98 protein-coding genes and 2 tRNA genes (1 of these 100 running past the window's edge) are annotated in these 115343 nt (G+C 42.1%); 39 read left to right on the top strand and 61 right to left on the bottom strand.

The window, feature by feature from the left end:
* From Q0230_RS02895 to Q0230_RS02845, 11 genes are all read right to left on the bottom strand, one after another.
* On the bottom strand, positions 1–399 hold the beginning of the coding sequence (locus tag Q0230_RS02895) for a class I SAM-dependent methyltransferase (protein WP_298607977.1). The gene continues 606 nt to the left of window position 1, outside the view; the window shows 399 of its 1005 coding nt (coding positions 1–399); the start codon lies at positions 397–399; the stop codon falls past the left edge of the window.
* Positions 400–1299, bottom strand: a complete 900-nt coding sequence (locus tag Q0230_RS02890) for a lipid A biosynthesis acyltransferase (RefSeq protein ID WP_298607975.1) — start codon at positions 1297–1299, stop codon at positions 400–402.
* A complete protein-coding gene (locus tag Q0230_RS02885; protein WP_298607973.1) occupies positions 1299–2513 on the bottom strand; it encodes an ABC transporter ATP-binding protein in 1215 nt (404 codons plus the stop codon). The genes Q0230_RS02890 and Q0230_RS02885 overlap by 1 nt, the downstream gene beginning before the upstream one ends.
* Positions 2510–3295, bottom strand: a complete 786-nt coding sequence (locus tag Q0230_RS02880) for an ABC transporter permease (protein WP_298607971.1) — start codon at positions 3293–3295, stop codon at positions 2510–2512. Before Q0230_RS02880 ends, Q0230_RS02885 begins: the two co-directional genes overlap by 4 nt.
* Positions 3296–3322: 27 nt before the next feature.
* Positions 3323–4183: a peptidylprolyl isomerase gene (locus Q0230_RS02875; protein WP_298607969.1), complete on the bottom strand. Its 861-nt coding sequence runs from the start codon at positions 4181–4183 to the stop codon at positions 3323–3325.
* 104 nt (positions 4184–4287) lie between these two features.
* A complete protein-coding gene (locus Q0230_RS02870; RefSeq protein ID WP_298607967.1) occupies positions 4288–5787 on the bottom strand; it encodes a hypothetical protein in 1500 nt (499 codons plus the stop codon).
* Between the two features lie 118 nt (positions 5788–5905).
* On the bottom strand, positions 5906–6307 hold the full coding sequence (locus Q0230_RS02865) for a hypothetical protein (RefSeq protein ID WP_298607965.1): 402 nt from the start codon (positions 6305–6307) through the stop codon (positions 5906–5908).
* Positions 6297–8555, bottom strand: coding sequence for a type II secretion system secretin GspD (gspD, locus tag Q0230_RS02860; protein ID WP_298607963.1), 2259 nt, complete (start codon positions 8553–8555; stop codon positions 6297–6299). The genes Q0230_RS02865 and gspD overlap by 11 nt, the downstream gene beginning before the upstream one ends.
* 86 nt (positions 8556–8641) lie before the next feature.
* Positions 8642–9472 carry a hypothetical protein gene (locus Q0230_RS02855; protein WP_298607960.1) on the bottom strand — a complete coding sequence of 277 codons (831 nt, stop codon included), beginning with the start codon at positions 9470–9472 and terminating at the stop codon, positions 8642–8644.
* A complete protein-coding gene (gene gspM / locus Q0230_RS02850) occupies positions 9469–10068 on the bottom strand; it encodes a type II secretion system protein GspM (protein WP_298607958.1) in 600 nt (199 codons plus the stop codon). Before gspM ends, Q0230_RS02855 begins: the two co-directional genes overlap by 4 nt.
* Complete coding sequence (locus Q0230_RS02845) at positions 10061–11104, bottom strand: PilN domain-containing protein (protein WP_298607957.1); 1044 nt, start codon at positions 11102–11104, stop codon at positions 10061–10063. Before Q0230_RS02845 ends, gspM begins: the two co-directional genes overlap by 8 nt.
* A gap of 144 nt (positions 11105–11248) precedes the next feature.
* On the opposite strand from Q0230_RS02845, the gene Q0230_RS02840 reads away from it, so the two are divergent.
* A tRNA-Ser gene (locus tag Q0230_RS02840) sits at positions 11249–11339 on the top strand.
* A 160-nt stretch (positions 11340–11499) separates the two neighbouring features.
* Positions 11500–12096 carry a ProQ/FINO family protein gene (locus Q0230_RS02835; protein ID WP_298607953.1) on the top strand — a complete coding sequence of 199 codons (597 nt, stop codon included), beginning with the start codon at positions 11500–11502 and terminating at the stop codon, positions 12094–12096.
* A 99-nt stretch (positions 12097–12195) separates the two neighbouring features.
* Here Q0230_RS02835 and Q0230_RS02830 read toward each other — a convergent pair.
* A tRNA-Asn gene (locus Q0230_RS02830) sits at positions 12196–12271 on the bottom strand.
* Positions 12272–12290: 19 nt separating this feature from the next.
* Complete coding sequence (gene dusA, locus Q0230_RS02825) at positions 12291–13280, bottom strand: tRNA dihydrouridine(20/20a) synthase DusA (protein ID WP_298607951.1); 990 nt, start codon at positions 13278–13280, stop codon at positions 12291–12293.
* Positions 13281–13321: 41 nt separating this feature from the next.
* Here dusA and Q0230_RS02820 point away from each other — a divergent pair, with 41 nt between their 5' ends.
* Positions 13322–13519 carry a hypothetical protein gene (locus Q0230_RS02820; RefSeq protein WP_298607949.1) on the top strand — a complete coding sequence of 66 codons (198 nt, stop codon included), beginning with the start codon at positions 13322–13324 and terminating at the stop codon, positions 13517–13519.
* Between the two features lies 1 nt (position 13520).
* On the opposite strand, the gene mutM is transcribed toward Q0230_RS02820, so the two are convergent.
* The 12 genes from mutM to Q0230_RS02760 all read right to left on the bottom strand — a co-directional run bounded on the left by mutM (position 13521) and on the right by Q0230_RS02760 (position 24433).
* Complete coding sequence (mutM, locus tag Q0230_RS02815; protein ID WP_298607946.1) at positions 13521–14333, bottom strand: bifunctional DNA-formamidopyrimidine glycosylase/DNA-(apurinic or apyrimidinic site) lyase; 813 nt, start codon at positions 14331–14333, stop codon at positions 13521–13523.
* 13 nt (positions 14334–14346) lie between these two features.
* Complete coding sequence (nqrM, locus tag Q0230_RS02810; protein ID WP_298607944.1) at positions 14347–14577, bottom strand: (Na+)-NQR maturation NqrM; 231 nt, start codon at positions 14575–14577, stop codon at positions 14347–14349.
* Between the two features lie 2 nt (positions 14578–14579).
* Positions 14580–15797 (bottom strand): NADH:ubiquinone reductase (Na(+)-transporting) subunit F, encoded by a 1218-nt coding sequence (nqrF, locus tag Q0230_RS02805; protein WP_298607942.1) that lies wholly within the window; start codon positions 15795–15797, stop codon positions 14580–14582.
* Between the two features lie 9 nt (positions 15798–15806).
* Positions 15807–16403 (bottom strand): NADH:ubiquinone reductase (Na(+)-transporting) subunit E, encoded by a 597-nt coding sequence (nqrE, locus tag Q0230_RS02800; protein ID WP_298607940.1) that lies wholly within the window; start codon positions 16401–16403, stop codon positions 15807–15809.
* Positions 16404–16405: 2 nt separating this feature from the next.
* Complete coding sequence (locus Q0230_RS02795; RefSeq protein ID WP_298607937.1) at positions 16406–17068, bottom strand: NADH:ubiquinone reductase (Na(+)-transporting) subunit D; 663 nt, start codon at positions 17066–17068, stop codon at positions 16406–16408.
* Positions 17065–17868: a Na(+)-translocating NADH-quinone reductase subunit C gene (locus tag Q0230_RS02790; protein WP_298607935.1), complete on the bottom strand. Its 804-nt coding sequence runs from the start codon at positions 17866–17868 to the stop codon at positions 17065–17067. The genes Q0230_RS02795 and Q0230_RS02790 overlap by 4 nt, the downstream gene beginning before the upstream one ends.
* Positions 17865–19094 carry an NADH:ubiquinone reductase (Na(+)-transporting) subunit B gene (locus tag Q0230_RS02785; RefSeq protein ID WP_298608213.1) on the bottom strand — a complete coding sequence of 410 codons (1230 nt, stop codon included), beginning with the start codon at positions 19092–19094 and terminating at the stop codon, positions 17865–17867. The genes Q0230_RS02790 and Q0230_RS02785 overlap by 4 nt, the downstream gene beginning before the upstream one ends.
* Positions 19095–19100: 6 nt before the next feature.
* Positions 19101–20441, bottom strand: a complete 1341-nt coding sequence (locus Q0230_RS02780) for a Na(+)-translocating NADH-quinone reductase subunit A (protein ID WP_298607933.1) — start codon at positions 20439–20441, stop codon at positions 19101–19103.
* A gap of 221 nt (positions 20442–20662) precedes the next feature.
* Positions 20663–21493, bottom strand: a complete 831-nt coding sequence (locus tag Q0230_RS02775; RefSeq protein ID WP_298607931.1) for a DUF4340 domain-containing protein — start codon at positions 21491–21493, stop codon at positions 20663–20665.
* A gap of 2 nt (positions 21494–21495) precedes the next feature.
* Complete coding sequence (locus Q0230_RS02770; protein WP_298607930.1) at positions 21496–22917, bottom strand: GldG family protein; 1422 nt, start codon at positions 22915–22917, stop codon at positions 21496–21498.
* Between the two features lie 5 nt (positions 22918–22922).
* Positions 22923–23684, bottom strand: coding sequence for an ABC transporter permease subunit (locus Q0230_RS02765; protein ID WP_298607928.1), 762 nt, complete (start codon positions 23682–23684; stop codon positions 22923–22925).
* A complete protein-coding gene (locus Q0230_RS02760) occupies positions 23681–24433 on the bottom strand; it encodes an ABC transporter ATP-binding protein (RefSeq protein WP_298607925.1) in 753 nt (250 codons plus the stop codon). The genes Q0230_RS02765 and Q0230_RS02760 overlap by 4 nt, the downstream gene beginning before the upstream one ends.
* A 178-nt stretch (positions 24434–24611) precedes the next feature.
* Here Q0230_RS02760 and rfaH point away from each other — a divergent pair, with 178 nt between their 5' ends.
* The 4 genes from rfaH (at position 24612) to Q0230_RS02740 (ending at position 28884) form a co-directional block, all read left to right on the top strand.
* Positions 24612–25130, top strand: coding sequence for a transcription/translation regulatory transformer protein RfaH (gene rfaH / locus Q0230_RS02755; RefSeq protein WP_298607923.1), 519 nt, complete (start codon positions 24612–24614; stop codon positions 25128–25130).
* Between the two features lie 101 nt (positions 25131–25231).
* Positions 25232–26551: a capsular biosynthesis protein gene (locus tag Q0230_RS02750; RefSeq protein WP_298607921.1), complete on the top strand. Its 1320-nt coding sequence runs from the start codon at positions 25232–25234 to the stop codon at positions 26549–26551.
* A gap of 6 nt (positions 26552–26557) precedes the next feature.
* Entirely contained in the window at positions 26558–27343 is a 786-nt protein-coding gene (locus tag Q0230_RS02745) for an SDR family oxidoreductase (protein WP_298607919.1), read from the top strand.
* Positions 27344–27384: 41 nt separating this feature from the next.
* Positions 27385–28884, top strand: a complete 1500-nt coding sequence (locus Q0230_RS02740; RefSeq protein ID WP_298607917.1) for an LTA synthase family protein — start codon at positions 27385–27387, stop codon at positions 28882–28884.
* On the opposite strand, the gene Q0230_RS02735 is transcribed toward Q0230_RS02740, so the two are convergent.
* The 9 genes from Q0230_RS02735 to gspJ all read right to left on the bottom strand — a co-directional run bounded on the left by Q0230_RS02735 (position 28846) and on the right by gspJ (position 46537).
* Positions 28846–29664 (bottom strand): formyltransferase family protein, encoded by an 819-nt coding sequence (locus Q0230_RS02735; protein WP_298607916.1) that lies wholly within the window; start codon positions 29662–29664, stop codon positions 28846–28848. The genes Q0230_RS02740 and Q0230_RS02735 overlap by 39 nt on opposite strands.
* Complete coding sequence (locus tag Q0230_RS02730) at positions 29664–31016, bottom strand: aminotransferase class I/II-fold pyridoxal phosphate-dependent enzyme (RefSeq protein ID WP_298607914.1); 1353 nt, start codon at positions 31014–31016, stop codon at positions 29664–29666. Before Q0230_RS02730 ends, Q0230_RS02735 begins: the two co-directional genes overlap by 1 nt.
* Positions 31017–31019: 3 nt before the next feature.
* The gene (locus Q0230_RS02725; RefSeq protein ID WP_298607912.1) at positions 31020–38609 is read right to left on the bottom strand and encodes a type I polyketide synthase; all 7590 of its coding nucleotides are present in this window, start codon (positions 38607–38609) and stop codon (positions 31020–31022) included.
* A gap of 54 nt (positions 38610–38663) precedes the next feature.
* On the bottom strand, positions 38664–40760 hold the full coding sequence (locus Q0230_RS02720; protein WP_298607910.1) for a hypothetical protein: 2097 nt from the start codon (positions 40758–40760) through the stop codon (positions 38664–38666).
* 16 nt (positions 40761–40776) lie between these two features.
* The gene (locus tag Q0230_RS02715; RefSeq protein WP_298607908.1) at positions 40777–41778 is read right to left on the bottom strand and encodes a glycosyltransferase family 29 protein; all 1002 of its coding nucleotides are present in this window, start codon (positions 41776–41778) and stop codon (positions 40777–40779) included.
* 77 nt (positions 41779–41855) lie between these two features.
* Positions 41856–42887, bottom strand: a complete 1032-nt coding sequence (locus Q0230_RS02710; protein WP_298607906.1) for a glycosyltransferase — start codon at positions 42885–42887, stop codon at positions 41856–41858.
* A gap of 35 nt (positions 42888–42922) precedes the next feature.
* Entirely contained in the window at positions 42923–43882 is a 960-nt protein-coding gene (locus tag Q0230_RS02705) for a sulfotransferase family 2 domain-containing protein (protein WP_298607904.1), read from the bottom strand.
* A gap of 36 nt (positions 43883–43918) precedes the next feature.
* Positions 43919–45850 (bottom strand): glycosyltransferase family 2 protein, encoded by a 1932-nt coding sequence (locus Q0230_RS02700; protein WP_298607902.1) that lies wholly within the window; start codon positions 45848–45850, stop codon positions 43919–43921.
* Positions 45851–45922: 72 nt separating this feature from the next.
* Positions 45923–46537: a type II secretion system minor pseudopilin GspJ gene (gspJ, locus tag Q0230_RS02695; RefSeq protein WP_298607900.1), complete on the bottom strand. Its 615-nt coding sequence runs from the start codon at positions 46535–46537 to the stop codon at positions 45923–45925.
* 115 nt (positions 46538–46652) lie between these two features.
* On the opposite strand from gspJ, the gene Q0230_RS02690 reads away from it, so the two are divergent.
* Genes Q0230_RS02690 through Q0230_RS02665 form a run of 6 tightly spaced genes read left to right on the top strand, consistent with a single transcriptional unit; the run spans position 46653 to position 51662 of the window.
* Entirely contained in the window at positions 46653–47363 is a 711-nt protein-coding gene (locus Q0230_RS02690) for a sulfotransferase (RefSeq protein WP_298607898.1), read from the top strand.
* 5 nt (positions 47364–47368) lie between these two features.
* Positions 47369–48112 (top strand): hypothetical protein, encoded by a 744-nt coding sequence (locus Q0230_RS02685; protein WP_298607895.1) that lies wholly within the window; start codon positions 47369–47371, stop codon positions 48110–48112.
* The gene (locus tag Q0230_RS02680; protein ID WP_298607894.1) at positions 48109–49014 is read left to right on the top strand and encodes a glycosyltransferase family A protein; all 906 of its coding nucleotides are present in this window, start codon (positions 48109–48111) and stop codon (positions 49012–49014) included. The genes Q0230_RS02685 and Q0230_RS02680 overlap by 4 nt, the downstream gene beginning before the upstream one ends.
* Positions 49015–49046: 32 nt before the next feature.
* Positions 49047–49952: a trypsin-like serine protease gene (locus Q0230_RS02675; RefSeq protein ID WP_298607892.1), complete on the top strand. Its 906-nt coding sequence runs from the start codon at positions 49047–49049 to the stop codon at positions 49950–49952.
* A 7-nt stretch (positions 49953–49959) separates the two neighbouring features.
* A complete protein-coding gene (locus Q0230_RS02670) occupies positions 49960–51108 on the top strand; it encodes a DUF1566 domain-containing protein (RefSeq protein ID WP_298607889.1) in 1149 nt (382 codons plus the stop codon).
* An 11-nt stretch (positions 51109–51119) separates the two neighbouring features.
* Complete coding sequence (locus Q0230_RS02665; RefSeq protein ID WP_298607887.1) at positions 51120–51662, top strand: DUF1566 domain-containing protein; 543 nt, start codon at positions 51120–51122, stop codon at positions 51660–51662.
* A gap of 1 nt (position 51663) precedes the next feature.
* Here the strand turns inward: Q0230_RS02665 and Q0230_RS02660 are convergent, their stop codons facing one another.
* The 4 genes from Q0230_RS02660 to Q0230_RS02645 all read right to left on the bottom strand — a co-directional run bounded on the left by Q0230_RS02660 (position 51664) and on the right by Q0230_RS02645 (position 56822).
* Positions 51664–52509, bottom strand: coding sequence for a hypothetical protein (locus tag Q0230_RS02660; RefSeq protein ID WP_298607886.1), 846 nt, complete (start codon positions 52507–52509; stop codon positions 51664–51666).
* 4 nt (positions 52510–52513) lie between these two features.
* Entirely contained in the window at positions 52514–53524 is a 1011-nt protein-coding gene (locus Q0230_RS02655; protein ID WP_298607883.1) for a glycosyltransferase, read from the bottom strand.
* Positions 53525–53575: 51 nt separating this feature from the next.
* Positions 53576–55390: a sialidase family protein gene (locus tag Q0230_RS02650; RefSeq protein WP_298607881.1), complete on the bottom strand. Its 1815-nt coding sequence runs from the start codon at positions 55388–55390 to the stop codon at positions 53576–53578.
* Between the two features lie 91 nt (positions 55391–55481).
* Complete coding sequence (locus Q0230_RS02645) at positions 55482–56822, bottom strand: hypothetical protein (RefSeq protein ID WP_298607878.1); 1341 nt, start codon at positions 56820–56822, stop codon at positions 55482–55484.
* 438 nt (positions 56823–57260) lie between these two features.
* Between Q0230_RS02645 and Q0230_RS02640 the strand changes: the two genes are divergently transcribed.
* The 5 genes from Q0230_RS02640 to Q0230_RS02620 are packed head-to-tail and all read left to right on the top strand — an operon-like array spanning position 57261 to position 62632.
* On the top strand, positions 57261–58445 hold the full coding sequence (locus Q0230_RS02640) for a hypothetical protein (RefSeq protein WP_298607876.1): 1185 nt from the start codon (positions 57261–57263) through the stop codon (positions 58443–58445).
* 21 nt (positions 58446–58466) lie between these two features.
* Entirely contained in the window at positions 58467–59648 is a 1182-nt protein-coding gene (locus Q0230_RS02635) for a hypothetical protein (RefSeq protein ID WP_298607874.1), read from the top strand.
* Positions 59645–60301 carry a hypothetical protein gene (locus Q0230_RS02630; protein ID WP_298607872.1) on the top strand — a complete coding sequence of 219 codons (657 nt, stop codon included), beginning with the start codon at positions 59645–59647 and terminating at the stop codon, positions 60299–60301. Before Q0230_RS02635 ends, Q0230_RS02630 begins: the two co-directional genes overlap by 4 nt.
* Positions 60302–60350: 49 nt before the next feature.
* Complete coding sequence (locus Q0230_RS02625) at positions 60351–61436, top strand: hypothetical protein (RefSeq protein WP_298607870.1); 1086 nt, start codon at positions 60351–60353, stop codon at positions 61434–61436.
* 14 nt (positions 61437–61450) lie between these two features.
* A complete protein-coding gene (locus tag Q0230_RS02620; RefSeq protein WP_298607869.1) occupies positions 61451–62632 on the top strand; it encodes a hypothetical protein in 1182 nt (393 codons plus the stop codon).
* A 1-nt stretch (position 62633) separates the two neighbouring features.
* Here Q0230_RS02620 and Q0230_RS02615 read toward each other — a convergent pair whose 3' ends face one another.
* The 7 genes from Q0230_RS02615 to Q0230_RS02585 all read right to left on the bottom strand — a co-directional run bounded on the left by Q0230_RS02615 (position 62634) and on the right by Q0230_RS02585 (position 72508).
* Positions 62634–66827 (bottom strand): glycosyltransferase, encoded by a 4194-nt coding sequence (locus Q0230_RS02615; protein ID WP_298607867.1) that lies wholly within the window; start codon positions 66825–66827, stop codon positions 62634–62636.
* Between the two features lie 118 nt (positions 66828–66945).
* Positions 66946–68634: a polysaccharide biosynthesis/export family protein gene (locus tag Q0230_RS02610; RefSeq protein WP_298607865.1), complete on the bottom strand. Its 1689-nt coding sequence runs from the start codon at positions 68632–68634 to the stop codon at positions 66946–66948.
* 4 nt (positions 68635–68638) lie between these two features.
* Positions 68639–69778 carry a hypothetical protein gene (locus Q0230_RS02605; protein WP_298607863.1) on the bottom strand — a complete coding sequence of 380 codons (1140 nt, stop codon included), beginning with the start codon at positions 69776–69778 and terminating at the stop codon, positions 68639–68641.
* A complete protein-coding gene (locus Q0230_RS02600) occupies positions 69775–70437 on the bottom strand; it encodes an ABC transporter ATP-binding protein (protein ID WP_298607862.1) in 663 nt (220 codons plus the stop codon). The genes Q0230_RS02605 and Q0230_RS02600 overlap by 4 nt, the downstream gene beginning before the upstream one ends.
* The gene (locus tag Q0230_RS02595; RefSeq protein WP_298607860.1) at positions 70434–71222 is read right to left on the bottom strand and encodes an ABC transporter permease; all 789 of its coding nucleotides are present in this window, start codon (positions 71220–71222) and stop codon (positions 70434–70436) included. The genes Q0230_RS02600 and Q0230_RS02595 overlap by 4 nt, the downstream gene beginning before the upstream one ends.
* Positions 71223–71546 (bottom strand): hypothetical protein, encoded by a 324-nt coding sequence (locus tag Q0230_RS02590; protein ID WP_298607858.1) that lies wholly within the window; start codon positions 71544–71546, stop codon positions 71223–71225.
* Between the two features lie 209 nt (positions 71547–71755).
* Positions 71756–72508 (bottom strand): pteridine reductase, encoded by a 753-nt coding sequence (locus tag Q0230_RS02585; RefSeq protein ID WP_298607856.1) that lies wholly within the window; start codon positions 72506–72508, stop codon positions 71756–71758.
* 52 nt (positions 72509–72560) lie between these two features.
* Here Q0230_RS02585 and Q0230_RS02580 point away from each other — a divergent pair, with 52 nt between their 5' ends.
* Together Q0230_RS02580 and Q0230_RS02575 are read left to right on the top strand one after the other, a co-directional pair.
* Complete coding sequence (locus Q0230_RS02580) at positions 72561–73727, top strand: SAM-dependent methyltransferase (RefSeq protein WP_298607855.1); 1167 nt, start codon at positions 72561–72563, stop codon at positions 73725–73727.
* Positions 73728–73770: 43 nt separating this feature from the next.
* Positions 73771–74598 carry an undecaprenyl-diphosphate phosphatase gene (locus tag Q0230_RS02575; protein WP_298607854.1) on the top strand — a complete coding sequence of 276 codons (828 nt, stop codon included), beginning with the start codon at positions 73771–73773 and terminating at the stop codon, positions 74596–74598.
* Here Q0230_RS02575 and Q0230_RS02570 read toward each other — a convergent pair.
* The 3 genes from Q0230_RS02570 to Q0230_RS02560 are packed head-to-tail and all read right to left on the bottom strand — an operon-like array spanning position 74554 to position 78157.
* Positions 74554–76164 (bottom strand): GNAT family N-acetyltransferase, encoded by a 1611-nt coding sequence (locus Q0230_RS02570; protein ID WP_298607853.1) that lies wholly within the window; start codon positions 76162–76164, stop codon positions 74554–74556. The two genes, Q0230_RS02575 and Q0230_RS02570, sit on opposite strands and share 45 nt — an antisense overlap.
* Entirely contained in the window at positions 76161–76499 is a 339-nt protein-coding gene (locus tag Q0230_RS02565) for a P-II family nitrogen regulator (RefSeq protein WP_298607852.1), read from the bottom strand. Before Q0230_RS02565 ends, Q0230_RS02570 begins: the two co-directional genes overlap by 4 nt.
* A gap of 17 nt (positions 76500–76516) precedes the next feature.
* Positions 76517–78157: an NAD+ synthase gene (locus tag Q0230_RS02560; protein WP_298607850.1), complete on the bottom strand. Its 1641-nt coding sequence runs from the start codon at positions 78155–78157 to the stop codon at positions 76517–76519.
* Between the two features lie 61 nt (positions 78158–78218).
* Here Q0230_RS02560 and Q0230_RS19665 point away from each other — a divergent pair, with 61 nt between their 5' ends.
* The 14 genes from Q0230_RS19665 (at position 78219) to Q0230_RS02495 (ending at position 93951) form a co-directional block, all read left to right on the top strand.
* Entirely contained in the window at positions 78219–78491 is a 273-nt protein-coding gene (locus Q0230_RS19665; protein ID WP_367274123.1) for a PP0621 family protein, read from the top strand.
* On the top strand, positions 78425–80083 hold the full coding sequence (locus Q0230_RS02555) for a nitrogen regulation protein NR(II) (protein WP_298607849.1): 1659 nt from the start codon (positions 78425–78427) through the stop codon (positions 80081–80083). Before Q0230_RS19665 ends, Q0230_RS02555 begins: the two co-directional genes overlap by 67 nt.
* Positions 80084–80111: 28 nt before the next feature.
* A complete protein-coding gene (locus tag Q0230_RS02550; protein ID WP_298607848.1) occupies positions 80112–81569 on the top strand; it encodes a sigma-54 dependent transcriptional regulator in 1458 nt (485 codons plus the stop codon).
* A gap of 339 nt (positions 81570–81908) precedes the next feature.
* Complete coding sequence (locus Q0230_RS02545; protein WP_298608211.1) at positions 81909–82460, top strand: pilin; 552 nt, start codon at positions 81909–81911, stop codon at positions 82458–82460.
* A gap of 68 nt (positions 82461–82528) precedes the next feature.
* Positions 82529–82990, top strand: coding sequence for a prepilin-type N-terminal cleavage/methylation domain-containing protein (locus Q0230_RS02540; protein WP_298607847.1), 462 nt, complete (start codon positions 82529–82531; stop codon positions 82988–82990).
* Between the two features lie 36 nt (positions 82991–83026).
* Positions 83027–83776 carry a TfpX/TfpZ family type IV pilin accessory protein gene (gene tfpZ / locus Q0230_RS02535; protein ID WP_298607846.1) on the top strand — a complete coding sequence of 250 codons (750 nt, stop codon included), beginning with the start codon at positions 83027–83029 and terminating at the stop codon, positions 83774–83776.
* A gap of 15 nt (positions 83777–83791) precedes the next feature.
* The gene (locus Q0230_RS02530) at positions 83792–85663 is read left to right on the top strand and encodes a hypothetical protein (RefSeq protein ID WP_298607844.1); all 1872 of its coding nucleotides are present in this window, start codon (positions 83792–83794) and stop codon (positions 85661–85663) included.
* Between the two features lies 1 nt (position 85664).
* On the top strand, positions 85665–86090 hold the full coding sequence (locus tag Q0230_RS02525; protein WP_298607843.1) for a GtrA family protein: 426 nt from the start codon (positions 85665–85667) through the stop codon (positions 86088–86090).
* 24 nt (positions 86091–86114) lie between these two features.
* A complete protein-coding gene (locus Q0230_RS02520) occupies positions 86115–87752 on the top strand; it encodes an NAD(P)/FAD-dependent oxidoreductase (RefSeq protein ID WP_298607841.1) in 1638 nt (545 codons plus the stop codon).
* 255 nt (positions 87753–88007) lie between these two features.
* Positions 88008–89720, top strand: a complete 1713-nt coding sequence (gene pilB / locus Q0230_RS02515; RefSeq protein WP_298607839.1) for a type IV-A pilus assembly ATPase PilB — start codon at positions 88008–88010, stop codon at positions 89718–89720.
* 148 nt (positions 89721–89868) lie between these two features.
* Complete coding sequence (locus Q0230_RS02510; protein WP_367274124.1) at positions 89869–91059, top strand: type II secretion system F family protein; 1191 nt, start codon at positions 89869–89871, stop codon at positions 91057–91059.
* 8 nt (positions 91060–91067) lie between these two features.
* Complete coding sequence (locus tag Q0230_RS02505) at positions 91068–91949, top strand: A24 family peptidase (RefSeq protein ID WP_298607834.1); 882 nt, start codon at positions 91068–91070, stop codon at positions 91947–91949.
* Between the two features lie 342 nt (positions 91950–92291).
* A complete protein-coding gene (locus tag Q0230_RS02500) occupies positions 92292–93452 on the top strand; it encodes an App1 family protein (RefSeq protein WP_298607832.1) in 1161 nt (386 codons plus the stop codon).
* Positions 93453–93738: 286 nt separating this feature from the next.
* Entirely contained in the window at positions 93739–93951 is a 213-nt protein-coding gene (locus Q0230_RS02495; RefSeq protein WP_298608209.1) for a cold-shock protein, read from the top strand.
* 58 nt (positions 93952–94009) lie between these two features.
* Here Q0230_RS02495 and Q0230_RS02490 read toward each other — a convergent pair whose 3' ends face one another.
* The 6 genes from Q0230_RS02490 to Q0230_RS02465 all read right to left on the bottom strand — a co-directional run bounded on the left by Q0230_RS02490 (position 94010) and on the right by Q0230_RS02465 (position 98636).
* The gene (locus Q0230_RS02490) at positions 94010–94645 is read right to left on the bottom strand and encodes a hypothetical protein (protein ID WP_298607829.1); all 636 of its coding nucleotides are present in this window, start codon (positions 94643–94645) and stop codon (positions 94010–94012) included.
* 56 nt (positions 94646–94701) lie between these two features.
* Positions 94702–95424: a histidine phosphatase family protein gene (locus tag Q0230_RS02485; protein WP_298607826.1), complete on the bottom strand. Its 723-nt coding sequence runs from the start codon at positions 95422–95424 to the stop codon at positions 94702–94704.
* Positions 95425–95574: 150 nt separating this feature from the next.
* Entirely contained in the window at positions 95575–96459 is an 885-nt protein-coding gene (locus tag Q0230_RS02480) for a DMT family transporter (RefSeq protein WP_298607824.1), read from the bottom strand.
* Positions 96460–96515: 56 nt separating this feature from the next.
* Entirely contained in the window at positions 96516–97100 is a 585-nt protein-coding gene (locus tag Q0230_RS02475; protein WP_298607822.1) for a DNA-3-methyladenine glycosylase I, read from the bottom strand.
* 97 nt (positions 97101–97197) lie between these two features.
* The gene (gene lipA / locus Q0230_RS02470; RefSeq protein WP_298607820.1) at positions 97198–98145 is read right to left on the bottom strand and encodes a lipoyl synthase; all 948 of its coding nucleotides are present in this window, start codon (positions 98143–98145) and stop codon (positions 97198–97200) included.
* 128 nt (positions 98146–98273) lie between these two features.
* Positions 98274–98636, bottom strand: a complete 363-nt coding sequence (locus Q0230_RS02465; protein ID WP_298607818.1) for a helix-turn-helix domain-containing protein — start codon at positions 98634–98636, stop codon at positions 98274–98276.
* A 139-nt stretch (positions 98637–98775) separates the two neighbouring features.
* Here Q0230_RS02465 and Q0230_RS02460 point away from each other — a divergent pair, with 139 nt between their 5' ends.
* Complete coding sequence (locus Q0230_RS02460) at positions 98776–99609, top strand: NAD(P)H-binding protein (protein WP_298607816.1); 834 nt, start codon at positions 98776–98778, stop codon at positions 99607–99609.
* A gap of 167 nt (positions 99610–99776) precedes the next feature.
* Positions 99777–101303 (top strand): DNA cytosine methyltransferase, encoded by a 1527-nt coding sequence (locus Q0230_RS02455; protein WP_298607814.1) that lies wholly within the window; start codon positions 99777–99779, stop codon positions 101301–101303.
* Between the two features lie 29 nt (positions 101304–101332).
* Here Q0230_RS02455 and Q0230_RS02450 read toward each other — a convergent pair whose 3' ends face one another.
* From Q0230_RS02450 to Q0230_RS02425, 6 genes are all read right to left on the bottom strand, one after another.
* Positions 101333–103135 (bottom strand): AIPR family protein, encoded by a 1803-nt coding sequence (locus Q0230_RS02450; RefSeq protein WP_298607811.1) that lies wholly within the window; start codon positions 103133–103135, stop codon positions 101333–101335.
* The gene (gene mzaD / locus Q0230_RS02445) at positions 103122–104141 is read right to left on the bottom strand and encodes an MZA anti-phage system associated PD-(D/E)XK motif protein MzaD (protein WP_298607809.1); all 1020 of its coding nucleotides are present in this window, start codon (positions 104139–104141) and stop codon (positions 103122–103124) included. Before mzaD ends, Q0230_RS02450 begins: the two co-directional genes overlap by 14 nt.
* A complete protein-coding gene (locus tag Q0230_RS02440; RefSeq protein ID WP_298607807.1) occupies positions 104125–106986 on the bottom strand; it encodes a Z1 domain-containing protein in 2862 nt (953 codons plus the stop codon). Before Q0230_RS02440 ends, mzaD begins: the two co-directional genes overlap by 17 nt.
* A 15-nt stretch (positions 106987–107001) precedes the next feature.
* Positions 107002–108507, bottom strand: coding sequence for an MZA anti-phage system associated ATPase MzaB (gene mzaB / locus Q0230_RS02435; protein ID WP_298607805.1), 1506 nt, complete (start codon positions 108505–108507; stop codon positions 107002–107004).
* Positions 108497–110554: a sigma-70 family RNA polymerase sigma factor gene (locus tag Q0230_RS02430; protein WP_298607804.1), complete on the bottom strand. Its 2058-nt coding sequence runs from the start codon at positions 110552–110554 to the stop codon at positions 108497–108499. The genes mzaB and Q0230_RS02430 overlap by 11 nt, the downstream gene beginning before the upstream one ends.
* A 267-nt stretch (positions 110555–110821) precedes the next feature.
* Positions 110822–111217, bottom strand: coding sequence for an Lrp/AsnC family transcriptional regulator (locus Q0230_RS02425; RefSeq protein WP_298607802.1), 396 nt, complete (start codon positions 111215–111217; stop codon positions 110822–110824).
* A 111-nt stretch (positions 111218–111328) separates the two neighbouring features.
* Here Q0230_RS02425 and Q0230_RS02420 point away from each other — a divergent pair, with 111 nt between their 5' ends.
* From Q0230_RS02420 to Q0230_RS02410, 3 genes are all read left to right on the top strand, one after another.
* Positions 111329–111847, top strand: a complete 519-nt coding sequence (locus Q0230_RS02420) for an isochorismatase family protein (RefSeq protein WP_298607801.1) — start codon at positions 111329–111331, stop codon at positions 111845–111847.
* A 151-nt stretch (positions 111848–111998) separates the two neighbouring features.
* The gene (locus Q0230_RS02415; protein WP_298607798.1) at positions 111999–112517 is read left to right on the top strand and encodes a hypothetical protein; all 519 of its coding nucleotides are present in this window, start codon (positions 111999–112001) and stop codon (positions 112515–112517) included.
* A gap of 48 nt (positions 112518–112565) precedes the next feature.
* Positions 112566–113006: a nitrogen fixation protein gene (locus tag Q0230_RS02410; protein WP_298607796.1), complete on the top strand. Its 441-nt coding sequence runs from the start codon at positions 112566–112568 to the stop codon at positions 113004–113006.
* A gap of 103 nt (positions 113007–113109) precedes the next feature.
* Here the strand turns inward: Q0230_RS02410 and Q0230_RS02405 are convergent.
* Positions 113110–115343, bottom strand: a 2234-nt coding sequence (locus tag Q0230_RS02405; RefSeq protein ID WP_298607795.1) for a COR domain-containing protein, incomplete at its 5' end; no start/stop codon positions are given.

Here is a 115343-nt window from a genome sequence, read left to right as displayed (position 1 = left end):
CGGCACTGAAAGCAGGATCACGCTTTCATCCATCATAAAAGGCTTTAAGCGCTCTAATAGCTGCTGCGGATAACGTAAATGCTCTAAGACATCGACTAGGGTAATCACGTCGAATTTCTCAAATTGCAGCGCATCTAAACTATGTGGATCATCTAAATCTTCAGTAAAAACATAGTCACAATAGCGTTGTGCTTGCCACGCAGCTTGTGCATCTTTTTCTACCCCAAAAACATGAGCCTCACATTGCTCCTTCATTAAGCGCGACATTGCTCCGCTTGAGCAGCCTAGCTCTAGCACTTGAGCATAACGCGGAATGAGCTGAACAATTTTATTATGTGAATGATTGTTATCCAGATTAGCTGAGTTTGCTGGAGGATAAGCGGCAACTGTTTGATTCATTTATTGTCTCCGCAATAGAGGAAGTGCTTCCCACAGCCACCATTGCCCAGGTCGCGCCCTGATTCGCGACTCTAATTGCGTGGCCAGCAGGCTCATAAATTCCTCATCATTATAATTATGTGGATCTAGCAGTTGTGAAAATTCAGCAACTACTGCCCCGCTCCCACTATCATGCATATAAAATGGCGCGACTACTGCTTTCGTCTTTTTGGCAATTTTATAAATACCAGCAGGTACACTTATAGTACCGTTGAGAAAAGGAACTGTCACGCTCCCGCGTGGGGTTTCGTTATAAGAAACATCAAATAGTAAAGTAATCAAATGCTTACTGAGTTCTTTATATAAAGGCCTTAAATCTTCACCTTCGACTAAAAAAGGTCCAGCCAAAACCTTTTGCAAACGTTGTAATTTCCACAAACGATAGCGATATTCAGCGGGATGTAGGCCATATTGATTAGTCGTACCGCCATCCCGAGTAATCGTGCCAATTGTTGCTCCAGCCTGACGCATTGCCGGTCCTGCCATCCAAAAGCGGCCAAAATGCCCAGTACTTAATAAGACCTTTTGCCCTGAAGCTCGTGCAGCTTGTACCGCTTCAAAACCAGAAAGCTGAACAATTTCAGGTATCGGGGGCTGATCTAAAAACCAAGTATCCAAGGCTTCTTGCTCAACCATGCGGAAATAGTCGCGCACCCAAGTATCAATTTGCCCAGCACTCGCCTCGGTAAAGATTTGCTGCATCTGTGAGCGAATCAATTCCCGTGTCTGGGCATGCTTTTGGTAAAAGTAATTTGATTGCCAAGCCGCTAAGCGATAAGCAGTACGCCAAGGCAACCGTGCATACAGAGGAAAGGCTTGAGCATAGCGCCAAGAATGCTCGACTGAGCGGGTCAATAACATTAGCTAGCCTCTACTTCCCAGTGATGGGGCATCCAGCTCACGCCAATCCCTTGAGCTTGGGTGGCTTGTTGCACCCGAAAAGAACAACAGCGCTCACGAGCATCATAGATATGCAAGCCGCTGCTATCAATCAGCCAAACTTCTAAACAATATTCACCGGATAACAAGGGCAATTTTTCCAGTACTAAACGCGCTTTAATACTGCCATCGGCTTGGGCTTGTAGCGGCATACGATCATGCAGGGTACTAATACCATAGCATTGAATTGCATCATTGCGTCGAATCACAATCCCAATATGAATATCGGCAAGGGCACAACCAGCACTGTCTGCACTCACCTCCACGACAAAACGCTGCCAAGTATTAAAAATGGGCAATAAACCGGCTGGCTCTTGAGCACCACGCAGACACACTTCCAGTAAACTTGGAAAACCTGTGGTCAAAGCAGGTTTTGAATCATTATTAGGAACTACAGCCTGTGGCTGCTGCCGTGCTCTTACTGAATCTTGATAGGCATCGACTACTTTTTGTGATTCGCCTAACATTTTGATTTTGCCTTGCTCCAACCATAGAGCTTGCTGGCACAACTCACGTACTTGGTACAAATTATGTGAACAGAAGACCAAAGTCGCGCCTTGTTCCAAAGTGGTGCGCATATGATCTAAGGACTTTTTCTGAAAATACTGATCACCCACCGATAAAGCCTCATCCACAATCAGGATTTGAGGCTCGACCACCGCAGCAATGGCAAATACCAGACGCACTGTCATACCACTTGAATAGGTTTTTACTGGTTGGTGAATAAATTCGCCCAATTCAGCAAAAGCTAATACTTTAGGTAACTGTTGTTCGATAGCAGTACTATCCAAGCCACGCAAAGCCAAGCCTAAGCGCGCATTTTCTAAACCGCTATATTCACCATGTAAACCTGTACCCAACTCTAATAAAGCGGAGCGTCGCCCTTGTACCACACAAGCACCTGAACTAGGACTAAGATTACCGGCTAATAAGCGCAGTAGAGTACTTTTGCCAGCACCATTATCCCCAATAATGCCTAAAGATCCGCCTTGCTCTAGTTCGAAACTAATGTTTTGCAAAGCATGAAAGACTTCGTGGCGTGGCCGCCGTGAAAACCATTCGAATAAAGCATCACGCGGTTTTGTATAACGTCGATAATTGACTCCAGCCTGCTGCAAACGAATAGCCGTACTCATAACACATATCTCGCCCGGGGCATCAGGCTTTGAAAGAGTAAGTATGCGACTAGTAAAAAGGTGCTACTGACCAATAACAAAGCTGCTAAACGCTCAAGATCGAACTGCCCTTGTAACAAGGCTAAACGATAAGCTTCAACTAAATGCGCTAAGGGATTCCAGTGATACAGTGGACGCAAATCTTCTGGAATCAGCGCTAAGGGATACAAAATGGGGGAAATAAATAAAAAAACGGTTAAGAGCGCGGGGATTAACTGGCGCAAATCACGCAAAAAGACCCCAAGCACAGCAAAACCATACGCAGCTGCTAAAGAAAACAGCACTCGAACGAGTAAAAAGGGCAGATAGAATAATAAACCTAGTAACTGCAATTGCTGAGTAACACTCAAAGCTAACAGCAATACGCCTAGACTGACTAACTCCAAAGCCACCGAGATAGTAACAGGAATGATCGGTAGTACCCAGCTAGGTAGCGCTGTATTGAGTAGTAAATCGCGGCGCTCGGTAATCACTGTAGTAGAGCGCGTCAGTACCTCAGATAAGGCATTAAATGCTAATAAACCAGTAAACACATAGAAAGCAAAAGAGCTATTTGAAGCTTGTGCATTAAAGCGGACTTGTAAGACTTCGCTAAATACCAAAGTGTAAAGTCCCAACATGAAAAGTGGCTGCAGTAATAGCCATGCAAAACCTAAAACGGTGCCTTGATAACGCTCACTCAAATCACGCCGAAATAGTTGATAAATAAGAGTCCCATGACGCTTAAGCTCGGCCTGCCCCACTTTTTCGCCCTCAAGTTTAATAATTAGTTATTGATAAGCTGGCGCGATCTCCGCTTGGCTAAACGCAGTACGGAATTGATCTAATAACAGTTTGCGTTGCTCTTCTTTATAAGCATCAGTTAATTCGGTCAGAATCTTATCTTTTACTTCTGCATAAGTTTGCTGCATTGCTTCTTGCCGGCCGATGAACTGCAATAAATAAGCCTTACCTTCAAAAATTAAGACTTCACTTAAAGGCCGTTCCGTAGATAAAGCAGCTGCTGCCTCATAAAAAGCCTGCAATTTCTGTCCTTGATGAAACCAGAAACTATCACCTTCAGTGAGCTTTTTATCAGCAGCATCACTCTTGGCTAGCACAGCTGCTTTGAAATCTAGCTTACCTTCAGCTACCTGCTGCTTAATTCCTTCTAATTCTTGACGAACAGCTGTTTCATCACTACCGCTACCCAAATTTTTCTCTAAAACTCGCACTCGTAAGCGTAAAGGTAGTTGGTAATCTGTGGTTTTGCGAGCCTCATAAAGCTCCTTAGCCCGTGGCTCAAAATCAGGTGCTTTATCTAAAGATAATGCCTCTAATAATAAGTGCGATAGTTGACCTTTGCGAAACTCATCAACCTGCTTATCTAAGAGTGCAAGTTGCTCAGGTTTTAATACAGTACTAGCTTGTTTGGCTAATAAGCTTTCGCGAATAAATAATTCTTCCAATAAGGCTTGACGATGTTTGCTATCTAAATTTGTAGCACTCACGCCGCGAGCGGTCAGCGAATCTTCAACTGTCGTTTTAGCAAGGGTTAGCTCTTTAGACTTAAGTACCCAATCATCAGCGGCTTGCGTATTGAGAACTAAAAAGCTTAGCCCAAGGATAAGAAATCTTGATTGGAAGTGCATGATCTTATTTTTCAACTCTAGCCCAATGAAAATGCGAAAAACTGGCCAGATTCAAACCGACCAGTTTTGCATAGTAACCGCCATTTAAAACTAAAACTTAGCTTTTAACGGTTAATTTTATGCGGTAAAGCATCACCGAAGCGTGCACCCGCGTTCGTACTTACGTTACCTTCGATAGCTGCAAAGCCTGCTAAAGGTACACCTTGGTAAATGCTGCTAGCTGCTGTGTAAGGAGTCGCAGTTTTACCATAAGTAGTAGAGCTTACGTAGCCTTTGGAAATATCGTATTTCGGGAAGGAGATGCTCGCCCAACCATGTACAAACGAACCCACTGACAAGGTTTGGCCGGTTTGACTAGAGAACACGGTACGGGAGTCATCATAGGAAGGATCGCTGGTCAGGAAGGTCACAACGTTCACTTCGCGCTTCAGCTCAGCTTCTTCTTTAGTTTTGCCAGGCAATACTGGAGAGAAACCGAAATCAATATCTGCCGTTGCAGTAGCGCTGGTTTCTTCACGGTCATACATACCATCAACTAGGATTGATACATCGGTATCCGCATTATGAATACCGTGTTTCTTCATTGGGAAGGTCAGCACCCAATCGGTATGCCCTTCATAGCCGTTGGTTGGATCAACGAAGTACTCGTTCATCACATTAGAAGCTAACAATACGTGAGAAATTGGATAAGGATTGGTACCACACTGTGGTGTCAGATCATCTTTGTCGTTTAAACAAGTATCCGGTACTGAACCCCAAGTCGTGGTTACCAACTCATTTTCACCGTTCACATCTTTTACAGTAATGGTACTGGTACTAACATCGCCAGAGGCCAAAGAAGGTAATAAGAAGTTATTAGGATCATCAGACAAATAATGTTGGGCGACGGTGCTGTAGTTATCAATCGCTACTGGATCGACTGCATAAGCCACACCTTGAGGAACGTTCAAGACAGCCGAGGAGCCAAATAGCCCACCCGTTGGTGCGCTTAGACCAGTTGCTTTCGCGCCCGCACCTTGTTGGAATACCCCATTTTTCCAAGCGTCTTTGACTGCATTACAGTTTACTGGGGTGCCATCTTTGTGCAAGACACCTGCCTGAACTGTTTTATCTTCAACGACACCCATTTCAATGACTTCAACATAACCTTCACGGGTGTCTGCTGCATCTACACCGGTATAAATTTGATGACCCGTGAAAGGAATAGTGACTTCACATTTATTATCTTTACAAGAAGCTAATTGTGGCAAAGTACAAGTACGATCAGTCGTACTAATCGAGCCAATCAGATTCTTGTCTTTATCCTCAACACCACGCACGCTGCCTGTCCATACGTCTTGTGGAGACATATAAATATTGAAGTCGAGGACGTCATTACTACGATCACCTTCACGGAAACGAATCTTGACCGCTTTTGTTTTATCCGTAGAGTTCACTAAGTTAATGTTGGTGACATATCCTTCGTGAGCATTAAAATAAGGGAAAATTAAAACTTGACCAGTGCCATCTGGATTTAAATGAACCGCCTGAGCGCTAGTTACAATGCCTAATGCACCTGCTAAACCAGCGAAGATTCCAAGGGCGAGCTTCTTCTTCTTAAACACTTTCGTGCCTCCCGAGATTTTTTTATATTTGTTACGGAGTACCTTACTACGCGCAGGTTTAAAGCTAATTAGGCTGAGAAACCTGAGAATAACCTATAAATAATTCTAATTTATTCAATCATTTTTTTACATACCGCCAGTCTGAAAAACTCCCCTCTTTTGTCCAAGTTTCGTGAATTACATCGCTGGTTTCCACTGGTTTAGGTAAACCGCGCATCTTCATGGCGACTGTGACTTCTACTTCAGCATTGCATTTATCACCTGAAGTCTCACAGCTCACTTTTTGCACCTGCGCCTTGCTCCACAATCCTACGCCTTGGACACTATTACGAAAGTGTTCATAAGGCACGGTCTGCTTAAAGGCATCCGTGTAATATTGATATGCTTGCTGCAAATCACCCGCTAGTAATGCATTCCAACGTTGTTGAGCAGCCTGTTTTACGGTAGTTTCGCCGGAAACACACGCTGTCAACATCCAGCATAGGGGTAGTACAATTACCCAGTCAAATCTACTCGACATACTCACCTCTTAATTGTTGGATAAAGGTATTGTTATCCATTAAACGCTTCATTCTTTCGCGCATTTCGTCGCCAGTTTGCACTAAAGCCTCCTGATCTTTAATCGCAGTGGGCGTAATCAGAACTAGTAATTCAGTACGCTTACCACTCTTCGAACTACCACTAAAGGCACTGCCAATCACTGGCAAATTCTTTAGAACAGGTACACCGCTATTTCCTTCAGTATGGTTGTCACGAATCAGACCACCTAACACTATCGTTTCCCCACTTTGTACCGCGATATTGCTTTTAATATTGCGTTTGAGGAAAGTACGTTGGCCAGTTGCAGAATCAATTTCACCCACATCGGTAATATCCTGCTGTACATCCATTTTGACTAAACCGTTCGAATTCACATGTGGCGTTACATTAAGCGCTACACCGGTATCTTTATATTGAATGGATTGAATACTACTTACTGTTCCATCTGTGGAAACTGAACCTGTCTTAATGGGCTGCTGATCACCCACCCGAATTTCAGCGGTTTGATTATCCAAAACTAAAACGGACGGTGAAGAAATAACTTTCACCTTAGATTCTTTGGCTAAAGCATGAACAAAACCTTTAATGCCATTCGAGCCACCCGCTAAAGTAAAGGAGAAACCACTCGGTGTTGCATTTGCCCCAAACTTACCGACACCTAACTCACCAAAAGTATTGCCATTTTGCGTCAAATACCATTGTAAGCCATTCGACATTTCATCACTTAAAGTCACTTCCATAATCGATGCTTCGACCTGAACCTGCATCGGCATAATATCGATCCGCTTTAAGGCTTCTTGAATCTGCTTATACATCGCTTCGCTCGATAAGATCATCAGCGAGTTATTCGTCTTATCAGCAACGATTTTCACATCCGCATCGGGATCAATACTGACACCACTATTACCACTACCCAGCATAGTTTTTAAAGCCGCGTTCGTTGGAGAACCTGCCGAATCGCCGCTAGCGCCCACCGTCGCTGACTCTAAGCCGGGCGCTAAACTTGAAGGTGCAGAAGATGAGCCTAGCTTTTTGCTGCCACCACTTTTCCCTGAAAAAATCTGTGTGAGCATTTCTGCCAAATGCTCGGCATTACCATTTTGGACGTGATAAACAAAAAGTTGCTGACCATCGACTGGGCCAGTTTGATCAAAGCGGTCAACCCAGCTTTTCATTTCTTTTAAATAATCAGGGCTAGCAGAAATAATCATCAGGCTATTCATGTGCTCAATCGGCATGATTTTCACCATACCTGCCATTGGGCTATTGCCACTTTCACCAAAGAGAGCATCCAAGTTTTTGGCAACGACTTGGGCTTCGACGTTTTTAATCCGATAAATCCCAACGGACATGCCTTGCAGTACATCGACGTCAAATGTTCTAACGGTTGCCATCAAGTTCTGTAACTCAGAACTCGTACCAGCTAGAACCAATAAATTACGATTAGTATCAACGCGCACAAAAGCATCAGGGCTAGCAATAGGCTCTAAAATCTTTTGCATTTCTGCCACGGGAATATACCGCAAGGGTACAACTTGAATATTATAACCAGGCTTAATTTTTCCGGTTGAAGGCATAAAGCCCCGCCCTTTTAAATTTGCCCGTGCAGCGATCCGATAATCACCATTATCATCTTTATACAGCACTGCACCTTGAGTTTGCAGGAGCGATTCTAAAGTTGGAATTAAACTTTCACGTGGAATCGGCTCACTAGAGTTAATCGTGACTTCACCCTCAACCCCCGGCTCCACAATGTAAGTCTGCTTTAAAATATCACCTAGGACGACACTGACCACCTCACGAATACTTGCACGCTCAAAGTTGAGTGCCACACCCTCACCTTTCCCAGCACGACCTGAAGCATTACTAGGGCGCTCGACATCAGTTCGATAATACTGATGATTACCTAGTACCAACTCCATATCATTGGCATTACTATTAGCTTTAGAAATGACAGTTGAATTAGAAGCATCTAGCATTGCACTACTGCTAGAACCTGATCCGGCGAAACTCTCAACGCTATTTGATCTTCTCGATTTCTTAGCAGGTTTAAGAATCGGATGTTCAAGGTTCAAACTTTTTCCATCTAACTCTTTGACGGCTGCGCTGCGCTGAAAAGGATTATTATCGACATTATTACGAAAGCCGGGACCGTCTTTGATTGAAACACATGCCGACAGCAGTACAGAAATACTGGCCAGCCCTACTAATGCAGTCCTGTTAATCACAAACAAACCCCATTTTTTATTATTATTATTTAGCTAATATCAGTTTATCTTTTCGATTTAGTCAATGTAACCACAGCTCGTCGGATTTAACGATTCGCTGCGGCTGGTGCAGCTACTCCCTGACTCGCTTGCTGCCCACCTGCACCATCCGCTGCATTATTCGCTCCCCAGCGTGAAGCCATCAAACGTTGCCGTGCCTCTAATGCCTCTTTCAAAGACATTACGGGTGGCGGATTTGCTGCAGCCGTTTGCTGAGCCTGCTCAGCTGCTACAGGTTCTAAGTTAGGCGGAATCGCTAAATTTTCAGGCGACTTAGCAGCCTGTTGTGCTTGCTGTTGACGAGCTGCCGCCATTTGCTGTTTTTGCTCTTCTTTTTTCCGCAACTGTGCTAATTGTTGATTCTCCGCTGGCGGAGCAAAATCTGCGATTAATTTCAGCTCTTGTTTTTGCTCACCCGAGGCTAAACTTATCTTTTTTGTATCAATTGACTCTAAAGTCCAGCCTTCCCACTGCTCCCCAATATGTAAAGATAAATTTTTTTCTTCTGTACGGATCAGTGCATATTTATTTGCACCCACATTCACAATCCCCACTAGACGCCCAGTCGGTGGTTGTGCTGGTGGGGGCGGTGGTACTTCGGGTGCAGCAGTTGGTGTTGGAGTCGGTGCAGCTACCTCTACCACAGGTACAGCTCGACTTGGCCAGAATAAAGGTGCTTGTACCATCTGGCTATAGGTCACTACTGCAGGCTCGGTAAGCATCAAGGACTCCGGAATTTGTACATTGACACGTGCTGAATGTCCTTGATCCTCATCCAATAAACGCAATTGCAATAAATTCCAAACGGCTAAACCTAAGCAGGCTGAACTTCCTAACCAAAGAATGAGTTGTATGGGCGGACTGAATAAACGTTTCATGCTTTCGAGCCTCCGCGCCAATAAGTGGAAATTTTCACCGTCACACGCACTAACTGCTCTTTAGGATCAGTACCTTCCAAAGGCTTTACTTCCACACCATCCACAAAAATTAGGGGACGCGATGCGTAAGCTGCATGCAAGACTTCGCGCAGCAACTCGGTTTTACCTTGAAACACGACTTGTACAGTCACTCGCTGATATTCGCTAGTTTGTTGCTCTTCAGAAGTTGCTTGCTGTTGAATTTCATCAACCACTTCAGAGCTGAATAAGGTACCACTTTGACGCGCTACCACGGCCGCAACTTGATTTTGTAATTCCTTACCTACTTGTGCAGCGGTCATGCCTTGAGGATAAAACAGCTTATCAATCCCCTGCTGTCTAATGCGTTCATATTCTGCATTTAATTCTGGGGCGGCCATGGCAACTTGGCGCATTTTTTCTAAACGTTTGTAGCCACTTTCGATTTGTTCACTTAAGTCTTGAGACTTAAGCCAAGCGGGAATCACTCCAAAAAAGATAACTGCAAGCAACACTAGCAAGATTAAGAGCCAAGCAATCAGCGGCTGACTGCGAGCTGGAATCACCATTTCACTCATGAGTGGCCTCCACAGTTGCTTGTAGATGGAATTTATCTTTACCTGTATTCGGATTACGCGTCACGGGTGATTTGAAACTGACTGCCTCGAAATAAGGCGAAATTTCTAAAGTATCAATCAGGCTTAGCGCTTGTTCTGACTCGCCACGAATTTGTACTTGATTACCACTAATCTCTAAACGCTCCACCCAAGTATGTGGAGGAATCTCAGTCGATAAGTGCTCTACCACGTCCAACATCACTGGTGCGGTTTTACGCTTCTCACCGATAAAAGTGAGCGCTTCTTCCGCTGCTAATAATTTGTCACGTACTTCAATTTGTGCTGAGGCTTTTTGCTGCAAACTTGCAATGGCTTCATTAATCTGGCCTAAGCGCCGATCTTTATACCAAATAGGAGCTACTAAGCTAGCAATCAAAGCCATGATAAATAAATAGAACGGTATCAAGGAAGCGGGCGCTGGTGGCGCAGCGCTACTAGTCAAGCCTTTAGTTAATTGGGTCGGGCTAGCCATCGCCGAAATCACTTGAATATCAGGCACACCTAAACCACGTAATTTCGTTAAATACTGCTCAATATGTGTTTTGGGAGAGACATAAATATCAGCTACTACTAACTTATTTGCCTTATCGTGCTTAGCGACTTTGGCATCAAAATAAGCATTATCAAGAGTGAAGGGCGTAATTCGATCTAGCTGATAGCCAACCACTTGCTTAATATTATCCTGCACCCCTTCTGGGAAGGTATGTTGTAAATGCAGGGCTTGCCTTTCATCTAATTCGAGCTTTAATTGATAATTGCGACTACGGGCGGCTTTTTTGGCAATCCTGAGAAAATCAAAGGTATCATCTAAAGCAAACTCGCCACACTCACGGCGTTTGCCATCCTGTTGCCAGCTTAAAGCCAAGCGCTCATGCGCCATATAAAGAGCTAGACTGGGTTGACTAGCACGGAATAAGCCACGAAATGTGCTGGGTAAACCTCGATAGAGATTATCGCCCCACCAGCCTATAAACTGCTTAAGCTTGTCGATGATCATTTTAATAATTATTATTTATAAGCCCTGTATTGTTTTTGATACTACAAAAATTCTACGCCCTTGTCGATGACTGGCAGATGATTAGTCAATTCAGGCTTAGCAGTTTACAAAGATTAGCGAGTGGAGTACGATTCTGCCCCTACTGGAGAGGTGTCCGAGTGGTTGAAGGAGCACGCCTGGAAAGTGTGTATAGGTTAATAGCTTATCGCGGGTTCGAATCCCGCTCTCTCCGCCAAATTCAACACCCGAAAGACCCCGCTTGTGCGGGGTTTTTTGTTTATGAATGAGTGAATTTCCCTATAGAAAAACCGCTCATCGTCGAGTTAAACTGTATATTAGTTATAGATTGGTATTGAAACGCGCTCTTTCACTTTTAAGCCCATGAATAATAGATTATGACCGACACGCCGCGAAAAACCTTAACTCTCAAACGCAAGCCTGCGCCTGAAACGATCAGTACTGAAACCAACTCTAGCTCAAGCACCCATCATCAACCAGAATCTTCTCCACGTGAGACTCGCCTACTAGGCAAGCGCATTATTATTCGCCGCGAAGAAGCCAAACCCTCACGACCTAACTCGAATAACAAAGGTAAAGGGCAAGCTGGAAAAAACAAGCCACCATTTAATAAAAACAAAGAGGCTAAACTGAATAAACCCGAGGAACCCTCACCTTCTGAAATTCAAGCCAAAGCTATGGATCGTTTCTTAGCCGATCGTTTTGAAGTTTGGCTGACTTACAAACCCTTAGCTTTGGGTGTGGAAATGGATTTGTATAATTTAATGGATCAGAACCAGCCACCCGCTTCTAAACGGGTAGTTCAACGCTTATTACGCATGCATTGTAATCATGGTAAATATTTACAAGCCGTACTAGATAATCAGCAACGCTATAACTTAGCGGGTGAAGCTTTAGGTGAGATTAGTGAGGCTGAACGCGAACATGCGACCCGCACGTTAAAAGAACAAGACGAGAAAAAAGCACGCCAATAATTTAGCTATTGGTGCTTTTAAAAGGAAGTTTGAATAACAACTTTTGCAAACGCAAAAAACAAAAAAGGCTGCATTTTAAAATGCAGCCTTTTGAATAAGTGGCTCCCCGAACTGGGCTCGAACCAGTGACCTAATGATTAACAGTCATGTGCTCTACCAACTGAGCTATCGGGGAACGGCCGAGGTGCGTATTCTTACAAAGAAGGGGGTGAAACGTCAAGCACTTTTTTTGCTGCTTGTTTAAACAAATCTAAATCCGCTTCCGGGCGATGCATATGTTCACTCAAATGCCGCCGCCACTGCCTTGCGCCCGGTAGACCTTGAAACAAACCTAAAATATGCCGACCAATATGACTGACTCGCCCCCCTTGGGCTTGCTGTTGTTCGATATACACCAATAGCTGTTCTAAAACAGCATAGCGATCTAACGGGGTGACTGTATTCCCATAAATGGCCTGATCCACTTCAGCTAGAATCCAAGGATTCTGATAAGCCTCACGTCCAACCATCACACCGTCAACGTGTTGTAGATGTGTCTGGCAGACTTCAATGGAGGTAATCCCACCATTAATAAGAATTTCTAACTGCGGAAACTCTTGTTTGAGTTGATAAACTAACTCATAGCGCAAGGGCGGAATTTCACGATTTTCTTTCGGGCTTAAGCCTTTTAGCCAAGCTTTACGTGCGTGAATAATAAAAGTCTTACAACCTGCCTCAGCAACGGTACTAACAAAATGCTGTAAACCTGCATAATCCTCTTGATCATCAATGCCAATACGATTTTTAACTGTTACCGGAATAGATACTTTAGCTTGCATGGCAGCAACACAATCGGCGATTAGCTGCGGCTCAGCCATTAAACAAGCGCCAAATGCACCTTTCTGCACACGTTCACTCGGGCAACCAACATTTATATTCACTTCGTCATAGCCAAAATCAGCGGCCATCACAGAGCATTGCGCCATCTCATTCGGCTCACTGCCACCCAGCTGTAAAGCCAGTGGATGCTCTTGTGAATTAAAACTTAAATAGCGCTCCGTTTGTCCATGTAAGAGCGCACCAGTAGTTACCATTTCTGTATACAAAACAGCACGTTTTGTTAGTAAGCGGTGGAAATAGCGGCAATGTTTGTCAGTCCAATCTAACATCGGTGCCACAGTAAATCGGCGGTTCAGGCTAGTCACGTTATCTTTGTCAATAATAAAAAAATAAGGGAGCGTTATTTATGTGGGACTTAGCAATTAATTTTATTATAGGGCTAGTAGTCATTGGCATTCCAAGCTATGTATTTTATCGGGTTGGGATTGATGCAGGCATTGAGCGTGGTGTGCGTCGCCAATTGCTGCGTGAATTGACTTTAAGCGGTATTGTAGAAATGGCGGAACCTAAACCTCATCACCGTCAACCACACTCTGCGGCCTAAATCATTCAGGCTGACAGCGGGGGCAATACCAAGTGGAACGTTGCCCCTGTCGAATTTGCTGAATCAAGCTACCACAAGCATGACAAACTTGATTAGTCCGCCCATACACTTGCAACTCAATTTGAAAATAACCCGTTTGGCCATCCTCACGCACAAAGTCTCTTAAAGTCGTACCGCCTTGTTCAATGGCTCGTTTCAGCACTGCCTTAATTGCCAACACTAATTTTCGAAGTTCGTTTAAACTCACTCGTCCTGCCGCACGACGTGGATTAATTCCAGACATAAACAAAGCTTCATTCGCATAGATATTGCCAACTCCGACCACCATATGCGAATTCATAATGAACTCTTTAATACTCACTTGTCGTCCCTTAGCACTCTCTAGCAAGTACTCCGCAGTAAATTCATCAGTGAGCGGCTCTACACCTAAATGAGCGAGTAAAGGATGCAATTCACCACAACCTGCCCACAGCACTGCACCAAACCGGCGTGGATCACGTAGGCGCAAAGCTCGATTATTAGCGAGGATTAAATCGACGTGATCATGCTTTTCAGGGGCTAAATCAGCAGCACATATCCGCAAGCTACCCGACATGCCTAAATGCATCAAGGCAGTACCGTGAATCGTCTCTAATAACAAATACTTACCACGACGCTGCACAGCATCAATGGTCACACCGCTTAATTGCTCTAATTCTGGAGAAACCGGCCAACGCAATTTCGGCTGGCGCACAACAAAGTGCTTAATCCGTTGACCTAACAAATGTGGCTCTATGCCACGGCGTGTGGTTTCAACCTCAGGTAATTCTGGCATCGATGACTGGATTCTAAGCTTTAAAATCAATTCTAGTTTCGGTCACACCGGCTGCTGCTTGTTCAAGCTGCTTCAAGCGTTTTTCACAAGGTTTCTTACAGCCACATTGCTTACCATCTTCACCGAGTAAATTGGCTAAGCCACCACAGCTGCCTTTAATCGTTTCTCGATTGAAAAACCAAGTAATTGATAAAGCAGCGAAGGCTAAAAGAAATACTGCAAAGGTTATCGCAAAGACCATCATAGCTAGCCTCCAAAGTCGTCAAACATAATATTTTCTGGTTCAACGCCTAGATTAATCAGCATTTTAGTTACAGAGGAATTCATCATGGGTGGCCCACAGAGATAATACTCACAATCTTCGGGCGCTGGATGATCTTTCAAGTAGTTTTCGTATAAAACATTGTGAATAAAGCCGGTATAACCTGTCCAATTATCCTCTGGCAAGGGGTCAGACAAGCCCATAAACCAGGTAAAATTCGGATTTTCAGCCGCTAACTGGTCAAATTCTTCCACATAAAATGCTTCACGCAAACTTCGTGCACCATACCAAAAGGTCATCTTGCGCCTACTTTTCAGGCGACGCAGTTGATCATAAATATGTGAGCGCATCGGTGCCATGCCTGCACCTCCACCGATGAAGACCATTTCTTTATTCGTTTCACGCGCAAAGAATTCACCGAAAGGCCCTGATACTATAACCTGATCACCCGGCTTCAAATTGAAAATATATGAAGACATTTTCCCAGCAGGTACATTTTTCCCTGGTGGTGGTGAGGCAATCCGCACATTGAGCATAATGATCTCGTCTTCTTCAGGATAATTCGCCATCGAATAAGCCCGCATCACTGGCTCAGTCACTTGCGAATTAATTTCCCAAAGCTTGAATTTATCCCAATCACCTCGATATTCTGCTGGTATATCAAACTCTGCATAACTCAAGCTATAAGGCGGGCATTCAATTTGGATATAGCCGCCTGCCCTAAAAGCAAGTTTTTCACCAGCCGGTAGTTCTAAAACCAGCTCTTTGATAAAAGTGGCACGGTTTTCATTAGAGCGAACGGTACAAACCCATTTTTTTACCCCAAACACCTCATCGGGGACTTCAATCTTCATATTTTGCTTAACGGCGACTTGGCAAGCTAAACGCTCACAAGCAGCAGCTTCACGCCGATTGATATGGCCTTCTTCTGTCGGCAATAGAGTACCACCACCTTCTAATACTTTTACCCGACATTGTCCACAAGTACCACCGCCCCCACAAGCCGAGGAGACAAATAAGCCTTTATCCGCTAAAACACCCAATAATTTTCCGCCCGGATTGACGACTAAATCTTTCTCACCATTCACTAAGATATGTACATCCCCTTGGGGAACTAAGCGTTGGCGCGCCATTAAGATCGCATAGACCAAGCCGATGATCATAATGATAAACAGAGCAACACCTAATAAGATCGTTGTCATGCTTAGCTCCTACAACTGAATGCCAGAGAAGGACATAAAGCCAAGTGACATCAGGCCAACGGTGATAAAAATAATACCCAGACCTTGTAAACCTTGTGGCACATCACTGTATTTCAAACGCTCACGCACGCCGGCAAGGATAATAATCGCCAACATCCAGCTAAAACCGCTACCAAAGCCATACACTACACTTTCTGTAAACGTGTAATCGCGCTCCACCATAAATAAAGTGCCACCCAAAATTGCACAATTTACAGTAATCAAGGGTAGAAAAATTCCCAAAGCTTGATGTAAAGCAGGCGCAAATTTATCCATCGCCATTTCAAGCACCTGCACAATAGCGGCAATGACGGCGATATATGAGATCAAGCCAAGGAAACGTAAGTCCACACCTTGAATGAGTACATTTTCCTTCAAAAAGACGTTCAGAATGAGATTGTTTACTGGCATGGTGATAGCTTGCACAATGACCACCGCAATACCTAAACCAATCGCTGTTTCAATCTTTTTTGAGATGGCAATAAAAGTGCACATCCCCAAAAAGAAGGTGAGTGCCATATTTTCAATGAAGACTGATTTAACAAATAAACTCAGTAAACCTTCCATGATTAGTGGTACTCCCCTTTAGCGGGTTCGTGAATTTTAAATTCCGCCACCTCAAGCTGCTCTGGCTTTTTAGTACGCACGACCCAAATTAAAATCCCAATCAGAAAAAAAGCACTGGGCGGCAAGAGCAAGAGACCATTTGGCACGTACCAACCGCCATCTTTTAGGAGCGGAATAATTTGCACCCCGAATAAAGAACCCGCGCCCAATAGCTCACGCACAAAGGCAACTGACATCAGAATCAAGCTATAACCCAAACCATTCCCAATGCCATCAAGGAAACTAATCCCAGGAGGGTTTTGCATGGCAAAGGCTTCTGCGCGTCCCATAACAATACAGTTGGTGATAATCAAACCAACGAACACAGATAAGCGTTTAGAGGTATCAAAGGCATAAGCCCGCAAGAGCTGATCCACCACAATGACTAAAGACGCAATAATCGTCATTTGCACAATAATGCGAATACTGCTTGGGGTGTGATTGCGCACTGTACTAATAAACATATTTGAGAAAGCGGTCACTAAAGTCAGACTGAGTGACATTAAGAGTGCGGTATTCATCGAGCTAGTCACTGCTAGCGCCGAACAAATGCCTAAAATCTGTAAAGTAATCGGATTATTGTCAAATAAAGGTCCTAGCAGAACCTTACGAGTTTCGGTATTCATGCTCCACCTCCTTGACGTATTTTTTGTAGATAGGGGCCAAAACCATCAGCACCTAACCAAAAATGGACTGCATTATTCACCCCATTACTGGTGAGAGTAGCCCCTGACAAAGCATCAATCTCATACACTGCACGTGGATCGCTATCAGCCACAGGGCTTTTTGTCACTCGAAGCGCAATATTACCTTGCTCATCAAAGATCTTTTTACCAACCCATTGTACTTTCCAATTAGGATTATCGACCTCACCACCTAAACCGGGTGTTTCGGCATGCTCATAAAAACCCAAACCCACTACAGTATTGGCATCACCTTGTAAGGCTAAAAAACCATGCAGTGTCGACCATAAACCATAACCTGAAATCGGTAGAATGACCTTCTGAAGTTTGCCTTGCTGATCTTTAATTAGATAAACCGTAGCGTATTTAGCACGGCGTTTGATTGAGGCAATATCTTGCTCTTTAGTCAAAACCACATTCTGCTTAGGATCGACTGCAGCTGCACGGGCATCGAAAGTTTTAGGATCAATCCCCTCCACATAATCGCCAGTTTGTAGATCAACCACTTTTGCTTCAACTTGTTTGAAGGCTTCACTCACCGAAACGCCATTTTGAGCAAGACCCGCAATAGCAACAATATTGCGCTGCTTATCAAACTGTTTATTTTTATCTTGTACTGGTTTGAGCATCACAGCAGCTGTTGATACAGCAATTGAGCAGATTAAACACAAAACAAAAGCAACAATATAAGTCTTCTTCCGACTGTCATTGGGCAAAGCTAACACATCACTAATGACACTCATGCCTTTACCTCCCCTGTTGCTGCTTTTTGCCGTTTGAGGCGGCGTTGGATATTCACTTTCATCACCACATAATCCATCAGTGGGGCAATCATATTGGCAAACAGAATGGCTAACATCATGCCTTCGGGGAAAGCGGGATTAACGACCCGAATCAGAATCACCATAAAGCCAATCAACACCCCAAACCACCAGCGCCCTGCATTGGTATGCGCAGCAGTAACAGGATCAGTTGCCATAAACATCATACCGAAAGCAAAACCACCTAAGACTAAATGCCACCACCAAGGCATGGCGAACATGGGATTCGTCTCACTGCCAATCGTATTCAGGAGAATAGTCGTCATAATCATCCCAAACATCACACCAGAGACAATGCGCCAACTGGCAATGCCGGTATATAGTAGGAAAGCACCACCAATAAAAATCGCTAAGGCAGAAGTTTCACCTAAAGAACCGGGTTCTAAACCAATAAAGGCATCCCACCAAGTCAAGCCACTTGCATAAATCCCTGCCATGCCACTGGCTGCACCTGTGGCTAAAGCAGTTGCTCCCGAATAACCATCCACAGCGACCCAAACGGTATCACCTGACATATACGCAGGATAAGCAAAAAACAGGAAGGCGCGCCCAGCGAGGGCTGGATTAATAAAGTTTTTCCCTGTACCACCAAAGACTTCCTTACCAATCACAATCCCAAACAAGATACCTAAAGCTACCATCCATAACGGTGTTCCGGGCGGAAGTGTTAGCGTGTAAAGAATGGAAGTTACAAAAAAGCCTTCATTTACTTCATGGCCACGTACCATGGCAAAGATCACTTCAGCAATCCCACCGACAATAAAGGTGGTCATATAAATCGGTACGAAGTACAACAGGCCGTGAAAGAAATTATCCACAAAGCTATTGGGATCAAAACCAAATAAGCTTTGAATCGAGCCACGCCAGCCAGCAGCCTGTTCTAAGCCTAGCGACTGTAGGGCTAAATTTGCCTGCAAACCTGTGTTATAACAGGCCATAAACATCACAGGGAAAGTCGCTAACCACACATAACCCATCACGCGCTTTAAATCTAAAGCATCACGCACATGCGGTGAGCTAGTCGTTCGATTCGGTGGGCTGTATAACAGTGTGTCCACCATCTCATACAAACTGAAATATTTTGCGTACTTGCCTCCCGGCAGAAAATCGGGTTCACGTTGATCTAACCACTTACGTAAAGTTTTTATCATCGCCTATTCCCCTCTTTCCAACATGCGTAAGCAATTGCGTAAGGCAGAGCCATATTCGTATTTGCTATGACAAACAAAAGTACACAGCGCCAAATCCTCTTCATCCAATTCCAAAGCGCCCAATTGTTGAGCCATTACCGTATCGCGAATCAATAAAGACCGCAGTAATTGAGTGGCTAGAATATCGAGTGGCATCACCTGTTCATAATTACCTAAAGGCACCATCGCCCGATGGCTACCGTTTTGGGTACTCGTCATGGAAAATTTGAGCTTATCTAAACCTGGTTTTAGGAAGACACGCATCATGGAATATTGCGCTAACCACGGATTCAGCCAGTGCAAAAACACGCGCTCTTGTTCTTCAGAAATTACCGAAACTTGTAAGTCATAACGCCCTAAATAAGCGCCCGTATCTTTTGCAGTATGCCCACCCAGTACCGATCCAGAGATGACGCGGTAACGACCAGGTTTTAACTCATCACTGACAAGACTATCGGTATTTGCGCCCAAGCGAGTGCGAATTAGCCGTGGCTGCTTAACTGCAGGCCCTGCTAGCGCAATCACCCGCTCCACAAATAACTTACCAGTTGTAAATAACTTACCAATGGCAATCACATCTTGATAGTTCAGATGCCAAACTGATCGATGTTCGCTAGCAGGCTCAAGGAAATGAATATGCGTACCGGGTAAACCAGCAGGGTGCACCCCCGAAAAGGCTTTATACAAGACATTAGAGTTAGGTACTTTCGGTGGCTCAACGCCCGTTGCATGACAGACATAAATAATCGGTGCTAATCGTGCTAATACGGTCAAGCCGTGTTGAAAAGCTTCAGCATATTCAGCTATTACAACTGTAGGATCAGCCGCTAATGGGCGAGTGTCCATTGCGGTCACAAAAATAGCTGTGGCTTTAGCATCAGCCGCTGGGATATGGCTATATGGGCGGGTACGGAAACTCACCCATTGTCCTGAATCCTGCAGTTTTTGACGAATAGTCGTTTCATCTAACTGAGCTAGTTCTTCTGGACGATGAGCACCAAAATCAATGAACTCTTCCTCAGCTGCAGCTTGCAGAACTACTGAAATCAACACACGCTTTTCGCCACGGTTGATGGTTTTAACCGTCCCTGCACAAGGGGCTGTAAAATAAATTCCCTCGTGCTTACGATGTGAAAATAGCATTTGCCCTACTTTGACAAAATCGCCTTCCTTCACTTGTAAAGCGGGTTTCAACTCATGGAAATCACGCCCTAAGACGGCAAGCGTAGTCGGTTTAGGATGATCATAGATTTTTTGCTCTGGTTTCCCAGCAATAGGTATATCTAGACCTTTAGTGATTTTCATGTGGACTACCTTATTATTGCAGCTGTGGTAACTCAGCTAGTACAACCGAGTAGGACTGGCCAAATCAATGCATCGTGTCAAAAGTGCAAGCTTTTGCTTGGAAAACACAGTAACTAGCTCAATATACCCATCACTGTTGTTAAACTGGGTATGGTGCAGATTCTCCCCGAATCTTACGGATTATTAATAGCAGTTACAATCCAAGCCTTAGCACTGCAGGGCTATTTAGGCGCAGGCTCTAAACCTGTTTTCGCTGGAAATAATTGCGCAGCCTCTGAAATAGGGAGGACATAAGCCAACTGTTTAGCAAGATCAGCTAAGACGATCTCATCCTTTAAATTCACAATCGTTAATTTTCTGGTTTCAGTTGCACCCTTCAAAACCAGGCTTTGCATTTCGGGAGTCAGCTTTTGTGGATCAAACGCCTCAACACGGATCGCTTCCGCATTTTTCCAATTACTTACTAGTTGTGGTAACGCAGCAAAACTTTCAGGTAGTTGCACTGCAGTTAAATTAAAAGACTCAGGCACTAATTTAAGAGCCACAAAGTTAGCCCAATTTTCTTGCAGTAGGCTATAAACGGCTTCATTGACTAACTGGATTTTCCCCGCATTGAGAATATAGCGATTATTGGAAACAGGATTAGTATTACCCAAGACCAACTTATATCCATTAATACTGACAGTCAGCTCAGCTGGCTCTAAGCCATAAGCTGCTAAATCCTTGCCTGCGCTGTCATAGCTAGACTCAACCTTTTCATCAAGCAAGGTAAATAGCTGCCGCACTTTGACCGGATTCGCTGCAATTTTCTGCGGTTGTAATACTTGCCATTGCTCACCCGTGCGTTTGAGTTCTAGCTTAGTCTCGAAACCCGCTTGTTTACGCTCCACTACCACCGAATTCACTTCTGCCAAACTCAGTGGTAATAGACGTGTACTTTGTGCTATCTGCTCTTTTTGCTGTAGTTGCCACCAAACTAAACCCGCTAAGCCTGCCACTAACCATAGCAGCAGGATATTTACAGCCAAACGGCGCATCGACACGCTAGTCATCCTTAGCGCCTCCGTCGTCTAAACCAAATCAAGGAACCTAAAGCAATTAAGCTCAAAGGCAGTACGATTAGGAAAAAACTAGCTAACACAAAACTAGCTGTTTCGCCCATTGCAAAGTTGGTATCAGGTGCATTATTTACCTGAATATTCAGCAAGTTATCATCAGCGCTCAGCCAGTTAAAAATATTAGTCGCCAGATCCAAATTGATCCCTTGTCCAATAAAACTATTGATTAAGAAATCACTGTCGCCAATCACTACTACCCGTTGTTGACGCTCTTTCTGCAGATTCGTTGCTGCCGTAGTAGTTGCCGTGCCTTCAGGCTGCTCTAATAAACGTGTCAAGGTGAAGCCAATCGAAATCGGCCCTAAGACATCCCCTTTTTCTTCCTCATAAGTGACTGCACCATCAACTTTACCTGTTTCTAACCAGCTATTCGGCAAAGTGGTTAATAGCTCTTGTGCATCCCAAACCAGAGCATTTTTATCCTCAACTGGATTACGCTCAACCATCGTCGCAAAGGGAAATAAGCTCTGTGAACCCGTAAATTTTTCTGCAATCGGGGAGCGCCCATAATCTACCACTGGCACCATAGCAGGGTGAGTGACCCCAAGGACGGCATGTAGCTGCTCATTCGCATCTAAAACAGTGCCCTCACTAATTTTTAAACCTAATAGATCGGCTAAAGGTTTTAAGCCATGTAAACCGCCTGGATCTTGTAGCCAGAGTAAATTACCACCTTGCTCAACATATTTTTTAATCACCTCCACTTCGCCCGGCAACAAGTCCTTTTGTGGCGAAGCAATTACTAAAAAGCGGGCATTTTGTGGAATCGATTGAGTGCGGACGATATTATGTGGTTGCACCTTAAAACCACTACGCTCTAAAGTACTTAAGAATTGCGTCAGTCCATTAGAATTATCGGATAAGGGATTACGCTCTTCATGCCCCTCCAAAAACACTACTAGACGCTCAGCCCCACGACTCATGCGCTGAATCGCATTGGCAATGACTGGCTCGGTCGTTTGCTCCACGACCTCACTGCGCTCACCCAAATGAATCGCCATTTGCCCCGCATACTGAATCCCATCTTGCTTAGCACGTACTGGATCTAAGTCAGGATTCACAAACTCTAATTTAATCTCCGGCTTAACCCGTTGATATTTAGCCACCAATTTACGCAGTTGCTCCTGTAAAGCAGCATCTTCTGGGACATAAGCTACAAACTTTAAAGGCTGGTCATTTTTCTCCAAGAGCGCACGAGTAGCTGCTGTCAGGCTATTTCGACTTCCATACGTCCAATCCGATTGAAAGTGGAATTCACGACTCAAAAACCCTAACAAACCAATAACTGCAAAAAACAGTAAATAAAAAATCCCATTTTGTACACCAATCGAGCGGTGCATCCCTTTAGTCATTTTCATGTCAATTATCGCTGCAAGCGCTCGTTGTCTAATTTACGAATCGTCAAAAGCAAAAAGCTGGCTATAAACAAGAGGTAATATACTAAGTCACTGCTATCAAATAGCCCCTCTAAAAAGGACAAAAAATGTCCAAAGTGTGATAAATAAATAAACAACTGGCTGCCCGAACCTTGGGAATTACCAGAGATATACAAAACCATCAAAAACAGTAGCAAGCCAAAGGTACTCACGGCAGCAATAATCGGCTGACGAGTTAAAGCAGAGAGAAACAAACCTGCAGCGGCAAAGGAAGCTAAGAGTAGAAACAAACCTAAAATCGCTGCCGCCAACTTACCCCAATCTAAATCAGTGCCTAAAGAAAGCGAGGCTGGCATCAAGCTAAGCATGGCAATCATGGTAATAATCAGCAGCAACAAACCTAGATATTTGCCTAAAACAATTTGGCTAATCGAGATAGGTGCAGTTGTAAGCAAGGGCAAAGTCTGATTCATGCGCTCTTCGGCAAATAAACGCATGGTTAAGATCGGCATGACCGCCAGCATAATCACACCTGCCCACAAATACAGAGCTGACACCACTAAATCACTCAAGCCCGGCGCATTCTCGCGCCCTGCCATTGCAGGTTGGATTTGAGTAACATATTCATTTAGCCCCAATAAAAACACCCAAGCCAAAATAAACTGTACAACCGCTAAAATGCTCCAAGCCAGAGGCGAGTTGAACATGCGGCGAAACTCAGTAGTCGCAATAGTCCAAATCATCTTCATGCAGGGTTCTCCGATTCAGAGTCCGCCAAGGCGGGGTCTTCTTGGTAGACTAATTCAAAGAAAATCTTCTCCAAAGAATCTACCCCTGCTAGTGAATCATTAAAGACGGTGCGCCCTCGATTCAAAATCTGCACACGATCACAAACGGCTTGCACCTCAGGTAAAATATGTGTAGACAGAATCACACTGTGCTCCTGACCTAACTCACGAATTAGCTTGCGAATTTCACGAATTTGTAGCGGATCTAGTCCCACCGTAGGCTCATCTAAGATCACCACAGCTGGATTGTGCAAGATCGCTTGGGCAATACCCACGCGCTGCTTATAGCCTTTCGAGAGGTTAGCAATAAGGCGGCTCTGGACTTCAGTTAAGCTACAGCGCTCACAGGCTAAACCGATGGCCTGAGTACGCTCAGCACCACGCATACCATGTAGTTTTGCACAATAATCCAAGTATTCATTTACTGTGAGATCACGATAAACGGGTGGTTGCTCAGGCAAATAACCCAGATGCCGTTTTGCGCTGCGCGGCTCGTCTAGAAGATCAATCCCATTAATTTGAATTGAACCCGTAGTGGGCGCGAGATTACCCGTGAGCATTTGCATAGTGGTCGATTTGCCAGCGCCATTTGGCCCGAGTAATCCAAGCACTTCACCTTTTTGTAGGTGTAAATTTAGACTATCCACGGCACAGTGCTCACTGTAATAACGCGATAGCCCTTCTGCTGCGAGCAAAATGGTTGAGTCCATTTAGCTTGTCACTCCTGTTCGATCACCGATGTTAAACAATACTTACTAAAGTTATAGGTCTAATACTAAGCACAGATTTATGGTTGCCCTTTGTAACTTAATTACAAAAAAAAGCAATTGACTAAGCTGTTTTATCGACCTAACCTAAAAACAATTAATCTCCCGGTAAGCTTTGAATATGTCTCTCACTAGCGCCCCTAAGCGTCAATGGTATCTTTTGACAAGTAAACCCTTTAAAGATGAACTAGCAGAAGTTGAATTAGGCAAGCAAGGCTACGAAGTCTATCGCCCCTTAGCGCAACGTCTACGCAAACAACGTGGCAAGATGATTACAAAAACTGAATCATTATTTCCGCGCTATTTATTTATCGCTTTAAATGAGCTGACTGATAACTGGGCACCCATCCGTTCTACCAAGGGTGTGCACCAATTTGTACGCTTTGGTGTACAGCCAGCCTTAGTGCCTCACGAATTGATTTTTAATTTAAAAAACCAAGAGTTAGCTTTAGGTGAACGCGCCATTGATTTAGATCGATTTCACCAAGGTGATCTGGTCACTTTGACAGAAGGACCATTTCAGGGGCTGAATGGCATTTTCATGAACTATGACGGTGAAGAGCGAGCGATTATCCTGTTGGAAATCCTCCACAAACAGACTAAATTGGCTATCTCTCCAGCAAAACTCCTAACAGCCTGACTAAGCTTCTGTTGTTAAATAGCTACAAAAGTTGATATTTAATGCGGCTATAACCTATACTTCCATTACCTAAAATAATTATTGACGCCCGAAATTAGATAATGACATCCAGAAAATTTCTTTTCTTACAGGGTGTCGCTACTCCTTTTTTTCGCAAACTAGGGGAAGCGATTCAAGAAAATGGATACGAAGTATTTCGGGTCAATTTTTGTGGGGGTGACAGCTGGTTTAGTCAAACTAAGAACAACTGGCGCTTCACTGCTGCTTTAGATCAACTACCCGTTTGGTTAGAAAAAAAATATCAAGACTATCGCTTTACTGATGTTGTTCTCTTCGGTGACACTCGCCCTGTCCACTTACATGCTTTGCCCTTGCTTCGACGTTTGGGGTTAAAAATTCATGTGTATGAGGAAGGCTACTTCCGCCCTGATTGGATTACTTTAGAGCAAAATGGCGTTAACGGGCATTCACAATTGCTCAATAAAAATCCAGAGTTTTGGCTAAGTGAAGCGCATGAAACTTTGAAGCCAACAAGTAAAATTGGTAAAAATTTTCTACCGCGTGCTTGGCATGATATCTGTTATCGTCTAACTACTGCAGCTTTAAGCCCCGCTTACCCTCATTACCAAACGCATCGTCCCTTCAAGGCCTATCGCGAATACTTAGGTTGGGCACAACGTATACCCAGTAATAAACTTTGGCGTGAGCGTTGGGAACACAGAAAAATTCAACAGCTGATCAAGTCGAATCAGGCCTATTATTTGTTGCCCTTGCAATTAGACTCTGATGCACAAATTCGTGTGCACTCCTCTTTTACAAGCGTGCAGCAAGTCATCGTGACGGTGATGGCATCCTTTGCTAAAAACGCGCCCACTGAAAGCATTCTAGTCATTAAAAATCACCCATTAGACACTGGACTCCTCAAGCACTGTAAAAAAGTTGAACAAGTTGCTCAGACCTTAGGAATTAGCCACCGTGTTTTGTTCTTAGAAACAGGGCATTTACCGACTTTGCTTCAGCATACTAAAGGCACGGTTCTAGTGAATAGCACTACAGGTACTTCGGCCTTACATCACGGCTCACCTACGATTGCTTTGGGTACAGCGCTATTTGATATTCCCGGTTTAACCTTCCAAAATGGTTTGGATCGCTTCTGGACTGAGGGTCAAGCGGCTGATCCTCAACTCTTTAGTCAATTCCGCCAACGAGTTATTCAAGAAACACAAATTAACGGGGACTTTTATTCCCGCAAAGGCATTAAGCTCGCCATAGCTGGCAGCTTAGCGGCCATGCAAATTACACCTCAAGTTAATAAATCTATTCCTAGCCTTACTCCTATACCCAATTTATCGCCTGCACCTGCCAAAATTATCTACGGTGGCAAACTACCTGAAGCTAGTTATTTATATAAAGAGCGTTAAGCGTATATGGTTCGTACGATTCTGATTACAGGTGCGAGTAATGGTTTAGGCGCTGCCCTTGCCCAATATTATGCAGCACCTGATGTGCATTTGGCTTTAATTGGCAGAGACTCAGGCCGTTTAGAGCAGATTAGTGCAACCTGTAAAAATTTAGGCGCTCAAGTTACCACAGCATCTATCAACGTCACTGACCAAGTAGCCCTTAAACACTGGTTAGACGAGTTTGATCAGCAATATCCAATTGATTTAGCCATTGCCAATGCCGGCGTGACAAATATGCTGAGTAAACAAGGTTCTGGTGAAGACCTAGCCGCGATTACGCAGGTTTTAGATACCAATTTATATGGGGTCATTTACACTTTACACCCCTTGATTGAACGTATGCGTAACCGTAAAAAGGGCCAGCTTGCAATGATTAGTTCTTTAGCAGCTTGGCGCGGGATGCCAATTACGCCATCTTACTGTGCGAGTAAAGCAGCCATTAAAGCTTGGGGGGAAGCGCTGCGTGGTTGGTTAGCTCCGGAAGGTGTCAAAGTCAATGTCATCTGTCCAGGCTTCGTGAAAACTGATCTAAGTGATCAATTCCCAGGCACGCGCCCCACTATGATTTCTGCAGAACAAGCCGCACCGATTATTGCCAAAGGTTTAGCACGCAACCAAGCCGTCATTGCCTTCCCCTTTCCTCTGACTTGGGGGATGTGGTTTGTCTCAGTGCTACCATTCCCACTAGCTTCTTATTTTTTAGGCTTATTTGGGTATAATCGCCCAGGTTCACCTCGAAAAGCTCACTAATTCCTATGCTAAGTCTTTTGCTAGCCTATGTGCTAACTTGGGTGTTAGTACAACAAGCTCAAATCTATTTCATTGCAAAAGAATTACGCCCTAAAAATAGACCACTGAATATTTTGCTTCTGCAAACTAGTTTAGTCACCTTAATCTTTACTAGCGCTTTACTGGTGACCTATCGACCCTTTTTAGCTTGCATCATTACTCTAGCTTTTTTTGCAATTTTTTTAGTAGTCAATCAAGCCAAATTCAAAGCTTTAAATGAGCCTTTAGTATTTTCAGATATTTATCTGTATTTGCAAGTATTTACTCATCCTAGGTTATTTCTTCCTTTTTTAAACCTCCCTATTACTCTGACAGCAATCACTATCGGCTTAATCTTCTTATACCTAGATATAATTTTCGAACCTACTTTAACAGTATCTAACTTAATAACTAGCTGCATAATGTTTGGAATCATTTTAATTTTAACGTGCTTAATCATAAAGATAGCTAAAAACTTAAATTTGAATTTTCACCCCGCTAAAGATATGAAGGCATTTGGTTTTTTTAATAGCTTAGTTATTTACTTCATCCAAGCCTCACAGAAAATTAATTTGGATCATTTTAAAAATTTTCTAGAGAAACAATCACCGTACAAACAACCACCTCAATCACCTGCTGAATGGCCTAATCTTGTTGTTATTCAAAGTGAATCCTTTTTTGATCCTCGCCAGTTGAGCCAAAGTATTAGGCCAGAGGTGCTTAGTTTTTTCGATCAGCTCAGATCGACTTCAACACAAAATGGCAAATTGCAAGTACCTGCTTGGGGAGCGAACACCTTACGTTCTGAATATGCTTTTTTGAGTGGCATTCATAATCAGAACCTTAGCTACTACCAATTTAACCCTTATCAATTCCTACAAAACTCACCGTCTCCAAGTCTAGCAAGCTATCTCAAAAGCTTAGGGTATCGTTGCATTTGTATTCATCCTAATCATGCCGCATTTTTTAAACGGGACAAAGTTTTTCCTTTCATGGGTTTTGATGAATTTATTGACATCACTGGGTTTGATAGCAACCAAACAGCAGGACCTTATATTAGTGATCAAGCTGTTGCTGAAAAAATCCAAAACCTACTTAAACAGCAAGCTGACAAACAACCTTTATTTATTTTTGCTATTACTATGGAAAATCATGGGCCTTTACATCTAGAAAAATATACGACAACTGATGTGAAAGATTTGTATTGCAGTGAGCCACCCAAGCAATCTCATGATTTAACAGTTTATTTGAAGCACCTTAAAAATGCAGATCGTATGCTGTTGAGTTTAACTAACACGCTTAAAGCTAGGGCGGAAACTACTTGGTTATGTTGGTATGGGGATCATATTCCGAGTATGCCAACAGTTTATCAAGAACTTAATTGGCAAGATGGTCGCAGTGATTATTTAATTTGGAATAATAAAATTACTCCTACCCCCCCCATTAAAAAAGAGCTATCGATTGAGCAATTAGGGCTTGATTTATTAGCTAGCGCTGGTTTGGCTGTAACGAATAAAAGCTAAGTATTCGCGCCAACGAAAATAGCGACGCTGCTGGCGAAACTGCTTCGTGTCTAAAGGGTTGGGCCAAGAATCATAGCGTCCCTGCGAGGTTTGTGGTACTCCTATTGTATCAGCGGTTAAAATAGTAATTTGCCTCACCGCAGCTAAAGCACCGAGTTTAAATAACTTTAAATTTAGGCTAAACAGCGTATCGGTTGGGCGAATACTTAACTTACTCTGCTCTAAAATAGCGCCCTGATCAAATTGCTCATTTTGTAGATGTACCGTCGCCCCTGTTTCACGCGCTTGCCTAAGCAACGCATAAAAAGCCGGATCTACGCCTTTAAACGCCGGTAGTAAGGAAGGGTGAATATTTACACATGCTAGATTCGGTAGTGCTAGTACTTCTGGCTTAAGCAGTTGATTAAAATGTGCTGATAACAAAACATCAGGCTGCAGATTATTTAGGAAATCAAGACTCTCGGCTGAGTTAATGTCGTCAGTTTCTAAACGAGCAATCTTCTTTGCCACCAACTGCTGTTTGAAGCTTGGTTTACGGAACAGCCAACGCAATCCCGTATATAAGCCAGTGATTACAAACAAATAAGTCGCATATCGAATACCAGAGAGTTGTATCTGTCGAATACTGGCGCGCAGCCTTGGATCAGACTTATTTAACACTCGGGTAGAACTGAATACCCCCACTAGCTCAATAGCGGGCGACTTTAAGAGTTCGTGTAACACGACTTCCGAGTAAACACTCGGATAAGTACACAAAACCACTCGGCGGCGTAGACTCACTATTTTTTAGCCATCACTTCAGCCAAGGTTTCAACGGTGTATTGAATTTGCTCTGCAGTATGACTGGTACTAATAAAGAAACGCAGACGAGCCATCCCTTCTTCAACTGCTGGGTAGAAAATCGGTTGCACATTAATGCCACGATCAAACATTCGGTTTGCGACTAAGCCAGCCCGTGCGGAACTACCTAAAATCGCTGGTACCACTGCTAGACCTGCACTATAGCCGGTATCAATTTGATGTTTTTTACACAAATCTAAGAATAAGCGCCCATTCGCTTGCAATTGATGTACCCGTTCTGGCTCGGCCAACATCACCTTAAGGGATGCAGCTGAAGCGGCAGCTAAGGGTGGCGACATGCCAACGCTATATAAGAAACCGGGCGCAGAAATTCGTAAATGATGAACTAAGGCTTTTTCACCGGCAATATAACCACCACAGCCAGATAGGGTTTTACTGAGTGTCCCCATCCAGATGTCAACCTCTTTGCCTGCTACACCAAAATGCTCGCGAATACCGCGCCCTGTTGTTCCCATAATACCTAAGGAATGAGCTTCATCGACCATTAAAAAGGCTTTATGACGACGTTTAATCTCAATAAAGCGCGGCAAATCAGGGAAGTCGCCATCCATACTGTAGATGCCTTCCACCACAATCAGGACGCGCTCAAAATCTTTACGCTGCTGACTAAGAATATCATCAACCGCTTGCCAGTCATTGTGTGGAAACGGAATACGTTTAGCACCAGACAACTGTGCCCCTTGCACAGCACTATTATGAATCAGTGAGTCATGCAGAATCAGATCACGTGGCCCAAACAGATAACCAATAGTCGTCACATTGGTGGCGTGGCCGCTGACGAAAACCACGCAATCATCGACTTCATATAAATTGGCTAAACCTTGCTCTAGCTCTTGCTGTACAGCACGCTCGCCAGACACCATCCGACTAGCAGATGCGGATGTTCCATAACGCTGAATAGCATCCATTGCTGCTTGATTGACGACGGGATGTCCACAGAGATCCAAGTAATTATAACTGGCAAAGTTGATATACTCTTTGCCTTCAATAAAGGTGGTTGACCGTGCTACTTGATCATGGGTTTTAAAGAACGGACTATCAATACCCAGTTGTTTGCCACCTTGCTCAATCACACGAATTTGCTGGTAGCCGGGCATTTGATCGAAGCGATAGAAAGCCTCAGGAATTTCATCGCGGCGGAATAATTTCTTTTTGTTCGGGTAGCCTTCTTGAGCAATCTTATCGAGTTTCTTTCGATGACGCTCTAGCATTTCATTGGCTAGCCGTTCTTTAATCTGATCGCTCAGACCAAATAAATTCCGACCTGTCATGGCTTAATTCCTCGCCTCTTCTGCCGATAACTTGGCAGCTAATTGTGCTAGCTCAGCATCTGTCATGTCCGAGCCATGTTTTTTTACAACCGCTGCAATCGATTGTTGTTTTAGCTCTTGCTCGGTCGGTGCAGCTACCGACTCCTGAGGATGTAAGTGAGCAACGATTTTTTCAGCAATCCGGCTCACCGTGGCACCCTCAGTGAGAGCCATTACGGGTAAGCGTACTTTAAAACGCTCCTCAATCGCGAGTACTAATTCCATCCCCATTAAGGAATCCATGCCTAACTCAAAAACCGACTTATCTGCTGACAACTTATCAGCCGGTAGACGTAGAATATGCCCAACCTCTGCAAGCAACATATCCGTGACTACTTGATGAGTCGCCTCAGGGCTTAAGCCTGCAACCAACTCATGAATATCTTTGGCTTGCTCGCCTTCCTCATTAGTCGCCACCAAGCGTTGTAACTCACTAAACTTCGCTGCCCGTGCATTCGGCATCACTCGTTGTAAAGTGCTCCAATCCCAATTCACAACAGCAACACCGGTCTGTTGGCTTTGTAGTAGTTGCTCTAAAACATTTAAGGCTTGAGCAGTAGTAATTGCAGCGCCCCCTAAACGACTTTGCAAAGCATCTTTCACGGTCTCATTACGGGTTAAATAACCGGCATCGGCAATCGGCCCCCAAGCAGCGAAGCTAGCTGCTAAACTCTGCGCTCGGCGATATTCAGCTAAAGATTCCAAGAAGAGATTGGCCGCTACATAATTGGCTTGCCCAGGATTACCTAAGTAAGTGGTGATCGAGGAATACATAACAAAGAAATCCAGCGGCAAGTCTTCAGTGAGCTCATGTAAATTCCATGCACCCAACATCTTTGGTGCAATGACTTTACGGAAACTATCCGCACTCATATTACGCACGATCACATCATCTAAAACCATAGCAGCGTGAATAATTCCACGTAGCGGTGGCAATTTATCCTGAATCTCAGCGAAAACAGCTGCTAAAGCGGCCTTATCTGTTACATCACAGGCATAAGCTACCCACTGAATCCCCATAGCTGTTAACTGATCAAGCGTCTCTTGATCTTCTACCGAGGTTTGACCACTGCGGCTTAGGAGAATCAGCGTTTTTGCACCCTTGTCAGCTAACCAGGCTGCCGTTTTGAGGCCAAAGCCACTTAAACCACCGGTAATTAGATAACTAGCCCCTGCTACTAACTGCAAACTTGTCTCTGATTGGGCTGGAAAACTTGGCTGCAGTTGTTCACCTTCGAAGGAGACAATCACTTTGCCAATTTGCCGTGACTGCTGCATATAGCGGAAGGCTTCTTGAATACGCTGTGCAGCGAAGACGCGATGTGGCAAAGGCCGTAGTACACCTGTTTGGAACAAACCCATCATCTCTTGGAATAAACGCCCAGCGAGCTGCGGGCGCTCTATGAGTAACTGATCCGCATCAATCCCAAAATAAGCAATATTATTACGGAAAGGCCGCAAGCCAATCTTGCTATTCTCATAAAAATCACGCTTCCCTAACTCAAGGAAGCGGCCAAAAGGACGCAAGATACTCAAGTTGCGATTGATAGCCTCGCCTGAAATGGAGTTCAGCACTACATCCACGCCTTGCCCTTGACTCAAACGCATGACATCTTCAGCAAACTTAAGACTCCGCGAATCTAAGACATGATCCGCACCCATCAAGCGTACAAAATCACGCTTCTCATCCGTCCCCGCGGTCGCAAATACCTCAGCACCTTTATAACGTGCATATTGAATCGCAGCTAAGCCCACGCCACCTGAAGCACCATGAATCAGAATACGTTCACCCGGCTCTAATTGAGCTAAATGCTGTAACGCGTAATAAACAGTGAAGAAAGTGGTAGGAACTGTCGCAGCCTCTTCATCCGTCCAGTTCAGAGGCTTATGCGCCACCGCTGTGGTACGGGTAATGACACGGGTACTAAAACAAGCGGGCGCAAACCCAATCACTGCATCGCCCACTTTGAAATTCGTAACCCTAGACCCCACTCGCTGTACAACCCCAGCCAGCTCCATTCCCAAAGATGCCCCAGCAAAGCCATTCTCTACAGCCTCATCCGAAAGTAAGCCCATCGCATACATAACATCGCGGAAATTTAAACCAGTCGCCTTAGGTAGAATCTCAATTTCATCTGCCTGCAAAGCCTGTTCCGGTAGAGCACGCCAATACAAATGCTTTAATAAGCCTGGGGAAGTAAAATCTAAGGCCAGTGCTGGGGCTGTTTGCTTACCAGCTAATAAATTAGTTTGCTGCAACCGTAAAGCTTGTCGCTGGGTGGTTGAAACTAGCACTTCATCTTCGGCATCAGGGAAAAGATATTCTTGAATGAGTAATTTAGCGGCTTCAAGTGGGCTTGGACTCTTTTGTAGATCAATCAGCTTTACCCTGAGGTCAGGATGTTCATTCATTAACACCCGTCCTAACCCCCAAAGCGGTGCTTGTGCAGGCTGCGTAGCCTCCATTGCACCCGCTGTCACTAACCATAACTGCGTAGAACTTGCTGCTTTATCTAAAGTTTGGACTAAACCCAAACTACTAATACAACGTTGCTCTTGTAAGGCCAGTAAATCTACTGGTTCATTGAAGCATAAACCCTGTAAATGAATAATGTGGTCGAAATGATTTGTTAGACTAAACTCAGTCTGAACCGTCACCTGCTGAGCATAACTCAACAGGGTATCTTGCAATGCACTGGCTAAATCTGCTGAATAACCTAACTCATCCGCTAAAATTAACCATGCTTGGCTAGCAATATGCGGCTTGTGTGCAGCTAGCTCCGCATTGAGTTGAGCAGCGACAATAAAAGCACCGGCTTCATCATCCTGATCACTAGGCTCGAAACTAATTCGAGTCTGATCAAAACGATGCTTCGCTAATAACGCTTGCCACTCTTGAGCGGTATGCAAACGCGCAACAAAATGCTGACCCGCTGCGTCTGCAATAGGTAGCCACCAGTTTGGCTCTAAACCTTGCGTGAGATCGAGGAAACGACTGGATTGGGCTTGAGCAAATAAGACTAAGGCATTAGGCTTAGCTAACTGTGATAAGCGTGGCAAAAACTGATCAAGATCGCCCCAATTCTCCAAAGCTTGAGCACATACCACGACATCAAACTTGCCACTTTGAACTAAGTTCGCTGCTTGCTCACTAGTAAACTCAGGGCTTAGGACGCTCGCAGTAAAGTTAGTAAGACCTCGAAATTCCTCACTAGCCTGAGCTACTTTACTCGCATCAGCGTCAGTAAATACATAATCGACTTGCTCTTTTGGCAAGATTGGCAAAGCTAACTGCGTTAAAGCCGCATGATCCCCCGATAGCTCTAATACCCTTAAACGCTGTACGGCTGGCCAGTCACTGGCTAATTGCTTCAACATCGCTGTTAAGGCTAAATTACTAGCACGGAAACTAGGCGAACTATCTAGCCAATGCTCATAGCTACTGCTCTTAGCAGGCTGCAATAAACTTGCTGGCTCGACTTTACCTTGCAAAACGTCCAATAAATGCTCACCACAACGCCCTAATAGAACCAACTCGGGCACATGTGCAGGTGCATCACCTAAAATGGCTAACCAAATATCCTGTGCAGCAGGAAGATCAGCTTCCTCAGCTAACTGCCAACCCGCAGCGGTTGGCTCAGCTAAACCATCCTCTTCTAATAAACTTAATAAGCGTTGGAGCAAAGGGAGTTGCTCAGCCACAATGGCATGGTCAACTTGCAGCGTTTGTAGTGAAACGGGTTCAGAATAACTGGCAAATAGTGGCTGCAAAGTTTCCCAAGCAAAGGCTGTCGCTAATACCTCAAATAATGGTGCAATCTGCGTAAAATGCTTTTGACGTTGCAGCTTAGCTTCTTGAGCCTCTAAAGTCTGTTCAGCCGCCTGAATTAACTGCTTAATATTAATAGTTGGCGTTAAATCGTTACTGGTGACTAAAGGCTTAGGAATTTTAATAAACGCATAGAGTTCAGGTTCAGCTTGCTTTGAACGCGCAAATTGGACTGCACGGAACCGGCAATTAGTCAGCTCCGCAACGACTTTGCCTTGTGCATCCCATAGGACGAAATCAGCCAGCACTGACCGAGGACTTTGCTTTTTAAGCTTAATTTGCAGTGCCTGCACACGAGCAGAAGCTTGGAATAAATTCAATTTGGCAATTTGAATCGGAATGAGCGCTGCAAACTGCCCCTGCTGAATCGCTTGGCGGAAAATATCCACCAACACTTGGAAGCCAGCATCTAATAAAGCAGGATGCAATAAATGTTTCGCAAAGGTAGCTTCAAGGCTTGCAGGCACTTGTAGTTCGGCTAAAGCTGTTTGATCCTTAACCCAAACCTGCTTAACACCTTGGAAAGCCTCCCGATAAGTTAACCCAACTGCTTCGGTTAACTGATAATGCTCTTGCGCGGTAATCGCTGTTTGAGCTGTTAAACTAGGCTCTAACGGGGCAACTTCATTGGAATCTTTTAACACCAGCCCTGTTAAACGCCCGACAACATTCACTGTCCACGGATTATCACTTAAACGATCACGGCTGGTAATCGTAAAACTCCCATCAGTAGTCTGCAACGTCAAGCGCACTAGCTTAATCATGCTGTCTTCCAGCATGATGGGCGCATGAATTTCAAAATTTTCTAGGGTATGACTCGTCTGTTGTTGCCATTGTGCAGAGGCTGCTAAAGCCATTTCTACATAAGCAGCAGCAGGAACAATTACTGCACCATCAACAATATGATCCGCTAAATAAGGTAACTTTGCGGTATCCAGCTGATTCTCCCAAGTGGCCTCCGCATCTTTTAGGCGATAACCCAATAAAGGATGAATACGCTGACGATTAACTAAATTCGGACCTTCATTGGTTAGTGGATACCAATAGCGCTCGCGTTGCCACGGATAATTAGGTAATTGAATGAAGTCCCCTCCTTGAGGAAAGGCTCTGTCTAAATCCAATTCACAACCGGCTAACCAAGCACTATAAGCTGCTTTCTTAGCCGTAAAAGCCTGTTCGGCATTGCGCTGATCACTGCCTAAGCTCAAGCCCTCCACTGATTTAGCGGACATACATTCTTTAATATAGGAACGTAAGATGGGATGTGGGCCAATTTCAAGGAAGGTTTTGACACCACTTTCAAGCAGGAGATTCATACCCGCTTCAAAAGCAACAGGCTGACGAATATTATGCCACCAATAGTCTGCAGTTAGTTCAGAACCAGCCAGCACGCGCCCGTACACGGTAGAAACAAACTGAATCCCTGTCTCAACATTGACTGGTTGCAAACCGTCTAAAGCAGTCAACAAATCCGCTTTCGTACTATCCATCCAATGACTATGGAAGGCGTAATCCAGATCGAGGATACGGAAGAAAACTTTATCCTGTTCAAACACTGCTTTGAGTGTCTCAAGATCCGCTAAGCTTGCTGATAAGGTCACGGCATTGGAGCTATTTACACCCGCAATTTCTACCTTGTCTTGCAGACTTAAAGCATTGAGCTTTGCCTGCATGGCCGTTAAGCCTAAACTTGCAGCTGCCATCCGACCTTGACCGCGTGTTTTACCTTGAGCATGACTACGTTCATAAATCACACGCACCGCTTGCTCTAAAGACAAAGCTCCCGCTGCCCAAGCGGCAGCTACTTCACCCACGCTATGGCCTATCGTCGCATAGATTTTAATCCCTGCAGCTTGGATTACACGCACTAAACCGACTTGCAAAGCAAACAGTAAAGGTTGAGCAATTTCAGTCAGATGTAATCGTGATTGTTCTGGACTCGCCTTAAACTCAGCAATCAGTGAATAGTCCACGTAAGGGGCTAACAGCTCTTCAATTTCCTCAAGCGCTGCACGGAACACTGCGTCTTGTTCAAATAATACAGTCCCCATCCCTTGCCATTGTGAGCCATTACCGGAAAACACTAAGGCTAGTGGTGTATCCTTGGCTAATAAGCGTCCTTCTACTAGATGCTCTAAATTTGTCTTGCCCTCTGTATACTCCTGCAAAGCCTGAATCGCATCAGCACGAGTAGGAGGAATAACGACTAAACCCTGAGGTAAATGCGCGCGATGCTTAGCCAAACTCCACGCAATATCCTGATAAGAAAGCGATTCATCGGCTAATAACTCTGCGTATTGTGTCGCCATTGCTTTTAGAGCAGGTTCGCCACGAGCAGATAAGAGTAAAGGCGGTAGCTGGGAAAGAGTCGGTGTACTAGCAAGGCTTGAGTCTGAGCTAGGCTTATTATAAGACTCAATCAGCACATGCGCATTAGCCCCACCAAAGCCAAAAGAGTTAATCCCAACTAACTGACGGCGCTTAGTCGCCTTTAAAGGGGTAAACTCAGTTACCACCTTGAGGTTTAAGCGCTCAAAATCAATCTTGGGATTAAAAGTTTCAACATGAAGCGAGGGCGGCAAAGCCTGTTTTTCTAGCGTCAGCACGGCTTTAAGTAAACCAGCCATGCCTGAGGCTGTTTCTAAATGACCCAAATTACTTTTTGCTGAGCCAATCCATAAGGGATTATTTGGATGACGCGCTTGCCCAAGCACTTCACCAATCGCGCGTGTTTCAATCGGGTCACCAATTGAAGTTCCGGTGCCATGCGCCTCTAAATAAACGAGATCATTAACATCCACATCAGCGGCACTATAAACTTTACGTAGTAATTTACCTTGTTGGTTATAGCTTGGAACGGTAATGCCATTAGTTTTGCCATCCGCATTAATCCCTGAATTAACAATGATGGCATGAATCGGATCGCCATCCGCCTCAGCTTGTGCCAGAGGCTTTAAGAATAAAACCGCAGCACCTTCCGCACGCACATAGCCATCACCACTAGCATCAAAAGTCCGGCAGCGCCCACGTGCGGAAAGCATAGAAGCTTGTGAGAAGCCTACAAATGCAAAAGGATGCAGCAGCATATTCACGCCGCCGGCAATCGCCATACTGGCTTCGCCGCTACGGATCGCTTGGCAAGCTTGATGGACAGCAACCAAGGATGATGAACAAGCCGTATCTACCGAGACACTAGGGCCGTGTAAATCCAAAATATAGGAGATCCGATTGGAAGCAATACTTGCTGTATTGCCAGTCATCGTATAGGCATCCATCGAAGCTGGATCATCAACACGCCGATTCAAATAATCAGTGCTTGCAATTCCCACATAGACGGCACAATCAGAGCCTGCTAGCTTGTCTGGAACTTGACCACCATTTTCTAAAGCCTCCCAAGCTAACTCCAACAACAAGCGCTGTTGAGGGTCCATTTGTTCAGCTTCGCGTGGGGATATACCAAAAAAGGCTGCGTCGAAGTGCTCTACATCCTCTAATACCCCAGCAGAAAAAGTAACGCTTTTACCTGCTTCTTTACGATTGGGATGTTGGAAGAATTCGGTGCCAAAGCGCGCGCTGCTAATTTCTGTGACAACATCTTGCCCTTGACTTAAAACCCGCCAATAGTCATCTAAAGATGCAATGCCCCCTGGTAAGCGGCAAGCTACACCTACAATCGCTATTTTTTCATGCATGCAGGCTTGAGAAGTCGTTTTTTTATTACTCACAATCGTCACAGTCTAAAAAATCAGGAGGATAGGCCAAGGGCGCATTCTACAGGGTTAATACCTGAACTTGAAAACCCCACGATAAACATGCACCACTTTCCGCGCTTGGCGATAGAACCAATTCACTTTATTTTTCTGTTGACCGCCCTGCTCTTGCAATTGGCGGTGTAAGAGTTCAATTACATACTCAGGCGTGGTGAAAGCCCCAGTTTGCCAATTGATGTAGCGCGGATACAAAATTAAGGTCGCAGCAACAAGTTGATCAATAGTTAATTTTCGAGTACGTCGGGTTAGGCTATGTCGATCAGTTGTGAGGCCCCAACCAGCATAAAAGGGTAAACCATAACAAGCCACTTGTTTGCCACGCAACAAACCCTCAAAGCCAACTAATGAGGTCATCGTATGCACTTCGTCTACTGCATCTAAGCAATCAGGAATACTTGCATCTTCAAGTACTAAGTCGCTGTATTGCTTAAGAACAGTTGCCTCCACTTTACCTTTACGATTTCCACTCACCACATCAGGATGTGGCTTATAAATGAGATAAGCATCAGGTTTTGCAGCTCTTACTGCTTTTAATAAAGCCGTATTATCCGCAATATCCACACAACCTTTACGGATCGAAACATCATCTTCAACTTGGCCTGGCACTAAGATAATACACTGACCTTGAGCTGCCTTAATTGCATCCACTACGGACTCCGCTCCAAGATTGTACTTGCTGAGTCGGTTTTGCAACAGTCTGTTGCGTAAAAGGGACGCTCGTTCCAGCAATTTAGGGGGAAAATCGCTATTTTCAAGGTAACTCTCTAAGTCACTGGGTTGATTAGGATCATAATAGATACCCTGCTGGTCGATGACTAAGGACAAGGGTGGTGTGTAGTCAGACCCCAAACCAACTGAGCGAATAAACCCATCTTCGACCCGCCAAACTGGAACCGATGTTGCTAAGGAAAGTGCTTTAACCTCTGAGGCAGCCCGCTCCCCCCATACCACTAAGCGCGAGTTTTTATCAAAACCACGCTCTAAAGCTTGCGATTTTTCCCAAACAAATTGCAGTTGATTCTGTGGTGCATATAAAAAACGCTTAATGTAGTTACGTTTCCAAAAGGTGAATCCAAACCCATATAAAGACCCCGCATTAAGCAAGGAATAGTGGTTTTGCAGAGCAATATACTCAACTACCCGCTCTAATTCGCAACGAATAGCACGCTCTGGATCCAAATAGCGGGAATACAACAAATAAGCTGCAGCAAACACTTCAACCACTGAGCGCTTGCACTTACGCCGCTGAAAAACCGGTAAATTAGGATCAGCCCGATCATCGGTAATTCCCCAACCAGCATAAAACGGCACCCCAAAACAAGTGACCGACTTACCTAGCATTAAAGCCTCAAAGCCGAGCTGTGAAGTTAACACATACACATGCTCGACCTCAGCTAGTAAGCTCAAAGGATTAATAGCCTGACTAATGCAGTGAACACGTGGATGCTGGCAATCCTTTGGGAAACAACCTTGCTTCTTTCCTGCCAGTACATCAGGATGAGATTTTAATAAAATTTGTGCCTCAGGATGTTCAGCCAAGGCCGTAGCTAACATCTGCTCAGCGCTAGTTGCCTGAACCAAGCCATACTTAAGTGACATATCACCAGCCGTTTGATCAACCACCAGCACTTTTTTACCTACTGGTAAGTTCAGTGAGGCAAGCTCTAAAGATGCATTATTGTATTTAGAGATACGCTGACTAGTAATAGCTTGAATTAAGTGCTCCGCTCTTGCCAATAGATCGCTATTCAGTAGCTGTTGACTGGGATCATGCTCTAACAAATCCTCTAACTCAGAGGCTTGTGTCGCATCGTAGTAAATCCCTTTCTTATCAATCACCAAAGAATATGAACTAGCTCCAAGGACTCCCTGCCCCATCGAATGGATAAAACCGTCCTCTAAGCGCCAAAGGGGTAAATTTAAACTTTGTGCTAACTCTTCGGCCTTAGTAGCACTCGGTTTGCGCCCCCACGCAATAACTGCCTGAGCCTGCTTTTGCTGCTTATTATTAATTTTCGAGCTATAGACCACTGGCACACCCAAAAAGGCGGGCAAGCCAGAACGTAAATAGATACTTTTCGAACAGACCAGAACTGGCTGTGACATCCTAGCTAAGCCTCTGTTAACTGTGTAAGGATCTTAATCCTTCCTTCAACCAGCGCCTGATTATACGTTCTTCACCCACCCAATTGTGTCTTTCTGATGGTTTATTTTTAGGATTCATATAGTGATAAGTCGTTTGGGTTTCGCTTAAAGCCCCGAATCCTGCTACTGAAATCCCAGCCCATGAACCCAGTAGCCAGTAAAAAAACGCTAATACACTAATCCCCGCACTAGGTGGGGCTTGTAGCTCAGTCACCAACTGCCGCCATACCTCTAAAGGCACAGTTACAATAGGAATTTGCTTCTCAAGGAAAGGATAAAAAGCCCCCCAATCAGCCAGCCGATACTGGATCTCTGGTCCTGTTACCAATAACCAATCTACAGTACGCAGCTTATTAGGCTTAAAACTTGGAGTCATACACCACAAATTACATTGCTGGCCTAGGTCTGTTGTAAAGTGCTTACCCGATTGAAACGCATTAAAACGCACAATAAAACCAGCCGCATCAATAGTTGAACCTAAATTAGTATTGAGCATATTGCCTGAATTACCAACAATACAAATGCCTTGCCTCTGTACATGATATTGCAGCAGTTTAGTTAACTCAGTTCGCCAAAGACTTTGCTGGCTATAAATACTTACTAAAAATTGTTGCTGTCTTGAGATATGCTCAAAATCCTTGGAAGCCAAAACAGCAGGAATAGAAGACTTAGTAATAAAAACCGAATCAGGAGGAGTTAATCCTTGAAAACCTCCCTCCAATAAAAAAGCAAATAATAATTCACGCTCTTTTTGGTTAAAACCAGGCCAAGCTTGAATTATTTTTCTAGCCAAACTAAAGCTTATTACTCTACCTAGATCACGTCGATATTTTATATAACCCAGTAAGTAATTTTTATTTTTACTTAGAAGCCAAGCCCTTAGAAACAGCTTGAGGGCTATAGAACTATACTGACCTTGCCTGCGAAATTTTCTAGCCTGCTTGTAAAAAATGAATGCCCTAAGCTTATTTAAAATCATACATTTGTTAAAAATATTAAAATTTTAAAGATTTCAAAAGCAAAAATAGTTTAATTAAATTTACCCCTCGTCTTTACTCATACCAAATCTATGAAATGAAGGGCATTATCTTGAATACTACTAACTTCCAATACCCTTTTTCTTAGATTTTTCACCCTAGACTCATAATAATTTGGATTTAATAAGCCATTAAGGATATTAACAATTTCTTCTGGATGCTCTAAAAATATTGCTCCAGCCTCTTTATACCTTACAGCATCAGAACTAGGTGTACATACAGTGGGTTTACCCCAAAAACCAGCTTCGAGCACTTTGAGTGCCGATTTAGATTGATTAAAAGGTGTATCTTCTAAAGGCGCTAAATTAACCCATGTCGCCTGAAAACGCTTGTGAAACTTGGAAAACTCCACCTTTTCGTAATGCCTAACCTGCATCGATACATCCTCAGCTAACTGAAAGCTGAGTGGCCCAGTGATCTCAAGACTGACATGTTTATTTAAGCGCAGAAATGCAGCTAAAGAAGTTGCAACAAGTTTAAAATCTTGGTCGTGGCTGCGCGTTCCAGGTAAGTAAGTCAAAACGGGCGCTGAAAAATCTATCTCTTTCCTCTTATAATGTGCTAGCTCATGCTCCCATGAAAAGTGTGGGGCATTAGGTAATACTGCTATGGGCTTATTAAGTCGCAAGTACAACAAATGATCTTTCAATGGAGCTGTTGAAACAGTAAAACCATCAAATAGACTTAATGCTTTTGCATGAGCTTGATAAGTTTTTCTAGTTTTTTCTAGAGTGTTAATTTGATTAACTACGCCTGGGCTAAACTCAGCAAAGCTTGTATCGAAGATTAAGTCATCAAAATCGGCCCAGACTTTAGTTCCCCGCAAACGAAAAAGACTTACTAAAAAATGTACACGCCATAAGTTTCTAGGCCGATGAAAAACTACGAAATCAAATTTAGTTAAAGACAATGAGTCATTAATATGACAAAAGCTAACTTGATGACCTTGTCTAATAAGTTCTAAGCCAAGATTTTCACAACGATAAATATAAGAAGGATCTGCTCTAAAGAGTTTAGAATTACGATTGCATGCAAAAAAAGCAATTTTCACTGCTAGCCTCTTAAATTCAAATAGTAATGTAAGGGTTAAGCAAAAGGATTAAATAACTCTTGTCCAGTATCCATAACTATACACTGTACGACACTATCCTTAGATAATGGTTTTTGAAACTCTAGATCAAAACCGATGTAGGCATGCCGTCCTATATTCAATGCGGCTAATTCATGACGATATTGATTGGCTGTGACTTGGGCGAGTTCAACACCATCAACATAGATAGCTAAGTCTATAGGTATTTCACTATTCTGGTTAATAGCCCAACCAGAGATTTTATATTTAGCTCTTTCAGTAATAATACCATGTACATATGCTTTGCCTGCTGAAAACAACTCATAGCGCTGCAAAAACATTTTTTTAACTTTCTTATAGAGCATTAGATCTTTGTGGTTATGTTCTCTGACAAAACCCATTAGCTCATCATCTAACTTATATTTAGCTGTCGCACGTTGTTGATTAATATTTAAAAAAGACTCCCTAATTTGCAACCCATTTTGAGAACTTAATAACTGCAATGATTCTCGATAATATTCCTGCAAACCTACAAAGCCAATTAGATTAAAAGGAATCCGTCCAATGTTTCTAAATTGAGTATTCATATTAGCAGGATTAGAGGAAAAAGACTCTAAGGACTCTGTCAACCCTTCGACTCTGCGCATATGCTCGTAGTTTGAAATAACCCGTTGAACTGGGTTACGTAGAAACATCATAATATTTCTAATATAGAAAAAAGGCGCATATTTCTTAATAGAGTAATGCCCTGATAAGCATATAGGCTTATTCTGCTCTGATAAAAAAGCACCGAACTCCGGATAAGCTTGACGGTTTTGAATATAATCAACTACTACAGGACTGGTGGTGGTATCAGAGCCATAGTCACAATATAAACCATCTCCAAAAATTTCCTCTAAAGCATCACGAAAGCTAGTCCCTGCTGTTTTTGGAATATGAACAAACAGATAACCATTTTCAATTGGGAAACGAGCCACTCAATCCAACTCCAAAATAGGCAATTTAATAATTAATTAGACAAATTCGCGTAACGAGAAATCTTCGCGTAATCTAGATAGATTGAGATTGTAGTAAGGATCATTATCCAACTCTGTACCCCAAGTAGCACGCATGTAGGCAACCTCCTTATCAAAACGTGCTTTCTTTTCAGGTGTATCATCCTCACCACGACTCACCGACTCGTGATGATACAACTCTGCATGTGGTGTCCACAAATTTCGATAACCAACTGCCCGTACACGTAAACAAAAATCTACGTCATTATAGGCTACAGCTAGATCTTGCTCATTCAATCCACCAACTTGCTCATAGATCTCCCGACGTACAAGCAAACAAGCGCCTGTCACGGCCGAATAATTTTGTACCACTTTAAGACGATTGAAATAACCTGTTGAATCGCGTTCAGCAAAACGATGGGCATGTCCTGCCACGTGCCCTAGCCCCAAAATTACGCCCGCATGCTGGATCTGTCCGTTTGAATAGTAAAGCTTAGCCCCCACACACCCAACCTCTGCACGACAAGCATGTGAGACCAATTCAGTTAGCCAATTCGCAGAAATGATCTCAACATCATTATTAATCAGACCAATAATAGAGCCTTTAGCCTGTTGTACACCAAAATTATTGATAGCTGAATAATTAAAGGGATAATCATACTGGATGACTTTAACACGTGGATCATTTTGAATACGCTCAAACCAAATTAGCGTTTCCGCTTCCTTACTTTGATTATCCAAAATAAGAATCTCAAAGTTTTCATAAGTGGTTTTTTCTAAAATACTTTCAACACAGGGTTGAAGAATACTTAAGCGATCCCGAGTAGGAATAATTAGACTTACTAAGGGTTGAGGCTCAGGAATCTTAAAGTCAAAAATTAAGGTTTCATCTTCCCAACGGTAGCTGCTCACGCTTGGTAATGCTGACTTTAGAACCTCAGCCCTTAGCAGTGCTAGTTCCTTCTCTAGTTCAGTTGTTTTTTTGTTAGTTTCAGTATGCTTGTAAGCCAGCACTAAAGGCAGATGAATAATCTGCTGAGAACCTAAACTAGGCAATAACTCTGCTAAAGCTTGTTGATTACCTAACTTATTAAACGTTTCTTTATTAGCCTCATACCAAGATTTTCTACAAATAAAACAAGTTGAAATATAATCTTGGGTTAAAAATAAATCAGGATTCCAATCAGTCTTGAACCAAGGTTTAGAGCGATTACCATATTCATCTAAATAGTCTTCATCTGGATAAACAAGAAGCGCATCTGGGTGTTTACTTAGAAATCTGATGAGTAAATCCTTTGAACTGTTATATAACGTATAATCAGGATCAACTACACATACATAGTCATCTACGTTGCATGGAGTAGAAGTATCTTCTAAGTCAAGCTTACGAATTAACTCAACCTCAATTTCCTCAATCCAAGTATGATAGTCTGTTTCATTGTGTGTATAAAACAAACGGTTGTAAGCAGAAAAAATGAACTGGTTAAAATCAATCTTTTTAGCATGCGCACGCTCATGCAGCCTTTTAGTTAAGTCCTCTTTATTAGTAGCAGCACTCACCACTAAACGCTTCAGCATACGATCTTGTGCAAACCTTTCTTTAATAGGTACTAATCTAAAGAGCTTTACTACCCCATCTCCGTATAGTCTTAAACTGAGATGGGCTTGAGTAGCACTACGCGGTAAGTACACAATCCGTTTCATTAATTTTTGTGGCCGAATCGCTAGTGGCATATTATGAGAAGTGTCAAACCGCAAATCTAAATTAGCTGTACCAAATACACCTTTAACCTGTAACTCCAGCATATACCACCCAGGTTTAAACTCATGGTCTATGATTGCGTTTTGTGTTGAGTAATAGTCATCCTCTACAGGCACACCACTCAGCATCTTTTTTGCAAGATTGGGGTATAGATAAGGTTTAGCGGCTTTATAAACGAGCTTAAGCATTTAGATTAGTAAATGAGAATAGAGAAATTAATAAGTAAAGGGCAGAGAAAATACCTTGCATAACCCAGGCTACTACTTTTGATCAGGGTTTAATGAGCTGAAATTCATATCAGGTTGTTTGATACCAAAATAAACAATTTTAGTAATTAAACCCAAATCTTCATGCTCTATTTTAACTTGAAAATAAGCAGGCCAGTTATTAGTAGTTGTAGTCGCTGACGAATCCAAAGCAGTAACCTCTAACGCTTTCACTTTCTTTAATAAAATTGAAGTATCATTAGGTGAATCTGTGCTTTCTTGGTTGTTTAACCAAGTCTCTCTTAGAATGGATTCATTTTTGAGGCTATAACGAATATGCTTTAGTGCTTGTTGAGGGCTTGCTGCTGAATTAGTAAGTAAAGTGAGTTCAAGCTGAGTTTTATCCGATTTTAAATTTACGCTTTCACTTTCGGTACTCGCTAATACCTGTACTGATTTTTGGCGTAAATCACGCTCAATAATTTGGACAGCACGTTGTACACTGGTTAAATCAGCCATTTCCAGTTCGATTGCATCCCCTGTTTTCACTAAGGTGTTCACAGCTCGATAAGCAAAAGCAGAAATTAAGGAAAAAACGAATAAAGCCACTAATAACTCAACTAAAGTGAAGCCTTGTGACTTATGGTGCTGGTTAGCCTTAGAACTCACAACAAAACGATCTCCAAATTCAGCGCTTATAGATTGATAGGCTAGCCATCAAGGCCGTTGGCAAGCTAGGATGCTGCATATTATAGAGTTTATTGGGTTAACGCAGGAATATTTCATGTTGGCTTTCCTTGGCATTGGTGCACAAAAAGCTGGAACCACTTGGCTACATAGGATGTTAAGCCAGCATCCTCAACTTTACTTGCCTGAAGCCAAAGAGCTACATTATTGGGACAAGCAATACCCCCAAGCTCCAATACAAGCTTATCTAGACTTTTTTCACCGTATTGACTGTCTAGAGGGGGAAATAACCCCCTCTTATGCCATTTTGCCAATTTCTACTATTCAGGTTATTCATCAATACCTACCTGAGCTCAAACTCATTTATAGCTTACGTAACCCTATCGAACGGGCTTGGTCAGCCGCTTGTATGTTTTTAACGAAAGCACAAATGGAGTTAGAGGAAGCCAGTGACCAGTGGTTCTTAGATCACTTTTACTCTAAGAACTCACGTTTACGTGGTGATTACGAAACCTCCATTCGGCAATGGCTCTCCATCTATCCTAGAGAAAATCTATTGCTATTGGATTACGATCTGATTAAATCGAATCCTAAACTTGTGTTATCTTCATGCTGCGCCCATCTCGGCATCCATGATTTTACGCTGACGCAACTAGAAACCATGCTGTTATCTTCTAAGGTGTTTGCGGGGCAAGGTTATCAATTGAGACCCAAATTGAAACAAGCACTTATTGATCTTTACACTCCACAAATTTACTCGCTTAGCCAGTATCTTAATAAAGACCTGAGCCATTGGACTCAACACTAGAATTTATGTCAGTTAACTCAGCAAAACCCTGTATTTTAATCTTAGGTATGCATCGTAGTGGAACCAGTTGCCTTGCTGGCAGCCTGCAGCAACAAGGTGTTTATCTTGGCCAAGTGCATGAATGGAATCCACACAACTTAAAAGGCAATCGTGAAAACCCGCAAATTATGGAGTTGAACGAAAGCTTATTTACTACCAACCAAGGTAGTTGGGATCATCCACCTGCACCACCCATACATTGGACACCAACCCAAAAGTGCCAACGTGATGGCATTATTCAAGGACTGAGTGCTAGCGATAAACAAGCTTGGGGATTTAAAGACCCACGGACGCTCATCAACTTAGATTTTTGGTTAGAGGGTTTAAAGACTCGCTATCCGCTTCATTATATTGGCACCTTCCGCCATCCATTGACGGTTGCTCAATCACTGAATAGAAGGAATGGCACTCCCATCGAGGCAGGAATGGCTTTATGGTATAGCTATAATGCGCGGCTACTCGCCCATTGGGAACTCTCACCCTTCCCTCTACTTTGTTTCGATGTAGACCCCAATACTTATCGGAATAACTTCCAACAAGCTTGTGAAGCCTTAAGCTTACAGTTTACCTCGGTCGAGCAACCTTTTTTTGAGAGCCAACTACGCTCAACTGCAGAGAGGGTCAGCAACTCTACGATTGGGATAACAGAGCAAAAATATTTAGACTGCTATTCTCGCTTGCAAAATATCTACCGCGATTGGGTTTTATGAGACTGTTCAAACGTCGCCCTAAACTTTCAGTGATCGTTAACTTTTATAATATGCAGCGTGAGGCAGAGCGCACTCTGTACTCACTGTCTACTGCTTATCAACACAATATTAAAGCAACAGATTACGAAGTCTTAGCTATTGATAATGGCTCTAGCCAACCTTTGCAAGCTGCAACTGTACGCAGCTTTGGAGAAAACTTTCATTATCACTACCTACAGACCAATTCAGTTTCGCCTTGTAAAGCACTCAATCAAGCTGCAAAGCTTGCTAGAGGTGAATTAATTATCTGCTGTATTGATGGCGCACGCATTTTATCACCCAATATCTTGAGCTTAAGCTTGCAAGCCGCCAAATTACATGATCATCCGTTCATCTACACGATGAGTATGCATCTAGGTAGTAAACCGCAAAATCTAAGCATTGCCGAAGGCTATAACCAACAAGTTGAAGATCAACTATTGAACACGGTCAACTGGAAAAACAATGGCTATGAACTGTTTAAAGTCTCTAGCACGGCTTTATCCAGTAGCAATGGCTTTTTTTCTAAATTTGCGGAAAGCAATTGTTTCTGTTTGCGAAAAAGGGATTATTTACAACTGGGTGGATTTGATGAGGCTTTCACTAGCAAGGGTGGGGGGTTAGTTAACTTGGATTTTTTCAATCGTATCCATGAAAATACGCAATTTTATCCTATTTTATTATTGGGCGAGGCGAGCTTCCATCAATTTCATGGGGGGGTTGCGACTAATGTCGTGATGGAGGAACACCCTTGGGATGAGATGGCTGCGGAGTATCAAGAGATACGCCGAAAAAAATTTAGCACTAGTTATAGGGAGCCTGCCCAATTTGGCCGATTAAACCCTGAGTCTAAGGCTTTTATTCATTCTACATATCACCTATGATCAATCCTAAGCCACATTAAACAGGTTTACCTATGAAACATACTACTGCTCTAATCGCTCTTCTTAGCACTAGTTTTAGCTCAATTGCCTTAGCAAGTAATCATGATATAGTTTCTAGTGACGGATCTATTCCTACACCAGCCATTATAGGAGCCACATTGATTGAAAGAGGTTCTGTAAATGGTAGTGGCATCTCGCTAGCTAGCACAGGAGCTGATTTATTTCCTATTTCTACTCCTGAAAGTGAATACCTTAAAAGTTTGCGCGGCTATAGTAGCATCTATGAACCAGAGGCAATTTGGGGTTTAGATACACGTGTACAAGTTAACCCAAGTACCTATCCCTACCGCGCTATCACCTTGATTGCGTCTAATACCTTATTATGTTCCGGTGCTTTAATTAGTGCAGATACAGTGTTGACTGCAGGGCACTGTGTACACAGTGGGGGTAGTAGTGGAGCATGGGCACCTATAGAAGATATATCTGTCTATCCAGGTGCTAGTGGTACATCGTTTCCCTATGGAAAATGTACTGCCAAACGAACCTATACTACAACAGGTTGGGCAGAGAAAGGCTTAGCTAATTTCGATTATGGTGCTATTAAACTCAATTGCACGATTGGTAATAGCGTAGGATGGCTGGGATTTGCGGCACCTAGTAATTCGGTAAATTTACCTGCCACTATTGCTGGCTACCCAGGTGAAAAATCACAAACACAGTGGGTTTCCTTTAACACAGTAAGTCAACAAATAGGTGAGTGGTTAACCTATAGTAATGACACTACTGCTGGTATGAGTGGAGCACCTATCTGGTATGATGATGGTCAAGGTGTATTGGCTTTTGGTGTACATACTTATAAGTTTCCAAAAACTAACCGAGGTAAGCGGATTAATGCAGCTGTCTTCAAAAATATAAAAACATGGAAAAACGCACAATAAAATTATTATGAATACTTTTAGATTCAAACAAGGCGTTATAGCGCTAAGTGTACTGGCAGTTTGCAGTTTCATACCTACAGTATATGCAGCTAAAAATCTAAAACCTATAGTTGATGCTGGTATAGATCAATCTGTTTACTCAGGTGATATTGTCAGTCTAAATGCTAGTGCTAAAGATCCGGAAGGGGAGAGTCTTACTTACTTATGGATATATCCAGCTAAAAAACTTCCAGGAATAGATATTTCAAATGCGAATAAGTTAAATGCAATTTTTGTTGCGCCTAATACAAATAAAACTGTACAAATACAGCTTGCTTTCAGCGCTGTTGATCCCAAAAATGCTAAAACAACAGATCGAGTTATTATTACTATTAAACCTAAACCGGTCATACCACCTCCTACCAATGCAAGCATTACTAAAATTAATGATACTGGTGTCACAAGTTGTGGTGACTATGCTCGCGGGCATAGTGGCATTAGTAATAATGATGTAATTTGCCAACTTTTAAGTGACAGTAATGGTGACCCAGTTCCTAGTGGACAAGATGGTACCTCAGGACGTGATTTTAGTACATCTGATGATGAAGATGGCCACGCAGGCTTTAGCTTTACGAAAATAGATAACACAGGAGTAGCTTTAGCTAGTTCTGCCAGTCAGTGGAGCTGTGTTAAGGATAATGTCACTGGCTTAATATGGGAAATGAAAACGGACGACAGCGGCTTGCACGACAAAGATGACAGTTATGTTTGGTATGAATCAGACCCACGTTTAGGCAATGGAGGATTACCTGGTTATGAAAAAGCAACGGATTACGATCCATCGCGTTATGATCAAACCTGCTCAGGCTTTTCAATAGGTAATAATTCTACTTACTGCAACACTAAGGCTTTTGTAACTAGAGTTAATCAAAGTAGTTATTGTGGTGCAAATAACTGGCGCTTGCCCACTCGTGAAGAGCTGAATTCATTAGTAGACTACGCGGCTTCACCAAAAATTGATACAAGATACTTCCCTTTCGTACAAAGTAATTACTATTGGACCTCAGTTCCTTATGCCTATTTAAATAAGCATGTTTGGGCTATTAGCTTCCAATATGGTGGTGGCAGCCCTTGGGAAAAGCAATATGATTACCCGGCTCGCCTAGTACATAATTAACGGTAATTAAAATGAATAAAATATTATTAATCTTCATGATGGTAGTTATCCCTAGTTATGTTTTTGCGAATTATCAACCTTGCCGAATAGGTTTAATTATTGAGACAACACCTAGCTCACAGTTTAAAGATAACAATGATGGCACTGTTACTGATCTCAAAACCAAGTTGATTTGGAAAAAATGTACTGAAGGACAAACTTGGACAACTAATACTAATAGTTGCATAGTTAATGGTGAGGTTAATATTCAATATACTTGGGAAGAGGCGCTTGAGCTTGCAAAAAATACAAATAATAACGGTGGTTTTGCCAGTGCTGTCAACTGGCGTCTACCTAATATAAAAGAATTATCATCTATTGTTGAAAATGCATGTTACGGCCCAGCAATTAACTTAACTGTATTTCCTAATACACCTGCAGGAATTTACTGGTCATCTACACCATATATAGGCTCAAATGATAACGTTTGGACAGTTCGTTTTAACTATGGACAAAATAGTATGGATGCTAAGTATGATTATTATTTTGCACGCTTGGTAAGAGATCCAAATTAGATTATAAATTAAATAGATAATCTTTATTATAGAAAGCCCAGAAAGCTCCTTGATGCTGCTTAAGAAGCTTTTCTAATAAAATTACTTTTAGCTTAGTATCATATAAGCTGTTGTTATTTTTTGATTCTAAAAACCCTTTTAAATACTGTGCATTAGGATTGATAACAGCCAAAGATCGCCCTGCCGTTTTAATAGTTTCCTCATATAAGAGTATGTGATCCATAGGAAGATATTTTATATACTGTTGAAAAAACCAGTCTAATAAAAAAATTTGTCGGTCATGAATATCTAAAATTCGATCTAAATTAGCTTTTAGATTAATATCAAAAGCTTCAGCTGCAGGAGCCCTTCCTTGAGAGACAGGCATTTCTACACTATTCCAAGATAACAAAACCGCTAAGGGATTACGGACTATAGCAAAACAATTAAATAAATTTGCTGTTACTAAATCTTTCAAAATAGCTGTAAAAAATGCGGGTTGTTTAATAACTAAGTAGAATTCAGTGGCTATTTTTTTTTTAACATAGACTAATCGCCCATCTAACAGTCTAATACGTTTACCAGTGCTCGGATCTACACCAGCAACAGGGTTATCAGGGACTTCACCACCAAAGCTCTTACTAACACCTGTACCTGTACTTAAAATTTGTTGACGCTGCGCAACAAAAAAATTATAGAGAGTTTTTATTAAATCAAGATTAGAGTACCTAGTTAATTCTAAAGGTACTAGAGGCTCATGTAACGCCACACAATCGGGCAGTTTATTAAGCAAATGACAAGTAAGGGTAGTTCCTGAACGTGGAAGCCCAGTCAAAACAATTTGACGCTGCGCCGAAATAGGTTCCATGTAATTACCAGATATTTGAAAGATTCTTCATTATAGCAAGAAATTGCTCACGCTCTTGCTCAAGACTATGTATTTTTACTTGTTTAGTAGCATTCTCTAACAAGGCTTTATGTTGTTGGCTATTTAGTAAACCAACTTGGTCAATAGCCTCAATAATAGATCCAATATCGTATTTAGGTAAAAAGCAAGTTTGTTGATCTAAACAGAAAGAGCGATTACCTATGCAGTCTGGGCAAATAACAATACATCCCAAAGCCATCGCTTCCAATGCAGGTAAGTAAAACCCTTCAACAAAATGGGGCAGACAAACTACTAATCTTGCTCTATTCAAGATATTAATAAAATCATTTCTAGGCAATAAGGAGCTAATAGTTAAAACAACTTTGTACTTTCCTTTTAAGTATTTCTCTATCTCATGACCTAATTGCGGCTTTTTAATGGCAACAATAAGAAGCTCTATATCTTTTTGACTACTTGATAAAGGCATAGGTAAATTATCTAGGTCAACCCCATTAGGTATTGTAAAAATAGGACCATTCACTTTACCTGTAGAACTAATAGCACTTTCTACTTGATTACTTACACAGATACGTATCGCCCTTTTACTTAAAAAAGGATATTTAATATCTTGTGGATCTGCATGACTTAAACCTTGAATTAAATTAATTACAGGTATTTTGCTTCTTTTTTCTACGTATAGCTTATTATTTAAAACTGATTGCCAGTCTAATCCTGCTAGAAAAAGTATATCAGCCAATCCAGGTGACCACTCTTTTAATTTAGAGGTAAATTGCCATGGATTATTAGAATCATGAATTGAGGAGGGAGAAAAGTAAATCTCTGGTAGATAATCTTGAGTGGATTTTAAATGATTAAAATAATTCCAAACCTTGAGATGACCACCTTGAAACCTAAGGAAATCTCTATGGAAAAAAACTTTTTTAATAAAATTATCTTGAGTTGATTGATTAATATTTTTAAGAAAACTTATATATTTTTTTCTAAAAAAGATCATAGGACTATACTTACTAAATAAAAAAAGGGGTTTCAACCCCTTTTAATGTTTTTAATATTCCATATGCTCACCAAAGATTACCTTGGGCATAAAATACCAATCATTGTAGAACCATCCCCACCGCATTCCAACTTTTTGAGTCTTTGGTGGTGCGCTTTCTAGTAAGCCTTCTTTGGCAACCTGTTGTGGGATACTTACATCAACATTTGCATCTAAAATACCAATATTCCCAGTAACTTTTACACTAGACTCATCCACTGCAGTTTTAGAGAAGTTAATTTTGCCTTGCTGTTTTAGCCATTCATCTTTATCAAAACGCTCGCGATAAACAGGATCCATATAATCCCAAGTCTCATCCCATTTACGCTCTTCGCGTAAAACCCATAATTTGTTGGCTCGCTCAATTAATCGTTTCTTAAGTTCTTCAGCAGTAAGCGATGGAGTATTAATATCTGGAAATTTAAAAGTATTATCTTCTTTAATAAACTTTTGATACACACGCTGGCCAGAAGGGTTTTGACCATTTAGCTGCACCATAAAATAGGCTAACCATAGTTGTTTATCATCAACTAATAACTTAGGATCCTTGGAGACTGTTAAACCTGGAGATGTTAAAGCTATTGGTTTAGGTAACCATGTAGCACCGTGATCTTTACTAATATCTATATAAATAGATGGTGCCAAAGTACGGTAATCTTCCCAAACAACATGTAAACCTGCAGTACCGGTATCAATAATATCTGGATAAGTAGATTTAGTTAAATCATGGCCTTTATCAGAATCTAATATCTTAGATTGCCCAAGCCAATTATGAGAGAGGGTAGATAAAGTAGCTACCTCTGCATGCACTTTTCCACCAGCTTCAGTTGGTTCAGAAGTAAATGCTAAGGTAAGATTTTCCCCACTAAAAGCACCTTTAATCCAACTAATTAATTGCTTATTAAACCCTTTACCTAAGGTTGAGTTAGAAATTTCTCCCCAAACAGAAAAAGAGTCATCTTTATTATAAAAACCTGTAAAACCTTTATCACTATCAGTGAGCATAGCAAATATATACATTTCTTTATTATTAGAAAACATCGCCATTTCAACAGGTTGCATATTTGGTGCGGCAAACACATTAGATTCGCTACCCCAGGTCCTACCAGCATCACTAGATATTTTTGAAACAATGCGCAAACTATGGCCTGCAGTCATCTGAGCCATGTCCACTTGTTGCCAAACAGCCACTAAGCGTTCATTAATAAAAGCTAATTTAGGCGAATTAGCAAATGTTTCTGGTTTTAAATTACCTTCTTGCATCATCGCTGGTGTGATCACAGGCGTGTCTAAACGATTATCCTTAGTATCCCAAGTTTTACCACTGTCATTAGAGGTATTAATATAAACTCCATAGCCTGGTTCCCGTTCATCTGTATAGGCAACTGCTATATGTCCATTTCCATCAGAAGCAATGCTAATATCGGGTAAAACCCCTGTATTACTATTAAGTATAGTTGGCGAACTAAAGCTTTGACCACCATCACTAGATACAGCCACCTTCAAACTTTTTGCTTTATTCTGGTCTGCTATCCACCAAAAAGCATATAAGTTTTTACCATCATAATGTAACCATTGATTCCCTGCTGGGTCTGGGGATATGACCAACTCCTTGCCAATAGTATAAAGAACTACCCCCTTTTGACTACCTAGCAATAAAAGAGCTTGGCTATTAACCGTCAACATTGCAGGCTTAGTCGAATACCCAATATTTGGTAACAATAAACTTGGCTTTTCGATCAATTTTTTTTCTGCTTTTTCATCTTGGCAACCAAACAAGCTAAATAGTAAAAACATGCATAAGAGCAACCCAGAAAGCTTTCTCATTTCTTACCCTAAATTCTCAGATCTATCTTCAGTAAAAAGCAAAAAGGTGGGAGAGATCCCACCTTTTTATAATTACCTTGCAGTAATTTGATTAATATGGACGATTTGGATGTGGCTCTGGAGAAGCACTTAAATGACCACTAGTTTCAGGTTGGAAACTAACAACTAAGTTAGGTAATGGTGATGAACCAGCACCACTAACATCATAAACCTCTGCATCACTAGCCGCTTTACCTGGAGTTTGTCCACTGATAGGGTTAGTTGTGGCTGAGTTACCAAATACACCACCACCAGTTGCATTCATGCTGGCGATCAAAGGATTAACTGTACGAGTTGCTTCAGAAGTTACGAAACCACCACTAGTCACAGGAGCAAAATTAATTACTTCTGCTTTATAGACAATTGCACCACTTGCAACTTGAGTTGTTGCAACAGACCCGGAAGTAGTAGAACGTGTAGCACTATTCTGAATACTCATACGTTTCCAACCACCATTTACGGTATCGGCTGCTTGTAAGGTACTTAATAATGCGCTTCTATCCACAACACCAATACAAGTAACTTTGAAGTTTTTCGCACCACTTGTTACTTTTTCATCGTTGTTATAAACACCTGAACCACCTGTTGGTAACTGTGGAGATACGCTTCCAGCAGCAGTGTCTTGAGAGAAGTAAGCTGTAGCATCATAGGAACCAGCACCTGAATCTGCTTTTAGCATATCGTCACCAGTGACTACTGATAACCAAGTTGTATTAGCCATACCAATTGGGAACCAAGAAAAATCAACTGATTTTTTAGAAATGAAACCAGCGCTAAAATCACCCTCAACTTTGCTACGATGGTTATTTAAAAGTTTATAATCCAATACAATGTTATTACTTGGATCAACAACATAACCAAATCCAGACAACTCACCTTCGTTAGCTAAATCTTTTGTAGCTGGATTAGCATTTTTATTTGCGTTATCAGTGATGACTGCAAAACCGGCAAAATCACCTGCAGTGTAACCATTTGGTGTACTAGCATCTAGCGCTGGTAAACCATTACCTGCACCTAGTAAATTCATCTGCCCACCATTAATTGCGGTAGCTGCATTGCTAACTGCGCGTTGGAACACCATATCCCAAGGAGAAACTTTACCATTATTATTAGATACTTCGCACGGACGAGCTAGATCAAATAACGAATCTACCGGACTAGAATCAGTCGCGATATTTTTCTTAAACCAAACATAGTGTAAATCACTTGTACTAGCCATACGTGCATTTACTGCACCAGTACCACGTGCTTTCAAAGAGAAATAAGTTTGAGCACCATTATTTTCACCGATTACTAATGGCGCCAACACAGAATCTGCGCTCACCATACTAGAAATCATTAGCGAACCAGCAACTGCCGTTGCGACTGCGCCTTTTTTAAACAGATTTTTCATTGCAACCTCACTTAATCAGTTAAGTTTATCTAAGTTTATCACAAGCTGGAACACCAACCCCCTGACCGGCGGTAGCATTAAACCATCTTACAGCACTTAAGCATAGCGCAAATAAATTTAGTTTACCAAGCATTGTTTACTTTTTACTTATCACTAGCCCTAGTGGAGAACCAGCCGAGGCCAACTACACTGGTTGACCATCCAATAAGTACAGCGCGATTGTATAGCTGCTGTCGTAAGTTTGCAATGCCTAGTGTCGTAAATATACCACTAACCTTTTTGTTGGGATTTTGCACTACCCTCAAGAATTTACTGCTACCTGCCTTCACAACATGACCTTTTGGCTGAATATAAGTCAGTACAGATTGGTAAATATTTACTATAGATAGAAGAAGAACAGATAAAAATCAACTGGCATATTGCGAGATGCTTAACCTTATGAGTTTATTAAATAAAAAACTTTTAACAGCATTATTAATGTTTTGTTGTTCGAATCATTTATATGCAGCGCCTAACCCTGTATCTGCATGTAATGGAACTTCCCTAGAAGCTCGTTTTGATTCGGGTGTTGCTTGGTCTATGTGTGTTAGCTTAGAGCAAAATGCTGGGCTGGTGATTCAGCAACTCAAACTGACTAGTCTGAACTTTGAGCGTCGCGTGCTTGGCCAAGCTAGTCTTGCGCAACTAGAAACAGTCTTTGATGATAATAAAGGTTCTCCCAGTTTCGCGGTTACTAGAGATGGGCTAGGTGCTGATAAGCTAGTAACACTGACGAGTAATGATTGCCCTAATGGGAAACTATATCCTGACCCCACAGGGCGAAATGTTGTCTGTACACGTTATCAGGCTGACGAGTTACTTTATAAGTATGCATACCAAGCTTACCGCCAAACGAGTTATTTTGAAGTGTTTAGTATTAGTCAGGGTACATCTTTACAAACTTATACACAACGCTGGCGCTTTTATGAAAATGGAGTCATCGAACCTGCCTTAGGCTTTAGTGGTAAATTACCGCGCTTTGCTAATGCAGAGTTAGGCTTTGGGCGAGCAGTGAAGGATAATAATCAATGGGCTTTAGGTTTTAGTAGCTATCTTGGTTGGCGACTTGATTTCGATCTCGGCAAGGATCCAAACAATGATATCGTCGAAGAAATTACTAGCACAGCTAGCCCAAGTAGACGGCAAAAATATCTAAACACTGAAGTGTTACAGCAAGAAACTGCGCGTAATTTGAATCCAGAGCTGAAAACGAGTTGGCGGATAAAGGATGGAGATGAAACGAACAGTGACGGTCGGACGATTTCCTATGAAATATTCCCTTCTAACTACTATCAAAGTGTAGGTAATTTTCGTGGTCGTCCTTGGCTAAGCAAGGATATATACTTCACTCATTATCAAACTTGTGAACAGTATGCTTCAGATAACAAACCCACTGGTGCTTGTGCAAGAAATGCCCTGCAATATACTGAAAATAAAGAAATAATTGAAAAATCGGATTTAGTGGTTTGGTACAAGCAAAACTATCATTATTTACCTCGAAGCGATGATAGTGATTATATGAGTACTGATTGGGTCAGTTTCCAGTTAGTACCTCGTGACTGGACTGCAACAAACCCTCTATGAAAATTATGGTTGAATAATTATATGCAGCAACTCATTTCAAAAAAAATGCTGGCCGGTTTAACCCTAATATCAGCAATTTCTATAAATAATTCTGCTGTTGCTGAAGAAGCCTGCGGTGCTGCCTATGCTATTGATAGCACCCTCCCTAATGGAGGCCGCTGGACCTTGTGTTGGGAACATAGCTTGCAAAATGGCATTAGTCTTCATCACATTGCCTACCAACCTAAAAATGGGTCTAAACAAGATATTTTGTATCGAGCAGAACTCGCTCAAGTTCATGTCCCCTACGATGATAATGGCGCTCGCTACCATGATATTAGTGATTATGGCTTTGGCGATAGAAATATGTTGGGATTAGATGAAAAAGAATGTCCTAATGGGAGTTTGATTAGTTATGCAGGCAAATCTGTAATCTGTCAACAGGTGCTACCTCGCGGTGAAGAGTTAAGATATCAAGATAAAAGTGTACAAGGCTACAAACTTAGCTTGTTCAGCATTTCCCAAATAGGTTCTTATAATTATGTGCCTCGTTGGGAGTTTTTTGATAATGGGACTATTGAACTATCAGTAGGTGCGACAGGTGCTTTGCAACGTTTCACGGCAGGTAGTCAAAGTAACCAAGGCTGGCCGATTGCTGATAATAAAATTGGCCTCGCTCATCTACACAATTTCTTTTGGCGCTTAGACTTTGATCTAGCTGGCAATGGTGCCAATGATATGATTGAAGAAATTAACTTTGTACGGGATGACGGCGGTTTAAAAGCTAAAAAAGAACCTATCTTAGTAGAGACAGGTAGAGATGTGAATCCGCAGACTATGCGCACTTGGATTGTAGCAGATAAGACCCTAAAAAATGCTGCTGACTCCCCCATTGCTTACGAAATTCAACTTTATCAAGCAGGGCAACGAGATGTAGGTCCAGAAGAAGAAGCCTTCACTAAATATGATATCTACTTCACCAAAGCAAAAGAATGTGAACGTTTCGCCTCACATAATAGTAATGCTGATGTTTGTGCAAAAGATTTATCGACTTATATCAATGATGAATCTTTAGAAGACGATATTATTGTCTGGCCGACTACGACCTTTTATCATATACCAAGAGCCGAAGACGCGCCGAATATGAATGTGCACTGGAGTGGTATTCGCCTTAAACCTTTTGACTGGCATAATAGCAATCCATTAGCGGGTACAATACGATGATAGTGAAATCTAAATGTCAAATAATACTCCTATTCAGCTTACTAATCACAAACCTAAGCTATGCCGGTAGCCAAGATCCACTAAGCCTCAATGAGCAAACTAAAACCACTGAATTAATCGAGTCATCTTTACCTGCCTTAAAGATGAAAGCTGAAGGCCACACTACTTCTAACTCTTATGAATTACTGTTAGTTGAGCGAGACCGTTCTGAAGATAAAAAATCAGGTGTACGTCGTGCTAATGCTTTTGTCTACGACTACCAAACTGATGAAACTATTATCTATCGTATTGATCCGATAACTAATAAAATTCTTTCCTCTGTACGCAAAAAGAATATGCAATTGCCTTTAACGGCAAATGAAATTGAACGTACTGTCAATCTTATTTTTTCGGATAAAGAGACGTTTGAGCTCATTGCGAACGAGTACCAACGTATTACAGGGAAAGTGCTAAATTCTCCGAAAGATTTAGAGGCCAAGGCTTTTGTATTTACAGCAGATACTCTTCCTGAACAACTGAATAAAGCATCGCAACAATGCGGTTTACAGCGTTGTGCACAAATTTTGTTATATACTCATGACTCAGTTGTATTTGAAATCAGTCCAATTGTAAATTTATCAGCCAATCTCATCACTCAAATTGCTGGATTTTAAAGTGTTTTTTAAGCGATTGCTGTTAGGTAGCTGTCTAACGATAGTGTCTATGCAAACTGCTCTTGCAGCACCTGAGCCAACTCAAAACTGCCCAACTGCTAACAGCATTTCAAAAACTTTTAGCTCAGGCGCTTTATGGAAAATGTGTGCTGAAATGCGCCCTGCTGAAGGCCTAGTACTTTCTCAAGTCTATTATGCAGCACCTAATAAAACACCTAGACGCGTTTTAGGTGAAGCCAGCCTCTCTCAGCTTGAGATTCTGACTGACAATACCACTGCACCTAGTTATGTAGTCACCCAACAAGGCTTAGGGAAAAATACTATTAGCCTTACTTTGAGTGATTGCCCTCAAGGTAACCTTAAATTTTTGGCAGGCAAAAGTATTTGTCGTAGTACTCAAGCCTATGGTTATCAGTATAAATTCGATAATCAACGCCAAGGCAGTTTTTTTGAATTAGTAACTAGCTATGCCATTAGCTCACGTACCTACTCTTTGCGGTGGCGTTTTTATGAAAATGGTATTATTGAACCTGGTTTAGGCATCAGTGGGCAGCTTACTAAAGCCGCCGATAAAAGCTTAGAAAATTTTACTGCTCATGCAGGGTGGCGCTTAGACTTTGATCTGGGAACGACAGGTAATGATGATCAACTTCTGCAAGTTACTAGCACACCTTCTGAAGATCGTCTAACCAAAGCTGTCAGTATTGACTATCCGAATAAGGAGTTTGGCGCTAATGAAGATCCTGAAATCAAACGTTTCTGGGTGATCCGTGATGGCAACACCCCTTTGGAGGGCATTAGCATTCCCTCTTATGATATTGTGCCTAATAATTACAACTATAGTCGCCTTAACTCTTTGAACGAGCCATGGCTACAAAAAGATATTTATGTTAGTCGCTACAATGCTTGTGAGCGTTATGCGACAGATAACCGACTCAGCAATTGTCCAGTTAAAACCAATAACCTTGCTAAGTATGTTTCTAATAAAGAGCTTATTGGTAGTGCTGATAGTGTCATTTGGTATCGGCAAACTTATCATCATGTAGCTCGTAATGATGACAATGGAAAATTGGGCACGATTTGGAGTAGCTTCCAACTAGTACCACGAGATTGGCATAGTCAAAATCAATTTTAAGCGCACCTAAATTTATGTCTAAAGCTAAAAATCTCTCCAAAATCCTTACTTTAGGGCTAGTTTTATTTCCTGGCCTTACCAAAGCCGCTGAATTTTGTGATGACAACTACTACATCAATGTGACGCTAGACAATCAAACACGTTGGGATATGTGCTGGGAACATCGCGGCTTAAATGGTATTTCGTTGCATCATATTTTCTATACCCCCCCCAAAGGCTCCAGATTAATGGTTTTTTACCGTGCTGAGCTTGCTCAAGTACATGTACCTTATGATGACAATGGTGTTCGTTATCACGACATTACTGACTATGGATTTGGTCGCAGTTCGATGTTGACCTTAGCCACAGAAGACTGCCCTAAAGGTCAATTGTTAAACTTTCAGGATAAAGCCGTTATCTGCCAAAGCACTCAAAGCCGTGGTGAAGCTTATCGACTTGGCTCAGAAACGAAGCAAGGCCAGGCTCTAAGCTTATTCAGTGTTTCTCAAATTGGCTCTTATAGTTATATTCCACGCTGGACCTTTGCAGATGATGGCAGTATGGAGTTCTCAGTAGGAGCAACTGGTGCTCTGCAACGCATTTTGCCTGATGATCAGATGCAAAGACCTGGCTGGAATATTGCTTACGACAAAGTAGGGGTTTCTCATCTACATAACTTTTTTTGGCGTCTTGATTTTGATTTAGGGGGTCAAACGAATAAAGATTATGTAGAGCAAGTAGACTTTACTACACAAGAGGCGAAATTAACTCGTCAACCTACTGTTTTCACTAAAGAAGCAGCCAGTGATGTTTCACCAGAATTAGCACGTACTTGGGTAGTGGCATCTAGCACTTTAAAAAATGCCAAACAACAAGCGATGGGCTATGAAATTCAGCTTAATCAATCTGGTCAACGTGATGAGGGCCCTGACATTGAGCCGTTCACCAAACATGATTTATATGTGACCAAGGAAAAGAGCTGCGAGTTATATGCCTCACATAATCTAAATGCCTTAGATGAGGGGGAGGAGTGTGCTGATAATTTAGCTGAGTTTGTGAATGATGAATCCATTACAGGTGAAGATATAGTCGTCTGGCCAACGGTCAGTTTTTACCACATGCCGCGGGCAGAGGACATGCCAAATATGGATGCCCATTGGAGTAGCATTCGCTTAGCCCCCATGAATTGGCATAATCAAAACCCTCTAACCCGTTAAGCTAGCTGCTAAAATCAACCGCTAAGTAACCTTTTAAGCGTGCCTCATTGAGTGCTAATTGCTTTTTAAGCTGATCCGACTCAATAGCATTTAAGTCAGCATACCAAGCGTCTTGTTTATTTAAACTACTTAAGGTCTTCGTATAAGCAGCGTTACCTGCCAGCAAAACATAACCAAACTGCTTATAGAAGAAATTTGCTTCAATTTGGCTGCGCTCAAACGTTTCCTGCTCATTATAGTTATGAGAATGATAAACTAGCGCATTTAAAGCATAAGCTTTTTTATAACCAGCTTTAATAATCAAATCCGCCCAAACTTGGTCTTCACCGTAGTCAATCGCTGGATAAGGAATCTGCGTCCACACTGAACGGCGCAAACACGAGTTATTATCTGAATAAAAATGCAGGATTTGTCGCCAAGCCGCTTCCCCGGTTGCAAAACGCTCTGCATCCGTATTTTTATCTAAATAAATGGGTTGTTTAGCAAGATGATCAAAGTGTGCTGCCAAGTCACGCTTCACAAAAGGTGAAGCCTCAGGATAAGCCAAATGCTTGCCAAAAGCCCCTGCAGCTTTAGGCTCATGCTCAAGGACAGAAACTAAATTGAATAACCAAAACTGATCAACTGGTAAAGCATCTTGCGTTAGGAAGGCCACATATTCGCCAGCAGTTAGCTCTACACCTAAATTACGTGTGCCCCCATGACTAAACTCAGCCGTGGGAATAGCATGAATACGTACATTCTTAGTGCGCAATAACTCTAAAGAACCATCACTAGAGCCGCTATCAATAATTAATAAGTCAAAAGGCCACGGCGTTTTTTGCTCAAGTACCCGTTCTACCACCTGTACTAATAGATCCCCGCCATTGAGTGTTGGTATGACGACAGATACCTTAGTCGGTAAATTGGTGAGGGGTATTGATGGATAAGTCAAATCTTGTAACCGCTGCTGAACTGCTTGGTTGACATCTTGTGCCGTAGCCTCCCAAGTAAATTGTCTAGCCCACTCTCCACCTAGTTTTGCCGTTTTCTCTCGTAAACTTGTATCTTTTAATAAAGCCTCTAGGCGTTCAGCAATCGCTCGCGGATGAGGAGCGGCTAACACGACGGTTCCCGTTGGGAAAACGGTACGTGTATTCTCCCCATCTAATTCTAAAACCGGTAAGTCACAGGCCATCATTTCTTGTGGAACCAAGGAATAATTAGTGGCTGAAAAAACCATGCCAATATCGCATGAACGATAGAGATAACCTAAAGCTTCTGGCGCTAAGACACCGTGATCGGTATGTTCAAAGCTAACTTGCTCAAGCCATACCTGATTATTGTCAGCCCCATACACCTCAACATGAAAAGACAACTCTAAACTTGCTAAATAATTCAGAGCAAGCACACCCAACTCCACTGCGCGTCGCGAAGTACTGGTACGTGCATAAAAAGCAATTCGAGGTACTGCATTAGAGATTTTGCCAGCGGGCGGATAATATACTTGTTGATCTGCAGCTAGCCAGAAGTGGGTAGCCCAGCGTCCATAACGCTCACGCATCAATTTTTCTAGCCAAGGCCCCGCACAAATACAGTCTAAATCTTCGTGATAAGTCATCTCAGCGGCTAAGCTAGTACTGCCTGCAGCAAAGAAAGATGGCTCATGATCTTGTACAAAATAAAAGCGCCGCTTAAAAGCCGATGCAGATAATACTGGCCAGACTGACTCCCAATCGGTAGCAATAATTAGGTCACCACTTGCTTGCTGGAAGGACTCATCAATGAAATGAATCTGAGCACTTAGTTGCTGGTAGTGACGAATTAAATCTTCATACGCTTCATCTGTCGTTTTATGAACTACTTGATTATGTAACCAAATATGTTGTTCATGCCCAAATAACTCAAACCAACGCATAAAGCGAAAAATGGTCATATTGCCACCCCCGCCTTGAGCAGCGAAATCGCAAGTCACCCAATGGATCACTAGTTGATCTTGTACAAAACTGGAATTAGGCGGATTTAAAGGTTGTTCAGAGAACTTTAGCATTCCCTTTAAGGCAGGACTGACTAAGCTAAATACGTCCGATGTTTGGACTTTAGTAGGAGTGACTAACTCAACCCCTGCCTTTCTGAACTTCAGCTTATATTGATTAATAAATTCTTTTTCAGCCGCTTTAGGGTGTGGTTTGCGTCCATCTTTATGCCCATGTGTTAGATAATGCACCAGAGGATTCAGCTCTGAAAAATAAACATCTGGATATTCAGCTAAATACCAAGCACTATCAAAACAGGCACTTGGAGCAAAACGCCAATTATGTTTATTAGCCAAATAATGCTCTAAAGCAGACATACCTTCTGGCAAGCTAGCACCAATTTGCCGCAGATAGTACCGACTATCAAACAACGGGTGCGGATCCATATGCCACTGATCCCCGTATTTAAGGTAATAAACCAGTGGGTTTAACTCTGACTTAATAATCTCTGGGTATTCAGCTACATAGTAAGCAGCTAAAAATAAAGGATTGGGGTTTCTTAACTCTTTCCCGCCTTGATAAAGATAATGCCAAAGTGGATTGAGCTCCTGCCGATCAACTAGTTGGCGAAGGTCTGAATACTGACCTAGATACCATTCAATATCGAGCAATGGATGGGGTTGGCGATTATCAAGGACACCTGTAGTTACATAGTGTACTAAAGGATTTTCGCCAGACTCTTGTAATTCTGGGTGCTGTTTGACATACCAGGTGGTGCGAAAAAGCTCGTTGGGCTGATAACCGAGCTTTGCTCCTGTCAGATAGAAATGTTCTGCTACAGACCCAGTAAACGGATCTATTTGTCGGTAACTAGCATTGTAAAAATCCTTGTCTAAGAGTCCACTTTTCTCAATCAACTCAATGGCAGGATTAACCGGCTCTGGTTCCGGTATAGGTGCAGGCTCAACAATAGGTTTAGTACGAATTAGCTTAAAAAACTGCTTAGTTTGTTTAGGATGAATAACCGGTGCTGGCGGCGGTGGCAACGCTGGTTCAGGAATAGCAGCTGTATGCTGTTGTTGTATCGTCGCACTAAGTTCTAAAACTTTTATCCTTAACTCTGTTCTATCTTTAGCAGCCACAGCCAATTCAGTACTCAGTGTATTTTTAGCTAACTGTAGCTCATGCATGCGTTCAGCCTGCAGCACCAATTGATTAGACTGAAACTCCATTTGTTGCTGATGATGGTCATTGAGCTGACTAGTCAATTGTTCATAATGTTTATCCCTTTTGGCCAAGAGATAGTCTTTATACTCTAGAGCGTCCTTATTCCGCGCCTCAAGCTTTTTACGCTCTTGAAGATTCCATTGTTGCTCAGATAGCAAAACTTTGGCATAGACGGCAGATTCACGATTAAATTGAGCGCGCAAACCCAATAAACCCTGCAAGGCCTCTGTGCGCCTTTCTCCAGCCACTAATAACAGTAGCCATTCATAAGCCTGTACAATTTCCTCTGAAAACTCTGCTGACTGCTTCAGATCGTCTAAGCTAACTGAATTATGTTTTTGATCATCTTCTAAATAGCTTTCAATTTCTAACTTCGACAGCACCGACTGGCGGGGAAAGGCTAAATCAGTCTGCTGTTGTAAAGACTGCACAAAACCCTGCCAATCTTGCATAAGCTGCTCATAACTTAAAAAAGCAATTGGATAATTTTGTGCATAATAAACAGCATCCAAGACATGGCGTAACCACAGCAAACCACCTTTAGCTAATGGGAAGCCATCACGTTTTTTTAAAGACTGTGCTACTTCCAGAGGGTTACGCACGGGAATCATAATAAAAGGCTTGATAGCTTGCTCTTGCAGTAGCTCTAGCCAGAAAGGTAAAAAACGACAAATCCGTGGGTCTTTAATAACAAATAGTGTGGAGTCAGCAAAATCGGCCTGTACAATCTCGCCAATCAGCTTTTTATATTTAGTGGCTTCCGCTGAGGCATACCAGTCTGGATTAAATTCAGTCCAATCACTCCAAAAGGACCCTGCTGACTCTAGCAGAGCATCATGCTCAATCATTAAGTCAACCGACTCCCAAAAACCTTTTTCATTATTATTCGGCAAGGCTAAAGCTAGACGCTTAGGTAAGTCAGCCCCTAAAAGAGAAAAAACACGTGTTAACGCTGAAGTGCCACTACGATGCATTCCTGCAACTAAAATGGCATTCTTATCTGACATAGTCATACCAATCTTCTACCCTAAGCAACTAAACCGACTTAAACCTAATAGTATACTGATTTTTTAGGCATAAAATGAAAGGGAAGCCTAAGCTTCCCTTTCTAAATAACTTGAAAATTATAACTTATAAACCTACTGCTTTCGCCGCCACCGCAATCTGATAAACAATCTGCACTAGGTCTTTGGTGAATTGCATATCTTTAGTATCTAAGCGTGGATACACCATAATTTGATCGCCAGCCGCAACCGCTGGATTACTGCCCATAATGACTTTGCCATTCGGCTTGACCACCATCAGACTTTCTTCATTGGCACGTTCAGTAAAGCCACCTGCTTGAGCAATATAATCCTTCAAACTGGCATTGCTTGCGAAGACCACGGACTGTGGAACTTGTACCTCTCCACTAATCATTACAACATCACTCTTCGGTGGAATCACAATAATATCACCATCCTCCATCCGAATATTTGCCACTTTACCACGATCAGAGACCACGACTTTACCTTCGGGGCGAACCGTACTAGCGCGCTCGACAAACTTCAAAATCAATTCAGCTTCTTTAGCACGAATCGCTGCCTCTCCATCCGAGCTAGCAGGTGCAGTCAGAACACTACGCTCTAAACGCCGTAGAGCTTCATCAATATTTTTCTTTTGCTCAATCGCGACGCTTTTACGTTTGATATAAATATTGCCAATATCGGCTTCATTCGGATCAACCGAGACATAGTCCAAGACTTCTTGTAAACGACTGCCACGTTTAATGGCTAAATAAGAATTACCTAAATGGCTACCTTCTAAACTAATATCCATCACAGGTGTGGGTGCATCACTGACAAAGCGCACACTGTCACCATCATAAAGCCGGGTACGCATAAATTGCTCGTAAGTGATATAGGACGAGTTCGGCAAACCATCTCGAGTGCCAGAAACAGCAATATTAGTCACACTACTATCTGGGCGTGCATACTTAATTAACTGAGCACCGCTAATGCTATTACCTAAAAACTCAAAGCGATAATTGTTACGAATATCGCCCTCTACACTAATCATGCTGCCTTGGGGACGAACTACAATGGTGTCGCCATCACGGAACAGGACTTTAGGTAAACTTCCATTATTCACGAAGTCATACAAGTCCATACTAGCAACACGCTGTTGACCACGCTTGACCATGACTTGACGATAACTGCCTCGACGTGGATCTACTCCGCCTGCTTGATGTAAGAACGCTAAGACACTATCGTCCGGCAAGCCAGAATATTGACCTGGACGGATGACGCTGCCTGTAACAAATACAGTCACCTCTTTGGTAGAGGCAGTCAATAAATTAGCATAAACATCTACCCCATCTTTATAGACTTTACCAACAGCCGTTTTAATTTTGGTTGAAACATCGGACGCACGCGTTCCCACCATCTGAATTTCGCCTACATCAGGAATAAAGACATTCCCATTAGCATCCACAGGCAAAATCTCATTCGCAGTCGCTTCACCCCACATCCGCAAAGCAATTTTATCCCCCGCCATGACCTGATAATTCGGGTCTAGGGAACTAGGCCGTCGGCTGACATAATTGCCTGCAAACAAATTAGCCCCAAACGGCTGCAAGTTTTGCCCTGAGCGCGAAATTTTGGGCAAGCCCTCATCAAAAATACGGGGTTTCTCTTCAGCCGTGAGTAAATCACTACTATTGGTTACGACTGGACTTGTATCGGTAGCAGTTATCTGAGTACCTTGATCTTCAGCATAGCTGAGGTTAATGATTAGGCAACTTAGTAGAAAGCTCGATATAATCTTTTTTAGAAACTTCATATACTTACACCCAACCCACATGATCGCGGATCGCCGCTACCGATAGAGAGCCAATACCCCAGAATAGGAAGCTCAACAATAGCACCGTTAAAATGCCCGGAATCTTTTCTGGCTTAATGGCTTCATCTGGCAGATTTGGCTGCACAGTGACGGTTAGATAACGTTGTTTACGCTCTAGCTCTAAGCGCGCCTGCTCTAAAGCACCTTGCTTGGCGGTATAGAGCTGCTCAGCAAAACCTAAACGACTTTGTAGCTCAGTATATTGAGCTAATTGATTAGCCACTTCAGTCCTTTGCCCCTTTGACTGTGCAACAGAAACTGATTGTTCTTTAGCAATTTGCTGACGTAATGAATTAACCCTACTCTGTAAAGTTTTTACTTTCATCGCTTCTGGTTGCATAAAGGTACTCATCTGCGCTAACTCAGCCTCAGCTTGAGACAATTGAGTTTGTAACTCAGACAAGCGAGTTAAGCGCGCAGTTTCCTCACGTTCAATGCGTGTATTCGCTTGAGAAGCAGGATCAAGCACGTCTTGCTGTTTACGAAAAGCAGTCAATTGTTCGCGCAAATCATTCACTGCCTGCTGAGCGGATAAGGCTTCTTTCTCTGCTAACTGTAAGCTGTCGGTGCGTAAACTAGACGAAAGTTTATTCACTAGCATTTCACTTTGCTTTAAAGCCAAAGCTACTAATTTCTTACTGGTTTCCGCATCGAAGGCAGTAATTTTTAGGGTACTAATACCTGAGGTGAGATCATGTTCAATCTCTATCATTTTTTGCCAATATTCTACTAAATCTTCTTGACTAGCCTTTGCATCTAAGCGCGCATACTCATCAATAGCAGGGTTAGCATAATGACTTCGCAAATCCAGCTCAGGTTTAACATCATTAATAAAATCAGCTGACAACAAATAATCACTAATAATCATAGAGTCAGAGGTACCACCACTAGCCCCTGGCAAACCAGTTAAAGCACCTAAAACATCAACCTTAGCACCTGAAGCACTTTGAATAATAAAATGCGCCTCGGAGACATATTGATTGCTGGCATAACGATAGTAATAAACTGTAGCTAGGATAGTGGGTACGACTACCAACAATAAAAATACCCATGGAAACGGCGTGCGTTTCTTAGGCCTACTCATCGCTTAACTCCCGCTAGATCCTGATAAAACTTAATACCAGACTCGACATTATCAAACACACTAAGCTCATGATCTTTCAAAATGATAATCACATCAGCATAGTCACGGATGGTACGCATATCATGGGATACCAAGATTAAATTAGCAGTCTGCCGACGAGCCTCAAATGCTGCTTTACTCTTTTTCTTGAAAATAGGATCACCCACTGCCATGACTTCATCGATTAAATACACATCGAAGTCAATAGCTAAGCTTAAGCCAAAGGCTAAGCGCGCCCGCATCCCATTGGAATAAGTGCGCATAGGCTCAGTTAAAGCATCGCCTAACTCAGAAAATTCGCGCACATAGTCTAACACTTGATGTAAGTCGGCATTGTAAATCCTACATACAAAACGTAGGTTTTCCTCACCCGACAAATTTTGGTTAAAACCGCCACCAAAACCGAGGGGCCAAGAAAAGCGCCCTGTACGAATGATCTTTCCAGAATCTGGTGGTTCAGAACCGGCAATTAAGCGCAGAATGGTCGATTTGCCCGCTCCATTCATACCCAAAATCCCAATATTTTTTTGCTCAGGAAACTTAAAGGACACCTCATTTAAGATAGTGCGATAGCCGTGGCTCAGCTTATAGTGCTTACTAACATTGACAAACTCAATCATACCCCTAACTGCCTCAGTTTACTGCGTGTGACGCGCTCCCCTGCCAAACCAAGAAAACCCAAACACAACATCCATATTAAGGGATACATAGGATTGTAAAAATGACTTTCAAAGCCATAGAAGAAGGCTGAGCGCGCCCACTCAACTAGATGTAAAACGGGGTTATACCAAAGTACCTCTCTAATTTGCTGAGGCATACTATCAGCCACGAAGAACGAGCCAGACATGAAGAACAACACACGCAAGAGTAAACTTTGAAAACTATTGTAACCTGCTAAGTACAGTTTAATCACAGCCCCTACTAGCCCAAAGGCCGAGCCAAAAATCAGACAAATCATTAGCACTGTAATTGACATCAATAAGTTTTCAATCCGGTCAAAAATACCCCAGAAGTACAAAACCGTTAGATAAATAATACAAACGACAAAAATTGTTGAAAACTCTAAAATAATTCGTGCTATGACTACGTCGATAACTTTTACTTGTGGGTAAGTTAGTAGAGTGACACTACCCTCAATCACATTACTCATCATCGTGACCCCCCGTGAAAACAAGGTCCAGGGGATCATACCGGTGAAAAAGAATAAATGGATATCCACATTAATGGGTGAACCGCGGCCAATCAGACCAAAAATCAAAGCCAAGGCTAAAATGCCGGTTAATGGTTCAAAGACTGCCCAAAAATAACCTAGGCGGCTACGTCCAAAGCGCGTGCGCATATCTCTGAGGATAAAGGCATAAACAACTCGCGCTTGAACTGCTAGGGCATTGAAAATCTCAGACATTTAGAATTTAGCCGGCTCCGTATTGACAATGGGTGCAGCTAAGACCCAACGGCCATTGATCCAGCAAGCAGACTTCGGTCTAGGATCATTACGTCCACGGCCTTGGGTAAAATATTGGCAAATATAGCCATTACCTGAGTAATAACGCACTCCATCTAGGATGACTTCGCCTTTTTGTGGAGGGGGTGCACCTATCAGGCGTTTTTCTTCTGCAGTGAGTTCTTCACGTGCTGGCGCCTGAAATTGGAATTTAGGCTGAAAAGTTGCCGAGCGTTGTTGGTATTCATCAACACTTTGTGCTTGTAAACGCTCGATATACTTCATAATACCTGTGCATCCAGTTAGCATTGGCAATAACATGCAAAAACACAGGATTCGTAGATACATTAACATGGTTGGATTCGAACCAAAGTCAGTTTAATAGCTTGTTTTACGCACTAATATACCTGTGCGTCATTCTTACCACACGCGCACCATACAATACCCGCTTCAAGGGCGCAAACCTATTCCTTAGGAAACAGATCACAGGCAGCTTAGTGGTTTAATAAACGCCCACCATCAACAGCAATCACTTGTCCCGTAATATAAGGAGCATCGCGCACCAAAAATAAAACTGTTTTGGCAATATCCTCAGGAGACCCCATACGCTCTAAAGCAGTTTTTGCTAAAAGCTCAGTGCGTTGAGCGTCCCCACTATGATGATGCTCAGGCCAAAGAATCGCCCCAGGTGCTATACCATTGACCCGAATTTGTGGCCCCAGTTCGCGCGCTAAAACCTGCGTTAACATAATTAAGCCGGCTTTTGCAGCACAGTATACTGAGAACGCCGCGAGCGGTCGCACCCCATGCACATCGGTCATATTAATAATGACACCCTTTTGCTGCTGCAAATACGGCCTAGCGGCTTGACTGAGAAACAGTGGAGCTTTTAGGTTAGTCCCCATCAAGTCATCCCACTGCTGTTCATTCATAGTAGCGAGTGGTGTGGAGTAAAAACTTGAAGCATTATTGATTAAAATATCCAGACGCTGAGTTTGATCTACTAACCTACCCACTAACAAGGCTAAATCACTTGTTTTTAATAAATCGGCTTGTAACAACAAACAAGAATTAGCTCGTTGGGCATTTAACTCTAGTTGTAGTTGCTCAGCTTCAAATGCAGATTCTCGATAATGAATCGCTACGGTCGCACCCTCAGCGTGTAAACATCGTGCCAACTCAGCACCAATGCGACGTGCAGCACCGGTAATTAAAGCAACTTTTCCTATCAGCGAATTCTCTATCATTTCTTAATTAGATTCGGGTTATCATCAGGCCTTCCCAACATCATACCTTGTCATGCGTTTTACAGATACTTTACCTACCCCGTCAGTGGAAGCTCTAGCTCATAGTCAGCAACTGAAAACTATTATTTGTCAGAAAATTCAAGCTCAAGGTGGACAAATCAGCTTTCATGATTTTATGCAAGCAGCCTTATACGAACCAGGCTTGGGTTATTATGTAGCCGGTTTACGCAAAATTGGCGCAGAAGGTGATTTTGTCACAGCTCCAGAGATTTCTGCCCTCTTTTCGCAATGTATTGCTAACCAGTGTGCACAACTGCTTACAGAACTGCCAAAGAGTGCTATTTTGGAGCTGGGCGCAGGCAGTGGGCGAATGGCCACAGAGATTTTATTGCATTTAGAACGCTTAGCTTGTTTACCTGAACACTACTTTATTTTAGATCTCAGCCCTGATTTGCAGGCGCGCCAGCACGAAACCTTAACTCAATACGCACCGCATTTATTGCACAAAGTACAATGGTTAACTAGTTTGCCTACAGAGCCTTTTCAAGGGGTAATTTTAGGTAATGAAGTACTTGATGCCATGCCAGTAGAGCTATTTACGCTGACTGAAGATGGCATTATTCAGGTACAAGTCAGCGTAGAGCAAAATGAGTTTATCTTTACTCAGCAAGCATCTGCCGGTGTAGAAGCAATTCAAGCGCTTTTACCGGCTGAACTAGACCTCCCCTATACCTCAGAATTTAATCCTGCCATTGCACCTTGGATACAGAGCCTAGCAGACTGCTTAGCAGCAGGAGCGATTTTACTAATTGATTACGGCTATGAACGCGCTGACTATTATCATCCGGAACGTCGTCAAGGTACTCTACTCTGTCACTATCAGCATCGCGTCCATAACCATCCACTGATTTATCCGGGCTTGCAGGATTTAACCGCCAGTGTGGATTTCACTGCGGTGGCAGAGGCGGGTGTTGATGCTGGCTTACAATTAGCTGGCTATACTACCCAAGCTGCTTTTTTGGCTGGTTGTGGTTTAGAGGATTTGTTTATGGCTGCACTTAATCAACATCCGCAAGCACATTATCAATTTGCCCAGCAAATCAGGACTTTAAGCCTACCTTCAGAAATGGGTGAGCGTTTTAAAGTTATTGCACTCACAAAAGGGTTTACCACTCCCCTCCTCGGCTTTAGACTGGGCGACCGCCAACACCGGCTCTAAATTTTTAAACTCATTAAACCAAGAACTTTAAACAAAGGATCATATGGATATTCTCTTATTGGTCAAAGCTGCCATCATGGGATTAGTGGAGGGCGCGACCGAATTTTTACCTGTTTCTAGTACAGGGCATCTAATCCTTGCGGGTGATCTGCTGAACTTTATGACTCCAGACAAACGCAATGTATTTGAAATCGCTATTCAACTAGGCGCTATCTTAGCCATTGTTTGGGAATATCGGCAGCGCTTTGTGCGCACTTTTACAGGTTTAGGGCGCGACCCGATTGCGAATCGTTTATTTATTAATGTAGCGATTGCGTTTCTGCCTTTAGCAATTTTGGGTTTGCTATTTGGCGATATAATTAAAGAACATTTATTTAAACCTGTGCCGGTAGCGATTGCCTTTATTGTCGGTGCATTCATTATTCTTTGGGCTGAACGCAGGCAAAAACAAGTGACTATTCAAACCGTAGACGATATTCGTCCATTGGATGCCTTGAAACTTGGCTTGGCACAAGCCGTTGCTTTAATCCCGGGAACCTCGCGTTCTGGTGCAACCATTATTGGCGGGATTTTATTTGGTTTATCTCGTACTGCCGCCGCTGAATTTTCCTTCTTCCTAGCAGTGCCTACCTTAGGGATTGCCTCTATTTACTCCATGTATAAAGCACGTGATCTCTTAAGTGTCGATGATATAGCGCCCTGGGCCGTAGGCTTTATTTTCTCTTTCGTGAGTGCTTTATTTGTGGTGCGTGCATTAATACGCTATGTCAGCAACCATGATTTTACGATCTTTGCTTGGTATCGCATTGCTTTCGGTGTGATTGTGTTAATCACCGCTTATACTGGATGGGTCAACTGGACAGTTCATTAAAACCTGCTTAACTAAAACCTCGCCTGCTGTGCTTAAGGCTCGAATTTGCACAGCAGAGCGACTAGCACTGGCCGTATCTTTGCGCTGCCCTACCCGCGCCAAAATGAAACCAGCATCTTGCCAGAAACGTAATAATTTTGGACTCAAAGCATAACTCACCGCTAGATAATCAGCTTTTTGTCGATTGGCATAAGCCATTAAATCCCCTACCAACCTCTGCCCCAAACCTTGGCCTTGAATACTGGGGTGGACAGCAATCCGCATAATGCGCTCACAAATTAACTCCGCTGCATCCTGAAGTTGCGCATGAAAGGTTAAAGTTTGTGGGACTAAATGCCCATGTGGACGGCGTTTACCCGCATAGATTGCTGCACTCAACTCTGTAGCAAAACCACCTTCACGCGATAACAAAGCCACCGCTAAAATTTGCTGATTTTGTGCCAAAACATGAATCGAAAGGTTGGGTGCATCCAAGATTTGTTGTAAATCTGAAGGACGCGTTTGGTAATGCGCAGTAACCAATAAACCAAACACTTGCTGCAGCAAGCCTTCATTTTCTAACAGCTGTACTGGTTGTAGCTGCTTATATTCAACGGGTGCTCTAAGCTTAAATTCAATCTCTGCTGCCTCTATATCTAAAAGCAGCAAGCGATACATCAAAGCTTCTAGCGGATCATGTTGCGGCCAACGCATGGGTTGCTCTAAACGTAAGCTCTGCCAGTCAGGAACTAACTCAGTTAAAGCTTGCTGGAAACGCAAAACAAAACCGCGCCCACTTCCTTCATAGCCATGTAAAGTCGTGGAGAAAACCACTCTCGGATAAGTCTTTACTAGTTTTAGCGAAAAATGCAAGGGTATTGCTGCCGCCTCATCCACCAACAAAACATCAGCCTTAGGTAGATTCAATAGCAAATCATCCGGCGCATAAAAAGTTGGCACTAACTCAGCATGTTTAAATACTGACTCAACCGCTGCGCGTGAGGGTGCAGTTACTAGAACCTGTTTACCTTGAGCAATTAATTGGCTAGCTGCTAAACCTAAAGCGGCTGATTTGCCCCGCCCCCGATCAGCACTTAAAACTAACACCGAACTAACGTGGGTAATTTGCTCAACGATGTCCCCTTGGCTTGAGCCGATCTTTGGAGCTAATTGAGTGACCTGGAACGGCTCATGCAAGATTCGCAACAAACGCTTTACAAATAAACCTTTAATACTTGCTGCTGTATAAGAATAAGGTAAAAAACGTTGATAGGCAGGGTCAGGAAAATCTGGCCAAACCTCAATATCCGGACTGAGCAGAATAAATAAACCACCACCCCGTAAAGTCCCACTGACTGCGGCTAATGCATTCACATCTAAGCCACTAAAAGCATCAAACACAATAGCGTCAAATTCTTGGCCTAAAACCAAGTGGGCTTTCTTGGCTGGTAAAGCGTTTGGAATTAGCGGAGCGGTAGAAATCCAGAGAATGGAAATTTGCTGAATGAGCTTAGATTGTGCAGCTCGCAAGCAGTCTTCTTGCGAGCCAGTAAGATGCAAAAACTGTCGAGGGTGATCAGCACTCAAACAGCATCATTACCTTCTTCACCAGTACGAATCCGAATGGCTTGTTCAACATCCATCACGAATACTTTACCATCACCAATTTTACCGGTTTGGGCAGCTTTGAGCACGGCTTCAATGACCGCTTCCACTTTTTCGTCATTGATAACAATTTCTAGCTTAATTTTTGGCAGGAAATCAACGACATACTCTGCTCCACGATACAGTTCTGTATGACCTTTTTGCCGACCAAAACCTTTCACTTCAGTTGCGGTCATACCAGTGACGCCAATTTCAGTTAAAGCTTCGCGGACATCATCCAACTTGAAGGGTTTAATGATGGCTTGAACCATTTTCATTGCGTAATCTCCTAGTCCTAATTCAGGGGTAATTGCTTACGCCACGCTGACGTCATCGGATAACGCCAATCTTTGCCAAACCCACGCCGCGTAATCCTTACACCGGGCGCTGCTTGACGGCGCTTGTATTCATTTAATAGTACCAGATTTACCACGCGGCGCACGGTCGCCAGCTCAAATCCTGCATCAACAATATTTTCGAGCATTTCATCTTGCTCGATAAAACGTTCTAGGATGCCATCCAGAATCTCATAAGGTGGCAAAGAATCTTGATCCACCTGCCCCGGCGCTAACTCTGCTGAAGGAGGGCGCGTGATAACCCGCTCAGGAATCACTCCACCTAAAGTATTGCGGTAAGCTGCTAAACGGTAGACCAATGTTTTATACACATCCTTCAACGGTCCAAATGCACCGGCCATATCACCATATAAAGTGGCGTAGCCGACTGCGCTTTCACTCTTATTACTGGTCGTGAGCAGTAATTTGCCAAATTTATTCGACATGGACATCAGTAACATGCCGCGAATCCGCGCTTGTAGATTCTCTTCCGTCACATCCGCTTTGAAACCGACAAATTCAGGGGCGAGCGATTGCACAAAACTTTCATAGATGGGTTCAATCGGGATTTGGCGATATTTCACGCCCATGATCTTTGCTTGTTCAGCCGCATCCTCCACACTCATCGCGGCGGTATAGCGAAAAGGCATCATAATCGCTTCGACATTTTCTGCCCCCAAAGCATCCGCTGCAATGGCTAAGGTCAAGGAAGAATCAATTCCACCGGATAAACCCAGTAGTACCCCCTTGAAGCCATTTTTACACACATAATCGCGCACGCCCGTCACTAAAGCTTTGTAGACATGCGCTTCTAAAGCTTCATGCTGATAAGTGGCAGCGGCCGGTGCTTGCGTATTATCAATCGGCAAGTCGCCTACAAATACACCAGCTTCAAACAGTGGCGCTCTTAAAGTCCGCACACCCTCGCGGCTAAACAGCATCGAATCGCCATCAAAGACTAATTCATCCTGCCCACCTACCAAATTCACATAAGCCATCGGCACTTGATGTTTCAAAACTTGGCGGAGCACCACTTGTTCACGCTTTTCGGGTTTATCATGGCTGTATGGGGAAGCATTCAAAACTAAGATGATTTCAGCACCCAGAGCCATCACCGAATCCATCGGCTGATCGTGCCAAATATCTTCACAAATTAAGATACCGGCTCGTACACCTTTAATATCAATAAGTAAGCTGCCCGCGCCTGGCTCAAACCAACGCTTCTCATCGAAGACGCGATAATTAGGCAAATCTTGCTTATGATATTCGCCAATAATTTCGCCATCTTGTAACACATAACAGGAGTTATGAATCAGGTAATCCCGCAGCATTGGCATCCCGACTAAAGCAGTAATCCCTACTGTATGCGGTTTGACTAACTCAATGGCTTGTTCGCACTGCTGTAAAAAATCTTCACGGTAGACTAAATCCTCCGGTGGATAAGAGGCTAAAGTTAGCTCAGGAAACACAATCACATCGGCATGTTTTGCCTTCGCCTCCTCAATAGCCTTGATAACTAACTGGGTATTTCCAGCGATATCGCCCACACACAGGTTCAGTTGCGCGAGCGCCACGCTTAAGCTTCGATTATTCTTTTGCACGGTAGTCTAGAACAGTAAAATAGTGATCTAGAAACTATACCTGAAAACCTTGGAAGTCAGCATGTCCCGCATAATTTTTATTCTTGTTCTGCTAGTAGTTGGTTATCTCCTGTTAAAATCATGGCAGCGTAGAAAACAATTAGATAATCAGCGCCGCGACGCGCCAAGTTCGGGACAAATAAAAAACCAACAGCCTATTGTGAGTTGCCAACAATGTGGCCTGCATGTTCCCCAGAGCGAAGCCGTCCAGCATGGGGGTAAGTTCTTTTGCAGTCTGGATCACGCGCAGCAAGCGCAAGTCACGCACCAATCAACACCCAAGGACAAACGGTAGCACCTTTTTTCCTGCATGAAGATCCTTGGAATCTTTTAAGGCTCTATCACGTTTACCGCTTAGCACTAGCAGGTGCGTTCTTGCTAGCCATGGTGGGGCAATCCAAATTTGTGCAATTAGGCGTGCAGAATAAAGAGCTATTTGGCTGGATTACCGCGACTTACCTACTGATTGCGATTATTAGCAATCTATCTTCTTATTTTCAGTGGCCTGACCTGATGATCCAAGGAGTAGGCTACTCAATCATCGATATTATTGTTTTATTTATAATCCTCTATACGAGTGGCGGTGTTAGTGTTGGGATTGGGATTTTGCTCGTTGTTCCGGTACTCATTCCGTACATTTGCGCGCCCGGTCAAGTTTCAATAGCCATTGCTGCCCTGACCGGTATTTGTTTAATCAGCTTAGAGGTTTGGCTAGGACTCAGTGAAGGGCAAAGCAATACCACTAGCCTAACGCATAGCGGTATTTTGACAGCCTTCATTATGCTAGCGAGTTGGCTCGGTGATCGTTGGATCCGCAAAGCAGATGAAATGGCAAAGCTCGCGAATCGTCGTGGAATTGATTTAGCTAATCTCTCGCAACTCAATCAATCCATTTTAGATCGCTTAGAATCAGGTATTGTGGTCGTCGAAACTTCTGGTGCAATTCGCCATATGAATGCAGCCGCTTGGCATTTATTAGGCAATCCGGGCAATTGGCGTAGCAAACCACTAGCAGTCTTTGCCCCCGAGCTAGATAAACACTATCAACAATGGATTAATGAAGTTAGCCCGCGCACGGCTAGCTATGACCTCAAGCATCAACAAGCCACTGAATTAAGAGTGCGTTTTACTCAGCTTGGCACACAATCACGCCGTAATACCTTAATTAATCTTGAAGATACCAGCGAACAGCGCGAAAAAGTTCAAGGTGTAAAACTCGCTTCTTTAGGCCAACTCACAGCCAGTATTGCGCATGAAATTCGTAATCCTTTAGGCGCAATCAGTCATGCAGCGCAACTGATGAGCGAATCGCAAAACTTAGATAAAGCCGACACTCGCCTGTTACAAATTATTCAAGCCAATGCTAAGCGCATGAACTTAACGATTGAAAGCGTACTCAATCTTTCCCGTAAGAAAGAGCCAAAGCGTGAGCGTTTACCTCTAAAAGGCTGGTTACATAGCTTTTTACGTGACTTCATATTGCAACATAATTTGAAAGAAAAGCAGGTGACTTTATTTATTGAACCTGCTGATTTAATGATTGAATTTGATCCCGCGCATTTACATCAAATTATGTGGAACTTATGCCGTAATGCCTTTAAGTATGCGCATGATAATCCACAGAAATTGCAACTCGATATTCAAGGCGGCACACCTGCACACAGTCGTGATGTACTTTTAAACATTATTGACAATGGACGAGGTATCCCAGAGGATTTGCGCCAACGCTTATTTGAACCTTTTTTTACCACCAGCACACAAGGTACCGGTTTAGGTTTATTTATGGCTAGAGAGCTCTGTTTAAGCAATGGCTCTGCCTTGGAATACATCTCACTACCCACAGGTGGCAGCTGTTTTCGAATTGCCTTTTCGCGCTCAACACATTAATCAACAATAACAAGAAGCTCGGATAATCATGACTGAACAACGTGTACTTATCATCGACGATGAACCCGACATTCGCGAACTCTTAGAAATCACGCTGTTACGTATGGGCTTAGACACGCTCACGGCTGGCAATGTCGAAGAAGCACTCGCGCAAATCCAAGCACATGAACCGAATCTCTGCCTAACTGATATGCGCCTACCCGATGGCAGTGGGATTGATATTGTGCGCTTCTTGCAAAAGGAATATCCGCAGATTCCCGTTGCCGTAATTACCGCTTATGGCAGCATGGATGCCGCGGTTGAGGCTTTAAAAGCAGGTGCTTATGATTTCGTTTCTAAGCCGGTCGATTTACCCAAATTACGTGATTTAATTCAAACCGCCCTCAAACTAACCAGTGGGGAAAAGACTCAACGTCCAAAAGCCGCCGAAGAAACTGACAGCCAAGGTCGTATCTTAGGCTCTTCACCTGCCATGCAAACTTTAAAAAGTACTATTGGCAAACTCGCGCGCAGCCAAGCACCTGTTTATATTCATGGTGAATCGGGTAGCGGTAAAGAATTAGTTGCTCACGAAATTCATTTACAAAGCCCACGCCAAAAAGCCCCGTTTATTCCCGTCAACTGTGGCGCAATTCCAGAAAACTTGATGGAGAGTGAGTTTTTCGGTCATAAAAAAGGCAGTTTTACCGGTGCTGTGAGTGACAAACAAGGCTTATTTCAAGCAGCCCACAAAGGTACTTTGTTTTTAGATGAGGTGGCTGACCTGCCCCTCACCATGCAAGTCAAACTACTGCGTGCCATTCAAGAACGAGCGGTGAAACCAGTGGGTGGTTTAGAAGAGATTTCCGTAGATGTGCGCATCTTAAGTGCTACCCACAAAAGTCTCGAACATGAGGTGGCTGCTGGCAATTTCCGCCAAGATTTATATTACCGCCTGAATGTTATTAAATTAAAGGTACCACCTTTGCGTGAACGCCAAGATGATATTGAATTATTGGCGGACTTTTTCTTGAAAAAAATTGCTGAACGTTGGCAGATGCCTGCGATTAAACTATCCCTCCAAGCACGGCAAATGCTCCTAAACTATTCATTTCCGGGTAATGTTCGTGAACTAGAAAATATCCTCGAACGGGCGAGTACGCTGTGCGAAGAAAACACGATTCAAGCGGATGACTTGCAACTGCCACAAGTAACTAACCTATCAAGTAGCACTGTTCACCAACAACCAGCAGCACGCTCGGTCTTATTGTCAGTTCCACCTGACTTAGTCAATCCTTACGCCTCCCATACTGCAACACCTAGTACTAACAGTGTTAGTTCAGAGCAGTTATGGACACCAAATACCGATGAAGATGCTGAGCGCAATATGATTATAGAGGCCTTAGATCAAACACGCTGGAATCGGACTAAAGCAGCAGAACTCTTAGGCATGAGCTTCCGTCAACTACGTTATCGCATCCAAAAATATGAATTAGACACCCACTAATCGGCTCATGATAGCTACCAGCCTAAACTAGGCAATTTTACCCATCACCTGCCTAAATACTGATAATTAATGCTGTGAAAATTAGCAAGCCTGACAAAATAACGAATTTATTAACAATAAAATTGACAAGCTTAATTAAATTGTCAGGTTTTGACACAAAATGCCGTCAGCTGTCAGTTATTGCAGATTAGAAAAATATAAAAAATCAAATAAAAACAATATCTTATGCATAAATATTGAGTTGGCACAATGTCTGCAATACTGTTGATGCCTAAGGCAAATAAAGATTCTCAATAAGAACCAACTTAAAACCAACAATAAGGAACTATAAAAATGTCTATGAAGAAAAAAGTACAAGCAGGTTTCACCTTAATCGAATTAATGATCGTTGTTGCGATCATCGGTATCTTAGCTGCGATTGCTCTGCCTGCTTATCAAGATTACACCATTCGTGCAAAAGTAACTGAAGGTTTGGGTTTAGCTGAACCAGCTAAATTGGCAATTGCTACTGAAGGCTCTGCATCTTCTGCTGATTTAGGTCGCGTCACTACAACTTGGAATGCTCAAAACAGCAATACTGGCGCAAACAGCAAATTTGTTAATAGTGTTCTTATGGACCCAGCGGGTGACACAGGCATTATTACAATTACTTATAATGCAACCTCTGTTGGCTTAGCTGCTGCTCAGAACACCATTGTTTTATCTCCTTATGTTCGTACTGCTGCTGCTGGCACATCAGTGACTCTCAAAGCTGCACAAACTGCTGGTACAACTGGTTCTGTAGACTGGGCTTGTGCCTCTGCAACATTTGTTTCTGCTACTGCAGGTGGTATGGCAGCTCCTACTGCAGGTAATTTGCAAGCTAAATATGCTCCAGCTGCTTGCCGTTAATAGTTCTAGTTAGTAGTTAAACAAGAAAGAGCGCTGAAGCGCTCTTTCTGCTTAATAAGGTTTAAGCCATGCAGAAGAATAAGAATAAATTGCAACAAGGCTTTACACTGATTGAATTAATGATTGTTGTTTCTATTATTGGTATTCTTGCTGCTATTGCCATCCCTTCTTATCAATTTTTTACCATACGCGCTAAGCTAGTTGAAATTTTACGCTTTTCAGATAGTGCTAAAACTTATCTCTGGGAAGAATACTCGACGAATGCTTATATGCCAGATGAGGGCACTACAACAGCACAGATGGTCACTGATATGATGCTGACTTCTGATCATGTTGCGACAGCTATTTATACTAAAATTGACGCTGATAACTCCAACTTAGAAGTAACTTTTAAAGGCCTAGGCTCAGGTGCTGATGGCAAAAGTATTATTTTTCTACTGTCCACTGATAAAATACGTATGGAGATGGATTGCAGTCAAGGAACCTTAGCTGATTTTTATAGACCATCCTCTTGTCGTAGTCACCTATAAAAGATTTAAAATAATAAATATAACTAGGATCGAGATATGTTCAAACAAAAATTAAAAGCCTCTGCCTTTCATTTAGGCATTAGCATTTTTGTAGTAGGCTTGATACTAACTGCTATTATTTTCTTTTGGTATCCCTCTCCATTCCTTATAATATCGGGCTTATTTAATATTATTTTAATGTTAATATTAATTGATGTAGTACTTGGACCCTTATTAACCTTCATTGTGTTCAAAAAAGGTAAATCTTCTCTTAAATTTGACTTATTTGCTATAGCAGTCGTCCAGGTTTTAGCATTATCTTATGGTATCTATATTATCTATCAAGCTCATCCTTTATATATTGCTTATGCAGTAGATCGCTTTACTCCTATTGATACCTCTGAAGTTTCACCTGCAATGGCTCGTTATGATGAATTTAAAAAATCGAAACTTTCTCAACCTACCATAGTTTATGTAAAAAAACCTAGTGATCCGGCTGAATTATCTAAAGTTACTATAGAAGCGCTATCTGGAGGGGCAGATCTAGATGCTCGGCCTGAATACTATGAACCAATCATTAAAAATACCGATGAAATTTTTAAAAATAGCTTTAATTTGAATAAACTTTTAGAAAAAGAGGAGTATAAAATAAAGATAAATAATTTTCTTAATAAACATGGCGGTACAGTAAAGGACTATGCCTTCATTCCTTTAGTGGGCAGGCAAGAAGATGTATTATGGGCTTGGAGCCTAAAAACAAAAAATCCAATTGATATTTTGCATATTAACCCATTTACATCATCTTAATTGTAAGTTTATAGCATGAATTACTTAAAAAATAACAAAAATCAACTTTTAATTATCGGTTTACTGTTTAGCACAGCATTAATAAGTCATCCGTTTATTGGCATAAAGAATGATGGTATTCTTTATTTTTTACAAAGTTTAAATATCAATTATCCATCAATTTTTAATCATGATATCTTCTTTAAATATGGTTCGCAAGATCAATACACTTTATTTAGTAATCTTTACGCCTTTCTTATTCAACTAACAAATGCAGGTACGGCCACTGCGCTACTAGAGTTTGTTGGATTATTTAGCTGGACCGTTTGTTTGCTTTTTCTATCTAAAAGTCATTTACCACTACTTCCTGCAACTATTGTAGTAGGTTTAGCTCTAACTCTTGATGGTTATTATGGATCACATAAAGTTATTTCCTATGCAGAGCCTTATCTCACTGCTCGTCTTTATGCAGAAATTTTTAGCTTAGCTGCTTTAGGATTCCTGTTAAGATCAAAGTATTTTTTAGGTGCTGTATTTTACTTATTAGCTCTTGCCAATCACCCATTAATTACACTTCCTTCATTGTTTATTGGATTAGGCTTAATCTTAAATATAAGATTTTTATTAACACTTAGCCTAGTTGGCCTCATGTCTGCTATAGGTCTTGGAAAAATAGAAATTGAACCATTTACTGGCCTAACTCAAGTAATGGATAAAATATGGTTTGAATATAATATAGTGCGTAGTCCATTTGTCTTTTTAGAAACTTGGGAGTGGCGTGGATTTTCTCAACTGCTGTTTTCAATGAGCATTGCTCTCTATGGATATAAATTCATTATAAATAAAAACTTAAAAAAACTTTCACTAGCCTTGTTGTTAATGCTGATGGTCTTTTTTACGATCTCCTATATAGGCACAGCCTTATTCAAATTACCTTTGATTATAAGCTTGCAATTACATAGATCTTTATGGGTTAGTCTAATCTTAAGCCTATTATTAATAATCACTCTCATATGGGAAAATTTACAGGAAAAAAATTACATTTTATTTTTATCATTAATATTTTTTTCACTTTTATTTGTCGATGAAAATTTAAAAGGCATTTATGCTAGTGCACTTGTATTATTATATTTTATTTTAAATACTTTTCTATACCAAGAGAAGCCATCTAAATTAATAGCAATAGTTATGCTAGTAGTTTCTATATTTCCATTAATTTTTCAAATTTTTAATACACTGATTGATCTAGGCGAGCATAACTATATTAATGAGAAATCTATTTATACAAGCATACTGAGCAATCCATTAACTATAGTAGTCCTATTATTTTTTTATTTTTATTTAATTAATCGTGATTCCTTTATTACTAAGCTCGCTTCTTCTATATTTTTCATTTTATTTTCTACATTTGCTCTTTTTAGTTGGCATCATCAGAAGATGATGGACTTTCAAGAATCTGCTGAAACTTACTATGACTCATCAGTTAGACAAGCAGCCATTAGCAAAATTAGGAATTTAATTCCTGAGAGCAATACTGTTTACTGGATAAACTCTCCGAGAAAGGCTTGGTTCTGGCTTAAAAGAGCAAATTATGTTTCATTTGAACAAGCCGCTGGAACTGTTTTTAGTCGTGCTACTACTTTGGAGATAATAAGACGAGCTGAACGCGTCAAAAGTATTAGTCCAATAGACTCACAACAAAGCTGGTCAGATTATTTAACATATCCTAAAAACACTGCTCCTAAAGAAATAACAAAAAAAGACCTTGATTACCTTTGTAATGATGGAGTGCTAAATTTTGTTATAGCTGAAAAATTCAATAATAATTTAAATATAATTCCCTTTGAAGATCCAGTAAGGAAGACAAAATTTGGCCTATACGCTTGTAACAACTCCTTAAAAGAATAAAATGAATACAATAAAAAAAGAACTATTGAAATCTTTACTAGCCAGTGGATTAGCATTTATAGCTGACTTTATGCTCTTGATTTTATTAACCCACTTATTTAATCTAAATTATATTTTTTCAATAATCATCGCTTTTATCTTCGGTGCTTGGATTAATTATACCCTATCTATACGATGGGTTTTTACCTATCGCTCTCTAGAAAACAAGTCTTTAGAATTCAGTATTTTTTTTCTAGTGGGTGTAGTGACTTTGTTAACATCTATTATTTTAATGATTATTCTAGTTGATATACTAGGCATTCATATATTAATGGCCAAAATAACAACCACTGGTCTGACATTCATTGCTAACTTTATAGGACGTCGATTATTATTATTTGGAAAAAAATCAGTCAGAAATCAGGCTATTGCTGTTTTGATACCATAACTAAAATAATAAAGGAGTCATCCTATGAAAAAAACTGCAATCATTATTGGTGCAGGCCCTGCTGGCCTTACTGCTGCACTAGAGCTGCTGCGCCGTACTGACATACAACCTATTATTTTAGAAGCCGATAATTGTGTAGGTGGTATTTCTAGAACTATTAACTATAAAGGCAATAGAATCGATATTGGTGGACATCGCTTCTTCTCAAAATCTGACTGGGTGATGAATTGGTGGAAAGAAATTCTTCCTATTGAAAAGATAGATGAGGAAAATATTGAACTATCCTATCAAAACAAAAAGACTCAAACTAGTACATTTAGATCAAATCATTCATTAAATAGCACTGATAATGTAATGATGGTAAGAAATCGCTTATCACGCATCTACTTTTTAAGAAAATTTTTTGATTATCCTCTTAAATTAACTCCAGCTACTTTAAAAAACTTAGGTTTCTTGCGCATGCTAGAAATTGGTAGTAGTTATATATGGTCACAAGCCAACCAGAGCAAACCAGAAAAATCTCTTGAGGATTTTTTAATTAATCGTTTCGGTAAAAAACTTTACCTAACTTTTTTTAAAAATTATACAGAAAAAGTTTGGGGTGTTCCATGCCATGAAATTAGTGCAGAATGGGGTGCACAACGCATTAAAGGATTATCTATCGGTAAAGCTTTTGCTCATGCGCTCATTAAACTTCTACCTAGAACCAGCGATCTTTCTCAGAAAAATACTAATACATCCTTAATTGAGCGTTTTCTTTATCCTAAATTTGGCCCTGGTCAAATGTGGGAAGAGGTGACTAAGCAAGTTTTAGCTAAAGGCGGCATCCTGCATTATCAACATAAGGTAGTTGGTCTAAGTTTTAAAGATGGTAAAATCGCTAACGTGGAAGCGGAAAATATTCTTACTGGTGAGAAACAGACTTTAAATGCTGACTATGTAATTTCCACTATGCCTGTTCGTGATTTGATTAAAGCTATGGGTAGTGCTCCTACTAAAGAAGTTAAGCAAATTGCACAAGAGCTACCTTATCGAGACTTCATGACTGTCGGCTTATTAGTTTCCAAAATGAAGGCTAATGTGCAAGCCGCATCTGAACATACTAATAATATGCCACCTGATAATTGGATTTATATTCAAGAGCAGGATGTTAAAGTTGGGCGTTTACAAATTTTTAATAATTGGAGCCCTGCTATGGTAAAAGACCCAAATACTATCTGGCTGGGCTTAGAATACTTCTGTAATGAAGGCGATGATTTATGGAGCTTACCGGATGCGGAACTTAAACTCTTAGGCGCTAAAGAATTAGCCAAAATTGGCATGATTGAAGAAAAAGACGTGTTAGATAGTACGGTAATTCGTATGCCGAAAGCCTATCCTGCCTATTTTGGTAGCTATACCCAATTTGATAAAGTTCGTAGCTATTTAGATACAATTCCGAATTTATTTCCAGTGGGACGTAATGGTATGCATCGTTATAACAACCAAGATCATTCTATGTTGACTGCTAAGCTGGCAGTAGACAATATTATTGCTGGTGTTAGCTGTAAAGATAATATGTGGGCAATTAATGTGGATGATGATTATCATGAAGAAAAAATTATATCTAAGCCAAACGATTTAACTCATTCAAGCCCTGAGTCAATTACTGCAGTTGCGTGATCATCTAAAAATAGCGGATCAATTAAATCTTCTACTTGCCCACCAACATAAGCTTGAAATTACTCATCTACAAAATTAACTATAGTAAGCTACCCTAACTTAGGGTAGCTCCACCTAATTAACTTCATAGATTGACCTTACTACAAAAAGCCTTCTAAACTGTTGCTTTATCGCCGCTGTTCAGCTCATAGTTTGCTAAGCAAGGTATTATAGATAAGATAGTATTATTATAATTAAAAGCATACATTCTAATTCATGAGCGCACCCAACATCCAACTTCCCGGCTATGTCAAACAACTTGTTGCTGCGGGCAAGTTGGAGGTAGGTGTTGCTGAAAAAACAGTCAAAAAAGCACACGCTGATAAAATTTCAGTGATGGAATGGTTGTTTCATCAGCAATTAGTGTCTGCCAAAGATCTAGCACGCGCTGCTAGTGATGAATATGGCATAAGTGTCGTTGACCTTGATGCTATCGACATCCGGCCTACTGTTATAGATCTAATTTCTGACGAACAAAAGCAGCGTTTACATCTGTTACCAATTTATCGTTATGGTAACCACCTACTGGTCGCTTTAGCCGATCCTATCTATCTGCCGAATCTAGATGATGTTAAGTTTGCCACCAACCTTAAGCCTGAGCCTGTATTCGTTGAGTTTGATAAGTTACAAATTTATCTAGCCAATGGCGGTGGCTTTAGCGGTAGTGCGTCACCCATGCAGTCTGGCATGGCAGTATCCAGTGAGGCAATTACCCAAAATATCGCCTTAGATACTCGCGATATTAAAAAGCAAGAAGCAGAAGGCGAAGAAGTTGAGATTATCTCCTTCGTGGATAAACTCTTAGCGCACGCGATCAATTCTAAAGTTTCAGATATTCACATTGAGCCTTATGAGAAAAATCTGCGGATTCGCTATCGGGTGGATGGCATTCTCAAGGTTATTGCCACACCTCCGATTGGGATTGCTTCGCAGCTTACCTCACGTCTCAAAGTCTTAGCACGGATGAACATCTCGGAGCGGCGTGTGCCCCAAGATGGACGGATTCGCTTTGCTCTAAACGAAAAAAAGAATATCGACTTCCGCGTTAATACGCTGCCAACTATTTATGGCGAGAAAGTCGTTATGCGGATACTCGACTCCGATAGTGCCACCATAGGGGTTGAGAAATTAGGCTTTGATCCAAAGCAACAAGCAGACTTTGTGAATGCTTTGAACAAACCGGATGGGATGGTGCTAGTCACAGGCCCTACGGGTAGCGGTAAAACAGTGACGCTTTATACGGGCTTGGGCATGCTCAATACGCCAGAAACTAATATCTCCACGGCTGAAGACCCAGCTGAGATTAATATGCCTGGGGTGAATCAAGTTAACGTAAACCCCAAGGTTGGCCTTACTTTCGCTGAAGCCTTGCGAGCCTTTTTGCGGCAAGACCCTGACATTATCATGGTAGGGGAGATTCGTGACCTTGAAACTGCAGAAATTTCTATTAAAGCGGCACAAACGGGGCACTTAGTTTTGTCTACCCTGCACACGAATAGCGCCCCAGAAACTTTAACTCGTTTGCTAAATATGGGAGTTCCTCCCTTCAATATTGCATCATCGGTTCACTTGATTATTGCCCAACGTCTCGCACGGCGTTTGTGCGAGAAATGCAAGCAGCCCTCTAATGTTCCACCAGATATTTTACGCAGCTTTGGCTTTAAAGAAGAAGAAATTGGCAGATTCACCGTCTATGAGGCTGTTGGTTGCTCAGCGTGTTCGCAAGGTTACAAAGGCCGCGTAGGTATTTATCAAGTCATGCCCATTTCACCCGTCATGGGGCGGATGGTGATGGACGGTTGTAACTCGATGGATTTAGCCGAACAAGCTCAAAAAGAAAATATTCTCGATTTACGCCAGTCAGGTTTAACTAAAGTTAAACAAGGTATCACTTCTCTGGCTGAGATCGAACGCATTACCAAAGATTAATAATTCCGCTCATCTGGCTGTTCCCAAAGACGAACATAAATACTGCTATATTTGGGTTCAACGATTATAACAATAAATGAGATGACGAAAGCTTATGGCTAGCCCACGTAATCCAACTGCTGCTAAAACACCCAGTGCTGTAGACGGCATGCAAACCTTCAAATGGGAAGGGGTCAATCGCAATGGTGTTAAAATCAAAGGCGAAACGCAAGCCGCTAATGCAAACTGGCTAAGAGCTACTCTGCGCCGTCAAGGCATTAATCCAGGGCGTATTGTTAAAAAACCTAAACCTTTATTTAAGCCCAGTATCAAGCCTGCCGATATTGCTCATTTTGCCCGCCAAATGACCACCATGATGAAATCAGGTGTACCGATGGTACAATCACTGCAAATGGTGGGCGGGGGTGGTGACAATGCTGCCGTGCATGATTTAATCAAAAAAATTATTCAAGATATTGAATCTGGTTCTAGTTTTGGCACCGCACTGAGTAAACAACCCCAACATTTTGACCGCTTATTTGTGAACTTGGTTAAAGCAGGTGAGCAGGCTGGTACTTTAGAAACCATGCTTGATAAAGTAGCCACTTATAAAGAAAAAACTGAAGCACTCAAAGGCAAAATTAAAAAAGCGGTTATGTATCCAGTAATCGTTGTGGTAGCGGCAGTGGTTGTGTCTGCGATTATGTTGATTTGGGTTATTCCGCAGTTTAAACAAGTTTTCAGTAGTTTCGGGGCGGACTTGCCCGCTTTTACCTTGATGGTTATTGCCATGTCTGAATGGCTTCAAGCCTATTGGTGGATACCTCTGGTCGTGATGGCGATCGGGGGGTATGCGTTTAAGACCGCACTTAAACGCTCGACAAAGTTCCAACGAATAGTCGATAGAATGATTTTAAAAATCCCGATCATCGGTAATATTATTAACCTATCCTCAATTGCACGCTTCTGCCGTACTTTATCGACGATGTTTTCGGCAGGTGTCCCTTTGGTCGAATCGATGGATTCAGTCGCAGGTAGTACGGGCAACTCATTGTATTATGATGCCACTATGCGGATGAAAAGTGATACTGCTCAAGGCTTACAACTAAACGTTGCTATGCAAACTACACAGATTTTTCCGAATATGGTGGTACAAATGACCCGCATTGGCGAAGAATCAGGGCGTTTAGAAGAAATGTTAAGTAAAGCTGCTGATTACTATGAAGAACAAGTTGATGATTTAGTAGATACACTTTCGAAACAGATTGAACCATTGATCATGGCTGTGTTAGGTATTGTAGTCGGTGGCTTGGTAGTAGCCATGTATCTGCCAATTTTCAAACTTGGGGCTGTGGTCTAAGCAATATTATGGAATTAATTCATTTGCTGGCGACCAGTAGTACTTGGCTACTGGTCTGTGTAGGGCTGATTTCACTATTGATCGGTAGTTTTCTAAATGTAGTGATTTACCGTTTGCCGGTCATGATGGAGCGGGAATGGAAGCAAGAATGTGCTGAATATTTAGGTGGCGACCAAGCCCTAGTCAGTACGGATACTGGCCCTTTTAATTTAGTAGTACCACGCTCACAGTGCCCAGTTTGTGGACATAAAATTGCCTCTTGGGAAAATATTCCAGTTATTAGTTATCTAGTCTTAGGTGGAAAATGCGCAGGCTGTCGCACACCGATCTCCATACAATATCCAATGGTGGAGCTAGCTACTGCACTCTTATCACTATTAGTAGCTTATCAATACGGTTTTAGTTGGCAGACTTTAGGTTTGTTATTTTTTACTTGGACTTTAGTTGCGCTTTTTATGATTGATGCGCAAACCATGCTTTTACCGGATGCACTCAATTATCCCCTGCTTTGGGCCGGTATTTTATTGAATATGAGTGGCTGGTTTGTGCCACTAAACGATAGCGTGTTAGGTGCTGTATTTGGCTATTTATCTTTATGGAGTATTTACCATCTGTTTAAGCTCCTGACTGGTAAAGAAGGAATGGGCTACGGCGACTTTAAGCTGTTAGCTGCTTTAGGTGCGTGGGGTGGCTGGCAAATTTTACCTTTTGTAGTATTCGCTTCCTCTGCGTTCGGTGCACTGTTTGGTATTGCTTGGATGGTCATTAAACGTAATGGGCAAAGCCTACCGATGCCATTTGGCCCTTGGTTAGCGATGGCTGGGTTGGTAGCCATGATTTGGCATGAAGAAGTTCTCCGCATTACTATGCAGTTTTTAGCTCCACATTGATAAGTTATTAGATCACTTGCGAAAGTAGCTGATCATCTTTTAGAGTGAGGAACGACTCGCGGCGTCGGGTTATTTAGCCCTAGGTGAAGCCTAGAGCGCTGGCGTTGCACCATGAACAGGATATGACCTTAGCTCGACGCCCTCCTCCTCCCTTAACGAAGCCTATACCTTATGTGTGAAGGACTTGGGATATCAAGGCTTAGTCTTAGCGGGGTGTTCGGTAATACTAACTTGCGCAAGCAGTCTAATGTTCACCATAAGCTAGCTCACCTGAGCCACACAAACCCATACACTACTAACATGCTAAACTCTAGAGCTGAATTAGCCCGAAAAGGATAAGACATGACAAGCTTTAAAGAGACTTTACAAACTTTAGGCGATGTAGTCAGCGACCGTTTTGACTCACTCAGTTCTAAACTGAAACAGCGTTTACAGTATGATGAACCCATCCAAATCGTGCCTTATGCGGGCTATGGGAATCAGCAATGGGTCAAAATCAGCGGACGTGCTCTGGAAGATAAAGGTCTCGACCAGCGCCAAGATGAAGAAAGCCTGTGGCAAAATTTAGCAAATGCTTATCAACGCTTTGAAAGTGATGAAATCCCTAATCTACAACTGAAGCTACACTTTCAAGGCCAAACCCTTGAGTTAGTGACTGATCAAGAAGGCTATTTTGAAGCCTCATTGCCTGTCAGTGATTTAGCCTCTGGCGGCCTGTGGTATGACTATCAAATCGAAGTACCGGCTCAAGAGCACCTAAACGTCTCCTGCCAACCTGTCACTGGCAAAGTACAAATCCCCTGCCCGCAATGTGATTTCGGCATTATTAGCGACATTGACGATACGATTATGGTGACCAATGCCACTAGTACGCTTAGCATGATGCGCCTTACCTTCTTACGTAGCCCCACCTCGCGTTTGCCTTTTGCTGGAGTGAATACCTTCTATCAAGCACTTACTCAAAGCGGCTCTGTACCACGCCCGATTTTTTATGTTTCCAGTAGCCCGTGGAATCTCTATGACTTTTTAGAAGAATTTATGGAGCTGAATAATATTCCATTAGGCACTCTTTTCCTGCGTGATTTTGGTTTACATACGCTTAAAGCCAGCCACCACGATCATAAGTTCACTTATATCAGCCAGATTATGGACAGCTACCCACAGCTTTCATTTATTTTAATCGGTGACAGTGGACAACATGACCCCGAAGTCTATAGCGAACTCGTCACACATCGCCCCCACCAAGTTAAAGCCATTTACATTCGTGATGTAAGTGCTGAAGAATCAAGAGATAGTGAAGTTTTACGTTTAGCTGAAAAAACACGTGAGCAGCAGATTGATCTGTGTTTAGTAGAGAATACGGTTGAAGCGGCTCTCCATGCGGTAGAGAAAGGCTATCTACCTAGCTCAGTCCTAGATCAGCTCAAAGCTGATTTAGCGCAAACAGATACTGTACGACTGCAAATTGAAGCGGCTATTCAGCATCAAGACTTTGAAAAATAGACTAGTTTGGCCTTTGACCTGCTAGTCAATAAGGCTAACCGTTATAACCGTTCAGCAAATAAAAGTATGCGTTTAAAATTAGCTGTGTTAGCATCAATTCCGGCCTGTAATACAGACCGTAGTTTATGCAACAAATGAAACAAGACCTTCGTTACACCGCTTCACCTCGTCAGTAAGTCATGTTGTCCTGAAGTTGTTCATTCCCAGCTTGTCATAACTAAGAAATCTATTGCGGCTGATAGCGCAAGAGCGCTTGGCTTTATATTAATTGAAAAATCAGGAGATAATCATGGCTCGTTTAACTGGCACTGTAAAATGGTTCAATGCAGAGAAAGGTTTTGGTTTCATTAATCAAGATAATGGTGGCGCAGACGTATTCGTACATTTCCGTGCGATCAAATCTGAAGGCTACAAAACTTTGACTGAAGGCCAAAAAGTTTCTTTCGAAACTGAAAAAGGTCAAAAAGGTCTGCAAGCTGCAAACGTAGAAGCTATCTAAGCTCTAAGTTTCTAGCGACGAATCTCAAAAAGGACTTCATTGAAGTCCTTTTTGCTTTTTAAGCGGGTGGTTGCGCCATCGCATGGGTAGTAGTTTCAGAAGTAGTACGTTCTGTTGAATTCTCAGCCGTATTGATCCGACTGCTATCAACTGTCAATTCACCATACTCAGCAATTGAATGCCCTACGGTTAATTGATTAATGAGACGGGCACGAACCGGGTCACGCCAAGCCTCACTTAAACTCTCACATAAACTATTCGCTAATAAAAAACGTTGGGTCACTTCCAAGCGACCTTGAAATAAGCTCAGTTGTGTTAGAGTTCGGCCATACAAATAGAAATTTACCCCAGCAATAAACTCAATCAGAGCACCACTCATCATGGTGATCGTGGCCAGCTCTCCTGATTGCCGCCAAAGCATAAAAACAATCGCCAACAGGAAAAAAGCAAGACCTACCATACTAGCGATTAGCGCCCAGCGAAAACTACGGCCTGCTTGTGAGAGGGAGAGATCATAAAAACGGGCGAGTAATTCAATCTGTGAAGAAGCAATCGCTTTGACATCACCTTCACTGGCATCTGTCAAACGCCTTAAGGCTTGTTCTGTTGCGCCAGCAACCGAGGTTTGACGCACATTGACTAGATTATCAAAGTAACTACTTGGGCGTGGCTCAGTAGGATTGCTCGACTCCATACCAACTCCTATTGATTTGGTTATTGTCCAAGTATAGACCAGCCGAGCACTGTCAGTTAGAGCGACTTCAGACCATGCCCTAAGAGACTGACTTCCCCATCCGGATAAATTTGTAAGCGGGTAAAGGAAGCTGAATGCACTGCAAAACGCAAACTTTTTTGATACAACAGATCAAGAGCTTTAGCAATAATGGCGCGAATCACACCGGTATGGGTCAGAATCAGTACACGTTTACCCTGCTGGGCTTCCAATAAATCCGCCCAAGCTTCAGCCACCCGCCACATGAAATAATCCATCGACTCACCATTTGGCGCAATAAAGCGGCGCGGCTGAAAATAGTATTGCTGCAAAAGCTCTGGATCACGCGCAAAGATTTCTTCTTGGGTTAAACCGACCCACGAACCAAAATTCAGCTCACAGAAGCGCTCATCCGGGACAAATTCACAATTCAAGCGCTGGGCTAAAAGACGCGCAAAATCATGGCAACGGCGCGTAGTGGAAGTGTAGATTACATCCCAAGCACCCTGTTGCGTGGCTAAGGTCAGTTGTTTCCAACCATCCATCCCCAATGGCTCATCGGGTGGTGCAGAAAATAAAGAAGGAGTTGCAACCTGCCCGTGCTTGAGTAGGTCAATAAAAGTAGAGTTCAGCGCTTGAGGTGCGGGGCGCTCTAGAAGCATTTGTCCCCCCTCCTCAACAACCACTTCTTGTTTAACTAATTTTGCCTGTTCGGCAGCTGGCTCAAGTCCTTGAACCTCTAGTATTTCTTCTTCAGCCATAATGACATCCTTGCCCAATAAAATACTGCTTACTAACCCTCTGAGGTGGCTTAATCTCCCTAAGAATGAGTAGACCATTAGCATAACAGTTTGTTTTTATTTCAGCTGTGGCTAGCGCTTGATTATTAGTCATACTACTCATTTTGGTACTTAAGAGTTAGTGTTGATAAGTGTAGCCTTTTTTACTTCATGTAGTGTCAAGATGCTATAAACTGTTAAAGTACCTAAAATCAATACCCCTGCAAGAGTCGTTTGCAAAGTTGGATACTCCCCTAAAAACACCCAGACTAATAAAGAACCGAACACGGACTCTAATAGCATAATTAAGCTGGTCTCGGCAGCGGTAACATAGCGTAATGAGTAAACCAATAAGACAAAAGACACCGGCCCTACAATAAACCCAATACCCAAAATAGCGAGCATTTGTGCTCCAGGTAAGATCACAACCCCAACTAGCATGAAGCAGACCAAACCACCTAAGATCCCACCAAAACCAATACTGGAGGTTAAATTAGCCTGAGGACAACTACGAATAATTACTAATTGTGCAGCCATTAAAATCGCACACCCCGCCGCTGCTGCCAAACCGATAGGCTGGCTTTGTCCACTGGATTGGCTAAATAAAATTGTCAAACCAATCGCACAAATGAGTGTAGCGACCCAAGTACGAAATAAAACCTTTTCATGTAGAAATACAGCGGAAAGAAAAGCACTAATGAGAGGAGTAAACGAGATAATCACTAAAACATCAGTGACATTGGCTTTACTAATGCCATAAGTAAATAAGAAGTTGGAAATCGCAAACAACAGGATATTGCCATAATAACGATAATGCGTATCCCCTTTTTGCTCTACTAAAGAACGCTTATCTAGCCATTGGTTATAAAGCAAAATCATTATACCCGTAAGCACTCCCCGCCAAGCACCAATTACCCACGGATCATTCCCAGCTAAACGAATCAATAAAGAATCAGGTGATAAAATACAAATCCCAATGAACGCTAATAAATAGCCTTTAAATACATTCTGTTGCATAACAAATTCTTTTAAAAAAACTTAATTAAAATAAAAATTCAGGATGACCTAAAAACTCAAACTTGAGTACGACACCAACAATCGGCTAGGTGATCATTCACCACACCAATACCCTGTAAGTAAGCATAGATAATGGTAGAGCCTACAAACGTCATGCCGCGTTTTTTCAAATCCTTAGAAATTACATCACTTAACAGCGTGCGCGCAGGAACTTCAGCAAAGGTTTTGAATTGATTGATAATGGGTTGATGATTTACAAACTTCCACAAATACTCATTAAAACTACCAAACTCTTGCTGAATTTTGAGAAAGACCAACGCATTCTTACGGGTCGCAAACACTTTTAAGCGATTACGCACGATTTTCGGGTCTTGTAAGAGCGCTGTTAACTCTTCATCGGTCATAGCAGCCACTTTCTGCACATCAAAATTATGGAAGGCTGCCCGATAGCCTGCACGTTTGTTTAAAATAGTTTCCCAACTTAAACCCGCTTGTGCACCCTCAAGAATGAGCATCTCGAATAATTCACGATCATCATGCACCGGAATCCCCCACTGCTGATCGTGATAATCGGCATAAAACTCTTTACCTGTTTGACCACCAAAACATCGCTTTTTGCCATCTGCACTGACTTGCAACATAAAACTGATCCTTAGGCTTGAACTCACCTAATTAAGAAAGCATCTGGAAACAAACAGCAAGGCTGCATAAACAAGCGTTATGCAGCTTTGAAAGAGCTTAAACTAATTGCTTAGCTTGTTGATCAGCATGGTAAGAAGAACGCACTAAGGGGCCGCTGGCGACATGCTCAAAGCCGAGTGATTCGCCATAGATGCGAATTTCTTCAAATTCGTCCGGTGTGTAATAACGCTCAATCGGCAAATGCGAATCAGAAGGCGCGAGGTACTGCCCTACGGTTAACATGCGGCAGCCATGCACACGTAGATCACGCATAGTTTCCTTCAGTTCATCCATCGTTTCGCCTAAACCAACCATCAAACCTGATTTAGTGGGGACAGTAGTATGACGCTCGCCAAAGCGCTTAATCAAATCCAGTGACCATTGATAATCAGCCCCCGGACGTGCTTTTAGATATAAACGCGGTACCGTTTCCATATTGTGATTGAAGACATCGGGTGGCGCGACCGACATTTCATCGAGCGCAATCTCCATGCGTCCACGAAAATCTGGCGTAAGGATTTCAACTTTAATCCCCGGTTGTGCTTCGCGGGCTGCACGCACACAATCAGCGAAGTGTTTGGCACCACCGTCACGCAGATCATCCCGATCTACCGAAGTGATCACGACATAATTCAACTTCATGGAACGGATAGCGTCCGCTAAATGCTCAGGCTCTTGCTCATCGACTGGCAGTGGACGACCATGCCCGACTTCACAGAAAGGACAACGCCGTGTACAGACTTGACCCAGAATCATAAAAGTCGCGGTGCCATGCCCGAAACACTCGGGTAGATTCGGACAAGAAGCCTCTTCACACACCGTATGCAGCTTATTGTTGCGCAACATGCCACGGACTTTTTCCGCTTGCGAAGCAGTCGGTAAGCGTACCTTTAACCACGCTGGTTTCTTCAGCGGCTCGTCTTTGGGCACGACTTTAATCGGAATCCGAGAAACTTTATCTGCACGCCGCAAAGGCACACCGGGTTCAGGTTTTACATATGACATTCGTTGACCTAGCCTGTATCAAGAGCTTGAAGTGTAACGCTTAAGGCGTTGAGTGAGGCTTATTCTACTCTCAAACGCTGGGGCGGATATAGTAGTCGTGAACTGATAAGGAATAAGCGCGCGATAACTCAACTCGCCATGCGCCCATCATATTCCACCTGCGCCGCCAGCACCGCATCGCCATTATCCTGTGCCCAATGAATCAACACATTCACGGTAGAAGACAGCGTTTTCCCCAAAGCCGTAATCGAATATTCCACCGTCACTGGCACAGTCGGGAAGGCTTGGCGTTTAATCAAACCGTCGCGCTCTAAATTCTTCAGAGTCTGCGAGAGCATTTTTTGCGAAATGCCGTCAATCTCGCGCAGCAATTGGTTAAAGCGCACCGGCTGCTGGCATAAACGATCCAAAATCAGCAGCGCCCATTTGTCGGAAATGCGGTCAAAAATCATCCGCGTCGGGCAAGCGCTGGCGTAAACATTGTATTCCATGATTATCCTCATTCGACCCAGTTTCCTTTAGGTAACTAGATCACCTTAAAGTGCGTTCTTTTTAGTTAATTTATTTTAGCATATCTTCATTCAAATAAATAGTTAGTTTCTAAAAGTTACTTAATTTGGAGTAGACAGCATGAGTAAAGTATTAGTGATTGGTGCGAATGGTACGATTGGTCAACACACGGTGGCGTATTTGATTGAGCAAGGTGTGGCGGTGAAAGCGGCGTCACGTTCCGGCAAAGCGCCTGCGGGTGCGGAGGGTGTGGCGTTTGATTACACCGGAAACACTAATTTTGATGCGCTGTTTGATGGCGTGAGCAGCGTGTATGTGATGGTTCCGGCGGGTTATTTGAATGTACAGGAATTGCTCACGCCGATTATCACTGAAGCTGCCAAGCGCAAGGTGAAAGTGGTGCTGCAAACCGCGATTGGCGTGGATGCGGACGAGTCGATTCCGTATCGCCAAGTCGAATTAGCACTGGAGCGTTCTGGCACGCCGTATGTGATTTTACGCCCGAATTGGTTTGCCGATAACTTCCACACCTATTGGCTGCATGGTGTGCAAACGGGCACAATTGCGGTTCCCGCAGGCGAAGGTAAATCCAGTTTCATTGATGTGCGCGACATTGCCGCTTCAGCCGCTGCTGCTTTAACCCATGATCAATTCAATGGCAAAGCCTTTAATCTGACTGGACCTCAGGCTTTGAGTTATGGTGAAGCAGCTACGGTTTTATCCCAATCCTTAAATCGCACGATTAATTATAAAGCGTTGGACGATGCGACGTTTGTGGGTGGCTTAGTCGGTGCGGGCGTGCCTGAGGATTACGCTAAATTCCTCGCTTTCTTGTTCTATCCGGTGCGCGAGAATTGGACAGCGGGAGTGAGTGCTGCGGTGAAGGAATTGACGGGGAAAGAACCGCGTTCATTGCAGACTTATGTGCAGGATAATTTGGCGAAGTTGGCTTAGCTATGTAGTTAGGCATATAATACTATTATTCGTCTTTGGATAATAAATTTATATGCCTAGTTTACCCTTAATAGAATATAAATATAAAAAATCTATCAGATAGCTCATTCATTTTTTAAATGAAGACCTTAGTTGTGCTCATTTAGTATTTAAAACTAGAACTCTTAATGTCAAAAAAAATTCCCATAATTGATTTGTTTGCTGGGCCTGGCGGTTTAGCTGAAGGATTTTCTTCTTTAAATAATTTGTCTAGAGAACCTATTTTTTCTGTAAAACTTTCGATAGAAAAGGATAATGCAGCTCATAAAACTTTATCTCTACGCGCTGCATATAGGCATTTAAAGCAGATAGGCACTCCGGATAGCTACTATGACTATATAACAGGAAAAATAGATCGCTCTAGTTTTGAGTCGCTTCCTCAAATAAGGGAGTCAATGGATCTAGCTTATAATGAAGCACGTAACGCCACGTTAGGAGAGACACCACATCAAGATATAGATCAGTGGATAGTCAACAGTCTGCAAAATGAAAAAGACTGGGTTTTAATAGGGGGACCACCTTGTCAAGCTTATTCATTAATGGGCCGCTCTATCATGCGAAAAAAAGATCCTTTGGCTTTCGAGAAGGATCATAGGCATTTTTTGTACAAAGAATACTTACGTATTATTGAGCATTATAAACCGGCAATTTTTATTATGGAAAATGTTAAGGGCATTTTGTCCTCTACTCATGCTGGAAATCTTATCTTTGAGCAAATACTAAGTGATTTAAGTTGTTTTAATAGTGATGTACAGTATGAGCTTAAATCTTTTGTTGTGGATAATTCAGAAGGGAAAAAGATAATTCCAAAAGATTTTACTATCTATACCGAACGACATGGAATTCCCCAAGCTAGACATCGTGTTATAGTGCTTGGTATTAGAAAGGACTTTTCATATAAAAATCTTCCTACCTTAGATATGCAAGCAGCACCAACTGTCGCTCAAGCTATTGGTGACCTTCCAAAAATTAGGAGTTGTCTATCCAAACAGCAAGACTCGTACGAACTGTGGAAAGAAGCTTTAAAGGGAACGCTGCAACATTTAGAGGGTTGGTCTCATACTTACAAAAAAGAACTTAAGGAAATAATACTAGATGCGATCAAGCAAAACCAAATAGACCCATCTCATGGAAAAGATTTTATTTATGGAAGGCTTGACTTTGCAAATATGCCTGAACATTTACGTACTTGGCTAGAAGATGAAAGATTAGAGGGTGTTATACAACATGTTGCTCGCTCACATATGGCTACAGACTTGCAGCGCTATTTATTTGCAGCTAGCTATGGTAGTTATAATAATATCTCACCAAAAATGAAGCAGTTTCCTAAAGGTTTATTGCCAAGCCACAAAAATGTAAATGGCGAAAAAATACCGTTCGATGATAGATTTAGGGTGCAAATAAAAGACACAACGTCTACAACTATTCTTTCACACATATCTAAAGATGGGCATTATTATATCCACTATGACCCTGAGCAGTGTAGAAGCTTAACGCTTAGAGAAGCTGCAAGGCTGCAAACATTTCCTGACAATTATTATTTTGAAGGCAATAGAACTCAACAATACATTCAAGTTGGTAATGCAGTTCCTCCACTCTTGGCAAAAAAACTAGCAGAAGTGGTAGCTGGCTTATTTAATGTAAAAGGTATTTAACATGAGGCTGAACTTATTATAGTTCGCTATTAACTTTTTATTTCAAGAATATCTTTCTCTGTAATAACACTGTATGTTTTTTTCGACAAAATGCTCCAGCACTCCTGTTTTTTCGACCATTCCGAGATCATTTTTCCATTGGCAGATTGTTGTAAGTATTTATTAACCTCTTCAGCCCATAATATAATTTTCTGTGTCAAATGGTTAGATACGCGCTGGTTTTTCCAAATTAAATCTAGATCAATATTATTGCCAATCAACATGGCTGTTACTGAAATAGTATAAGCCGTAATATTAGCTTGGAATGCGGGGAATTTTTGCCTAACGTTTTTTTGTACTGTATTGAATAAAATTATTTTCGCTATTATATGCTTATATTCATTTGTGTTAGGTAGTTTTATATCTTCATCTACACCATGAGATAAGAGTTTTTCCATAAACATTATAAAGTTTTTCTGACCACCTAAGCTAACTGAATAAGGCATTTTCTCCCAAGCACATAAGACTTTTGCTAAGTCAGTTTTGGTTATTCTGCGTGAATTTGGAATTAACTCTTTCAATCTTTTTATACCAGCAGGAGTTTTGCCTTCACGCTCAAGCATTACCTTATAACTGCCAGCTGCACGCTCATAAAACCAACGACTTATCCCATCTGGGCAATAGGTACTGTTAGCCAATTTTTCCAATTGTACATGATAAGGCTTATTAGCTGAAAGATCTGATTGCTTAACAGCATTTTGACTGTTCGCATAACGAGAAATATCAGCAATTAATAGCTCTTCTTGAGCCGAGTCGACATCTTTTAGAATAATGATTTTTGCAGGGACTCTAATTTTTTTTAGGTCAATGCTAGGATTATTCTTTTTAGTGAAGAATAGGGAAGCTGTCGTTTGCCCACCGTTGACAATTTGCATTCCCTTTAGCCAGGCAATACCTAAGATTCCAGTATTGTCATTAGCGGCGGTTAGGCGAATGTCATCTGCAATAATTACTATTCCATTATTGTAAGCCATAAAGCGTTCAGGCTGATCACGTAGGGTATCACGAATTCCTTTATTTACTTTACCAGTTTGACTCAAGAATGAGCGAACATTTGCCTCTAGAATGCGCTGTCCATACTTTTCGTATAAAAAGCGTAACGCTTCCCCAGGAATTGCGGTCAATGCACAGTCATATTCTGCTAGATCATCTTTGATCCAAATGCATGGCAATGAACTACCTGATAGATCCTCAAAATTAACCTCTAATTCATCACGTGGCTTGCCTTCTTGCCAGTGATTAAATAAACGTTCAATATCCATGACCTCAAGTCTAATGGTCTTGTCTTGAATTGCACGAGACTTAAATTGTTTAGTTTTAACTTTGCTATCAGTTAGAACATAAATGCGTATCTGGTTAAGCTCTGCGTAGGAATGTTCCAAAGTAAATACGAATTCATAGGCTTCATGTGAAGAATCCATTTTTGAGGAAAGCTTTCCTTCGATGCACATTTTTAGGAAGCGAAGACATTGTTCTGCAGCTTTTGTGGTCTCTGAATCTGGAAGATTTACTAATTCATCTTGGTTGTCATAGAGGCTGACATAAAGATCTAATTGATCGGCTTCATCCGAAAGCGCATACCCGCTCAGACGTAATTTGGCATTACTTACGGTAGCTGTATAGTTGCAAATCATTGGTTCGAACGTCATGCCAATTTCGGACATGTGTTTTGTTACAATTTCGGTAAATATCAGTTCAGCGAATGGCATCGACTCTCCTGGCTCTGCAGTTCGACTTGCCATTTCCTCACGTATTTCCTGCTGTGTTTGTTGCAAAAACTCAATTAATTCCATCTAAAACCATTCCTGTTCTTATCATTATTTCTGCAAGCTTTGTTTGATGATGCAGTAAATTATCGAGATCGATCTCATACTGTACATCACGTATACTAGTAGGCACGTTGCCCATAACGAGTCGTGGAAAAGTATCGTCAACCAATAAAAAAAGCTCATCTATATTTACAAATTGGCGTACATAATGCTCTGCATGAAAATCCAGATAACCTGCAAATAATAATCCTGTATTAAATTTGGTCAACGCACTGGTATCAGATATGAGTCTCTGGCGTAGGGCATGAACACGCTGTGGTAAGGTCTGTCCATGAGTACTAGTTGCAAAGCGACATCCACATATAAATAGTGGATGCCTGACTGAGTCATCCAGTTGTTCGAGCGATATGATATGCGCAAGAAATCCATTCGAAGCCAAAGTGCTTTTAACTTCAACGGCTCCCGTACCCAATTCAAAATCTTGCAAACCGTCTAGTGGCCCTTTCCATGCATCTACTGCTGTATGTAGCGGTAATGCTGTATTCAGCAATATGTCGAGAAAACGCATTTCACCGACTAAGCCAAGCTCGGCAGCTGAACTTAAGTGTCCATGGCTTTTTTGCATAAAATTCTGCCATGTGTGAAGCCTGCCGATGAATAATTGGTATAGTTCAAGTTCTTGCTTTTCTGTATTTCTAGTGAGCAAATCAGCAAGATCAATCACCATCTGAGTAAACAGTTCTTGACTGCCTTCAGACTGTCTAACCAGTGCCAACCATTTGTCAGAATTTCCAACGGAAATTCTTTCGACATTGAAACCATTTGCTTGTGGTAACATATGTGTGGCAGTTAGTCCTATTGAATTAAAACCAACTAGTAAAGCCTCAACATTTAAAGGATAACGGCGACCTGCTCGCAAAGTGCAATTGCCATTGGATGAAATTGGAATGCTCCGCCAGCCTTCTAAATCGTTAAGATTTTCCAAAGCACGCCATGCTGTGCTGATTGCGGCACTATTCGGCAGCACCATATTCTTGCTCCCATAATACATTATTGACTTTGTATTCCACCTTAGTTCCAGATTTGCTGCCTGGAAAACTGATACCGAAGGCTACAATAGGTGGTGTTTCAGAAGAAAAGTTAATGTCCGCTTTTTGTGGCTCCAACAAATATAATAGTAATAGCCCTTTCTCAGGTTGTGCAGGAACACCTTCAGCACCAAAACCACGAATTCGGCGGATTGAGATACCATTAGGCACAGTGGGTTCAGTTTTATGTTTTAAACGGCCAGGATCGTCATTCCAAGTTTTTTTTGTGTCATCAAGCGCAGCCAGCCACGATTTTTCATCCAAATCTACGGACTCATCTCTAGGTGATAATAAACGTTTAATAGCATAACGATCAGTAATGGTAGTATTTCCAGAACGAACCATTTTTTTCACAGAAAGATCGCCGATTTTCCAAGGATTTTCTTCTATACCTCCACCTATTACTGCAACAGTCCACTCTGTAAGTTCGGATACTTTGGCCATTGATGCGATGAATTCTGCAAGTAATTGACTATTAACTTTAGATGCTGCTTCATGAGTTTTATAGTTTTCAAGAAAGTCAATGATGATTTTATAGGGTATTCTTTGCCAAAAAATGCCATTCCAAGCACTACTTGTCCCATTACGTACCTGATTAGGAATAGTCTGAGGTGTACCCATGTCTATAGTTAACTGATCGAAAGCTTGAAGGTTTCTTTTGAGGATGGCCTGATCCTTAAATAGAGAAACTGTTTCTACTACAGAGCCACTGAATGATAGGAAGAGGGTTTTTGCCGAGCGCATTTTTAGGCGTGACGTGACCAGTAATACAGGGTGAGATTGTACTTTCAGCCCATACTCCCTTGGAGTACTGCCACTGGCTGCCATAACGTCAAATTCTTCACGCAGTTCTTCTGAAGCATTAGCAATATGTTGGAACCAATCAATCAAGTCACTAGTGGTATATAGGCGGCACAGGTCAAGATAGCCTGGGCGGTATCCAAACCATCGTCCCATCTGCATTAGCGTATCGTACATGCGTGAGGCTCTTAAAAAATAGCTAATACATAGCCCTTCCAGTGTAAGCCCCCGTGCAAGTTTATCACCACCAATAGCAATAACTTTAAGCCCACCAGCACTATCAACATAATCTAGTGCGTCCTTGGCAGTTCCGTTAATCCTTCTTACGCTAATTTCATCAAGAACATTAGGTAATATTTTTTCTATTTGCTGCCAAGTAATAGGTTGAGCACTGACTAACTCAGGCCATTGTTTAATCATTTTATCTGTTGTTGGCAGAAAATCAGAGTCCCATAGTAATTTGATTCTCTGCAGAATAGGCTCATGATTAATACTTCTGTTTAAGCGCTGTTTCGTATTGCGAATAAATTTTTCAACTTGCCGGTGAACTTCTTCCTGCACAGCATTAAACCGTGTGACATGGACAAGCATAGAGTTGTGCTCATTCTGTTGTCCTCTAAGGTTTCTGACAGCACATACGAGAATGAATGATTCAATAGCTTCTTGTAATGAGATGGGTATTTCATGTTCAGAGTCAAAGATAGGTATATGGTTGCTTTTGTGTTTGAGAGGCATCCAACCAGATGTACAATCATTGGTGCAATGATCGGTAACAGGTTTCACAAGAGGCAAACCTTCGTAAGAATTGTCAGTGGCTGAGTTCAAACCAAATACGCGCGCAGGACCAACGTAATTGGAAGGTGCGGCTAGATTAATGATAAAAGCTGAAGGGAAAAGGTCATCACCCTCTGCTGTGGTTACGCCACGCTCATGAATGAAAATGTTTGCAAAGGGTGTCGCTGTATAGCCAATGTAAGCTTTACGCTGGAAGGAGTGGAGTATTTTGCGAATTAAGCTATTGATAGCAGTCGGTTGGTGTTCTTCATCTGGCTTTCCATCTTCAGCAAAAAGTTGCTCTCCAGTATCTACAGAAGCGTTGTCAGCTTCATCATCAATGATCAGTAATGGTAGCCTTGTAACAACCTTACGCCCTGACTCTGCATCGATGCTATCAGCGACATGGTCATTGATCCATTTATGCAGACGACTTAAGACTGTTTTGTTTTTCTTAACTACAAACAACCATGGTCTTTGTTCAGGTGAAATACCCAATTGATTAGCAATACGAGTGTTAAAATCCCCTTTTTCTGAGCGATCAGTAACATACTGTGGGCGGATTTTGAAGTCAGAATCAACTTCTCCCACGCCTAATACTCGAACATTATCCTCACGAAGTGGGCTTGTTTCAAAACCGAGAAAGCCTTCATCTATTCGCATTTGTGTCTGAGATCGGAGGTTATTGTGCATACCTGCAAGAACAATAATTATTTTATAGCCTGCATCAGCTGCTTTACAAATCAGACCAGTATAATTCCCTGTTTTACCTGACTGTACATGCCCCACAACTAGACCACGTCGATCCCATGCTTCTTGGCGTTCTGGGTCTTCTAGTAAGCTAAGAATTTCATCTGTTGATGCGTCCAGTTTTTCGACTGCAGACCAAGGCAGACTTTTTTCCTGCCATTCTCTATATCGTTGCCAATAGCGCCATTCCTGCTTTCTATCTGCTTTTAACCAAGGCTTATGGCCTTCGTTATTTACTAAGAGGCTGTCCTTTCCAATCCAAATACTAAAGCGACGGATTAACTCCTCAATGACAGAGGCTCGATCAAGTTCCACAGCTGCTTTAGGTTTAATCGTCAAAACTAAATCAATTTTTTCACTAATAAGAGAGGGAGTAATACTCGACTTGTCTTGTTCGTCCAACAGTAGCTCTTGAACCATTTTGATAATACTTTGTTTGTTGACTTCACCAATAGATGACATCTGTTATTTTCCTTTTCAAATGGTGTCAGGCAATGCCGCGACAAGTTCTGGATAATTCTGAAATGGTTCACTTTGCAATAGGCGTTCACGCGCTAAGGCCGGTGACATGCCTTTCAACTTTGTCATATTGCTGTAAAGTATTTCGAGAATACTGACTACCTCTGCTGATGGTTCCTCAGCAAAACCAGTTCTTGGAGCCTCCTTGTTTTCTGCGGTATCCAACCAGATACGCTGCACAGGTACAGTTTCTTCAATAACTCGTAACATGGCCTTGATTTGGGGCAATAGGTTACCAGCCTCATCTAATGCTGCACGCACAGCAGGATGCTCAATATCAATTCGGTAACGCATCCCTCCAGTAAAATGTTCTGCTTTCCATGCCTGTATTACACTGGAGCCATTTTTCAAGCGTGGAATTTGTCCCCGATGAACAAAGGCTTTTCTTGCACGTGCACGTGTATCTTCAGCAAAGCGAACTAGCCAACTACGCAATTCGACAGGAGGCCGAGCGGTTGATTTACGAATATCAATTTTCCATTCCGCATCTGCTGAGTTAGGAATATCTAATCGAATTCTTGCTAAGCGATGCGCTTCGTCTTTAGTCCAAGATCGTCCAGTTCCAAGACCTAGCCAGCTTCCAGCAACTAGTAGACGTTTATTGCGATACACATAGAAACCTTGTTGTGCAGTCCAGCCATCAGGGCCTTGTGCAGCATCGAACTCTGCTGGTGACAACTTGTCCTTATGTGGTAGAACATGGCATTCAATTTCTACGCCTAGTGCAACAGGACTCATTGCAGGCGGAGAATGCCAAGGCTTGCCCAGATGGCCAGACAGGAAAGGATCCCAAGGTTTGATTGGTTTTTCATTTATACGCAAGACAAATGATCGACTATTTTCAAGGTAACGATGGAATACCATGGCTAGGTGCCGTTCTACCCTATCGATCAGATCAAGGAAATCTTGATCCGTGAAACCGTCTGTTACAATTCGATCAAGCAACTCCCAAATAACTAATGTACCACGGCCTGCTTCTTTTAAAGGTTCAAGAATACCATCAGAACCCTCAGGAGTTCCCTCAAGTAGGTACCAGCCATCATCCTTACTAGTTGCTAGAATATCCAGATCCCAATAAAGAGATTGCAATGCATCTTTTCCAAGCGATGCCACTATCAAACGGCGGCATTGTGAGAAGGATGCAGTTTTTAAGCCCAGCCCAAAACGCCCAAGATCGTCACGATTACGTTGCTCTAAAGGGTTTTTCTCACCAAGTCTCATAGCCTTGTCGAGTTCCAGAGCACTCATACCATTGCCATCATCTTGAATCTCAACACGGCTTTGTTTGCCTGCCCAGATAAAACGTATGTCAACCGTACCTGCTTTAGCAGCAATACTGTTATCAATAATATCGGCCAGCGCAGTGGCAGTATTATATCCTAAGCCACGAAGCGCCTCGATCATGGCGCTAGCTCGTGGCGGTGCGTGGCGAGATTTTCTGAGTGTCATATCTTCAGTCTTCAAACAGAAATCTTGAATTTTCAAACTCTTTTATGGATTCAGAGCGCATTGGGTGTTGTAATTTTTTAAGAGCATTTGCTTCGATTTGCCTTATTCTTTCTCGTGTTAACTCAAAAATTTGCCCCACTTCTTCAAGGGTCAACTCTTCTCCAGCAAGGCCAAATCGTAATCGTATGACTTCAGCCATTCTTTCATCCAAACCGTCTACCAAATTGTTAAGCTCTGTTTGTAGTTCTATATCAGAAGTGACCTGATCTGGACATAATTCGTTGTTGCACTGCATTAAATCTTCTAGGAGATGGACAGGAAGATCGTCAAACAAAAAACAATCTGAAGTGTCACGAATTTTTAGAATTTTTCTCGTTTGTTCAATAGAGGTATGAGCCATTTCTGCAATATGATTAATCATTATATTTTTGCCATATTTATATTCAAGCTCTCGCTCAATACGATTAACTTGATTGATAGACTCAACCATATGGACAGGAAGACGAATTAGTCGAGCTTGATCAGCGATTGCTCTTGTAATAGCTTGCCTAATCCACCATGTTGCATAAGTGGAAAATTTGAATCCTTTTCTATAATCAAATTTCTCTACAGCTTTGATTAAACCAATATTTCCTTCCTGAATGAGATCATCGTAATCTAGTCCATGATTACCGTAGCGTTTTGCAATTGAAGCAACTAAACGCAGATTGGCTTTAACAAAAATCTCAATAGTTTTTCTGTAAGAAGATACCGCATTTTTTATAGATAAACGATGTTCCTCTCGTATTGGTTCCAATTTAGCTATTATGCTATTCAATTCTTTTGCAGAGGGGCGTGGAATTTGAATGTCTTTAGATACACCTAAACCAAAACGAATCTTGCTAATATGTGTCCAAAAATCACCTTCATCTGCTCCAAAATCCAAGGTTTCACCCAAATCATCATCGGAAAAAGAGATAACTTTCACTTTAGGCGCGATTATTTCCTCTTCATCAATTTCACCTAGCTCATCAATCTCTTGTGAATCATGTTGATCACTTGTAAGCAATTCCCATTCATAATCAAGGAGATTTGATAAAGAACGTGTTAGTATAATAAGTGAGCTATCTATTTTTTGGCCAAAACGCACTTCATGCTCTTTTTCTAATAAGTCTATTTTTCGCATTGATAAATCGTAAAATTGCCAAGACGATGTTTCAATGTCTCTTAAAGAGTAAAATAGATCATCAGCTATTTCGTCTTCTTTATAAGAAATATCAAAAATAGATTTTTCTGTAATGCAATATTCGAATTCTTCTACAGCTATATCATATTTTTCTAGAAGCCTTAAGATTATTGATTCGTAATTATCAGCCTCACTGCCATAATCATGTAACACAGCTTCATATACTTGCTTATATGATAGAACTCCAGTATACGACCCTAAGCAAACCAAGTTATATAAAGAAGATAACGATCCTCTATCAATAAGTGGATTGGAAAAGACAGGAAGCTCAATATTGATATCTGACCAGTCAAAATCCCTATCTATTGGACGATGTTTTGTTATAGCAGTTTGTAAGCCAACCGTGGACTCTATTAAATTAATGTTGTCATGAGGAACAGTAATTGATTCCTCTGATAACCACCCTAAGAGATTTGGTAAGTTTATTAAGTTTTTATTTGTTTGCGTTTGAACTGGATGTGAGGCAAAGGGAGGTATTATTTTTATATAATCAATTTTGTCAGCGGAAGCTGTTCTATCAAGTGGTTTTGTGCTTCCATTGTGGTATATTTCTTCGGTGTTAAAGAGTCGAACAATTTCCAAAAAATCATATTGTCTAGCTATTTGTAAGGCGGTTCGACCCTGGTTATCAGTTAAGTTAGCATCTGCTCCGAGAGATAATAGGTATTCAAAAACTCCCTTGTGCCCATGCATAGCGGCTATCATCAGAGGCGTCATGCCAGCTTTATCAGGGGTGTTGATATTTTTTTCGGAAATTAGTGAAGCTAGAATAGCTTTAAAGCCTGCTTTAATTGCAAGTTTTACTAGAGGGTTAAAGCTGGTATTACCTATAACCAATACTGCTTACCTAAAAATAACAAATATTATAGAATCTTAGGTGAATAAGGCATGTCTAATAAACAGTAGTGACTATAATTAGAAGTGTAGTTTTTAGTCAATAGTTTTTTTCGATAACGCTTATCAACTTAACTTTTAATAAGAAGTAAGTGCTTATTTTTAAGGGCTTTATAAGCCTCCAAGATTTTATATCCATGGGCAACACTTCTAGCAATGTAGTCAAGTATATTAATAACTTCTTGATAAACTCATATTTTAACATATCGGTTACTTTACACATTTCAACACACTAGAAACCCGATACCGCCCATACTTTAATAAACGTTGCAAAAATGGCTCCAACTCACTAGCCGATTCAGGCGTGAAAATAATGTGATAACAGCCATCGCCGGTAATTTTATAAGCCGATTCTACTTGCGCTTCGTTTTTCAAAAGCTGTTCAAATTCATCAAAACGCGCCACGTCCATAAACATGGTAATAAAATGGCGTTCGATATTATGTTGGCGGATGGTATAGCCATTGATGACGCCTTGATCTTCCATTTGCTGCACGCGCGCGGCGACGGCTTGCCCCGTGAGATGCACTTCCTTGCCAATTTGTTGCCAGCTCATGCGGCTATTCGCACGCAGCCGCTGCAAAATCGCCTTATTCATGCTGTTCATAATCAATCCTTTCAAACTGTAAGTTTTCGCGCCGCAGTTCACACAATTCACCATTCTAACTGAACTACACAGCGCGTAAGCTAGCGGCCATACAAGAACGAGGATAAATTGATGAGCAAGGCATTGTTAGTTATTGATATTCAAAACGATTATTTTCCTGATGGCGCGTTTCCGCTGTGGAATGCAGAAGGTACGTTAAGCAAGGTTGAGCAGGCGATTCAAAAAGCTCAAGCCCAGCAAATTCTGGTGATTTTGGTGCAGCATATTGCGGATAAAACCAAGGGCTTATCACCGTTTTTTAATGAAGGCACGGAAGGCGTTGCGATTCACCCCCGCATTTTAGCGGCGGCTCCGAAGGCGCCGATTGTGATTAAGCATTTTGCAGATAGTTTTGTGAATACTGATTTAGAAGCAACTTTGCAGCGCTTGGGTGTGGATGAGTTATTAGTGTGTGGCATGATGACGCAAAACTGTGTCACGCATACCGCGATCTCTAAGGAGGCGGAAAAATATAAAACCGCGATTGTGCAAGATTGCTGTACCACGGTGACGGAGTTGCTGCATTTGATTGCTTTGGGTGCGGTTGCCACGCGCATGGAGTTGGTGCGTTTGGAACAGATTTTTAATTAAAAAATAATTGCCCGGTTTTTCAAAACAGATGATGCTGTTTATCATTAAGATAAATAGCTTTGTCTTAAAATTTAGGTTGGTACCAGCTCGGTAAGTATAAGTTCTAAGGTTAATACCTTTTCAGACATAATCTAAAAACGAGTAACCCAACATGAGTAACACAGTTCAAAGTAAACCTACTTCGATTCAAGCTCAAGACATCCAGCGCTATGCCCAACAAGGGCAAGATCGAGCTATAAAGGCACGTAGTTTCTCGGTAGATAGCACTCAACCAGATAAACAAGAAAACATTAAGCAGTTAGCTAATTCTTTAGTAAATTCGATTGATAGCAAGACTCAATCCCAAAACCAAGCGGTAGGTGCGGGGAATTTACCCAAGCCTACTCCTAAAGAACCGTCTGTATCAGTAGTTGCCGGTGGTTTGCCTAAACCTACTCCTAAAGAACCAGTGGTTGCTGGTGGCTTACCCGCACCTAAGCCTCAAGAACCGCCAGTAGTTGCTGGTGGTCTACCCGCACCTACTCCTGAGCCGCCAGTAGTTGCAGGTCGCTTACCCACACCTACACCTCAAGAGCCGCCAGTAGTTGCAGGTCGCTTACCCACACCTACGCCTAAAGAACCAGTAGTGGCTGGTGGTTTGCCCATACCTAAAACTGCTCAGATTGATTAGTACAGCTAATCCAAATTTATAATTATTAGCAGCTAAGAGAATCAAGCTATGAGTACTGAAACACCCACGGTTTGCCCAAGCGCAAATCACAAAGAGGCTGGAGCAGTGTTATTTGCAGTAGTGGGCGGAACACCGGAACAGCCTGAAGCGGTTTATTTAGATAAGATTGAACCTATTACTGAAGAAATCTTGGAAATGGCAGGGCCTGTAGATCCGACTGAGGTCTTTCGCTTTGCAGCACCCTGTAGTAAAGCTAAGTGCCAGCATTTCAATGATGAAAAATCATCCTGCCAATTAGCCGCCAAGGTAGTGAAAATGACACCCATGGTGGTTAATAAACTCGCCCCTTGCCCTATTCGTAGTACTTGCCGCTGGTGGCAACAAGAAGGCGTATCCGGTTGTCAGCGTTGCCCACAAGTGGTGACATTAAACTACGCACCCAGTGAAGGTATGCGCGCCGCTGCAACACCGACCACCGTTTCTGCTTAACTATTTTTAGGGGCAAACGCTGAGCGATTTGCCCCATAAAAAACTCTTGTTTCGTCTTTATATAAATAACGCTAAGCCATTCTCTTCCTAAGCTGACTTATATTCACGTCAGCAAATGCTCTACCCGCTTAGCAATCTCCATTTCCACATCTGCCCAAAAATCATCAGGATCATCCCATTTACTCAGATGTTTCCCATCAGTCGGTAAAGCGACAATCTGCCCTATTTCATGTTTAAACCAAGTCGGCGTATTGCGGATAATAATCGGAATAACAGTATTTTTATTTTCCTTATAGGCTTGAAGTGCGCTTTGCATTTCCTTTTTAAAGCAATAATCCGAAGCCATAAAATCAGGGCTAATCAATAACAGCACCACATCAGCGGCATTTAGCTTCTCGAAAATCGTCTTATCTACTCCATCCCCTGCAATCAATTGCCGATCATTCCAAGCTTCGATAGCGAATAGATGACCGAGCGCTTTCAAATGCTTATCTAGTTCTTTCTTGTGTGCTTCATCTAGATGCGAATAAGAAATAAAAATCTTAACTTTTTTCGCTTCGACAGGGGTTGGTTCGGTCATGTGATACTCTTTTTGAAATTCGGATAGGTGCTCAGTTTTGCCATTGCGTGTCAGCAGCTCTTGATAGCGTTTATGCGGGCTAGCTTCACTAATTAATCTGCGCAATTCATACAGCAAACGCTCTAGTTGTTGCCCACGCAACTTGAACAGCAGTGAGCCTTTATTCGAGGTTTTGGTTTTCTGCAATTGCGTTTGGAATAGCACTTGCCCATCCGAAGTGGTGCAAAAAATCCCATATTGCCATGCAGTGCCACAGTATTTTTGGTCGAGTTCGCTAATCAAGCGCTCAATAATACTGCGATGTAAAAACGGGTATTGCACCTCTAACAACCAATCCTCGGCACGCTCAGCGCCCCAACTTTCACAGAGAGGCGATTTTTCAGGGAGGAGAGCGGGAATAATAAACTCGCGATCTTTGAAAAGCTTTTCCCGCACCCAATCTATTTCATAGCAAACACCACAGTTGAGCATAAAACTGGCATAGATTTGATGCTCGTTTTCCGTTTCATCTTTCCAAAACTCTTCAAATTCGTCACCACTAATTCGGCCTTGAGCTTTTTCGATACGACGGCGGATATTTTTATTCCGATCAAACAATTTATAAATCGCTTCAATCGCCCAGTTTTGATCGAGAACGAGTTTGTTTTGAAAGCTATCGGCTTGATAAAAAATAAAACCGATTTGGTGGAGATAATCTGCAAACCACCTTGCATCCTCAATGCCTACTTGCTCACAGAGTTTTTCAAACTCATTGAAGGGTAAGGTGCGTTGCTGCTGGCTTCGTAAAACATCCAACTCAGCCTGCACAGCTAACCATGAATTAGGCAGCTCTAAACAAATGCGAGGTTGCAGTTCCTCAATGATAGAAGCAATCGCGCCGCGTAGACTGTGCATGCGCTGATGTTTCATGGCAGAGATTTTTAGCGCATCACGAATTTGCTTAGCACCAGGCAAGTCATTGTTTAAGCCTTCTGGGCGTTCGGGTAGCTTATCTGAGCGGTCAATTTGGTTTTTCACCAAAATCACTGGGCTATCGCCACCCAAATCATTAATTAACTCTAGCCAATAACTCACCGGATGATTTATTTCATCTTGGCTCTCATCCGTTTCTTCCGCCCACAGTAAAAGATAGAGGCAATCTTTGGATAAAAATAAGCGGTGGGTGGCATGATAAATTTCCTGTCCACCAAAATCCCAGAGTTGCAAGGTGACAGGTTGATTTTGACCTTCAAGCTGAAAAGGAATTTCTTTTAAAGCAATGCCATGTGTGGATGCAAAGTTTTCAGGTGGGGCTTTTTTATGTTCGAGTGCATACGCAAGAGTGGTTTTACCAACGCGACCATTGCCGAGTAATTGGACTTTGAGTTGTTGGATTCGGGTTGAGCCTTGTTCTAAGGCTTGCCAGTAGTTGATTAAGGATTCACAACAATCATCATACGTATCCTCTCCAAAAATAACAGATGGGATATGATGAATAAGATTACTGTAAAGTTTTAACTCTGTGAGTTTTTTATCTAAAACTCGTTGTTGAATTAATAGAGGAATCTTGGTGATTTGATTCGTAGAACAGTTCAATCTTTGCAGCTGCGGTAAATCTCTTAAGCCTTCCAGCGTGTTCAACTGATTAGCACGACCATCCAAGCTTTGCAGCTGCGGTAAATCCCCTAAGCCTTCCAGCGTGCTCAACTGATTAAAAGAGCAGTCCAAGCTTTGCAGCTGCGGTAAATCCCCTAAGCCTTCCAGCGTGCTCAACTGAT

This window comes from uncultured Thiothrix sp. (assembly GCF_937876535.1).
GTDB lineage: Bacteria > Pseudomonadota > Gammaproteobacteria > Thiotrichales > Thiotrichaceae > Thiolinea.
This window is presented reverse-complemented; position numbering and strand designations above follow the sequence as displayed.

Coding starts and splice junctions, on each gene's coding strand:
- Q0230_RS02890 (WP_298607975.1), bottom strand. CDS start 1,299: ATGTTATTGACCCGCTCAGTCGAGCATTCTTGGCGCTATGCTCAAGCC.
- Q0230_RS02885 (WP_298607973.1), bottom strand. CDS start 2,513: ATGAGTACGGCTATTCGTTTGCAGCAGGCTGGAGTCAATTATCGACGT.
- Q0230_RS02875 (WP_298607969.1), bottom strand. CDS start 4,183: ATGCACTTCCAATCAAGATTTCTTATCCTTGGGCTAAGCTTTTTAGTT.
- Q0230_RS02865 (WP_298607965.1), bottom strand. CDS start 6,307: ATGTCGAGTAGATTTGACTGGGTAATTGTACTACCCCTATGCTGGATG.
- Q0230_RS02855 (WP_298607960.1), bottom strand. CDS start 9,472: ATGAAACGTTTATTCAGTCCGCCCATACAACTCATTCTTTGGTTAGGA.
- gspM (WP_298607958.1), bottom strand. CDS start 10,068: ATGAGTGAAATGGTGATTCCAGCTCGCAGTCAGCCGCTGATTGCTTGG.
- Q0230_RS02845 (WP_298607957.1), bottom strand. CDS start 11,104: ATGATCATCGACAAGCTTAAGCAGTTTATAGGCTGGTGGGGCGATAAT.
- Q0230_RS02835 (WP_298607953.1), top strand. CDS start 11,500: ATGACCGACACGCCGCGAAAAACCTTAACTCTCAAACGCAAGCCTGCG.
- Q0230_RS02820 (WP_298607949.1), top strand. CDS start 13,322: ATGTGGGACTTAGCAATTAATTTTATTATAGGGCTAGTAGTCATTGGC.
- mutM (WP_298607946.1), bottom strand. CDS start 14,333: ATGCCAGAATTACCTGAGGTTGAAACCACACGCCGTGGCATAGAGCCA.
- nqrM (WP_298607944.1), bottom strand. CDS start 14,577: ATGATGGTCTTTGCGATAACCTTTGCAGTATTTCTTTTAGCCTTCGCT.
- nqrF (WP_298607942.1), bottom strand. CDS start 15,797: ATGACAACGATCTTATTAGGTGTTGCTCTGTTTATCATTATGATCATC.
- nqrE (WP_298607940.1), bottom strand. CDS start 16,403: ATGGAAGGTTTACTGAGTTTATTTGTTAAATCAGTCTTCATTGAAAAT.
- Q0230_RS02795 (WP_298607937.1), bottom strand. CDS start 17,068: ATGAATACCGAAACTCGTAAGGTTCTGCTAGGACCTTTATTTGACAAT.
- Q0230_RS02790 (WP_298607935.1), bottom strand. CDS start 17,868: ATGAGTGTCATTAGTGATGTGTTAGCTTTGCCCAATGACAGTCGGAAG.
- Q0230_RS02780 (WP_298607933.1), bottom strand. CDS start 20,441: ATGAAAATCACTAAAGGTCTAGATATACCTATTGCTGGGAAACCAGAG.
- Q0230_RS02775 (WP_298607931.1), bottom strand. CDS start 21,493: ATGACTAGCGTGTCGATGCGCCGTTTGGCTGTAAATATCCTGCTGCTA.
- Q0230_RS02770 (WP_298607930.1), bottom strand. CDS start 22,917: ATGAAAATGACTAAAGGGATGCACCGCTCGATTGGTGTACAAAATGGG.
- Q0230_RS02765 (WP_298607928.1), bottom strand. CDS start 23,684: ATGAAGATGATTTGGACTATTGCGACTACTGAGTTTCGCCGCATGTTC.
- Q0230_RS02760 (WP_298607925.1), bottom strand. CDS start 24,433: ATGGACTCAACCATTTTGCTCGCAGCAGAAGGGCTATCGCGTTATTAC.
- rfaH (WP_298607923.1), top strand. CDS start 24,612: ATGTCTCTCACTAGCGCCCCTAAGCGTCAATGGTATCTTTTGACAAGT.
- Q0230_RS02750 (WP_298607921.1), top strand. CDS start 25,232: ATGACATCCAGAAAATTTCTTTTCTTACAGGGTGTCGCTACTCCTTTT.
- Q0230_RS02745 (WP_298607919.1), top strand. CDS start 26,558: ATGGTTCGTACGATTCTGATTACAGGTGCGAGTAATGGTTTAGGCGCT.
- Q0230_RS02730 (WP_298607914.1), bottom strand. CDS start 31,016: ATGACAGGTCGGAATTTATTTGGTCTGAGCGATCAGATTAAAGAACGG.
- Q0230_RS02720 (WP_298607910.1), bottom strand. CDS start 40,760: ATGTCACAGCCAGTTCTGGTCTGTTCGAAAAGTATCTATTTACGTTCT.
- Q0230_RS02715 (WP_298607908.1), bottom strand. CDS start 41,778: ATGATTTTAAATAAGCTTAGGGCATTCATTTTTTACAAGCAGGCTAGA.
- Q0230_RS02700 (WP_298607902.1), bottom strand. CDS start 45,850: ATGCTTAAGCTCGTTTATAAAGCCGCTAAACCTTATCTATACCCCAAT.
- Q0230_RS02690 (WP_298607898.1), top strand. CDS start 46,653: ATGTTGGCTTTCCTTGGCATTGGTGCACAAAAAGCTGGAACCACTTGG.
- Q0230_RS02685 (WP_298607895.1), top strand. CDS start 47,369: ATGTCAGTTAACTCAGCAAAACCCTGTATTTTAATCTTAGGTATGCAT.
- Q0230_RS02680 (WP_298607894.1), top strand. CDS start 48,109: ATGAGACTGTTCAAACGTCGCCCTAAACTTTCAGTGATCGTTAACTTT.
- Q0230_RS02675 (WP_298607892.1), top strand. CDS start 49,047: ATGAAACATACTACTGCTCTAATCGCTCTTCTTAGCACTAGTTTTAGC.
- Q0230_RS02670 (WP_298607889.1), top strand. CDS start 49,960: ATGAATACTTTTAGATTCAAACAAGGCGTTATAGCGCTAAGTGTACTG.
- Q0230_RS02665 (WP_298607887.1), top strand. CDS start 51,120: ATGAATAAAATATTATTAATCTTCATGATGGTAGTTATCCCTAGTTAT.
- Q0230_RS02660 (WP_298607886.1), bottom strand. CDS start 52,509: ATGGAACCTATTTCGGCGCAGCGTCAAATTGTTTTGACTGGGCTTCCA.
- Q0230_RS02655 (WP_298607883.1), bottom strand. CDS start 53,524: ATGATCTTTTTTAGAAAAAAATATATAAGTTTTCTTAAAAATATTAAT.
- Q0230_RS02650 (WP_298607881.1), bottom strand. CDS start 55,390: ATGAGAAAGCTTTCTGGGTTGCTCTTATGCATGTTTTTACTATTTAGC.
- Q0230_RS02645 (WP_298607878.1), bottom strand. CDS start 56,822: ATGAAAAATCTGTTTAAAAAAGGCGCAGTCGCAACGGCAGTTGCTGGT.
- Q0230_RS02640 (WP_298607876.1), top strand. CDS start 57,261: ATGAGTTTATTAAATAAAAAACTTTTAACAGCATTATTAATGTTTTGT.
- Q0230_RS02635 (WP_298607874.1), top strand. CDS start 58,467: ATGCAGCAACTCATTTCAAAAAAAATGCTGGCCGGTTTAACCCTAATA.
- Q0230_RS02630 (WP_298607872.1), top strand. CDS start 59,645: ATGATAGTGAAATCTAAATGTCAAATAATACTCCTATTCAGCTTACTA.
- Q0230_RS02625 (WP_298607870.1), top strand. CDS start 60,351: ATGCAAACTGCTCTTGCAGCACCTGAGCCAACTCAAAACTGCCCAACT.
- Q0230_RS02620 (WP_298607869.1), top strand. CDS start 61,451: ATGTCTAAAGCTAAAAATCTCTCCAAAATCCTTACTTTAGGGCTAGTT.
- Q0230_RS02615 (WP_298607867.1), bottom strand. CDS start 66,827: ATGACTATGTCAGATAAGAATGCCATTTTAGTTGCAGGAATGCATCGT.
- Q0230_RS02610 (WP_298607865.1), bottom strand. CDS start 68,634: ATGAAGTTTCTAAAAAAGATTATATCGAGCTTTCTACTAAGTTGCCTA.
- Q0230_RS02605 (WP_298607863.1), bottom strand. CDS start 69,778: ATGAGTAGGCCTAAGAAACGCACGCCGTTTCCATGGGTATTTTTATTG.
- Q0230_RS02600 (WP_298607862.1), bottom strand. CDS start 70,437: ATGATTGAGTTTGTCAATGTTAGTAAGCACTATAAGCTGAGCCACGGC.
- Q0230_RS02595 (WP_298607860.1), bottom strand. CDS start 71,222: ATGTCTGAGATTTTCAATGCCCTAGCAGTTCAAGCGCGAGTTGTTTAT.
- Q0230_RS02590 (WP_298607858.1), bottom strand. CDS start 71,546: ATGAAGTATATCGAGCGTTTACAAGCACAAAGTGTTGATGAATACCAA.
- Q0230_RS02585 (WP_298607856.1), bottom strand. CDS start 72,508: ATGATAGAGAATTCGCTGATAGGAAAAGTTGCTTTAATTACCGGTGCT.
- Q0230_RS02580 (WP_298607855.1), top strand. CDS start 72,561: ATGCGTTTTACAGATACTTTACCTACCCCGTCAGTGGAAGCTCTAGCT.
- Q0230_RS02575 (WP_298607854.1), top strand. CDS start 73,771: ATGGATATTCTCTTATTGGTCAAAGCTGCCATCATGGGATTAGTGGAG.
- Q0230_RS02565 (WP_298607852.1), bottom strand. CDS start 76,499: ATGAAAATGGTTCAAGCCATCATTAAACCCTTCAAGTTGGATGATGTC.
- Q0230_RS19665 (WP_367274123.1), top strand. CDS start 78,219: ATGTCCCGCATAATTTTTATTCTTGTTCTGCTAGTAGTTGGTTATCTC.
- Q0230_RS02550 (WP_298607848.1), top strand. CDS start 80,112: ATGACTGAACAACGTGTACTTATCATCGACGATGAACCCGACATTCGC.
- Q0230_RS02545 (WP_298608211.1), top strand. CDS start 81,909: ATGAAGAAAAAAGTACAAGCAGGTTTCACCTTAATCGAATTAATGATC.
- Q0230_RS02540 (WP_298607847.1), top strand. CDS start 82,529: ATGCAGAAGAATAAGAATAAATTGCAACAAGGCTTTACACTGATTGAA.
- tfpZ (WP_298607846.1), top strand. CDS start 83,027: ATGTTCAAACAAAAATTAAAAGCCTCTGCCTTTCATTTAGGCATTAGC.
- Q0230_RS02530 (WP_298607844.1), top strand. CDS start 83,792: ATGAATTACTTAAAAAATAACAAAAATCAACTTTTAATTATCGGTTTA.
- Q0230_RS02525 (WP_298607843.1), top strand. CDS start 85,665: ATGAATACAATAAAAAAAGAACTATTGAAATCTTTACTAGCCAGTGGA.
- Q0230_RS02520 (WP_298607841.1), top strand. CDS start 86,115: ATGAAAAAAACTGCAATCATTATTGGTGCAGGCCCTGCTGGCCTTACT.
- pilB (WP_298607839.1), top strand. CDS start 88,008: ATGAGCGCACCCAACATCCAACTTCCCGGCTATGTCAAACAACTTGTT.
- Q0230_RS02510 (WP_367274124.1), top strand. CDS start 89,869: ATGCAAACCTTCAAATGGGAAGGGGTCAATCGCAATGGTGTTAAAATC.
- Q0230_RS02505 (WP_298607834.1), top strand. CDS start 91,068: ATGGAATTAATTCATTTGCTGGCGACCAGTAGTACTTGGCTACTGGTC.
- Q0230_RS02500 (WP_298607832.1), top strand. CDS start 92,292: ATGACAAGCTTTAAAGAGACTTTACAAACTTTAGGCGATGTAGTCAGC.
- Q0230_RS02490 (WP_298607829.1), bottom strand. CDS start 94,645: ATGGAGTCGAGCAATCCTACTGAGCCACGCCCAAGTAGTTACTTTGAT.
- Q0230_RS02485 (WP_298607826.1), bottom strand. CDS start 95,424: ATGGCTGAAGAAGAAATACTAGAGGTTCAAGGACTTGAGCCAGCTGCC.
- Q0230_RS02480 (WP_298607824.1), bottom strand. CDS start 96,459: ATGCAACAGAATGTATTTAAAGGCTATTTATTAGCGTTCATTGGGATT.
- Q0230_RS02475 (WP_298607822.1), bottom strand. CDS start 97,100: ATGTTGCAAGTCAGTGCAGATGGCAAAAAGCGATGTTTTGGTGGTCAA.
- lipA (WP_298607820.1), bottom strand. CDS start 98,145: ATGTCATATGTAAAACCTGAACCCGGTGTGCCTTTGCGGCGTGCAGAT.
- Q0230_RS02465 (WP_298607818.1), bottom strand. CDS start 98,636: ATGGAATACAATGTTTACGCCAGCGCTTGCCCGACGCGGATGATTTTT.
- Q0230_RS02460 (WP_298607816.1), top strand. CDS start 98,776: ATGAGTAAAGTATTAGTGATTGGTGCGAATGGTACGATTGGTCAACAC.
- Q0230_RS02455 (WP_298607814.1), top strand. CDS start 99,777: ATGTCAAAAAAAATTCCCATAATTGATTTGTTTGCTGGGCCTGGCGGT.
- Q0230_RS02450 (WP_298607811.1), bottom strand. CDS start 103,135: ATGGAATTAATTGAGTTTTTGCAACAAACACAGCAGGAAATACGTGAG.
- mzaD (WP_298607809.1), bottom strand. CDS start 104,141: ATGGTGCTGCCGAATAGTGCCGCAATCAGCACAGCATGGCGTGCTTTG.
- Q0230_RS02440 (WP_298607807.1), bottom strand. CDS start 106,986: ATGTCATCTATTGGTGAAGTCAACAAACAAAGTATTATCAAAATGGTT.
- Q0230_RS02425 (WP_298607802.1), bottom strand. CDS start 111,217: ATGAACAGCATGAATAAGGCGATTTTGCAGCGGCTGCGTGCGAATAGC.
- Q0230_RS02420 (WP_298607801.1), top strand. CDS start 111,329: ATGAGCAAGGCATTGTTAGTTATTGATATTCAAAACGATTATTTTCCT.
- Q0230_RS02415 (WP_298607798.1), top strand. CDS start 111,999: ATGAGTAACACAGTTCAAAGTAAACCTACTTCGATTCAAGCTCAAGAC.
- Q0230_RS02410 (WP_298607796.1), top strand. CDS start 112,566: ATGAGTACTGAAACACCCACGGTTTGCCCAAGCGCAAATCACAAAGAG.